Source organism: Cryobacterium sp. 10C3, assembly GCF_034314285.1.
Classification (GTDB): Bacteria; Actinomycetota; Actinomycetes; order Actinomycetales; family Microbacteriaceae; genus Cryobacterium; species Cryobacterium glucosi.
The window spans coordinates 2291644-2406037 of record NZ_JAVIWF010000002.1; the positions used below are offsets into that span (position 1 = coordinate 2291644).

Sequence of the window (114394 nt, forward strand, 5' to 3'; positions counted from 1 at the left end):
ATCGTCCACTTCCCGCGGTCAGGGCCCGGAGATCCATCGCGTACCGCAGTAACTCCGCATCCGGAATCTCGACGGTGACCTCACTCCGTTCCTCTCCGACCGACGTGACCCCGGTCAGGTGACCCCGGCGGGTGGACAGGTCGGTCATCACCGTGCCCACATAGCTGTCCGGCACGTTGATCGTCACCGCGGAGACCGGTTCCAGCAGCTGGATCCGGCTCGCGGCTGCGGCCTCGCGCAACGCCAGCGCCCCGGCGGCCTGAAATGCGGCATCCGAGGAGTCGACGCTGTGCGCCTTGCCGCCGACCAATCTCACCCGGATGTCGACGACCGGGAACCCGGCGGAAACGCCCTTCTGCATTTGTGCCCGGACGCCTCTTTCGATCGACCCGATGTACTGGTTCGGGACCACCCCGCCGACGACCTTGTCGACGAACTCGAAGCCCGCACCGCGTTCGAGCGGTTCGACCTCGATGTCGCAAATGGCGTACTGCCCGTGCCCACCGGACTGCTTGACATACCGTCCCCGCGCGGCAATGGGCCGGGCGAACGTCTCCCGCAGCGGCGTGATGACACCGACGGTCTGCACCTTCACACCCTGGCCGCGCAGCCTGTCGAGCACGACCTCGGCGTGCGCCTCCCCCATGCACCACAGGATCAGTTGGTGGGTTTCGGCGTTCCGTTCCACGCGCAGTGTCGGGTCGACGGCGGCGACCTTCGCCAGGCTCCTCGCAAGCGCATCTTCGTCGCCGTGCGTCGCCGCCTGCACGGCGACGGGCATCAGCGGCTCCGGCATCTCCCAGGGAGTGACCAGCATCGGCCTCTCCGGAGCGGACACGGTGTCGCCGGTCTCGGCGCTCGACATCCTGGTGAGCGCGCAGATGTCACCCGCAACGCAGTACGGTGCCGGGCTGAGGGAAGACCCCATCGGGAACTGCAGGTGCGTCACTCGCTCATCACTGTCGTGGTCCGTTCGGCCCCGATCGACCAGCCCGGATCCACCGATGTGCACGGTCGAGTCCTCCCGGATCGTGCCGGAGAAGACCCGCACCAGGCAGACCCGCCCAAGGAAGGAATCGATGGTGGTGCGCACCACTTCGCCGAGTAGCGGCCCAGCTGGATCGCACGCCAGAGTCTCGATCGGCCGACCGTCCAGCTCCGCCACCGCCGGCACGCCGCGTTCCACCGGCGACGGGAAGGCCCCGGTCAACAGGTCGAGCACCTCCGCCACCCCTACCCCGGTTTCAGCGGATGCCGCCAGCACGGGAAAGAAGGACCCGCGGGCGACGGCGATTTCCACGTCCGCGATCAGGGTGTCGAGGGGGATCTCTTCGCCGCCGAGATAGCGATCCATCAGCGTCTCATCCTCGCTCTCGGCGATGATGCCCTCGATCAGGACGGCTCGCGCCGACTCGGAGTCGGCGCGTTCGACGTCGTTCGCCTGCCGACGGGCGGGACGCGGGGTGCCCGCCGAGTAGTCCGATACCGTTCCGGAGAGCAGCCCCAGCAACCCGGTGATCTCCCCGGCTGTGCGGATCGGCACGTAGACCGGCACCACCGAGGAGCCGAAGGCGCGCTGGAGTTCGGTCAGAACCGTCTCGTAGCGGGCCCGCGGATGATCGATCCGGCTGATCACGACGCCGCGCGGCATTCCGATGCTCTCGCATTCCGCCCAGAGTGCGGATGTGGCCGCGTCGACACCGTCAACGGCGGAGACGACGAACAGCGCAGCATCCGCCGCCCGGAGGCCGGCTCGCAGTTCGCCGACAAAATCGGCGTAGCCCGGGGTATCGAGCAGATTCACCTTCACCTGGTCGACAACCAGCGGAAGCACCGAGAGCGTCACGGAACGTTGCTGGTGGATCTCGGACGGATCGGAATCGCTCACCGTCGTGCCGTCGAGGATCGACCCCATCCGGTTGATGGTGCCGGTGGCCACAAGGAGCGCTTCGGAGAGCATCGTCTTACCAGCCCCCGAGCGGCCGACCAGGGCAACGTTTCGGATCTTCTCCGGACGATCCGGTGGTGCCGTCGTCCCGTTGGACGTGCCGTGTGTGCCTTTTCCGGACATGAGCAGCTCCTGACGTCGTTGTCTCGACTTTCCCGCACCGTTGTAGTCGATTTGACACCCGAGCAGGACCGGACGGCAAGGGCCGGGGCGGTCGCGTTCCCGGGAGTGATCACACGCGCGTCGCTGCAGTACCGGCGTTGTAGGTGATGGCGTCGAGGTTGTATTCGAGGTAGACGAACTCGCCCGGCGGGGCGGTTGGATGCCAGCGGCCTTCACCATGGGCGGCGAGTCGGCGGGAGCCGAACGCACGATAGTCCCGTACCGGCGTCGACCACGGTTGCGGCGTGAAGGTCGAGCCATCGTGCGAGGTGCTCATCCGGTCGTCCGAGCGGAAGTCGACGAGATCGCCGTCGCGAAAGGTCAGGTCGGCGCTCACGGTCTGCGCACCGTTCGTGAATACGCCCCTGGCATGAGTGTCGTCGATCTGCTGCCAGGCAATCGGCGCGTCGATGAGTGCCGCCGGGGCCAGAATGCACAGGTCGTTGAACAGGGTCACGGTCTCCGCCCGGTCCATCTCAGGCCCAGCGGCGTTCATCATCCGCAGCAGGGAGCACAGCTTGACGCGCATCGTGGCGGACCGGCCGACGAACACGTGCAGTACGTCGACCGGCAGGCCGAACATCGTGGCGTCCATCCAGAACAATCGACTGGGCGTTGGGCCGTACGTGTTCACCTGCTCGCCGGTGTAGGTCATCCACCGTGATGTCGCGCTTGCGCGGATCCGGCCGTGGATCGTGGCACGCAGGGTCGAAACCCGGGGCTTGCCGACAGCGCCGGAGCGGCGAATATGCTCGGCGACCAGTGCCGGGAGATGAGCCAGGTCGGATTCCGACACCAGCGCGCCCGTGTCGGGTTCGGCTTCACGCAGCGCGGTTGCGACACGACGCCGGTACTCGGCACGGTAGCTTCTCGGTCCGTTCGACGCGAACTCGTAGCCGAGCGCCGCGAGCAGCACGAGGTTGGCGAGGGTTCCCGCCTTGGCGTCGCTCCACGAAGTCAGTATCACGGTCTGGGAGATCAGCAGGCCGATGATTCCGGCGACCCACCACATCCGTGCGCGGGCCGCGAACAGCACTCCTGTCGCGACGAGCATGATCGCGGCGGCGAGCCACACCACGCCGAGCGCCGGCGCGATCGGCTCGGTCAGCGTCGCCACCTCGGCCCAGGCAAGACCGTGGGCAGCGCCGAGGAGGTGGAGCGATCCGTGTGCGATCAGGATCAGGACGACGAACCACCGCGCGAGGGTCCTCACGGGAGCACCGCCCGCACTCAGTAAACGGGAAGGGGGTCTACACGAGTGCGCAGACGTCGAGTGGTCGAGTTGCCGGTCATTCGCCGGGGCCCGTCCCAAAGCGGGCGAGCACCAGATCGACGGCCGCGCGCGCGTAGCCGGGTTCGATCGGCGCACCCGTGATCAAAAGGCTGAAATACAACGGCCCGGCAAGCGAGTTGAGCACGAAGTCGGTGTCCGTATCGGCGGCGAGCTCGCCGGAGGCGATTCCGCGCTCGACGGCAGAGCGCCAATCGAGTTGGTTGGGCTCGATGATCAGCTCGCGATAACTGGTGGCGAGCACGGGGTCGGCGGCCATCTCTGCCACCAGGCCGGGCAGAACGCGCCCCAGCGGAGTCCGGGTCAGGATGTCGATGAGCTGTTCGGTCAAGAAGAGCAGGTCGCCGGCGGCGCTGCCGGTCGCGCTGCTCCGTGCCGGACGCATTTGGGTCACCATCGCCTCGACGACGAGCTGCGACTTCTGCGACCACCGTCGATAGATGGCGGGTTTACTCACGCCGGCCCGCCGGGCGACCTCCGCCACGGTCAGGCGGGCATAGCCGACCTCAGCGAGCAATTCGATCGTGGCTCGCAGAATCGACCTGTCCGTGCCCGGATCGCGTGGGCGGCCCACATCGCTGCCCCGACCGCCGGGCCGGCGCGGCGCCATCGGTGACTCGGACACCAGAACCGCCTTCCCTTTTACGTTCCTATTAGTAACGTAACTGATGTCGTCGAGTTACGCAACGAGGCGTTACGGAACCGCCTCGCGCTTACCTGTAACCTCATCCCCAAGCCGGCCGGCCCCCTGGGGGTTCTTGACACGGTGGCGATTGGCCTGCATGGTGCTCGATGAGGCGGCTCAGCGCCGCGACGGAAGGAGTTCTCGTGACCGGTCGCATCCACATCGACCTGTTCTCCACGCTCGACGGAGTCTCCCAGGCTCCCGGGGGCCCTGAAGAAGACACCGACGGCGGGTTCAGGTTCGGAGGCTGGCAGGCGCCCCTGATCGACGAAGCAGACGGTGCCCAGATAATGGCAGGAATCCAGACCATGGACGCCCTGCTTCTGGGGCGGCGGACGTATGACATTTTCGCCGGGTATTGGCCAGACCAGCTCGACGGGTCCGCGTCCGAAATCGCACACAAATTCGACGCGATCCCCAAATACGTCGTGTCCCGGGGCACGCCGGACCTCACGTGGCGCGACTCACACCAGCTCGGTCGCGACCTCGCCGCTGAGCTGGCGGTGCTGCGCGAGCGGCACGAGGAGATCCACGTGATCGGCAGCATCGACTTCGCCCGCACTCTCGTCGCGGACGGCTTGTTCGACCAGCTGAACCTCTGGGTGTACCCGATCGTGCTGGGTGCGGGCAAGCGCCTCTTCCCACCCGACGGGCCGCCTGCGTCCCTCGAACTACTCGGCGCCGGGACTCCGTCGGAGAAGGGCACGATTCTCCTGCGCTACGGCTGGAAGGGTTCGACCCCGGAGACCGGCGACATGACCTGAGAAGACTGCTGTCAGATTCACGACCTCGCGCGGAGCCCGACCCGACTGTCGGTGGCCCGGTAGACACTGGACACATGAAGATCGTCATGGTTCCGCCATTGCTCTGCTCTCCCCTCGCTTACGCACCGGTGATCAATACGGTCTGGTCGCGCGGTCAGGTCACCCTGGCCGATACCCGTCACGACGATACGATCGCTGCCATGGCGGAACGAATCCTCCGCGAGAACGCCGGTGAAATCGCTGTTCTCGGAACAAGCATGGGAGGGTACGTCGCCTTGGAAGTGGTCCGGCAGGCACCCGACCGGGTCACTGCCCTCGCCCTTGTGAGCACGACCGCCCGAGCCGACACCCCGGAGCAGATCACCGCGCGGTCCCGGCAGTCCACACTCGTCGAGAACGGACATTTCGACGCTCTCGTCGACGCCGCCTTCCCCGGTGTCGTCTCAGCAGACAACGAGTCTGACGAAACGCTGCTGGCGACGTGGCGAGCCATGACGGCGCCCGTCGGCCCGGCCGCTTTCCTTCGCCAGCAGCGTGCCGTCGTTCAGCGCGCTGACCTCCGCTCGATACTGCCGTCCATAACCTGTCCCACAGCGATCATCCATGGAGCCGCGGATCGTCTGATCGCCCGCGACGCTGCCGAAGAGACCGCCGCCGCAATGCCTGCAGCCACAGTCACCATCATTGAGGGCGCCGGTCACTTGCTCTTTCATGAACAGCCAGCAGCAGCGCGCAACGCCGTAGCCGCCTGGCTCGAGTCAGTGTGAAGCAGCCGTAACCGTCCTCGAACCGTTGCGAGCGGCACACGCTGGCCCGATGAGCCACGGAATGCACGGAATGCACGGAATGCACGGAATGCACGGAATGCACGGAGGCTAGCGCGGGGCGAGCCTCCGGTGCAGGCTGAGCGCATGGGCAATCCCGTCGTGCACTTCGAACTCATCGGTCCCGACCCGGCCCGGTTGCGTGAATTCTATTCGGCGCTGTTCGGCTGGGATGCACCCGCGGGCGCCCCGGTGGCACCCGCGATTTCCGCATCCGCTGAATACTCGTTCATCACCCCGGAACCCGGCTGGGCACCGGCAGCCGGCGGAATCGGCGGGGGCGAGGGATTCGCCCCGCACTCGATCTTCTACGTCGGCGTCGCGAGCGTGAGCGACACGCTCGAGGCCGCCCAGCAGCTGGGTGGAACCGTCGCTCTCGGGCCGCAACGCAATGAGGGCGCTGAAATCACCATCGGACACCTCCGGGACCCCGCCGGAAACCTCATCGGCGTCGCCGGCCCCGCTTGACCGATCCTGACGTTGCTGGGGATAGATCTTCTGGCGCGGTGACCTAGCGGTTTTCGTCCCCGCCGCGCGTCCCCGCGTCAGAGCCTTCGCGATCTTCGATCGTCCGGAGTATCCAGGCTCCGGCGATCAGAAGTACGCCAAGCGGAAGCAGAAGGTCGCTCAGCGGTCCGCCCAGGTAGACGACGAAGTCTCTCAGGAAGGTCGAATCTCCCTGAATCGTCTGGGTCCAGGTCGAGATGTTCAGCTGGACGACAAAGCCGATCGCCGCGAGCACGAGTCCGAGAATGAGTGCGGCGCGAGACGTGAGCCGCAGCGGCCAGGTCGGCGCATCTTCCGCGGCTTCCAGTGGATCCCTGATGGTGACCGCTGCTTTGTCCGCCAAAGCGCGCACGACCACCGACGCGACCATCAGGGCCATCCCCAACGGCAGCAGAACGCCGGGGAACAGCACTCCCACGAGCCGCACCAGATCACTCGACAGCCAGTCCGGGTTTACGGCGCCGAACAGAGACGTGTACAGCAACCTGACTGCGACAAGTCCGAGAACGGTCAGAACCAGACCGATCCAGAATCCGCGGGCGGGAGTCAGGGTGCGGGCCATCCTCGATCCCTTCACAGGCCTCTCTGGCCTTTTTCGACATCCGCCTGGAACTGCGCGAACGCCTGCGACAGCTCGGGATTCGAACCCCTAAGCTCGCGAGCCGCCGCCCTGGCACGCGGCCGGGCAGAGAGGAGGTAGAACGCGGCAAGAACGATGACCGCCAGCACCAGTCCCCCACCCGCTATCAGCACAATCATCAAGCCACCTGCAGTCATGAAGAATCCTTCCCCGATTCCGAAACCACTGTCCGCCAAGCATCACACGAATCGCCGGTCAATGCCGCTTTATTCTGAGGGCGTGAATACCCGGTCAGACCAGGGCGGATGGCGTCTCTGCCTGGCGGACGAGGGAAGCCAGCTCGGCGCGGTTCACTGCCCCCATCTTGCGCAGCACGTTCGCGACGTGGAACTTGACCGTGTTCTCGCTGATCGACAGGGCCTCCGCGATCGCACGGTTCCGCGCCCCGGTTGCCACGAGGTCGAGCACGGCCTGCTCACGTACTGTCAGGCCCCATCCGGCCGCCGGCGCAGTGGCTGACGAGGGTGGGTCGAGGGGTAGAGAGACGACAATGTCCGAGCCCCACCCCGGCGTGGCATCCACGTGGAAGTCGCCGTCGAGTGCCGCCACCCGGGCGACGAGTTGGCGTACGCTGGGCGTCTCAGTGGACAAGTCACCCGGACCGTCATCGCGAATGTTGATCAGCAGGTTGTGGCCGTCGCAGTCCCACTGCACCCGCACTCGGGCGACCCCGGGCTGATCGACCAGGGCGAGGACGGCACCGCGCACGATCGCACGTCCGGCGTGGGCGACCTCGCCCGGCAACGCGCGGCCATTGACGGGCGGTTCGATGAACTGCACGTCGAGGTCCCCGAAGCGGGCCAGGGGCCTCAGGTCATTTCGGAGCCGCTCGAACGCCCGGGCGACCGGCTCCTCGGACAGGATGCGGTCGCGGTCGCTCACCGCGCGCAGCTGCACCATGGCGGCGACGGCCAGGTCGATCGCCGTCTGCCGCGCGGCCGCGTCTCCGGTCTGGCGCGAACGCAGAACCGCGAGCAGCAGCTCCAAAGTCGTGGAGTGGGCATCCGTCAATTCGGCGATGAGCGTGGCCCGGTCTCGCGACGCCATCCGCGAATCGCGCAGATAGTCCGGCGCGGCCACGACGACCTGGTTGCGGATGCCCGACGCGACCAGTTCCCAGAGTGCGGCGACGAGGTCCTTCGTTTCACGGACTCCGGTCGGGGTCGCCCCGGTCAGGTCGGGATCGGTCAGGACCAGAAGGGCACCTGTCAAAGCGATCCAGGCCGACATCGTTCGCTCCGACCGGGCCAGCAGCGCCCGTTCGTTCCATATCGATCCGCCTCGCGCCGCAACGGTATCGCGGAGAATGTCGAGTTCCGCGATGGTGACGTGGTCGATGACCTCCGCCTGGCCGGCTTTCTTCTGTGGGCGCCCCGTGCAGTCCTCGGTGAAGATAACCAGGGCGCCGTGCGGGATGCGCTGCTGCAGCAGGGCGGAGAAGGCCCCCGCAATGGCGAGCAGCGGGTTCGCGAGTACCTGCCGGAGCTCGATGAGCAACTCGATCGAAGGGGACTTACTCGCTTCTGACATAGATCAACCCTACTCAAAGTGCGGCAACCTACCCGAAGGAGTAGTCACATCCGCTCGTTCGGGTGGCCTGAGACGCGAACGGTGCAGCGCACGATCGAGAGATGACACCTTCCACTTCATTCGCTCGTACCACCGACTCATTGCGCCGGATTTCCGGCGAAGTCGACGGCATCGTGGAGCGGATCGTCACGGAGTCCCCGAGCGATCTCGACCGGGCCGCGGAGCGGATCCGCACCGCACGTCGGGTCTTCGTGCTCGGTGCCGGGCGCTCGGGCCTGGCCCTGCAGATGACGGCAATGCGCCTGATGCACCTGGGCCTGGATGCGCACGTGGTCGGCGAGGCGACCAGCCCGGCGATCACTGGCCAGGACGTGCTCCTGGTCGCAAGCGGCTCGGGAACGACGGCCGGAATCGTCCGCGCCGCTTCCACCGCGGCAGGCGTCGGAGCAGGCGTCGTCGCCATCACAACGGACCGGACCTCTCCTCTCGGGGAACTCGCGGACGTGATCGTCGTGATCCCGGCCGCAACGAAACAGGACCACGCCGGTGTTCTCTCTACCCAGTACTCCGGAGGACTGTTCGAGCAGTCGCTGGTCCTCGTCGGAGACGCGCTCTTCGACGCGCTTTGGAAGATGTCGGGCGCCACGGCGGAAGAGCTCTGGCCCCGGCACGCGAACCTCGAATAACACCCACCGGATGCCTCCCTGGGCCGCGACCGCGGTGCACCAGGAAGAACCCAGCACAACCGAAGTAAGGAATCAGCAATGAAACTGCAGGTCGCCATGGACGTCACCACTCTCGACGCCGCCCTCACCCTCGCCGCCCAGGTCGCGCCGCACGTCGACATCATCGAACTCGGCACCCCGCTCATCAAGAGCGAAGGGTTGCGCGCCGTCACCGCCATCAAGAACGCGCACCCCGACAAGCTCGTGTTCGCCGATCTGAAGACGATGGATGCCGGCGAGCTCGAGGCCGACCTGGCCTTCACCGCGGGAGCGGACTACGTGACCGTGCTCGGCACCGCCGGAGACAGCACGATCGTCGGTGCGGTCAAGGCCGCCACCGCTCACGGCAAGGGCATCGTCGTCGACCTGATCGGTGTGGCCGACAAGGTCACCAGGGCCCGTGAGGTCACCGGCCTCGGAGCGGTCTTCGTTGAGATGCACGCCGGTCTCGACGAGCAGGCGGAGCCTGGCTTCACCTTCCAGACCCTCCTCAACGACGGCGAGACCGCGAAGGTTCCCTTCTCCGTCGCAGGTGGCGTGAACCTGTCCACGATTCGGGGAGTCCAGCGCGCGGGCGCCACCGTTGCGGTCGCCGGGGGCGCCATCTACGGCGCCGCCGACCCCGCCGCCTCGGCCGCGGAGCTGCGCGCCGCGATCATCTAGGAGTCAGGCGAGCCACCGAGGGTTCATGCAGCCAGCGGTGGCAGCATGGGGCGAACGACGCGGTCACCACCGCATTCACAACAGAAGGAAGCCCGATGACGATCATCAAGATCAACGCGATTACTGTCCCAGCCGACAACGGCGATGAGCTGGCTCGCCGGTTCGCCGCCCGCGCAGGGGCCGTCGACGACGCCCCGGGCTTCGAAGGCTTCGAACTGCTGCAGCCGACCGACGATCGCACCACCTGGCTGGTCATCACGCGCTGGGCCGACGAGGAGTCCTTCCAGGCGTGGTCCACGTCGCCCGCCTTCGCGCACGGGCACCGCAGCGAGGCCCCGCAGGACGGGAAGCCCGCTGCGCGCCCGGTCGGTGTGAGCAGCGAGCTGTGGTCATACACCGTTGCCGGTGGTTCAGCCAACTGAGACGAGGGCCTCCGTCAGGAACCGCGACACGTCGTCGAGTTCTTCTGCGGAGATCGAGTGCGGCAGACCGGCATAGACCTTCTCGGTCAGGGCGCTGTGGCCGGGCAGCCAGGCGCTCGCCCGTGCTGTCGTCTCCGCGGAGATGACCCGGTCGGCATCTCCGTGGCCGAAGAACACCGGCGTGCGTGTAGCCGCAAGGACCTCATCGCCTGGGAGCGTGGCATCGAGGGTGAATCCCGAGAGGACGACCCCGGCGGGGAATCGCCCGGGAGCCTGGCGGAGAAGCTGGGTGACCATGAGGCCGCCCTGCGAGAAGCCGAGGGGAACGACGGGCGTGCCCGGGTGCACGTGGGCGTCCAGCCACGCGAGTACGGCATCCGCTGCCTCGATGACGGACTCTGCGCCCGGGCGCCCCGGCACAGTGATCGGGAACCAGGCGAACCCGCCGGTCGGCAGACCGAGCGGCGCACGCAGCGACACCCAGTCGAACGCGTCGGGCAGGTAGGCGGCGAGGCTCGGCAGGTCGCCTTCGTGCGAACCGTAACCATGCAGAAGCAGCAGGAGTGGGCGGGTCGACGGGAGCGCGGGGTCGACGCCGTCGCGGCGGGCCGTGATCTCGATGGCGGGGCTCACGCCGAGGCCTCGCCGACGGTCAGGGTGACGCGGGTCTTCCAGGGGTCGTCGACGCGGATGCTGGTGCCGTCGTCGTGAAGCGGAATCGCGCGGTGGCGGAGTCGTTCGGCCACAGCATCGAGATCAGCGCGGCCGGGAACGGTGATCGCCACGTCGGCGAGGCCGAGGGTCGCGGCACGCGGACCGACGCCGCGGCTGTTCCAGACATTCATCGCCATGTGGTGGTGGTAGCCGCCGGCACTCACGAACAGCGCGCCGGGGAAGTCGAGGGTCGTTTCGAAGCCGAGGGCGTCGACGTAGAAGCGCCGGGCCATCTCGAGGTCACCGACCTGGAGGTGAACATGGCCGACCTTGGCCGGACCGACGGCCAATTCTCCCCGTCCGCGGGCAGGTTCTTCTGCAGGAAGGCGCTCGGGTCGAGCGCAAGCGTGTCCATCTGGACCTGGCCGTTCTTGTAGACCCACTCCGACCGGTCCCTGTCGACGTAGAGCTCGATCCCGTTACCCTCAGGGTCGGTGAAGTAGAAGGCATTGCTGACGATGTGGTCAGCGCTGCCGACGAAGCTCGAACGCTGGTCACGGGCGGCCTGGAGCACGGTCGCGGCCAGGCCGGCGCTCGTGTCGAACAGGATGGCGGTGTGGAAGAGTCCGGCCTGGCTGCGGGCGGGAACCGGCAGGCCAGGGGTGTGCTCGAGCACAACGAGCGGGGTCGTGCCGCGACCGAGCACGACGGTGGTGCCCTGCGCGCTGATCGGGTCGAGCGCCAACGCCTCGCGGTAGTAGGAGGACATCAACGCGAGGTCGCCGACGCGCAGCGTGACGGCATCCATGCCTGTCGTCGCCGCGAGGAGGTCGCCTGTGGCGGCGCGGGATCCGGTGAGGTCAGTGGTCAGTGTCATGTTCGTCTCCTGCGGTCGCGTCGGGCTCACAAGTCATGCCCAACCCGCTTAGTTGAACCGACAACCAATACTCTAGCAGCATTACTTGAAGCGTCAAGTAAACTTTCCAGGCCGCTCAGGAGACTCTCGAATTTGCGCTCAGAATGATATTTAAGTCTGACACTCAAACCTCGATGGCCTAAATAAACTGAGTAGATCTCGTATTCGTGTTCGATTCGGGGTAGAATCGGGGTATGGCAGGAGCTTCAGATCCCCAGTCACACACCCCGCAGGCCCACGATTCAGTGGCCGCGGGCGATCAGCCCACCACGGTGGGCCGCGCATCCACCGAGTCGGCCCATCCGGTTGCGGTCGCGGTTGCCGAGGGTTTCGAGGGTGCTGAAGGATTGGCGGGGTCGGTGCCGTCGGTGCATGCGGATGCTGTCGCAAGGCTCGCCGAAGCCCAGGCGGTTCTCGCAGACGCCCTGGCCGCGATCCCGCTGGGGCTGCTCAGCGACACAGAAGCGGTCACGGCGCTGAGCACCGTGGAGGCCATCGGGCGGACGGTGGATGCGGCCCGGGTGAGCACGGCGACGGATGTGGACCGGCGGGCCCGGGTGCTCGGCCGGGAGGGTCTGGCCTGGCGGATGGGCTGCACGGGCCCGTGGGATGTCCTCACCCGGGTGACGCGGGTCTCGGCCCGAGACGTGAAGCGGCGCACGAAGCTCGGCGACGCGGTGTTACCGCGGCCGTGCGGCGGGAGCAGCTGGCTGCCGCCCTTGTTCCCCACGGTCGGGGCCGCCCTGACGGCGGGGGAGATCGGGGTGGAGACGGCGGAGTTGATCGTGGCGGGGTTGCAGGTGATCAGCCACCGGGTGGCCCCGGATGACCTGTTGACGGCGGAGCGGGCCCTGGTCGCGTCCGCGGCCGGGCTGATCACCCCGGAGACCGAGAACCTGGCCGGGGCAGGTGTCCCGGTGACCACGGACCTGATCCGGGGCATGGTCGCGCAGTGGCAGGCAGCCCTGGACCCCGACGGGGTCCTCCCGACCGAGGACCTGTTCGAGGCGAAATCGAACATCGGCTTCGGCCAACTCAAGAACGGGTTGTATCCGGTGAAGGGCGGAGTCACGCCGGAACTGTTCGGGATCATGAACACGATGTTCGACGCCTTCCTCAGCTTCCACGCCCGGCCCGCGTTCCCCACCGCGGAGGAGCAGGCCCTCATGGACTCCGGACAGATGATCCCCGGCGCCGAGACCGCGGGCACCGACAGTGACGTCGGTACGGGCCCGGAGCTCATGGTGATCGAGGCCGAGCTGCGGGAGCGGCGCGCGGACACCCGCACGAGTGGGGAGAAACGCGCGGACATCCTCCGGGCCCTGTTCGAACACGCCGCCCGCGACGAGGACACGCCCAGCATGGGCGGATCCGCCCCGACGGTGATGGTGCACGTGAACGCGGCCGACCTCACCTCCGGGATCGGCGTCGGCTGGATCGACGGGGTTGAGGCCCCGGTATCGCTGAAGACGGTGCACCAGCGCATCTGTGACGGCGGCTTCCAAGGGGTCCTCTTCGGGGAAAACAACCAGGTCCTCAAGCTCGGTCCGGAACGACGGTACTTCAACCGGGCGCAACGCCGGGCGATCACCGCCCGCGACGGCGGCTGCATCATCCCCGGGTGCAAAGCCCCGGCTCACTGGGCCGAAGTACACCACGTGAAGCCCTGGGCGCAGGACGGACCGACCAACGTCGACAACGGTGTCCTACTGTGCTGGTTCCATCACCACAGCATCGACACCTCTGGGTGGGAGATCCGGATGGTGAAGGGCTCACCGCAGGTGCGGGCGCCTGGGTTGATCGACCCGCAACGACTCTGGCGGCCACCGAACAGGCACCGCGCACACCAGGTCCTCACCGGACCACCCAACCGCGACTGACCGAGGCCGAACCCGCCTCACCGTCGTCTTCCCTGACGCGCCGTTCCGGTTCGTCGGGGGCTCGACCCGACGCCGCTCAGGCGGCGTTGAGAACGTTGACGAGCGCTGGGATCGCCGGAATCAACTGGTCGAGATTCGACTCGGCCGAAATGTCCGCCGATAGCTGCAGCCAGTTGACTCCGTCGAAAACGTCGAAGGTATAGCCGCCAGCTTCATTCGGAATCCGGATCACGCCGTCGACCCCGGGAATTGACACCTTCTCGGCGCCGGTCGTCCGCGCGATGTCCTCCTGCGCCCAGGCCCCACCGGGCAACGCGATGACGCTGAAGGATCCAATCTGGCCTTCTGGTATCGGCGACTGCGACCAGCCGCATGCGAATGCGCCTGTGCTCGTTTTGGCCGCGAAACGTCCCTCTGAGCCCTCGGTACCCTCTGAGTCATTGGACCTGACCGCGAGTCCGGGGCTGGAGACAGCGTGCGTGATGTCTGCAGCGGTCGATAGTGCTGCGCAATCCTCGCGCTCCCAGGCGCCGATGGGCGTTGCCGCCACCTCCGGGGTGCCCGCCGCCAATGCGCGACCCGAGAACGTCGCGACAAGCTTTGTCGCTGCGTTACGGGCGTCCTCGTTAACGGTTCCGACTGCCGTATAGACGTCAGCGCTGAGCCAATATCCAGCCACAGTAGCGCTGATGCGGCAGGCCCCCGACTCCGCAGAATCAGCCACGTCGGCTCCATAGCAGGCGATCTGGTCCACCGTGTCGGTCGGTACCGATGCAGCGGCCACCACCACGGCACTGAGATAGGCCGACGTGGGGCTCTCCTCCACGGACCATTGGCAGTCGATGCCACCACGCGCGGGCACCACGGCATAGTAGGGATTCTCCGCAAGTGAGCTCGCCCTGGCCGCCGCCCAACTGGTCACGTGCGTACCAACCGCCGCGGCCACCTCGTCCACAGTGAGGACTGCGGCGCAATCGCCGCCGAAGACAGCGGCCGGGCGGGTCTGCCCGGCCGACGCGGTCGCAGGCGTCGGAGTCTCGGTCGCCAGGTCCGTCGCCGAAACGGAGGCGGGCGAGGCTGGGGCTGGGCCCGTGCAGCCGGCGAGCAGAACCAACCCTGTCAAAGCCACAACACAAGCGGCCGAACGTGAACGAGCGCGCATGTCCATCTCCCCACAATCGCAGCGCCGCAGCGCCCCCGCTTCGAAACCGAGTACAACTGATGTGCTCCGAAGTCCCATTTTCAATCCTAGTGACCGCAGTGCGGCAACGGATAGGCAGGTCAGAGCCGAGAATCAGACTCTACTCCGTGGCAAGAGGAAGACCTGGGACGGCAGGTCGGCCCCGCGGACGCGTTCGGCGCATCCACCTACACCCTGGCTTGCACAGGGTCCACTCCTGAATTCGGAGCAGGCTAGCGGCCCGCGAAGAGCCGGGACAGGAAGCCACCGGACGCCTGTTCGTTCTCGTGCCCGGGGCAGCGCTGCGACTTCGGCACTCCGCGCATGACCTGGTCGACATGTTGGCCACAGCCGGCCCAGGTGGTCTTCCCGCAGGTCTTACAGGTCTTGGCGTGGCACATCGGCAGCTCCTTCGTGGGTGAAAGCACTCACTATACCCCCATGGGTATTGAGAGTGCACGGTCCGCGGTATCCCGCGGGTGTAGTGTCAGAATCAGTCCCCCAATTACCCACGGGGGTATATGCCGGGTTGGCCGAATCGCTGTCCCGGCCGACGAAAGGCACCCCATGAAGATCGTTGTCGTAGGCGGGGTCGCAGCCGGCGCATCCGTCGCCGCCCGCGCCCGCCGTTTGGACGAGTTCGCTGAGATCGTCGTGCTCGAGCGCGGTCATCACGTCTCGTTTGCGAATTGCGGTCTGCCGTACCATGTGGGCGAAGTGATTGCTGATCGCAGCCGCCTGCTCCTGCAAACGCCGGAAAGTCTGCGCGAATCCCTCGACATCGACGTGCGGGTCGGACACGAGGTGCTGCGAATCGACCGTGCCGCGAAGACCGTGACCGTCCGCGAGGTCGACGGCGGCCGCAGCTACGAGGAACCTTATGACGAACTGGCGCTCTGCACGGGCGCCGAACCACTCCGCCCTCCCCTGCCGGGGATAGACCTGCCCGGCGTGCACGTGCTGCGCCGGATCGGCGACATGGACGCCATCAAGGCCCAACTGGATGCCGCGATCGCCCTCGCCGCGACGGGCGCCCGCGGACCCGTGCGCACCGTCGTGATCGGCGCGGGTTACATCGGCCTCGAAATGGCCGAGAACCTCAAGCACCGCGGCGCCCTCGTCGACGTCGTCGAGATGAGCGACCAGATCCTGCCGCCCCTCGACCACGAGATGTCCGTCCCCGTCGAACACCACCTCCGCAGTCGCGGCATCACCCTGCACCTGTCGACTGCGGCCGCCGCATTCGCGGCCCGCCCCGACGGCGGTCTCAACGTCGAGCTCACGGACTCGACCGTCCTGGCGGCCGACCTGGTGATCCTCTCCGCCGGGGTGCGCCCGAACACCACGCTCGCGAAGGCGGCCGGGCTCGAGCTCGGCGCCCGCGGCGGGATCACGGTGGACACGCACATGCGCACCTCCGACCCGCACATCTGGGCGGCAGGCGACTCCGTCGAAACGCCGCACACCGTGCTGCCGGGGCGCTGGCTGGCCCCGCTCGCCGGACCCGCGAACCGCGAAGCCCGGGTCGCCGCCGAGAACATCTGCGGCCGAAACACCGACTACCGCTCAACCCAGGGCACCTCGATCGTGAAGATCTTCGACATGGTCGCCGGCGGAACGGGCGCCACCGAACGGCAACTCCTCGCCGCCGAGGTCCCGTACCGGGCCGTGCACGTGCACCCCTCCGGCCACGCCGGCTACTACCCCGGCACCGCGATGATGCAGCTCAAGGTCCTCTTCGCCCCCGACACCGGGCGCATCCTCGGCGCGCAGGCCGCCGGCTTCGACGGCGTCGACAAGCGCCTCGACGTGCTCGCGACCGCCCTCCGCGGTGGCCAGACCGTCTACGACCTCGAGGAGCTCGAGCTCGCGTACGCTCCTCCGTTCGGTTCCGCGAAGGACCCGGTGAACATGGCCGGCTTCGTCGCGAGCAACGTGCTCCGCGGCGACCTCACCCTCTGGTACGCCCAGGACTACCCGGAAGCGACTGCCGGGGCTCGGCTCATCGACGTGCGCACCCCGGAGGAATTCTCGATCTGGCACCTGCCGGGCGCCGAGAACGTGCCGCTCGGAAGCATCCGCCTCGAATGCGAGCTCTGGGACCGCACCGGGCCGCTGCGCCTGTACTGCGCGGTCGGGTTCCGCAGTTACCTCGCCTACCGCGCGCTCGTGCAACGCGGGTTCACGGATGTCGCCACTCTCTCCGGCGGGTCGGACACCTTCCGGTCGTGGCACGAGGTCGAGCCCGAAAGCGACGAACCCCCGCTGCCGATGACCACCTACGCCGAAGCAGCCGAGTTCACGGCCGCTGCAACGAAGGCCGCCGCGCAGGCCGCCCTGCTCGCCAACGGCACCGGCGTGCAGGTCGACCTGGACTGCTCCGGACTCGCCTGCCCAGGCCCGATCATGAAGCTATCCGAGAAGATGAAGACACTGGATGCCGGCGACGAGGTTGTCGTGCACGTGTCCGACCCCGGGTTCGCCAGTGACGCTCCGGCCTGGGCCAGGCGGAACGGACACGAGCTCGTCGCCATTTCGCCGGAGGGCCCTGGCTACGTCGCGACCATGCGGAAGGGCGGGGCCGCTCTGGCGACCCGGCCTGCGGCATCCGTCGGCATCGTGAGCTCGCCGACACCCAACAAGACCTCCTTCGTGGTGTTCTCCGGCGACCTCGACAAGGTGCTGGCCGCCTTCATCATCGCCAACGGGGCGATCGCGATGGGCGAAGAGGTCTCGATGTTCTTCACGTTCTGGGGGCTCAACTCCCTGCGCCGCACGGACCCGCCCAAGCGGGAACGCAAACTGATGGACAAGATGTTCGCCACCATGATGCCCTCGAGCGCGGGCAGCATGCCGCTGTCGCAGATGAATATGCTCGGTGCCGGTGCGGCACTGATCAAGAAGGTCATGCGGGACAACTCGGTCTCGTCGCTGCCCGATCTCATCACGTCCGCGCAGGCCGGCGGGGCGCGCCTGATCGCGTGCACGATGACGATGGACCTGCTCGGGATCGCTCCGACCGACCTGATGGACGGCGTCGAACTCGGCGGCGTCGCGACCTTCCTCGGGGAGGCGGCCGAGTCGACGACGACGCTGTTCATCTGATCGGGTCAGAACGCGCATCCGCCCGGCCAGCAGAAACAGGCTGACCGGGCGGAGGACGTACGTGCTCTGCGGTTACAGGATGAAGAGCATCTCCTGGTAGGTCGGGAGCGGCCACAGGTCGTCCGCGACGATCTCTTCGAGGGCATCTGCGGCGGCGCGGACCGCGGACATCGCCGGAAGCAGCGCGTCGCGAGCGTGCTCGGCCTCGCCGAGTGCGGTCTCTTCCGATCCGCCGGCCAGCGCGTCCCGGAGCACGGCGAGCGCGGACCGGAGCTTGGTGATCGGGGCGGACACCTCGCTCAGTGCGGCGTGGTCGGGTTCAACGCCGGCGGCCGTGAGGGCGCCGATGTTGATCGCGAGTTCGGTCTGGTGACGCACGGCGGCGGGGAGGATGACCGTCGCCCCCATCTCGAGCGTGAGGCGCGCCTCGACACCGATGGTGAGAGCGTACTGTTCGAGGCCGATCTCATAACGGCTGTGCATCTCGCGGTGGTTGAAGACCCTGTACTTGTCGAACAGGTCCATTGCCGACTCGGTGATGAGTTCGGGCAGCGCGTCGAGGGTCGTGCGCAGGTTTGCGAGCCCGCGCTTCTCCGCCTCGATCGGCCAGGCATCGGAGTACCCGTCGCCGTTGAACACGACGGCGCCGTGGTCGGTGATGATCTGGGTGAGCAGGCTCTGCACGGCCGTGTCGAAGTCAGTGCCACCGGCGACGGCGGCCTCGAGCTCGGTCGCCGCGTAATCGAGCGACTCGGCCATGATCGTGTTGATCGTCACCATCGGGCCGGCGACGGTCTGCATCGAACCGGGGGCACGGAACTCGAACCGGTTCCCGGTGAACGCGAACGGGCTCGTACGGTTGCGGTCGCCCGGGTCGGTCGGCAGCACCGGGAGCGTGTCGACGCCGATCACCATCGAGCCCTTGTCCTTGGACGAGGTTGCCGGGCCCTGGGCGATCTGCTCGAAGACGTCGGCGAGCTGGTCGCCGAGGAAGATCGAGATGATCGCCGGCGGGGCCTCGTTGGCGCCGAGGCGGTGGTCGTTGGTCGCGGAGGCGACCGAGGCGCGGAGAAGTCCGGCGTACTTGTGCACCGCGCGGATGACGGCGGCGCAGAACACCAGGAACTGGGCGTTGTCGTGCGGGTTGTCTCCCGGGACGAGAAGGCTGCCGAGCTCGTTGTTGCCGAGCGAGAAGTTGACGTGCTTGCCCGAGCCGTTGACGCCCTGGAAGGGCTTCTCGTGGAACAGGCAGGCCATCCCGTGCTTCTTGGCGACTGACTTGAAAGTCGTCATGAGCAGCTGCTGGTGGTCGGCGGCGAATGTTTCCGCGCTCGAACATCGGCGCGATCTCGAACTGGCCGGGGGCGACCTCGTTGTGCCGGGTCTTCGCGGGGATCCCGAGCTTGAAGAGCTCCCGCTCGGTGTCCATCATGAAGCCGAGCACCCGCTCGGGGATGGCGCCGAAGTAGTGGTCGTCGAACTCCTGGCCCTTGGGCGGCTTCGCGCCGAACAGGGTACGGCCGGAGTTGAGCAGGTCGGGGCGGGCGAGGAAGAAGTGCCGGTCGACGAGGAAGTACTCCTGCTCGGGGCCGCAGAACGAGACGACGCGGGCAGGATCGGTGTGCCCGAAGAGGCGCAGGATGCGTTCGGCATGTTCGCCCATCGCCTGCTGCGAGCGCAGCAGCGGGGTCTTGTGGTCGAGCGCTTCGCCGGTCATCGAGACGAAGACCGTCGGGATGCAGAGGGTGTTGCCGTTCGGGTTCTCGAGCACGTATGCCGGGCTCGTCACGTCCCAGCCGGTGTACCCGCGAGCCTCGAAGGTGTTGCGCAGGCCGCCGTTGGGGAAGCTCGATGCGTCGGGCTCGCCCTGCACGAGGGTCTTGCCCGCGAATTCGGCGAGCGCCGTGCCATCGCCGACGGGCTCGAAGAAGCTGTCGTGCTTCTCCGCTGTCAGCCCGGTGAGCGGGTAGAAGACGTGGGCGTAATGGGTCGCACCCTTTTCGAGCGCCCAGTCCTTCATCGCGGATGCGACGGCATCCGCTACGAGCGGATCGAGCCTGGCGCCGTTTTCGATCGTCGCCATCACGGACTTATAGACGGATTTCGGCAGCCGCTTCTGCATGACGACCTTGTTGAAGACGTTTTCGCCGAAGATCTCTCCCGGCGTCTCAGTCGCTGTATAGCTCGGGGCCGGAGGAACATAAGCCCTTACATCCCTGATCGCTTGACGGCGGGCGCTGTTTCCACTCATGAATACCCCTTTGCTACGGCATGCTGCTCCGCGACTAGGTGCGGATTCGGATGCGCCTAAATCTAGGGAGGTCGCGTGGCGAGGATGTTTCCGATGAATGACGGTTTCAGTCACCAGAACCCCGCGCCGGCCTCTCTTCCAGATTAAACCTGTCCGAAACACTGCATTGACTCGCCGAAACGCGACGCGTTTATGTTGGACGCATGTCCGATAAAACTGCCACGGCGACTGCAGCCCCGGAAACCGCCATCGGGCGGCCGCTGCTCTCGATCCAGAACCTGTCCATCTCCTTCCGGACCGCCCAGGGGTGTTCACCGCGGTCTCCGACGCGAACCTCGAGCTGTCCGCACGGTCCACGCTCGCCGTCGTCGGCGAGTCGGGCTCGGGCAAGTCGACGATGTCCGCGGCGATCAACCGCCTGCTCGCACCGAACGCGACCATCACCTCCGGGAAAATCCTCTTCAACGGCGTCGACCTCGCCCACGCCTCCGAGGCGCAGATGGCCGGGGTGCGCGGGGCCGGCATCGGCCTCGTGCCGCAGGACCCGATGTCGAACCTCGACCCGGTCTACCGGATCGGCCACCAGATCACCGAGGCCCTCGAGGCGCATGGCGCAACGCCTTCCGCCGCACGCATCCGGGCGATCGAGCTGCTCAGGATGGTCGGAATCCCCGAGCCCGAACGCCGCTTCCGGCAGTTCCCGCACGAATTCAGCGGCGGCATGCGTCAGCGCGTGCTCATTGCGATCGGGCTCGCCTGCCGCCCACAGCTCCTCATTGCTGATGAGCCGACGAGTGCCCTCGACGTCACCGTGCAGCGGCAGGTCCTCGACCAGCTCTCGGCACTGACGGAGGAAATGGGCACAGCGCTCTTCATGATCACGCACGACCTCGCCCTCGCGGCCGAGCGCGCCGACGAGGTGCTCGTCATGTTCCGTGGCAGCATCGTCGAGCATGGCCCGGCACGCCAGATCCTGGAGGATCCCCAGCACGAATACACGAAGCGCCTGCTCCTGGCGGCGCCGAGCCTCGCCGTGCGCCGCGGGGAGACGCGGGCGGCGACGCCCTACGCGACGCATCAGGCCGCAGGAACGGGCCATGTCGATAACATCATCGAGCTCTCCGAGGTACGCAAGGAGTTCGTCGTGCGCAGCGGGTTCCTGTCGCGCCCGCAGCGGTTCGTCGCCCTCGCCGGCTCGACCTTCAGCATCCCCCGCGGCAGCACCGTCGCGATCGTCGGCGAGTCCGGCTCGGGTAAGTCGACGACGACGAGACTCGTGCTCGGGCTCGACGCACCGACCTCCGGGTCGATCACCTTCGAAGGCGCCGAGACAAGCGGCTTCACGAAGAAGGAACTCCTCGACTTCCGTCGCCGGGTCCAGCCGGTGTTCCAGAACCCGTTCGCCTCGCTCGACGCACTCTTCACGGTCGGCGCGACCATCGTCGAACCCCTCGTCGTCCACGGTTGGGGCACGAAGGAATCCCGGGCTGTCCAGCTGCTCGAACTACTCGACGCGGTCGCCCTCCCCGCAGAGACCGCAGACCGCTACCCGCACGAACTCTCCGGTGGCCAGCGCCAGCGCGTCGCCATCGCACGCGCGCTCGCGCTGCGGCCGGAACTCATCGTGCTCGACGAGGCGGTGTCCGCCCTCGATGTTCTCGTGCAGGCGCAGATCCTCGACCTGCTGATGCGACTCCAGCATGAATTCGGCCTGACCTACCTGTTCATCAGCCACGACCTCGCCGTCGTGCGGCAGATCAGCGACTTCGTGCACGTGATGCGGAACGGCGTCATCGTGGAGAGCGGCACCCCGGAGGAGATCTTCGACTCGCCCCGGGAGTCGTACACGCGGGAGCTGCTCGCCGCGATCCCCGGCGCCCGCATCGCGAGCTGACCCCCGCCGGACCAACGAAGCGGCGCCCGGACACAGTCCGGGCGCCGCTTCCTGTTGTGCTGCCGGCGACTCAGCGGCGGGTGGCCTTCACGTCGAGGGCGTCCCGCAGGCCGTCGCCGATGAAGTTGATCGCGAGCACGATCGTGAGCATCGCGAACCCGGGGGCCGCGGCGATCCACGGCTGATAGAAGTTCTTGGCGCCGTCGGTGATCATCGCACCCCACTCCGGCGTGGGCGGCAGGGCGCCGAGGCCGAGGAAACTCAGCGAGGCGACCAGCAGGATGACCTGGCCGAGGTCCATGGTCGCGTTGACCAGGATCGGCGTCAGCGACTGCGGCACGATGTGCCGGAACAGGATCCGTGGACCGCTCGCCCCGATCGCCACGGCCGATTCGACGTGCTCCCGCTGCTTGATCGAGAGCACCTGACCGCGCATCAGCCGGGCATAGATCGGCCACCAGACGATCACGATCGCGATCAACGCGTTGTTCAGGCCGGGGCCGAGCGAGGCGGCGACCGCCATCGCGAGCAGGATCGCGGGGAATGCCATCGTCATGTCCGCGATGCGCATGATCACGGCATCCACCCAGCCGCCGAAGTAGCCGGCCACGGCGCCGAGCACGCTGCCGATCGTCACCGAGACGACGATCGCGACCGCGGCGATCGGGAGCGAATAGCGGGCACCGTAGAGGGTGCGGCTGAAAACGTCGCGACCGAGCGCATCCGTGCCGAACCAGTGCGTCCCGCTGGGCGCGAGCAGCCGTTCGCCCACCTGTTTGATCGGGTCGTACGGCGCGATCCACTGCACGCCGACGGCGGCGACGATCCAGAAGGCGAGCACGACGTATCCGAAGATCATCGGTGGGCGCAGCCAGGCGGATGCCGACCCGCGCTTCCACAGGTCGCGGGCGTTTCCGGCCAGGCTGGGCAACGAGATCGCGGTCATGCGAGCCTCACTCTCGGGTCGACGACGGCGTACACGATGTCGGTGGCCAGGCTGGCCAGGAGGAAGATGGCACCGCCGACGAGGGTGACCCCGTTGATGGCGGGGTAGTCGAGGGTGCGGGTGGCGCCGACGGCGTACGAGCCGATCCCGTTCCAGGAGAAGATCTGCTCCACGAGCACGGCACCGGTGAGCAGCGCGCCGAACGCGAAGCCGACGATGGTGACGACCGGGGTGAGCGAGTTGCGCAGCACATGATGCCGCATCACGAACCCGTCACTGAGGCCCTTCGCGCGCACGGTGCGCACGTAGTCCGCGTGCATCTCATCGAGCATCGAGGCGCGGACCAGCCTGCTGATCGTGCCGACCAGCCCCCAGCCCAGGATGAACGCCGGGAGGATCAGGTGGCTGACCGCGTCGAGGAAGAGCGGAATATTGCCGGCGAGCAGTGAGTCCACCGTGTAGAAGCCAGTGACGTTCGCGGGAGGTTCGATCCTGGCCGAAAGCCGGCCGGGGCCGGGGAGAACGCCGAGCTGGGCGTAGAAGACGAAGAGGAAGACGAGGCCGGTCCAGAAGACCGGGAGGGACGATCCGAGCAGGGAGAAGAACCGGCTCAGGTGGTCGGCGAAGCGGTCCTTCCGGCTCGCCGAGATCACGCCGAGGGCGATGCCGCCGAGTGTGCCGATCAGGAGGGCGACGATCGTGAGCTCCATCGTGGCCGGAAGACGGCTGAGCAGGTCGCTCGTCACGCTCGATTTGGTGCTGAAGGAGGTGCCGAGGTCGCCCTGGAAAAGGTGACCGAGATAGTTCAGGTACTGCGTGAAGAGGTCCTGGTCGAGGCCCCAGCGCGCCTTGGCGGCGGCGACGATCTCGGGATTGTTGAGGTTGCGTTCGCCGACGAGCGAGGCGATCGGATTCGCCGGCAACAGCCGCGAGATCACGAAAGCGATCGTCACGATGCCGAGCAGGAGCAGCGGCAGGATGGCGATCCGTTTGAGGATGAAGCGAAGCATCTGGAACTCCGTAAAGTGCGGGGCGACGGTACAGTGCGGGGCGACGGTACAGGGCGACAGTGCGGGGCGTGGACCGGGTCCGCGCCCCGCACTGTCGCTGGGCAGTGGCTTACTTCGTGAGCCCGAGCGCCCCGAGGTCGACGTTGCAGCACGGGCTGTACGTCACCCCCGTGATGTCGCTCGCGTGGGCCATGATCAACTGCGGATTGACGATCGGCAGGATATTGACGTCGTCGGCCATCAGTTGGGCGAGCGCCTGGTAGCTCGCCGTGCGCTCCGCTCCGGTCTGGGCGAGCGCAGTCGTGAGCCCGTCGACCTCGGCCTGGTTGACCGTCTTGCCGGCCAGAGAGGCGAAGTTGGCGACGTATCCGCCGTTCGGGATCAGGCCGAAGTACTGCACGTACTGGCTCGAGTCCGTGTGGTCAGGGGCGAAGTACACGGCCGTGATCGGGGTTCCTTTGCCGCCGATGACGTCGGCCCACTGGCTGAAGTCGACCGGCGTCAGTTCGAGCGTGATGCCGACCGAAGCGAGGTTCTGCTGGATGGCCTGCATCTGCAGGTCGAGGTCGACGCCGTATGCAACGATCTTCGGGTACGTCGAGCTGATCGTGAAGCCGTCCGGGTAGCCGGCCTCTGCGAGCAGCGCCTTCGCCTTCGTGACGTCGTAGCTCGGCAGGGCGACCTTCTCACTTCCCTCGAAGCCGTTCGGGATCGGAGAGCCCTGCAGCTTCCCGTAGCCTGCGACGAGGGTCTTGACGATGTTGTCGTAGTCGATGGCGTCCTTGATCGCCTCCCGCACCCGGACATCGGCGAGGGGAGCCCCGCCCTCTGCACCTGGCATCAGGGCGATGTATGTGTAGTTGAACGAATCGACGGCCGCCGTCGTGACCGTCGGGGTGTTCTTGAGCTGGTCCAGGGCGTCTGGGCTGATCTGCATGGCGATGTCGACGTCACCTTGCTGGAGCTGCTGGAGCTGCTGGAGCTCGAGTCGGTGACCTCCTTGAGCGTCACGGTGTCGAAGGTCGGCTTGGTGCGCCAGTAGTTCGGGTTCGCCGTGAGCTTCACGGCACTGTTGGCCGTGTAGCTGTCGAGGATGTACGGGCCGCTTCCCGCGGAGTTGGAGAGGAACCAGTCTTCTGCGGTGTCCGCAGTCGACGCGTCGGCCGCGGCGGATGCACCGTGCTCGCTGGCGACGTCACTGTTCACGATGCCCAGGTACGACGCCGCGACGATCGCGAGGAACGCGGAGTTCGGCGCCGCGAAGTTGACGACCACGGTCTTCGCGTCGGGGGTGTCGATCGAGGACATGCCCGCGAGCAGGTAGGAGGCGCTGCCCTTGATGTTGGCGAGGCGCTCCAGGCTCCACTTGACGTCCTTCGGCTCGACGGGCGAGGCGTCCGAGAAGGTCGCCGCTGGGTCGAGTCCGAAGGTGAACTGGGTGTTGTCGGCGTTCGCGGTGAAGGTCGAGGCCAGCCCGGGCTGAAGGGTCTTCGAGTCCTCTGGACTCACGATCACGAGCCGGTCGTAGAGTGCCGTGAAGACGATCTGGCAGGTGTCGCAGTAGCCGCGGTCGGGGTCGAGGGTCGTCAGGTCCATCGCCCTCGCGATCACGAGATCGTGTTTCGCGACAGCCGTCGTGGCCGCTCCGACGCTGCAGCCGGTCAGCAGCAGGGTTGCGGTCGCGGCCATCGCGACGAGGGAGCGCCATTTGAAGCGGGTGGAGCGTTGTTTCGTGTGCACGTGAGTCTCCTCTGTTGGTTGCGGACCCGGCCGTCCCGCCGGTTCTCAAGGTGGCTGCAGCGTCGGAGCCTGGGTGCTGATGGTGGAAGGGTGGCGATGGTGGCAGCTGAACGGGTCAGTCGAACGGGTCAGCCGAACAGGGCGCGCGTCTCGGCGAACGCGTCGTCGGTGCGCTCGAGCGCCCACGCGACATCCGTTTCGGTGTGCGCGGTGGAGAGGAACCAGTTGTGCGCGGGGTGCAGCAGCACGCCGCGCCGGACCGCCGCGTCGGTGAAGGCCGCGGCTGTCGCGAGGCTTTCGTCGTCCTCGAAGCGCAGGAACGGCATCACGGGCGGCCCGCTCTGGAAGACCGTGAAGCCGTGCGCGGCGGCCTGGCTCTGAAGTCCGTCGCGCAGGAGCTGGCCGACCCGGTTCATCTGGGCGGGGGTGTCGGTCGCCTTGAGCAGGCCGATGTTGGCGATCGCGGCCGCCATCGCTGCACCCGCGTACCAGAACGATCCGGTCGCGAAGATGTCGGCGGCCGACTGGCGGAGGGAGTCGATGCCGACGACCGACGAAATCGCGTAGCCGTTCGCCATTGCCTTGCTGAAGGCGGTGAGGTCTGGATCGATGCCGAGCGGTTCCCACGCGCCGCCGGTGTGCAGTCGGAAGCCGGTGCGGACCTCGTCCATGATCAGCACGGCGCCGATCCGGTCGGCCAGCGCCCGCACTCCCCTGGCGAAGGCCGGGTCGACGATGTACTGGTCTGTGGAGCCGGGGGCGTCGTGCCGGAATGGAGAGAGGATGATCGCCGCGGCATCACCGCCGGCTTCGGCTGCGGCAGCCTCGAGCGAGGCGAGGTCGTTGAACTCGAAGTCGATGATGTTTGCGCGGTCCTCCGGCGTGCTGCCGAGCGGGTTCGGATTGAACCAGGCATTCGCGCCGTGGTAGGCCGTGCCGCCCTTGAGCAGCTTCTTCCGACCCGTCGCCGCCCGGGCGATCGTGACCGCGAGACTCGTGGCGTCGGTGCCGTTCTTGGCGAACATGGCCCAGTCGGCGTGTGCGACGGTGTCGACCATCAGTTCGGCGAGCTCGACCATGCGTGCGGTCGGGCCACCGAGGGCGTCGCCGCGCTTCTGCTGGGCCAGCGCTGCCGCGTCGACGACCGGGTTCGCGTAGCCGGAGATCATCGGGCCGAAGGAACACATGAAGTCGAGATATTCGTTTCCGTCGACGTCCCAGAGGCGGTTGCCCTTGCCCTCCGCATAGAACTGGGGGAACCCCGACGGCATCAGGGCCACGTTCATGTGCCCGTACATCCCGCTTGGGATGACCTTCCCCGCGCGGGCTCGCAGGGCGGCGTCAAGGGGCAGTTCGATCTGTTGTGGTGCTGTGATGGTCATCCCTGGCTCACTTCCTCGTCTGTGCTGTCCTCACAGTTTTTATGACACGCGTCCGAAATAAGTTTCTGCCCTGTTACAAGCGAGTAAATTAACTCATGCGTCCAAAAACCGGGGACTCGCCGATGGGTTCCCGCAGTCGACTGGGGCGAACGAGGAAGAGACACAACACATGCCGAAGATTGTCGACCACGAGGAACGGCGCGCTGAGGTGCTCGAGGCCACCTGGCGGGTGATCGCGACCCGCGGACTTGACGCGGCCACGGTGCGCCAGATCGCGAAGGAAGCCGGCGTTTCGAGCGGCGTGCTCGCCCACTATTTCGCAGACAAGGACGACATCCTCGTTCAGGCCCACCGCCTGGCCTATGACCGGGTCTTCCGCCGCGTCGAGGAGAAGATCGGCCGGTCAACCGGGATCGAGGCACTCAGGGCCACGCTGTATGAGACGCTGCCGATGGACGAGAACCGGCGGATCGAGGCCGTCATCGACATCAGCTACATCGGCAGGGCACTCAACGATCCCCGCCTCAAGCTGGTCCGGCAGGAGTCCGCGCAGGTCGCTCGGGACTGGTGGCTCGGGGTGCTGACGTCGACCGCGGCGGGTGGGCACCTGGCCGTCGACACGAATCTCGGACTGCTCGTCGACCAGATCCTGGTGTTCATCGACGGGATCTCGCTGCAGTCGGTACTGTTCCCCGACCTGATGACTCCGGAGCTTCAGAAGCAGCTCGCCGACGACCTGATTGCCCGCATCCGGGCCTGAGCCCACGCGGCAAGACGCTAGGCTCGCTTTATATTGGACGCTCGTCCGATAATAATGCGACCGAACGGAGCGCCCCATGCCGCCGACCCGACTCCCCAGGATCACTCTCAATACCGGGGCGACGACCCCGCAACTCGGTTTCGGCGTCTTCGCGATGGACGACGAGGCGACCGCTCGTGCGGTCGAAGCGGCCATCGCCGCCGGGTACCGCTCGATCGACACGGCCGCCGTCTATCTCAACGAGCGCGGCGTCGGTATCGGCATCCGCCGGAGCGGTATTCCCCGCGGGGAGCTCTTCGTCACGACGAAACTCTGGAACACGCACCACCTGACCGCGGGCGAGGAAGCCAGGAACAGCCTCGATCGCCTCGGACTCGACTACGTCGACCTGTATCTGGTGCACTGGCCGGTGTCCTCCGTCGGAACTCACCTGCGGGCCTGGGACGGCCTCGAAGACGTCAACCGCTCCGGTGCCGCGCGGTCGATCGGCGTCTCCAACTTCTCGCGGGAGCAGGTCGAGGAGGTGATCGCGCTCGGCGGGACGGTCCCGAGCGTGAACCAGATCGAACTGCACCCCCTGCACTCACAGCCGGAGCTGCGCGCCTTCCACGCCGAGCGAGGCATCGTGACCCAGGCCTGGTCGCCGCTCGGCCGCGGCCTCGCCCTCGGCACATCCGAGATCGCCTCGATCGCGCGGGCGCACGGGGTCACGGAGGCGCAGGCGATCCTGCGCTGGCACCTGCAGCTCGGTACCGTTCCCTGCCCAAGTCGGCGTCCGCCGACCGGATCAGGGAGAACATCGACATCCTCGGCTTCGAACTCGACGCAGAAGACATGGCGACCATCGACTCCTCTCTGTCGGCCGTCGCGTCGACGAGTCGTACTACGAGTGGGCATGACCGCGTCCGCGCACCCGGGCGAACTGCTCAGCCGGGGTCACCGCCTGCGGTACGTGTTCATCCTCGGCGCCCTGACCGCGCTCGGGCCGTTCACGATCGACCTGTACCTGCCCGCCTTCCCCGCGGTCGCGGCGGCACTGCACACCTCCGAGTCGGCCGTGCAGATCACCCTCGCGGCCACGACCATCGGCCTCGCCGTCGGCCAGCTCGTTGTCGGCCCCTGGAGCGACGTCATCGGTCGGCGCCGGCCGCTCATCGTCGCGACCCTCGTCCACATCCTCGCGTCTCTTGCCTGCGCGTTCGCCCCGAACGTCGAGGCGCTGACGGCCTTCCGCTTCCTGATGGGCGCGGCGGCGGCGGCCGGCGGCGTCGTGTCGCTCGCGCTCGTGCGTGACCTCTTCTCCGGAATCCCGATGCTCAGGATGCTGTCCCGGCTCGGCATGGTCAACGGGCTCGCCCCGATCGTCGCGCCGATCCTGGGTTCGCAGTTGCTGCAGTGGATCGACTGGCGGGGTATTTTTGTGGTGCTCGCCGCATACGGTGCGGTGATCGCCCTCGCTTCGGTGATCGGCATCCGGGAAACCCTGCCGATCGAGAACCGGATCCAGTCGGGCATCCGTGCGCTGCCGGGTCGGATGGGCAGGCTGCTCCGGGACCGCCGCTACCTCGGACTCGCCCTGGTCGGCGGTTTCGTCTGGGGAGGCGAGTTCGCCTACCTCGCCGGTTCACCGTTTCTGTTCCAGGGCGTCTACGCGTTCTCGGTCGCGCAGTACGGGCTGTTGTTCTCGGTGAACGCCCTCGGCTTCGTGCTCGGCACCCAGCTCGGGGCGCGCCTTGCCGGCAGGCTGGCCCCGCAGTGGCTACTGGCCCTCAGCACGACCGTGCTCGTGATGTCCGCCCTGGTGATCTGCACCGCAGCCGTCTGGGGCTGGGGGCTTCCGCTCGTCGTCATCCCGCTCTGGTTCTCGATCATGGCCGTGGGGGTCTGCATTCCCTGCGTGCAGGGCCTCGCCCTCGCACCCCACGGGGCGGAGTCCGGACTCGCGGCGTCGCTGCTCGGCGCAATGAACTTCACCGTCGCGGGAATCGTCACTCCGCTGGTCGGGGTGTTCATCACCGGTGACGCACTCGGAATGGGAGCGGTCATGCTCGCCTGCGCCGTCTTCGCGAGCGCGGCCCTGTGGTGGCTCGTGCGGCCGCGATCTGTGCCGGCCCTCGCCCGCTGACCCATTCGACGGAGTTCGGCAGGGCGGGTTCAGGCGACTGCGTTAAGATTCACGGGTGTCCCCCGCAGCCTCCCGCCTCCGCATCGCCCTCGTCTCCCTGCACACCTCGCCGGGTGACGAGCCTGGATCCGGGGACGCCGGCGGCATGAACGTCGTGGTGCGCCAGCAGGCGGAGGCCATGGCCGCTGCCGGCCACACCGTCGACATCGTGACCCGCCGGTCCTCGGCCACACTTCCCGACGCCGTCGTCCTCGCACCGCGCCTCACCCTCCGCTTCCTTCAGGCCGGGCCGGCGAAACCCATCAGCAAGGGGGCGCACGAGGCGGTCATCGACGAATTCCGGGTCGGCCTGGCCGCCCTCGGCGACTACGACGTGATCCACTCGCACCACTGGTTCTCCGGCATGGCCGCGCTCCCGCTCGCCCAGGGCCGCGGCATCCCGCACGTGCAGAGCTTCCACAGCATCGCCGCAGACCCCTCGACGCCGCTCTCGGCCGGCGAACGGCCGGAGTCACCGGGGCGGATGCGCGGCGAAGCCTGGCTCGCCCGCGAATCCGACGCCCTCGTCGCGATCAGCAACGCCGAGGCCGACACGATCGTGACCAGGCTCGGCGGCTCGCCAGAGCGGATCTTCGTGGTCTCCCCCGGGGTCGACGCAGAGCTCTTCCACCCGGCGCCGGGCATCCGCACTACCGAGCAGGACCCCGGCTACGCGATCGTCGCCGCCCGCCTGCAGCCGCTCAAGGGACTCGACCTCGCGGTCGAGGCGATAGCGGCGGTCCCTGCGGCACTCCGGCCGGAGCTCATCATCGCGGGCGACGCCTCCGGCGACTTCGACGGCTATATCGATGGCCTCCGTGACCTCGCCGAACGGAACGGGATCGCCGACACCGTACGATTCCTCGGCCCGCAGACCCGCGCCGATCTCGCGGCGCTGTTCCGCGACGCCAGGGTCGTGTTGATCCCCTCCCACTCGGAGACTTTCGGTCTGGTCGCCCTCGAGGCGGCAGCGAGCGGAGTGCCCGTCGTCGCCTCCGCGTCAGGGGCCTCCGCGAAGCCGTGCTCGACGGCGACACCGGGATCGTGCTCGGCTCCCGCGACCCGCAGGCCTGGGGCGCGGCGATCACGACCCTGCTCGGCGATCCCGACCTCGCCCGCCGGCTGTCCGTCGACGCCCGCGCCCGCGCCGAACGCCTCGACTGGCCGCGCAGCGCGCGGGGTCTTCTGGACGTGTACCGGGGCTTGCTCGAGCCGTGCTCCGCGGACGAGTACGACGACCGACGCGGGCTGCGGATCGCGTGAGCATCCTCGACGGCCTCCCGGTCGTCCTGCTCGTGCACGCGCACCCCGACGACGAAACCCTCACCACCGGAGCCCTCGCAGCCGAACTCGTCGCGCGCGGCACCCGGGTGTCGCTCCTGACCGCCTCCCGTGGCGAGCGCGGCGAAGTCGTCGCCGGGCCGCTGTCCGGGCTCGAGGGCACCGCGGCGCTCGCACGCGTTCGCGAGGACGAGCTGGACAGAGCCACCCAGGTCCTCGGGATCGCCGACCGATTCTGGCTCGGCCAGGCTCCCGCGCGCGCCGAAGGACGGCCGCCGCGCCGCTACCGTGACTCGGGCATGAGCTGGATCCGGGAGGGACTCGCCGGTCCGGCCGCGGACGCCGACGCCGATGCCCTCTATGTCGCTCCCCTCGACGAGGTCACGGCCGATGTCGTGGCGCTCATCGGGCACGTGCGGCCCGCCCTCGTGATCAGCTACGACCACGGCGGTGGTTACGGCCACCCCGACCACGTGCGCATGCACGAGGCGGCCCGTGCGGCATGCCTCGCCGGGCAGACCCCTTCGCCGAGATCGTGCTCGATCCGGCAGCGGATGCCGAATGGCTCGACCTCGAGGCCCGTCGCGCCGTGACGACGGCCGCCCTGCGCTGCTACCGGAGCCAGCTCACGGTCACCGGCGACGGCCTGCATCTTGTGCATTCCGGTGGCCAGCATGAGGCGATCACGACGTCGATCGGGTTGCGCGCCCGCTGAGGTGTCGATTCGGGGCGTGCTCGCTCGTCATTGTGGTGTCAGTATCACAACGACGAAGGGAAGTCTGATGCGTTACTCATTGCTCGTGATCAGCCAGGAAGCCGAAGACGCCAACATCAGCGACGAGATGATGGAATGGGGACGCGCGGCCTTCGATGCCTATGGGAAGTCGCTCGACGCCGCCGGGGTACTCATCTCGGCCGACATCCTGCAGCCCGTGTCCGCGTCGACGACCGTCACCGTGCGCGACAGCGCGCTCCGGGTGCAGGACGGCCCGTTCGCGGACACCAAGGAGCGCCTCAACGGCACCTTCGTGATCGAGGTGCCAGACCTCGATGCGGCAATCGCATGGGCCGAACAGTGCCCCGCCGCCCAGTACGGGGCTGTCGAGATCCGTCCGTCGGCAATCATCTTCCGGGACGGAGCATGGCGCGGCCAGGAATGACCGCAGCGGGCGCGCACGACGCAGCCGCCGCGGGCGCAGCCACGGACGCAGCCAGGGACACGGCCAGGGCGCGGGCGGAATCCGTCGCCCGGGAGTCCTACGGCCGGCTGCTCGCGCTGCTCGCGGCGCCGGGCGGCGACATCCCGTCCGCCGAAGATGCCCTTGCGGATGCCTTCCTCGAGGCGCTGACCCGGTGGCCGGCGGCCGGCATTCCCGGCAACCCCGAGGGGTGGCTGCTCACGGTGGCGCGCAATCGTCTCCGCGACCGCTGGAAGTCCACCGCCGTGCGCCGAACCGTGCCGCTCGACCCGACCGTGCTGTTCGGACTCTCTGGGTCGCTCGATCCGCCCGCACCGCTCTCGCTCGACGACGTCGACCCCGATGAGATCCCCGACAAGCGCCTTGAACTGCTTTTCGTCTGCGCGCACCCGGCGATTGATCCCGGCATTCGCACGCCCCTGATGCTGCAGACGGTGCTCGGTTTCGACGCGGCCCGGATCGCGGTGGCCTTCTCGCTGCCCGAATCCACGATGGCGCAGCGCCTCGTGCGGGCGAAGCGGCGGATTCGGGACGCGCGGATCCCCTTCACCGTGCCGGGGCTGAGCGAACTCTCCGGGCGGCTCCCCGCGGTGCTCGAGGCGATCTACGGCGCCTATGCGATCGACTGGCAGGGTGTTGCCGGGCCGAGTGTGCGTGAGTCGCTTGCGGCGGAGTCGCTGTACCTCGCGACCGTGCTCGCGGCCCTGCTTCCGCGCGAGCCCGAGGTGCTCGGCCTTGCCGCGCTGCTGTCGTTCTCGCTGTCCCGGGCACCGGCACGCGCCGCACCGGACGGATCAACGATCGCCCTCGACGACCAGGATCCGGCCAGGTGGGATCGCGAGCTGATCCGGCAGGGGGAAATGCTGCTCCGGCGGGCCCACGGTTTCGACCGGATCGGACGATTCCAGGTGGAAGCGGCCATCGAGTCGGTGCACTGCGACCGGGCTCGCTCGGGCGAGACCGACCGGCCGGCGCTTCTGGCCCTCTACGGCGCGCTCGTGCGGATCGCGCCCACGCTCGGCGCCCGGGTGGCGCTCGCGGCGACCGTCGGCGCGGTCGAGGGACCAGCGGCCGGACTGGCCGCTCTCGATTCCGTCGCCGTGCTGCCGGGCGCCGATCGTTTCCAACCGGCCTGGGCGACCCGCGCACACCTGCTCGCCCAGGCCGGCCGGGTGAGGGATGCCCGGGTCGCCTACCAACGGGCGATCGCGCTGTGCGCCGACGCCGGCATCCGTTCGCGCCTGCAGGAGCAGTGCGCGCTGCTCGGCACGGCCTGATCGGCACGGCCTGATCGGCACGGGCTGACGGCTCGGCTCAGGCCGATTCCGGCTCGGGCTCTGGCTCACGGACGGGGTGCATGAACGGTTCAAGGGCCGAGAGCGTGCGGTCCATCGCCGTGCCGAGCCGGGCGACCTGCCCCGCGGTGATCGGCTCCTGCCGCGTCGCCGCCGCCTCGATCTCGGCGCAGACGGCGGCGAGGGCGCTCGCGCCGACCGTCGCGCTGCTCCCGCGGAGGCGGTGCGCCAGCTCCACCACGTGCTCGTGGTCGAGGGCTTCGATCCCGGCGCTGATCGCGCGCAGCCTGCTCTCGCCCTGGCCGGCGAAGCTCCGGAGCAGCCAGCCCTTGGTTTCCGCGCCGACGTCGTCGAGATAGCCGAGGACTTCGTAGTCGATCACGGCATCGTCAGGACGGGAAGCGATGGGGGCTGCATCCGGGCAGTCGCCGAGAACGGTTCCCGCCCCCGTCACCGTTGCCAGCGTCTCCGCGAGTTCGGCCGGCCGGATCGGCTTGGTGAGGTAAAGGTCCATGCCCGCCTCGAGGCACGCCTGCCTCGCCTCCGTGGTCGCACTCGCGGTGAGAGCGATGATCACGGGCTGGCGGATGCTGTCACCGAGACCCCGGATCCGGCGCGCGGCCTCGAGGCCGTCCATGACGGGCATGTGCACGTCCATCAGCACGACGTCGTACGCGACGGCTCCGACGGCCTGCACGGCCTCGAGCCCGTCGCTCACGGTGTCGACGCGGTGGCCGCCGCGCGCGAGCATCAACTGAGCGACCTTCTGGTTGATGACGTTGTCCTCGGCGAGCAGGATGCGCAGCCCCGGGGTGGGGGGAATCGGCGAGGATCGACCGGGCAGAGTGGACGGGTCTGCCGACCCGGACCCCGGGCGTTCCCGCCCGGCACTCTCGTGGGTCGCGGCGTCATCCCGGCGTCGGCGCTCGGGGCGACCGCTGCTCAGCCAGTCGACGCCGGTCGCCGCTCGCCGCTCCGGGCGAGCGGCGAGCGGCCAGGCGATGGTGAATGCGAAGGTGGAGCCGACCCCGACGGTACTCGTCACCTCGATCCGGCCCCCCATGATCTCGACCAGGGCCTGACTGATCGCCAACCCCAGACCCGAACCGCCATACACCCGCGTCGTGGACGCATCCACCTGACTGAACGACTGGAACAACCGCGGCATCCGATCCTCAGGAATCCCGATCCCGGTATCCGACACCAGGAACCTGAGCGCCACCACCCCGGACTCCCCGGAACGACCAGCCCGGCCGGCTCGATCCGCACCATGATCGTGCCCGACTCCGTGAACTTCACCGCATTACCCACCAGGTTCACCAGAACCTGCCGCAACCGCGTCACGTCCCCGCTCACCCACGACGGACACCCATCCGCGAAATCACACAACAACGTCAAACCCTTTTTATCAGCCGCGACCGCCAACAAACCGACCGAATCCTCCACCGCCGAAATCAGATCGAACGGACGATCCTCCAACTCCAGGCCACCCGACTCGATCTTCGAAAAATCCAGGATGTCATTGATCAGATCCAGCAACAGGTCCCCGCTGCGCCGCACCGTCTCCACATAATCGCGCTGCACCGCGTCCAACCGGGTATCCAGCAACAACCCCGTCATCCCGATCACCGCATTCATCGGCGTCCGAATCTCATGACTCATCGTCGCCAGAAACGCCGACTTCGCCGTCGTCGCCGCCAACGCCGCATCCCGCGCCAACCCCAGACTCACATTCAACTCCACCTGCCGCACCCGCAACCGATCAGCATCCCGCACCGCGAACAACAGGCGCAGGGCACCAGCCATCACGGTCACGACGGCGGTGACGATCGAGAAGTACGACAGGGAGGTGAATTGATTCACCAGGGCAACCGCAAGGGCGCCGAGAGTGAATATCGAGGGAATCGCCAGTACGAACGCCGAATCCGACCCGACCGGCCTCGGGGTGCTCCGGGACCGCCAGGCCGCGGCCACGAGGAGCAGGGCGGCGAGCGGCCAGAGCGCGTTGACCGGCGCTCCCGGCAGATCGAGCCCGGGAAGGCCGGTCGCCTGGATGAGGTTGCCCAGGGCCATCAACGAGAATGAAGCTGTGCACAGCGCCCAGATCTGACTCGGACGCCGGCCGAGGGCGGCGGCCGTGCCGACAAGGATGGCGACGAGCACGAGCGGGGCGACCGCGTAGACGAGGGAGATCAGGCTGTCGACGGTGATCTCGTCGGCGGCGCGATAGAAGAGCGCAGACGCGATCGACAGCAGACCCAGGCTTGCAATCACACCGTCGAGCCACACGGAGGCCGTTGACGGCGGCAGCCGCTTCCGCACCAGCAGGACCAGCCCGGCGAAGGCGAGCCCGAAGAAGGCTGCGTCGAGTGCGAAGGCCGAACGCATCCAGCACGCCGGCGGCGTCATGGTCCGTTGCGGCCGCCGCCGTGCCGGCCGCGTCCGACAGCGCGACGGCGTACAGTGCGCCGGCAAGCGCTCCCCAGGCGGGGCGCTCGATCGGGCGCAGGACCACTCGAGCTCCGACCAGGGTCGCGGCTCCGAGTTCGAGCGCGATGTAGAACCAGCCGTCGAGCCACCCGGGGCGGCCGGGGCCGGTCACGAGGAACGTCGACGCGGCGTATGCGACGGTCCCGATGAGAATCGCCATGAACGAGACCCGGATCGATCCCGGCGCGTCGGGCAGGAGAGAAGCGACGCTGGCGGACCCGCGCTGTGCCACCTGAATCGACCTCTCGTCCGGGTCGTCGCCCCGGCGGCCGCCCGTGCATGCACTGGCCATCCTCAGCGCAGGTCCGGAGCAGGTGACGACGGACGTCAACTGCTACTTACAGTGCAGCATTGCATGCAATTTATCAACTGCGAGCGGCTCGACCCCGGGACTCCCCGCGTGAAGCGATCAGCCGTGCAGGTCCCGCACGACGGCGTCGAGGGCGTTCACCGTGAGTGAGACGGACTCGACGTCGATCCGCTCGTCGTTGCCGTGGAAGAGCTGGCGGAACATTCCGTAGTCCCAGCGCCGGCTGAGCAGGGCGAAACCGTACGCGGGGATGCCGCGGCGGCGGTAGAACCGGGCGTCTGAGCCGCCGACGCTCAGCATCGGCAGCAGGTCGGCGTTCGGGTATGCCCGGCGAGCGGCCGCACCGAGGGCGTCGTAGAGCGGTGTGTCGATCGGAGAGCGGGTCGCGGCTTCGAACCCCTCGCCCTCGATCGTCACGTCGGCCATGAGCTCGCCGAGCGCCTCGCGGAGGTAGGCGTCGACATCCGCCGCCGCGATGCCGGGCAGCACCCGGATGTCGAGGGTCACCGTCGCGAGGGCGGGAATGACATTGTCCTTGTCACCGGCCCGCACGACGTTCGGCGAAACGGTCGTGTGGGTCGAGGCGTGCGCGAAGCCGGCGAGGGTGCCGAGTTCGTGCAGGGCGTCGATGATGCGCACGGGGTCGAGGAGCCGGGCGGCGAGCGCCGGGTCGAGGTCGAGCGCAGCGACGTAGCGGCGCCAGTCCGGGGTGATCTGCACGGGCGCGTGGTACCGGGAGAGCCGGTACACCGCATCCGCTGCGATGATGGCGGCGTTGCGGGCACCCCAGGGCGCCGAACCGTGCCCGGGGGTGCCGTGCACGACGAGGCGACGGCCGGCGAGGCCCTTCTCGCCGATCGTCGTGGAGATGGAGGGGGTGGGGCCGACGGGCACGCCGCCGGACTCGGTGAGGACGAAGTCGGCGTCGATCAGGTCGAGGCGGTTCTCGGTGAGCCACTCGACGCCCAGGCCGCTGCCGGCCTCCTCGTCGGCGACGGCCGCGAACACGAGGTCGCCCCGGGGTCGGAATGAACCGGTCGCGATGGCACGTGTGACGGCGGCGTAGCTCGCGGTGAGGCAGAGCATGTCGAGAGCGCCTCTGCCCCAGATCTCGCCGTCGACGATCTCCGCCGCGAACGGGTCGCGGCTCCAGCCGGCCTCGTGCACGGGGACGACATCGAGGTGGCCGACGAGGGCGAGGGAGGGCGCGCCGGGGTCCGTTCCGTGGATGCGGGTGATCAGGGAGGCCCGGCCCGGGTGCGGTTCGACGACCTCGAGGTCGAGGCCGGAGCCGGCGAAGAAGCCCTCGAGGGTGCGCACACTGCGGATCTCGCCGCCGGAGTCTGCTGTGCCGTCGTTGACGCAGGCGTTGCGGATCAGGTCGCGCAGCAGGTCGACAGTGGCGCGGGTGAGCGCGTCGTCGGGGTGCGTGCTGCCCGGAATGATGCTGCCGGGAAGGGTGTCGTCTGCGATGGTGCGGTCCTTTCGACAGGTGCCCACACTCTACCCGAGCGGATGCCGGGCTCGGGTCGGCTCAGCTCAGCTCAGGCCGCGATACGACCGGCCGCTTCGATGGCCGCGAGCTGGCGCTCGAGGCTCTTCAGCAGCAGCGGGAGCTGGTCGGCGGGAGCGTCGGGGGCCTCAGGGTGCCACTGCACGCCGGTGATCGGCGCGAACTCGTGCTCGACGGCCTCGATGAGCCCGTCGGGGGCCACCGCTGCGGCGAGGAGGCCGGTGCCGAGGCGGTCGACGCTCTGGTGGTGCGCGCTCTGCACGGCGGCGAACGCGCCGCCGAGGCTGTCGGCGAGTACGGTACCCTCGAGCAGTTCGACGGTGTGTTCGCGGAGGATCCGGTCGATCGGCACGTCGACGTTGCGGTGGATGCCTTCGTCGATGTGCTGCACGATGCTGCCGCCGAGGGCGACGTTGATGATCTGGAGGCCGCGGCAGATGCCGAGCAGCGGGGTGCCGTGCTCGAGGGCGCGGCGCACGAGCGCAAGCTGGCCGTCGTCGGCGACCGGGAAATGCAGGGTTTCTTCCGGGTAACCGGAGACGCCGCCGTAGAAACGGGGAGTGATGTCTTCCCCGCCGAGGATGACGATCGCGTCGGCATCCGCTGTCGCGGTGAGCAGGGTGGCGATGGTCATGTCGGCCGCGGCGAGGCGGGTGACGGCCCAGCCGCCCTGTTCGGCTGCGGCCACGACGGTTCCGTTGAGGACCTGGACCTTGGCGTGGTACGCGGGGCGGTCCGGGCGGCTTCCGGTGACCTCGACGACCGCGAGGCGCGGGGCGGTGGTCTCGGCCATGCTGCCCTCCAGGCTGTTTCATCGTGTGCGGTGTTCCCAGTGTGGGCACTGCCGGCTCCGGACGCGAACGGGGCCGTCACAGTCCGCAACAGAAGGTTCGTAGACGGGCGGGTCTGGCCGTTCTATGCTCGCGGCAGGAGGGCACCGGGCACCCGCCCTCGCCTGCCATTCCCGCGCCGAAGGAGGCGAGTCCATGCGGTCACGACGCCTGCTGCTTCTGGGGGTCGTCCTCGCGGTCGTGGGCCTCGGGGCAGGGCCGGGGACTCCGGCATCCGCCGAGGATCCCCCGAGCTTCGGGTCGAGCCACGTGGTCGACAGGGTCGGCGCCCTCGGCTCCCGCACCGCGGAGGTGACCGCCGCCCTCGACCGGCTCTACGCGGAGACCCGCACCGACCTCTTCGTCGCCTACGTCGACAGCTTCACCGGAGTCTCCGACCGCCAGCAGTGGGCAGACCAGACCGCCGACGAGAACGGGCTCGGCACCAACGACGTGCTGCTCGCCGTCGCAACAAGCGACCGCCAGTACCAGCTCTCGGTCGCGCAGAATTCGAGCCTGACGGATGCGCAACTTCTGGAGGTCGAAACCGTCGCGATCGAACCGGCCCTGCGCGTGAACGACTGGGCCGGGGCGGCGATCGGCGCCGCGAACGGCTTCGCGGCGACGATCGGCGGCCAGCCGGTTCCAGCGCCCTCGCTCACCCCCGGTACCGCGAATCCCGGAGGAGGGGCCTCCGGGGGCGGCCTCCTCACGGTGATCCTCGTGGCGCTCGTCGTTTTCATCGCGATCGTCGCGGGGACGATCGTGTTCTTCGCTCGCAGACGGCGGGGCGCGGCGGTGGCTGCAGCCGGTGCAGCCGGTGCAGCCGGTGCAGCGCCTCCCGTCGGAACCGGGCAGCCCGCCGCCCTCTCCACCGAAGAGCTCTCCCGGCGGGCGGCGACCGCCCTCGTCCAGACCGATGACGCCGTGACGTCGAGCGAGCAGGAGCTCGGCTTCGCCCTCGCCCAGTACGGTCAGGAGGCCACGGAGGCGTTCCGCACGGCCCTCGACTCCGCGAAGGCCGCGCTCCGGGCCGCGTTCACCCTCCAGCAGAAGCTCGACGACGCCGTCCCCGACACCGAGGAGCAGCGCAGGGACTGGTTCCTCGCCATCCTCGACGGCTGCGAGCAGGCCAACACGACCCTCGACGACCAGGCGGCGGACTTCGCCGCGCTGCGCCAGCTGGAGAAGAACGCTCCGGCCGCCGCGGCATCCGCTACCCACGATACCGACGCCGCCGAGACCAGGATCGCGCCCGCCGCCGCCCGTATCGCCGAACTCGCCGGCCGGTATACCGCGGCCGCACTCGGGACCGTCGCCGACAATGCCGACCAGGCCAGGGAGCGCATCGCCTTCGCACGCACAGCACTGTCGGAGGCCGGCAAACGGATCGAGAGCGACCCGCCGGGAGCAGCCGTCGGGATCCGTGCGGCGGAGGAATCGGTCGACCAGGCCGGGCTGCTGCTCGATGCCGTCGACCGGCTCGGAACCGACCTCTCCGCGGCGGCGGACCGGGTCTCGGCCACACTCGCGGAGTTGCAGGGGGATCTCGCCGCGGCCCGCGCGCTGCCCGCCACCCCTGCCGGCGTCATCGCCGACACCGAACGCGCCGTCGCCGAGGTCTCCGCCCGGCTCGGCGCCGGACCGATCAACCCGCTCGAACTGCTCGGCCGGCTCGAGGCGACCAACGCGCGCATGGATGCCGCGCTGCAGGGGTGCGGGACGCAGCCGCCCAGGCGCAGCGCACCGAGGCCGCACTCGACCAGGCCCTGCTCTCCGCGCACGGCCAGGTCTCGGCGGCGGAGGACTTCATCACGGCCAGGCGCGGCGCCGTCGGTGCCGAGGCGCGCACCCGGCTCGCCGAAGCCGGACGTCTGCTCGCCCAGGCCGACGGCACCCGCGCGACCGACCCGGGCTCCGCATTCACCGCCGCGCAGCGCTCCGGCTCGCTCGCCGCGGAGTCGATCACCCTGGCACGAGCGGATGTCGACGGTTTCGCGGGCGGGCCCGGCCTCGGTACCGGCCTCGGGCAGGGCGGAGGTCAGGGCGGCGGCACCGGGTCCGGCATGCTCGGCGCCGTCCTCGGCGGGATCCTGATCAACTCGGTTCTCTCCGGTAACCGCGGTGGCGGTCTCTTCGGCGGCGGCACATTCGGCGGCGGCGGCCCCTTCGGTGGTTCGCGCGGCCGGGGCGGTGGCGGCGGGTTCGGCCTGCCGGGCGGCTTCGGCGGTGCGGGCACCCGGTCCCGCCGCGGCGGGGGCGGGAGGTTCTGACTCACTTCACCCCATACAGCGGAAGCACACAGACACGCGCCACACTGGACCCGCCCGCAGAATCACTCGAAAGGACACTGTCATGACCAAGCAATCCATCTTCGGCCGCATCGCACAACTGGCCAAGGCGAACATCAACTCCCTGATCGACTCGGCAGAAGACCCGAAACTCATGCTCGACCAGATGGTGCGCGACTACAGCAACAGCATTTCGGATGCCGAGGGTGCCATCGCGGAGACGATCGGCAACCTGCGCCTCCTCGAGGACGACCACCGGGAGGACGTCGAGGCCGCGGCGGAGTGGGGCGGGAAGGCACTCGCCGCGAGCCGCAAGGCCGACGAGCTGCGCGCAGCGGGCAACACCGTGGACGCCGACAAATTCGACAACCTCGCCAAGGTCGCGCTCGGCCGCCAGTTGCAGTCCGAGAAGGAGGCGAAGGCCGCCGAGCCGCAGATCGCCTCGCAGACCACCGTCGTCGAACAGCTCAAGACCGGTCTCAACGCGATGAAGGAGAAGCTCGGCCAGCTGTCCGCCAAGCGGGACGAGCTCATCGCCCGGTCGAAGACAGCCGCGGCGCAGACCAAGGTCATGGACGCCGTCAAGAGCATCGACATCATGGATCCCACGAGCGAGGTCAGCAGGTTCGAGGACAAGATCCGCCGCGAGGAGGCCAAGGTGCGCGGGGCGAACGAGCTCGCCGCGTCGAGCCTCGACGCCCAGTTCGAAAGCCTCGAAGACCTCGGCGAACTGACCGAGGTCGACGCCCGCCTGGCGGCGCTCAAGTCCTCCGGCGCGAGCGAGATCGAGAAGTAGCCCACGGCGCTAAACCGCCGAGAGGGCACACTTTTGAGTTCGGAGAACGTGCGCGGTGCCCTCGCGCGCGACAACCCGCGAGGCGCATACTGGAGTATGGCTCCCTCCTTCGTTGTCGTGCCGCAATGGCAGGGTTCGGTTTCTCCGCGCGCAATGCGCCTCAGCGATGGTGCGGAGGCGATCCGGGGTGATCTCCCGTCCTCCGCGACCGTCGAAGTCCCGGTTCCGGTCGAGGCCGGCGACGCGCAGGACACCGGCATCGACCGGTTCTCGAGCCTCGTCATGGTGCGCGAGCGCCTCACCCGTGCGCTGCGCGACTGCGTCACCCCCGTCCTCACGATCGGCGGCGAGTGCGGCGTCTCGCTCGCGGCCGTCGGCCACGCCTCGGCGCGGCATCCGGGCGGCCTTGCCGTGGTCTGGCTCGACGCCCACCCCGACCTGCACACCCCCGATTCATCGCCCTCCGCAGCTTTCGGCGGCATGGTGCTCCGGGCGATCGCCGGCGAGGGTGTCGACGGGCTCGTGCTCGGCGCGGACGAACGGGTGCCGTTCGACCGGATCGTGATCGCGGGAGCCCGCGACATCGACCCGGCCGAAGCCGAGCTCATCGGTGCGGCGGGCATCCGCTGCCTGTCGATCGAGGAGCTCGAGACGCCGGACGGCATTCTCGCCGCGGTCCGCGCGACGGGGGCGACCGCGTTCTACATCCACCTCGACCTCGACGTGCTCGACCCCTCCGTGCTGACCGGGCTCTCGAACCTCCTGCCCTTCGGACTGAGCGTCGAGACCCTCGGCCGCACGATCACCGCGCTCAGGGCCGAGTTCGAGCTCGCCGGTGCCACGATCGCGGGCTTCGCGCCCGCCTCCCCCGAGGCCGCGAACGACGACCTGCCGAGCATCCTCCGGATCATCGGCGCCCTCACCCGCTGACCCGCGCACCGCAACGTCGGAGATTTTCGCCACACGCCGTGAATCCGGGCAGCGGATGCCGCGGGTCGCGCAAAACTCCGACGTTGCATTGTCCTGCACCGCGGACAACGCCCCGAAACCCACCAGCACCAGGAAGGCATCCGTGAGCGAGCAGCGCAGCACCGAACAGAGCCGAACAGAGCACGACCCCGGCGGGCAGGACCGCGCCCACCAGGAACTCCGGGTGCTGACCGAGCGGCGCGGGCACGTGCTCCTGATCGGGCTGAACCGACCGGAGAAGCGCAACGCCGCCGACCTGCTGATGCTGCAGCAGCTGTCCCTTGCCTACGGCGAGCTCGATCGCGACCCCGGGCTCAGGGTCGGCCTCGTCTACGCCGTCGGCGAGCACTTCACGGCCGGCCTCGACCTCGCCGACATCGGCCCGCGCCTCGGCCCGGACGGCATCGACATGGTGCCGGACGGCGGGGTCAACCCCTGGCAGGTCGACGGCCGAGCGGTCTCGAAGCCGGTGGTGATGGCCGTGCAGGGCACCTGCCTCACACTCGGGATCGAGCTCATGCTCGCGAGCGAGATCTCGGTCGCTGCCGCCTCGACGCGGTTCGGGCAGATCGAGGTGGCCCGCGGCATCCTGCCGTTCGGCGGAGCCACGATCCGGTTCCCCCGCGCGGTCGGCTGGGGCAATGCGATGCGCTGGATCCTCACCGGTGACATGTTCGATGCCGCGGAGGCCCTGCGGATCGGGCTCGTGCAGGAGGTCGTCCCCGACGGCACCGAGTTCGACCGGGCGCTCGAGCTCGCCGGGCGGATCGCCGCCCAGGCCCCGCTCGCGGTGCAGGCGACCCTCGCGAGTGCGCGAGACGCCGTGCGACTCGGCGATGCCGTCGCGGAGGCCGGGCTGCAGCCGACCCTCGGCGTGCTCGCCGCGAGCGAGGATGCCCGGATCGGCATGGAAGCATTCCGCACCAGAACCGCCGCGGAATTCGTGGGGCGCTGAACCACGTGACTCATCGACGACAGGAGACACCATGAACGACCAGACCACGACCTACGACGTCATTGTGATCGGCGGCGGCGCCGTCGGAGAGAATGTCGCAGACCGCACCGTTCAGGGCGGGCTGAGCACGATCATCGTCGAAAGCGAACTCGTCGGGGGCGAGTGCTCGTACTGGGCGTGCATGCCGTCCAAGGCCCTGCTGCGGAGCGGAGCGGCACTCTCCGTCGCACGCCGGGTCGGCGGAGCCGCCGAGGCCGCGACCGGTGAGCTCGACGTCGCCGCCGTGCTGCGTCGCCGGGACTCGTTCACGAGCCACTGGGCGGACGACGGCCAGGTCGGCTGGCTCGACTCCGCGGGAATCGCCCTCGTCCGCGGGCATGCCCGCCTCAGCGGCGTGCGCGAGGTGACCGTCACCGGCACGGACGGAACGACGACTGTGCTCACGGCCCGGCACGCCGTCGTGGTGAGCACCGGGTCCTCCGCCGTGCTGCCCGACATCCCAGGGATCGGCACCGTCGACCCCTGGACCAGCCGCGAGGCCACGAGCGTCCAGCACATCCCGGAGAGCCTCGCCATCATCGGCGGCGGTGTCACCGCGGCCGAAATGGCCACGGCGTACACGTCGCTCGGCGCCCGGGTCACGCTCATCGTGCGCCATTCCCTCCTCGGCAAGGAAGAACCGTTCGCCGGCGAACTCGTCATCGAGGCCCTGCGCGCGGCGGGAGCGACGGTTCTGACCGGCGAGGCTCCCGTTCTCGCGATGCGCTCTGCCGACGGCGACGTCGTACTCACCCTCGCGAGCGGTGGAACCGTCACCGCGACAGAGGTCCTCGTCGCGACGGGTCGCGCACCGCGCACCGACGACCTCGGGCTCGCGTCCGTCGGGCTTCCCGACGGCGGCTGGCTGACCGTAGACGACACCCTGCTCGTTCAGGGCGACGCGGCGGACCTCGCCGGCGACTGGCTGTACGCGACCGGCGATGTCACGCATCGGGCCCTCCTCACCCACCAGGGCAAGTACCAGGCGAGGGCGGCGGGCGACGTGATCGTCGCCCGCGCCTCCGGCCGGGCCGTCGACGACTCCCCTGGGGCACCCACGTCGCCACCGCAGACAACTCCGCCGTCCCCCAGGTCACCTTCACCGATCCCGAGGTCGCCTCGGTCGGGCTCAGCCAGGCGGCGGCAGAGAAGGCCGGCCTCCGGATCCGGGTGCTCGACTATCCGATCGGAAGCGTCGCCGGAGCGAGCCTGCAGGCCGATGGCTACACCGGCATGGCCAGGGCCATCGTCGACCTCGACCGGGAAGTGCTCATCGGCGTCACGTTCGTGGGCCAGGACGTCGCGGAACTCCTGCACGCGGCGACCATCGCCGTCGTCGGCGAGGTACCGATGAGCCGGCTCTGGCACGCGGTCCCGGCCTACCCCACGATGAGCGAAGTCTGGCTGCGCCTGCTGGAGGCATACGGCAGGCCGTAGCGCGGCATCCGCTGCCCGCAGCCGGCGCTGACGGCGGCTGACAGCCGCTGACAGCGCACGGCAGCGGGGCGACAGCGGGGGAATTGTCTACTGGTGTCCTACCCAGGAGGCACCATGACCGCAGCAATCGAAGCCCGCGGGCTCACCAAACGATTCGGCACGACCCAGGCACTCGCCGGAATCGACCTCACCGTCGAACCCGGCCGGGTGCTCGGCGTCCTCGGCCCCAACGGCGCGGGCAAGACCACCGCCGTGCGCATTCTCGCGACCCTGCTGAAGCCCGACGCCGGCACCGTCACGGTCGCCGGCTTCGACGTCGTCACCCACCCCGTCGACGTGCGCCGCCGGATCGGCCTGACCGGCCAGTACGCGAGCGTCGACGAGGACCTGCGCGGCGTCGAGAACCTCGTGATGATCGGGCGCCTCCTCGGGCTGTCCCGCTCCGATGCGAAGGCCCGCGCCGCCGAGCTCCTCGAGGAATTCGAGCTGACCGACGCCGGTGGCCGCCTCGCCAAGACCTATTCCGGCGGCATGCGCCGCCGCCTCGACCTCGCGGCCTCGCTCATCGGCCGTCCGAGCGTCGTCTTCCTCGACGAACCGACCACGGGCCTCGACCCCGCCAAGCGCGACGACGTCTGGGAGATGATCCGCACCCTCGTGCGCCAGGGCACGACCGTGCTGCTGACGACGCAGTACCTCGAAGAAGCGGATGCCCTCGCGAACGAGATCACCGTCATCGACCACGGTCTCGTCATCGCCCACGACACCCCGGAGGGCCTGAAGCGCCAGGTCGGCGGGCAGACCCTCGAGGTGCGGCCGGCCGACGACCGGGACCTGGACCGCGTCACCGCCCTGCTCGCCTCCGTCGGCACCCGCGCCCCCGAGTTTCCAGCCCCGAGCCTCGTCTCGGTCCCCGTCGCCGGCGCGGATGCCCTCACCGCGACCGTCGCCCGGCTGCACGCCGAGAACATCGCCGTCACCGAGCTCTCGCTGCGGCTCCCGAGCCTCGACGAGGTCTTCTACTCCCTGACCGGTCACACGCCGGCAGTACCCTCGGCGCCCGGCCTCGTCACGGAAGGAGCCGCATCATGATCGTCCGCGACTCGCTGATCCTCGCCCAGCGCACCGTCACCAAGATGGTGCGGAACCCCGAGCAGTTCCTCGACGTCTCGGTGCAGCCGATCGTGATGACGGTGATCTTCGTGTTCATCTTCGGCGGCGCGATCGCCGGGACGAGCGAGGACTACCTCCAGTTCGCGCTTCCCGGCATCATCGTGCAGACGATCATGACCACGGCGATGACCATCGGCGTCAACCTCAACTCCGACCTGAAGAACGGGGTGTTCGACCGGTTCCGGTCCCTGCCGATCGCCCGGTCCGCACCCTCATGGGCGCCGTGACCGGCGACGTGGTGCGGCACAGCATCGCGATCGGCGTCACCCTCGCCTTCGGCGCGGCGATCGGCTTCCGCTTCCTGACCCCGTGGTACTCGGTTGTGACGGCCATCGTGCTCATGATCGTGTTCGCGATGAGCCTGTGCTGGACATCCGTGTTCATCGGCATGCTCGCCCGCAGCTCGGGCGCCGTGCAGGGCTTGTCGTTCCTGATCGTCTTTCCGCTCACCTTCGGCTCCTCGGCGTTCGTGCCCGCGGCGACCATGCCCGGCTGGCTCCAGGGCTGGGTCGCGATCAACCCGGTCACCCACGTCACAGACGCGATGCGCGGCCTCCTGGTCGGCAACTCGATCATGACCCCGGGCACAAGCGTCGGCGGCGAAGTCCTCTGGGTGCTGCTCTCCTGCGTCGTCCTCGTCGGCGTCTTCTTCCCCTGGCGATGCGCGCATACCGCACGAAGCTCTAACGCGATTCCCTCCCGCGCGCGGGGGCGGGATCAGCCGGCCGGGTCGATCAGGGCGCGAAGGGTCGCGAGGGCGTGCGGGCGCGAGGAGGGCGCCGGCGTCGCCCGGTCGATGCCCTGGGCGGCGGCGGCCTGTTCGATCGCGATCGCTCTCGGTTCGAGGCGGTCGTATGCCCCGATGATCGCAGACGAGAGGTCGAGCGCCCGCACGGCCTCCTCGACCTGCCCGCGGGCGAGCGCGAGGCCGCCGAGACTCAGTGCGACCTGGCCGATCACGGGGTGGTCGAGGCTCGCGATCGCGGCGCCGGCGGCCACTCGAATGGCCCGCTCCGCGGCATCCCCGTCGCCCTGAAGCAGCTCGAGCTCCGCGCGGCGCACCCCGATCATGGCGACGAGCTGGGCGGGCATGTTCGGCCAGCCGGACGCGAGGTCCTCGATCCTGGCGAGCCGGGCGCTCGCGGCTCCCGTGTCGCGGTCGTTCAGGTCGAGCACGAGTGCGGTGGCCTCGGCCTGGATCACGGTGAAGATATTGCCGGACTCCGCAGCCCCGGCGAGGAGTTCATCCGCGCGCTCCCGCGCCGCCGCGAGCCTGCCCTGCCGCAGCATGATCGACACGGCGAGCGCCTGCTGCTGGGCGAGGTCCCAGCTCGAGGTGATGCGGCTCATGTTCGCGGTCGACGCGTCCGTCACGTCGAGCGCCTCGTCCAGGCGCCCCTGCAGGCTGAACCACTCCGCGCGCATCTGCTGCGCGAGGGCGAGGCCCCAAAGGTCGCCGATCGCCTCGAACGCGCGCACGGCCTGGGCGGATGCCTCGCCGAGCTCGGCGATGTCGCCGCGGTTCTGCGCCGTGGCGGCCCGGATCACGTGCAGCATGGCCGCGGGCCAGGGATCAAGGCCGAGTTCCTCGCCGCTCGGGATCCGCACCCGCAGCATCCAGCCCTCCTCGCCGAACGAGGTCCGGAACGCGGACAGGAGCGGGAAGGCGAGCTGCATCAGTTCGCCGCCCCTCCCCGGCGGGTCCTGCGCCCACGCGTCGAACGCACGCCGTGCGGCCTCGGCGAGCGCCTCGGGGACGAGTGCCGAGTCACGAGCGGCATCGGGATTGGCCTCCTCTGCGGAGAAGGCCCGGACGACCGGCGTGAACAGCACAATGGCGCGTGCTTCATCGCTGTCGACCTCTGCGGCCAGTTCGCTCACCGCGCCGAGCCAGACGCCGAGCTCGTCCCTCCGCTCCCGGATCCCCCAGTACCACACGCAGGCGAGCGCGACCCGGACCGCGGGCTCGGCGAGACGCGCGCTCGTTGTGTACCGGAGCGCCGCAGTCACATTGTCGTCTTCGGCGTCGAACCACGCGATCGCCTCGCGGATCCGCGGCCCGCGCATCAGCGCATCGGCGGCCTCCGCCCGCACCGCGATGTATCCGGCCTGCGCCGCGCGCTCGGCCGCGAGGGTCCCGGCCTCCGCGAGCCGTTCGATGCCGTATTCGCGGATGGTCTCGAGCAGCCGGTAGCGTCCGCGTTCGCGGTGCAGCAGCGACTTGTCCACGAGGCTCTCGAAGACGGATGCCCCGACGAGCCCGGCCGTGGCGGCGACGTCGGCCGCATCCCGGGTGTCGATCCCGGCGGGGAACACCGCGAGCCGGCCGAGCGCCGTGCGTTCGTCCGCCGAGAGCAGGCTCCAGCTCCAGTCGATCAGGGCGCGGAGGGTCTGGTGCCGCGGCAGTGCCGTGCGGTACCCGCCGGTGAGGAGGGTGAAGCGATTGTCGAGGCCGTCGAGGACCTCGTCGAGGGTCATCGTGCGGAGCTTCGCCGCGGCAAGCTCGAGGGCGAGCGGCAGCCCGTCGAGGCGCGCGCAGATCCGGGCGGCGCCGGCCAGTTCCCCGGTAGCGAGGCCGGCGCCCCGCGCGGCGAGGGCCCGCTGGCCGAACAGCTCGAGAGCGGCGAACTCGCGCAGGCGCTCCGGCGACCCCGACGTGTCCGGAGTGTCGATGGCTGCCTCGAGCTCTGACTCGCTCGGGTGCGGCAACGACCCGACGGTAACGAAGGACTCGCCGGGGATTCCGAGCGGCTCGCGACTCGTAGCGAGAATCGTCAGTGCGGGCAGGACGCCGAGCAGGCTCTCCGCGAGCCGCGCGGCCGCGTCGATGACGTGCTCGCAATTGTCGAGCACGAGCACGACCGCGCGCCCGAGAAGCGCCTCGACGACCCGTTCGAGGCTGCCGACGGGCTCGACGGGCGCGTCCGAGGTGCGCAGTTCGCGCCCGGTGGCCGCGAGCACCGCGGCGAGCACCTCGCCCGGACCCACCGGGGCGAGCTCGACGAGCACGGCACCACGGATGCCCGCTGCCGTTTCGAGCGCGAGGCGCGTCTTCCCGATTCCCCCGGTTCCGACGATCGTGACCAGCCGGGACACGGCGAGCTGCTCCTCGATCGCCGCGAGTTCACGCTCCCGGCCGACGAGGCGGGTGAGGGACACCGGGATGCCGCGGGCCGCGGAGGGTGCGCAGCCATCCGGGGCTGCGCTATCCAGGGCTGTGAGTTCGAGTGCCCTGGCCCGGTCGCGGGCGAGGTCGCGGAGGAACCAGTCGAAGTCCGGGGACGGGATCCAGGGTTCGCCAGCCCAGAGCGCGAGGGCCGCGAGCGCGGCGCGTCGGGCATCCGCCGGCAAGGCAGTCCCCGCCGCGGCAACCGCCTCGGCCACGAGGTCTTCGAAACGGAGTGCGTCGACATCGGACCTGGCGAGCAGGAGACGGTAGCCGCCGACCGTCGACTCGATCACTCCGGGAGGGAGCTGGGCCCGGAGCCGGGAGACGATGGACTGGAGGGCGGCCCGCTGGTTCTCGGGCGCATCGCGGGACCAGACGTCCTCGGAGATCGCCCGGTAGCTCACCGCCGTTCCCGCGTCGACGGCAAGCCGGAACAGCACGGCGAGCTGCATCGACCCCGTCACGGGAACCTGCCGTCCGTCGTGCTCGACACTCAGTCCGCCCAGCAGTCGAATTCGCACGGGGTTAACTCTAAGTGCCGGTCAGGCGGCATACGCTTGAGTGATGCTCCGGATCCTTTTCGATTCCCCCTCAGCAGGGCCGGGTATCTCTATGCGACGGCCGTCGGGCTGGTCTGGGGAGGGCTCCTCAGCACCGGGCGCGTCGAGCGGCGCGGCGGCCTGATCGTCTTCCGTGGCCTGCCGAACTGGGCCTTCGGCCGCGGCGGGTCCTGCGTCGGCGGCTGCTACCTCACCCGGGACAACGTCTCCGACGCGATCCTCGAACACGAGGCCGTGCACAAACGGCAGTGGCAGCGCTACGGCATGCTGTTCCCGCTGTTCTACCGCGCGGCCGGCAGCAACCCGCTCACCAACCGTTTTGAAATCGAGGCCGGCCTGGAAAAGGGCGGCTACCTGACCAAGAGGAAGTCATGACCGACACGTCCGAAGCATCCGCACCGTCCGCTCGCACCATCATCATCACCGGGGGCAGCGACGGCATCGGCGCGGCCGCGGCCCGCGCGCTGAGCCGCACCGGCGCATCCGTCGTCATCGTGGGACGCTCGGCGGCCAAGACCGCCGCCGTCGCAGCACCGCTCGGCGCCGACTCGTTCACCGCCGACTTCGCCAGCCTCGACGAGGTGCGCGCTCTCGCCGCGACCCTCCTCGAGCGCTACCCGCGCATCGACGTGCTCGCCAACAACGCCGGCGGCATCATGGGCAAGCGGGTCCTCACCGTCGACGGCCACGAGAAGACCTTCCAGGTCAACCACCTCGCGCCGTTCCTGCTCACGACGCTCCTCACCGACCGGCTGCTGGAGAGCCACGCCCGGGTGATCAACACCGCGAGCGTGGCGAACAGCGTCTACGCCCGGTTCGACATCGACGACCTCGATGCGAGCGCGAAGTATTCACCCAACCGGGCTTACGGCAACGCCAAGCTCGCCAACATCCTCTTCACCCGCGAGCTGCACCACCGCTACCACGAGCAGGGCCTCACGACTGCGGCGTTCCACCCCGGCGTCGTCGCGACGAGTTTCTCGTCGAACTCGACGAGCGTGATGCGCTTCATCTACCAGACCCCGCTCAAGCGGATGCTGATCACACCGGAGCAGGGCGCAGACACCCTGGTCTGGCTCGCCACGGCTCCCCTGGACGAATGGATCTCCGGCGAGTACTACGACAAGCGCCTGGTCGCGAAGGCGAACAAGCTCGCCTACGACCCGGCGCTCGCCGCAGCCCTCTGGGAGCGCAGCGGGGCGATGGTGGCTGCGACCGCCCAGGCCGCACCCACCCTCGAATAGCCGCTACGGCGTCCGCCCGCTTACTCCGAGTGCCGCGTTACTCCGAGTACTGGGCGGATGCCTCTGCGAGCATGTCCGCCTCTGCCCACGTCGCGAGGTTCGCGCGCAGTGCAGCGCCGAGCGTGGCGTCGACGCTCGTCCAGTACCAGATCGCGCGTTCGGTGACCTCAGGGCGCTGCACGCCGCTGATCGCACCCGTGATGGTGTCGAGGAAGCGGGCCTTGGCCGCGTCGTCGAACACGTCGCGATAGAGCGTCCCGGCCTGGCCGAAGTCGCTGTCCTCGCTGCGCAGCACGGCGGCGGCACGGAGCAGCTCGCCGTCGTTCTCCCAGCTGCCCTCGCCCGCGAGCAGCGGGTCGGCCACCGGGCCGCCGAGCGAGTTCGGCGCGTAGTTCGGGGCCTCTGGAGCGTTGAAGTGGTGCCTGCCGGCGCCGTCCTGCGAGTAGTTGTTCACCGGGGCTGCGTGCGGGGCGTTGACGGGCAGCTCAGCGTAGTTCGTGCCGACCCGGTATCGCGCGGCATCCGGGTAGGAGAAGATGCGCGCCATCAGCATCTTGTCGGGGCTCGCCGCGATGCCGGGCACGAAGTTGGCCGGCGAGAACGCGGCCTGCTCGATTTCGGCGAAGAAGTTCTGCGGGTTGCGGTTGAGCGTGTGCACACCGACCTCGATGAGCGGGTAGTCGGCGTGCGGCCAGACCTTGGTCAGGTCGAAGGGGTTGAACCGGTAGGTCTTGGCGTCCTCGTACGGCATGATCTGCACCGAGACGGTCCAGGACGGGAAGTTGCCTGCCTCGATCGCGTCGTGCAGGTCGCGGCGGTAGTAGTCGGCGTCTGCGCCGGCGATGAGCTCGGCCTCAGAGCCCTCCATCTCGACGTTGCCCTGGTTGGAGGCGAAGTGATACTTGACCCAGAAGCGCTCGCCGGCGGCATTGATCCACTGGTAGGTGTGCGAGCCGAAGCCGGGCATCTCGCGCCAGGAGCGCGGCAGGCCGCGGTCGCCCATCAGGTAGGTGACCTGGTGCGCGGACTCCGGCGAGAGGGTCCAGAAGTCCCACTGCATCGTGGCATCGCGCAGGCCGGAGCCGGGCAGCCGCTTCTGGGAGTGGATGAAGTCGGGGAACTTGATGCCGTCGCGGATGAAGAACACCGGGGTGTTGTTGCCGACGATGTCGTAGTTGCCCTCCGTCGTGTAGAACTTGACCGAGAAGCCGCGCACGTCGCGCCAGGTGTCCGGACTGCCCTGCTCGCCGGCGACACTCGAGAATCGCTGCAGCGTCTCGGTGCTCGTGCCCGGCTGGAAGACCGCGGCGCGGGTGTACGCGGACACGTCGCCGGTGACCTCGAACACGCCGTGCGCTCCGCCGCCCTTGGCGTGCACGATCCGCTCCGGGATGCGCTCGCGGTTGAACTGCGCGAGCTTTTCGACCAGATAGCGGTCGTGCAGGGCCGCGACGCCGTCCGTCCCGACGGTGAGGGAATGCTCGTCGCTCGCGACGGGGGTTCCGGTCTGGGTGGTGGTCGGCTTGATCGGCCCGGTGTTCGACTCGCTGTTGGACTCGGTGGTCATGCTGCTCCTTTGTTCGACTACATGTGCACTGCGTAGGTCAGGGATGAGTGGGTGGATGGCCGGCCGGGAGATGGGGCTCTGCGCCCGCGGCCTGGCAGTCGGGGCAGAGCCCCCAGTAGGTGACCTCCGCGGCGTGCACGGCGAAACCGGCCGCGTCGCTCGGCTCGAGGCAGGGCGCCTCGCCGACGGCGCAGTCCACGTCCTGCACGGCGGCGCAGCGCGAGCAGATCACGTGGTGGTGGTTGTCGCCGACCCGGCGCTCGTAGAGCGCAGGAGACCCGGACGGTTCGATCCTGCGGGTGAGACCCGCCGAGGTGAAGGCCGCGAGCACGCCGTAGACCGCCTGCAGCGACGTTCCGGGCAACTCGGTCCGCACCACGGCGAAGAGCCGCTCGGCACTCGCGTGCGGGGAATCGTCGAGGGCCCGCAGCACGGCGAGGCGCGGCGCGGTGACCTTGAGTCCCGATCGGCGGATGCTGTCACCGAGCTGCCCTGGCTCGCCCGGCCGTGAGAATCCCGGGTTTTTGCTCGGCGTCCCGGTCGTCGTCATGCCCTCACGCTAACAGTTGTTTTGATTTCCTCAAAACAATTCACCGAATGTTCAGGAACGCCGGATGTTCAGGAAGCGGGGGTCAGGAGCGGGGAGCGGTGTCGCCGTCACCATCGGCGCCGCCGGCGAGGGCGCCGCGGTAGACGTCGAGCACCCGCGACAGGAAGGCCGCGATGACCTCGCGCTCCTCCGCCGGGAGGTCGCGGGTGACAGTGGCGACTCCCCCGATCACCGGCATGAGCGCTCCGACGGCCTTCTCCACCGATTTCGCTGCGGGCAGGACGACGACCTTCCGCCGGTCCGAGGTGTGCGCCTCGCGCCGGGCATGACCGAGTGCGACGAGCCGGTCGACCACAAGGGTGGTCGCTGCCGTCGAGATGTCGAGCCGCCGGGAGAGTTCGCTCGGCGTGAGCGAACCGGCCGTGATCAAGTGTTCCATTGCGGACAGGTCGGTCGGATTCACCGCGAGGGCCTGTCCGACCTGGCGCTCGAACGCCCGGGACAGCACCACGAATTCCCGCAGCTGGGTGCCGATCTCGCCGGAATAGGGCAGGCCGATGTCGTTGTCGCCGACAAGGGGTTGGACGGCGCCGGTCGGCGCACCGCTTGGTGCACCAGCCGGGAGCGGGGACTTGCGAGGCTCTGCCATGACCGCCATACTAGTCCTGACATTGCTAGGATGCTTAGCAATCAGGACTATTGGAGGAAAAGTGCTCGGGATTGTGCGCATCATCACGGGTCGGCGCACGGCCTGGGTCGTCCTCGTCGGCGCCGTCATCGCCGTCGGACTGCTGTTCGCACTGCTGCCGAAGAGCGCCGGGAACGACTTCCCGACGTCCGGGCTGCCCACGTCGAGCCAGGCGGCCAGGGTCGATGCCCTCCTCGCCGACTTCCCCTCGGCGAAGCAGACCTCCGCGATCGTCGTCTGGAACCGCGGTGGCGACACGACCGGCGCGGAGAGCGCCCTGACCGAGGCGGACAAGGCCGCGATCACCGCGCAGGCCGCCGAACTCGGCGCACTGTCGACCGCCCCGCGGGCGACCACGCCCCGGTTCAGCGACGACGGGCTCGCGGCGATCAGCGTCGTGCCGCTCGAGTCCGCCGCCGTCAGCGCCGACGTCAAGGGCACGGCCGCGGACATCCGCTCGGCCGCCTCGAGCGACCTGCCCTCCGGCCTGAGTTCCTACGTGACCGGGCCGGTCGGGTTCCAGGCCGACATCTCCAACGCCTTCGCGGGCGCCGATTTCCGGCTGCTGCTCGTGACCGTGATCGTCGTCGCGGTACTGCTGATCATCACCTACCGCAGCCCCGTGCTCTGGATCGTGCCGCTCGTGGTCGTCGGACTGGCCGACGGGCTCGCCGGCGTCGTCGTGAGCGCCCTCGCCGGGCCGTTCGGCATCACCCTGGACGCAAGCGTTTCGGGCATCCAGTCCGTGCTCGTCTTCGGTGCGGGCACCAACTACGCACTGCTGCTCGTCGCCCGCTACCGCGAGGAACTGCTGCACACCGAGAGCAGGAACGAGGCGATGCGGATCGCCGTGCGGAGCGCAGGCCCCGCGATCGCCGCGAGCGGAGGGACCGTCGCGCTGAGCCTGCTGACCTTGCTCTTCGCCGAGCTCTCCGGCAACCGCGCGCTCGGTTTCGCCTGCGCGATCGGTGTCGTCATCGCGATCCTGTTCGCCCTGATCGTCCTTCCCGCCGCCCTCGTCGTCTGCGGCCGCGGGCTGTTCTGGCCGTTCGTGCCGCGCTACGACCCCGCGTCGCCCCGCGTGCACACCGGATTCTGGTCCCGGCTCGGCCGCGGCGTCGCCCGGCGCCCTGTGGCGATCATCGTCGCCTCCGCGCTCGGGCTCGGCGCCCTGAGTCTGGGACTGGTCGGGGCATCCGTCGGGCTCTCGCAGGCGGACCAGCTGCTCGGCAACCCGGAATCGGTGCAGGCGCAGGCCATCGTCGACGCCTCGTTCTCGTCGGGGCTCACGAGCCAGACCATCGTGCTCGCACCGGATGCCTCGGCGACAGAGGCCGCGAGCCTCGCCACAACGACAGCGGGCGTCGCAACGGTGCAGCCGGGCGAGAGCGCGAACGGGCGCACCCGGCTCAACCTGTCGCTTTCGAGCGAACCGGGCAGTGAGACGACCTTCGCCACCATCACCGCGCTGCGCACCGCATACGCGGATGCCGGCGGCGCGGTCGCGGATTCCCTCGTCGGCGGCACAGACGCGACGGCCCTCGACACCCGCACGAGTTCGCAGCGCGACCAGGACCTGATCCTGCCGATGATCCTCGCGATCGTCTTCGGCATCCTCGCCCTGCTGCTCCGCTCCCTCGTCGCGCCGGTCCTGCTGATCCTGAGCGTGCTCGCGACGTTCTTCGCGAGCCTCGGCGCTTCCAACCTGATCTTCCAGAACCTGCTCGGCTTCCCGGCTTTCAATACGAACGTCGTGCTGTTCGCGTTCCTGTTCCTCGTCGCGCTCGGGGTGGACTACAACATCTTCCTCACGACGAGGGCGCGGGAGGAGGCCCGGCTGCACGGCACCCGGGAGGGCATGGTGCGCGCCCTCTCCTCGACCGGAGCGGTGATCACGAGCGCCGGCATCCTGATCGCAGCGGTCTTCGTCGTGCTCGGGGTACTCCCGGTCGTCGCGCTCGCTCAGATCGGCGTGATCGTCTGCCTCGGCGTGCTGCTCGACACCCTGCTCGTCCGCACCCTCGTGGTTCCCGCGCTCGTGTTCCTCACCGGCGACCGGTTCTGGTGGCCGTCGCACCCGGCACTCCGCGAGTAGCGGGGCACCGAGCGCCGGGCGCCGAGCGCCGGCAGACCTCGCGAGTACAGTGTCCGCATGACTGCGGTGCTCGAGCGGATGCTGCCGGCGTGGCTCGTGCGGCATCCGCTGCGGTCGGGCTGGGCCTGGCTGGCCCTCTGGGGTGTCGTGGTCGCCTCCGACGCCCTCTCGCCCTGGGTCCCCGGTCCCGGCTGGTACGCGGTCGTGCTGCTCGCCGCGCTGCCGGCCCTCGCGGCGACAGTGTGGCTGCTCGCGGCCACACCGCGCGACCACCTTACGCCCGCGAACGACTCGGTGCTCGGCCATTTCTTCGTGCGATTCCTCGCGCTGTGTGCGGCATTCCTGGTCTGGGGGGTGTCCGTGGTCGCGAGTTCGTCGATCTCGACGGCGATCCAGGCCGCGGCCGACGACAATGACGCCGAGGTGACCGGGCTCGGCTTCACGCTCATGCTCGCGGCGATCCCGGTGGTACTGCTCGTACTGTGGATGGCCTTCGTCGTTCGGTGCAGCTGGTTCCTGCGGCGGTTGCGCGGCTGGCGCGAGCTGCCGGAGGCGCACGCGGTTCCGGAGGACTTCCTGCGGACCAGCCCGCGCTTACGATTCACGATCGTGGGGCTCGCCCACCCGGGGCTGCTCCTCGCCGGCGGGCTCGGGGCATCCGTGCTCGCCGCGCTTCTCGGCGGACCCGAGTTCACGCTGCATCTCACGCCCTGACCCGCGCCCCCGGACGGGGCAGTGCGGCTCAGCGGGCGAGCGGGCCGCCGACCTTGGTCAGCAGCGTCTGGAACGCGCGGGGTGCCGCGCGGAGCTCCGAGCGGGCCGTGAGCGCACCGGCGGCGTGGAAGGCCTGGGCGACGTTGATGATCTCGTACTGCACGAGCGAACCCTCCTCCTCCGCGAGCACGCGGTACTCGCCTCGGTACCACCAGTCCCCCTGCACTACGATCAGGCGCTCGGCGGGATCGGCCCGGAAATGCCGGTTGATCGTGGCGACCCCCTCGCTCGGTGCGGGCATCAGCGCCGCGAGCAGCCGCACGAACACGGTCTCCGGCGGCGCTTCGAGGTGCCCAGCGAAGGACCGCAGCACGGTATGTCGAGGCGGCAGCTCGAACGAGACCTCCGGATCGGTCACGGGTTATTTCAGGCTCTTCTGGAGCAGCACGGTTCCGAGCCAGCGGTCGAACTTGAAGCCGACCTTGCCCATCCGGCCGATCTCCTTGAACCCGAAGTCGAGGTGCAGCTTGATCGACGCGTCGGCGCCCTGGTCGGCGATCACGGCGATGATCTCCTTGAGGCCCGCATCCTTGGAGCGCGTGATGAGCTCGCCGAGCAGCACCCGGCCGAGTCCCTTGCCTGTCGAGGCCGCTCCGAGGTAGATCGAGTTCTCGACGGTGAACCGGAACGCGCGCTTCTCTTTCCACGGCGTCACGAGCGCGTAGCCGAGGATCTGACCGGCGGGCGACACGGCCACGATGAAGGGCATGCCGAGCTTGCCGAGGTAGTAGAACTTACTGCGCCAGGCGGCGAGGGTCATCGGGTCGACGTCGAAGGTGACCGTGCTGTTGGCGACGTAGTAGTTGTAGATCTCGCGGATGTACGGCAGGTCGGTGATCAGCGCGTCCCGCATCGAGTACTCGAACGGAGCCTCGGTCTCCGGCGCCGGGCGCAGGTGCCTGGGCAACTGCCGGCGCGGCTGGTATTCCTCTTCAAGCATGGCTGGCTCCTCCCATGGACTTCCAGATTACCCGAGTGTCCAGTCGACGGGCGCTGCGCCCTGCTCGGCGAGGAGCGCGTTCGCGCGGCTGAAGGGCCTCGACCCGAAAAGCCCCGCCGCGCGGACAGCGGGCTCGGATGCGCCGACTCGATCACCGGGGTGTTGCCGAGCAACGGCCGCAGCCTCGCGGCGTCCTTCCCCCAGAGGATCGCGACGAGGGGCGTGCCGCGGGCGACGAGGGTACGGATGGCCTGGTCCGTGACGGCCTCCCAGCCGTGCCCGCGGTGCGAACCCGGCTCGCCGGCGCGCACGGTGAGCACCCGGTTGAGCAGCAGCACTCCCTGGGCCGACCAGGCCGAGAGGTCTCCGGTGCGCAGGGTCACCCCGACGTCCGACTGGAGCTCGGCACCGATGTTCACGAGGCTCCGCGGCAAGGGCCGCACGGCGGGATCGACCGCGAAGGCGAGGCCGAGCGGATGCCCCGGCGTCGGATACGGGTCCTGGCCGACCAGGAGCACGCGTACCGCCCGGAACGGTTCGCGGAAGGCGCGCAGCACGGTCGCCGGCGCCGGCAGCCAGGGTCGCCCGGCGGCCGACTCGGCGTCGAGGAAACCGGTCGCCTGGGCCAGCGCGCCCGCCGCGGGGGCGAGGGCCGCTGCCCAGCCGGGGTCGACCGATGACGGGTCGACCGATGACGGGTCGATCGACGACGGGTCGATCACGGCCTAGGCGCCGAAGGTGCTGACGAGCACGCCGTTCTCGGACTGGCTGACCCGCCAGACGCTGCCGGAGCCGACGACGCGGAGGGCGCCCTCCCCGACGATGAGCGCGGTGTTCTCGTCGACAGCGAGGCCGCCGTCGATGAGGCCGGCTTCCGTTGCGGCGATGAGGCGGGACAGGGTTCCCCACTGGGCGGCGTGCACGTCGACGGTGACGTCGAGCAGGCCGATGCCGGGCTGGATGGTGAGTTCGTCGAGGCCTTCAGAGGCTGCTTCCGCGCTGACCTCGACCTCGCCCAGGCGCCAGCCGCCGACGAGGGCACGCTCTGCGGCGATCATGGCACCGGCGGAGTAGCCGAGGTACGGCACGCCGGCGGACACCTGGCGGCGGATCTCGCCTGCGATCGGGGTGAGTGCGGCAAGGTAGGCGGGCGTGAGCCCACCGCCGACGATGATGCCGTCGACGTCCGCGATCGCGGGCAGGGTCGCCGCGTCGCTCAGTGCGAGTTCGGTGATCTTCGCCTCGAAGACCCCGGCCGCACCGAGCGCCTCGGCGAGCTTCGCGGCGTGCTGGGCGGCGTCGTCAACAGCGTCGTCAACAGCAGCGGTGCCGGGCGCACGCACCGCGATGATCGCGATCCGGGGTTCGTCGCGACCGGCCGCCGTGGCACGCACGGTCGCCTCGGCGAGGAACGGACCGAACACGGCCGCGCTGTGTTCGGCGGCCCAGCCGCCGCCGACGAGGTGGATGCTCATGCGACGACGCCCGCAACGGCAGGCGCGACGACGACATTCTCCACTGCGGAGGGGGCGACGACGGTCGCGACGATGGGGGCGAGCAGGGCCGTCACTTCAGGCGCGTCGACGATCGGCAGCGCCGACCACGGGAACACGATCCAGTCGTCGGTCTCGCGCCAGGTGTAGTCCGGGACGAGGACCGTGCGCGGCTTGGTGTACAGGGTCGCGCAGCGCACCTCGGCCGCCGACTCCCGCAACATCGCGAGCACGAGCGCGAGGGTGCGCCCCGAGTCGGAGACGTCGTCGACGAGCAGCACGCTGAGTCCGGCAAGTGCCGGCGCGTCGAGCATCGGACCGGAGAGCACCGGCTCGGGCAGGCGTTCGTCGACCCCGGTGTAGAACTGCACGTTGATGCTGCCGCAGTTCTTCGTGCCGAGCGCGTACGACATCGCGCCCGCGAGCAGCAGGCCGCCGCGCGCGATCGCGATCACGACGTCCGGGTGGAATCCGCTCGACAGCACGTCGACGGCCAGTTGCCGCGAGGCAGCGGCGAAGTCCTCCCAGCCGAGGATTTCCCGCTGGATGCCGGTCGTGTCAGTTGCTGAGTCGTCTGCTTCGAATGCCATTGTCCAATGGTAGGTCACCGGCCGGTTGGAGGTCGGGTTCCGGTTCAGCGGCGAGGTGCCGTTCCGGGTGCCCGTCATAGAGCGAGAGCGGCCGGATCAGGGAGTTCGAAGCGGTCTGTTCGATGATGTGCGCGGTCCAGCCGGCGATCCGGGAGGCCACGAAGAGGGGCGTGAAGGTCAGGGTGTCGAAGCCCATCAGGTAGTACGCCGGTCCCGACGGGTAGTCGAGGTTCGGCAGGATACCGGTGCGCTCCTTCATCCCCGCCGCGAGGCGCTCGTAGAGCTCGATCAGGTCCGGGCGCTGGTAGTGCTCGACCAGGGTGAGCAGCGCGGTCTTCATCGTCGGCACCCGGGAGTCGCCGTGCTTGTAGACGCGGTGCCCGAAACCCATCACCTTGTGATGCGCGTCGAGGGTCTCCTTGAGCCAGGCATCCGCTCGTTCGCCGGAGCCTTCGCCGAGGCCGATCTGCTCGAACGTGTGCATCACGGCTTCGTTGGCGCCGCCGTGCAGCGCACCCTTGAGGGCGCCGACCGCCCCGGTGATCGCCGAGTGCAGGTCGCTCATCGTGGACGTGATCACGCGCGCGGTGAAGGTGGATGCGTTGAAGGAGTGGTCGGCGTACATGATCATCGACACGTCGAAGGCCTCGACGACGACGAGTTCCGGCACCTCGCCGAAGGTCATGAACAGGAAGTTCGCCGAGTAGCCGAGGTCGTCGCGCGGTTCGATCGGCTCGAGCCCGTGGCGGCGGCGCTGGTCGTAGGCGACGATCGCGGGCATCTGGGACCAGAGCCGCAGGCCCTTGGCCTTGTTCGCCTCCGGGGAGGCGTCGTCGACCTGCGGGTCGAAGGCGCCGATCAGGCTCACGGCGGTCCGCACGACGTCCATCGGGTGCGCGGTCAGGGGAAGCTCGTCGATCACGCGGCGCACGGCGGGCTGGAGGTGGCGGAGGGACCGCTCCTCGTCTTCGAACGCGGCGAGCTCGTCGGGCGTCGGGAGTTCGCCGTTCCAGAGCAGGTAGGTGACCTCCTCGAAGCTCTTCTGCGCGGCGAGTTCCTGCACCGGGTAGCCCCGGTAGAGCAGGGAGTTCGACAGGTCGTTGACCTTCGAGACGCGGGTGCGGTCGACCACGATTCCGGCGAGGCCCTTGTAGACCGTCGGTTCGGTGACGGCTGGTTCGTTCTGACTCATGTCGCTCCTTCGCGTGCGGTGAGTGCGTGGTTACGCGGGCAGGGTGGGGTTGAGGGTGAAATTGAAAACGCCGGAGTCGAAGTGATTGTACGACTCGTAGTCGAGCAGTTCGTAGAGCTTCGAGCGGTGCTGCATCTCTGGCAGCATCGACTCGAGCGAGCCGTGTTCGACGATCGCGTCGAGGCCGCGGTCTGCGGCGCCCATCGCGAGGCGCAACAGCGAGACGGGGAAGATCACGAGGTTCATCCCGACATCGGCGAGCTGCTGCACGGTGAAGAGCTCCCCTTGCCGAACTCGGTCATGTTCGCGAGCACGGGCACGTCGACGGCCGCACGGATCGCCGCGAATTCGGCGAGCGACGCCATCGCCTCGGGAAAGATCGCGTCGGCGCCCGCGTCGACGAGTGCCTTCGCCCTGTCGACGGCCGCGGCGAGACCGTCGACGGCACGGATGTCGGTGCGCGCCATCACGAGGAAGTTCGGGTCCCTGCGGGCATCGACGGCCGCGCGGATGCGCTTGCTGGCCGTGTCGAGGTCGACGACCTGCTTGCCGTCGAGGTGGCCGCAGCGCTTCGGGTTGACCTGGTCCTCGATGTGCATTCCGGCGAGGCCGGCGTCCTCGAGGGTCTGCACGGTGCGCGCGACGTTCATCGGCTCGCCGAATCCGGTGTCGGCGTCGACGATCGCGGGCAGGTCGGTCATCCTGGCGATCTGCTGGCTGCGCCCGGCGACCTCGGTGAGGGTGGTCAGGCCGATGTCGGGCAGGCCGAGGTCTGCGGAGAGCACGGCGCCGGAGATGTAGACGCCCTCGAACCCCTTCGCCTCGATCAGGCGGGCGGAAAGCGGGTTGAATGCCCCGGGAAACCGGAGCAGGCGTCCGCTGGCCAGGTCGCGGCGGAAACCCTCGCGCTTGGCGGCGGGGGTGCGTGTCGAATACAACATCAGAAGATTCCATTCGGGATGGGGACCGAGGTGAGCAGGCCGTTGCGGGCCACGATGGTGAGCTGGTCGAGGTCGTCGGCGGCGAGGTCGGGCAGGCGTTCGGCGGCGTCGAGGAAGCGCAGGATCTCACCCTCCTCGAGCACGCCCGCCGCGAGCGTGCGGAACTTGTCAATGTACTCCGCCCGGCCGAAGGGCTGCGCGCCGAGCGGATGCGCGTCGGCGACGGCGAGCTCGTCGACGATCCGCTTGCCATTGGCCAGCTCGATCTCTACCCGGCCGCCGAAGGCCTTCTCGGCGGGGTCGAGTGAGTGGTAGCGCCGGGTCCACTCGACGTCCTCCTCGGTCGTGACCTTGTTCCAGAGGGCGATGGTGTCCGCGCGGCTCGCGCGTTCCGGCCGGTAGGAGTCGACGTGGTGCCAGCTGCCGTCCTGCAGTGCCACGGTGAAGATGTACGGGATCGAGTGGTCGAGGGTCTCCCTTGTCGCACTCGGGTCGTACTTCTGCGGGTCGTTCGCACCGGAGCCGATCACGTTGTGGGTGTGATGGCTCGTGTGGATCACGATCCGGGTGATGTTGGCCGGGTCGGCGAGTTCCGGGTGCTCGCGGTAGAGCTTGCGGGCGAGGTCGATGAGGGCCTGGGCCTGGTACTCGGCGGAGTGTTCCTTCGTGTAACTGTCCAGGATGGCCCGCTTGGCCTCGCCCCGGCCCGGCAGGGCGACCTGGTAGGAAGCCTCCGGACCGTCGAGGAGCCACGCGATGACGCCGTCTTCGCCCTCGTAGATCGGGGTCGGACTCGTCTCGCCGCGCATGGCGCGGTCGACGGATTCGACGGCCATCTTGCCGGCGAATGCGGGCGCGTACGCCTTCCAGCTCGAGATCTCACCCTTGCGGGACTGCCGGGTGGCCGTTGTGGTGTGCAGGGCCTGGCCGATGGCCTGGAAGATCGTCTCGGTGTCGAGGCCGAGCAGGGTGCCGATCCCGGCGGCGGCCGACGGGCCGAGGTGGGCGACGTGGTCGATCTTGTGCGCGTGCAGGCTGATCGCCCGCACGAGGTCGATCTGGATCTCGTAGCCGGTCGCGATCCCGCGCACGAGGTCCCGCCCGCTCAGGCCGCGGGTGACGGCGAGGTGCTGGGCGACGGCGAGGACCGGCGGGATGTTGTCGCCGGGGTGGGAGTACTCGGCGGCGAGGAAGGTGTCGTGGTAGTCCAGTTCGCGGACGGCGACGCCATTGGCCCACGCCGCCCATTCCGGCGAGACCCGGCGGGAACGCTGTTCGCCGAACACGGTCGCGCCGACGCCGTTGAAGGAGCGCGGATGCGCGAGCGCCTGCGAGCGCGCGGCGACGACCGGTCGCCGGGTGAGCGAGGCCGCTGCGACGGCGGCATTGTCGATGACCCGGTTGATGATCATCTCGGTCACCTCGGCGGAGACCTCCACCGGGTCGGACGCGCACTCGGCGATCTTCCAGGCGAGCTGATCCGTGCGGGCCAGGTCTTCGTCGCTGCGGTGGACTCGAACATCGTGAAGCTGCACAGGGTTCCCTTCGGTGGTTCGGTTGGACGGTGGTTCGGGTGGGCGGTGGTTCGGGTGGGCGCTGGTTCGGGTGGGCGCTGTTGCTTCAGTCGGCCTGGGCGGCCGGGTTCGCCTCGAGCGCGGCGAGGACGTTGCTGAGGCTCTGGTGGAGGTGGACGTGGGTGGCGTGGGCGGCGAGCGAGGTATCACCGGCGACGATGGCCTCGATGATGAGCAGGTGCTCGGCCGCCGCCGCCCGCAGCCGCGCCGGGTTGTGCCTGGCGAGCCTGCGGATCCTGGCGAGGTGGGTGCGCACGTTGGCGAGCGCGGTGACGAGGAACGGGTTGCCGACTGCCGCGTCGAGCGCGTCGTCGAAGTCGTCGATGAGCTCGTAGTACCGGTGCAGTCCGGCCTCGCCCAGCAGCAGCAGTTCGGGTGCCGTGCGGAACTGGTCGCGCAGCTCGAGGAAGACGTGGGGGTCGCGCCGGGTCGCCGCGATCCTGGCCGCGTGCTCCTCGAGGGCGCGGCGGAGTTCGTACAGTTCGTGGATGCTGTCGACGGACATCTCCGTGACCATGAAGCCGCGGCCGGCGCGGCCGGCGACGAGCCCGTCGGCGATCAGGCGGGCGATGGCGGCCCGGAGCGGCGTGCGCGAGACGCCGATGCGGTCGGACTGCTCGACCTCGAGGAGGCCGGCGCCCGGGGCGAGGACTCCGTCGAGGATTTCGTCGCGCAGCTGGCGGTAGGCGCGTTCGCTCGCGCTGACGACGGCGACCGGCGGTGTGGCCGTGCGGGTACCCACCGGAGTGGTGTTCCCCGACGTTGGGGTTTCTGTATACACAGACGCCATGCTATTCCCTTTTTACCCGGCGTGTGCAAGACTTCCTGAATTCTATGTATACATAGGAGCTTCAATGGGGAGGTTCACAGTGACATACACAGCGACAGGCACGGCGGGGAGCTACCGCGACTCCTGGCTGCGCTCGACGGATGCCGCGACCCGCGCCGACTTCTGGCTCGAGGCATCCGCCTTCATCGACTGGACCGTGCCCCCGCGCACCGCGCTCGAGGAGCGCGAGCCCGGGACCTGGCGCTGGTTCCCGGACGGCGAGCTCAACACGAGCTACAACGCCCTCGACCGGCACGTGCTCGCCGGCCGCGGCGACCAGGCCGCGGTCATCTACGACTCCGCGATGAGCGGCACCCGGGTCAGCATCAGCTACAGCCGGCTGCTCGACCGCGTCTCCCGGTTCGCCGGGGTGCTGCGCGCCCAGGGCGTCGGCGTCGGCGACCGGGTGATCGTCTACCTGCCGATGATCCCGGAGGCGATCGTGGCCATGCTCGCGTGCGCCAGGATCGGCGCCGTGCACTCCGTGGTCTTCGGCGGCTTCGCGGCGAGCGAACTCGCCGTGCGGATCGACGACGCCCGGCCCACCGTGATCGTGACCGCGTCGGGCGGGCTCGAGCCCGGCCGCGTCGTCGAATACCTGCCGCTCGTGAAGAAGGCGCTTGACCGGTCGCAGGGTTCGGTCCGCACCGTCATCGTGCGGGACCGCGAGTCGATCCCCGGGAGCGCGGCGGACTACGCCGTCACGGACACAGACACGGGCACGGACGCCGTCACCTGGCTCGACTGGGCGACCGAAGAGGATGCCGCGACCCCTGCCGAACCCGTGAGCCTCCGCTCTGAGGACCCGCTGTACATCCTCTACACCTCGGGAACGACGGGGAATCCGAAGGGCATCGTGCGCGACAACGGCGGACACGCCGTCGCGCTCAGCCTGGTCGATGCGCAACATCTACGCCGCGGGGCCCGGAGACGTCTTCTGGGCGGCCTCGGACGTCGGCTGGGTCGTCGGGCACTCCTACATCGTCTACGCGCCGCTCCTCGTCGGGGCGACGACCGTCATCTATGAGGGCAAGCCGATCGGCACCCCGGACGCCGGCGCCTTCTGGCGGGTCGTCGAGGACTACAAGGTCACCGTGCTCTTCACCGCCCCGACCGCGATCCGGGCCATCCGCCGGGTCGACCCCGAGCTCGCCGAGCTGCAGAAGTACGACGTCTCGAGCCTGACCGGCCTCTTCCTCGCCGGGGAACGACTCGACCCCGAGACGTACCACTGGGCGAACGACGGGCTGCACTGCCCGGTGATCGACCATTGGTGGCAGACCGAGACAGGCTGGGCGATCTGCGCGAACCCGCGCGGCATCGAGGAAATCCCGACCAAGCCGGGATCGGCGACGTTCCCGGTCGCGGGCTACGCCATCGAGATCCTCGACTCGAAGGGCCGGCCCGTGACGAAGGTCGGCAAGGAGGGCAACATCGCCATCCGCCTGCCGCTTCCGCCCGGAACCCTGCTCGGTGTCTGGGGCAGCGCGGAGCGGTATGCGAGCGCCTATCTCTCCGCCTTCCCCGGCTACTATGCGACGGGCGACTCCGGCCATTTCGACGCCGACGGCTACCTCTACGTGATGGGCCGCACCGACGACGTGATCAACGTGGCCGGGCACCGGCTGTCGACCGGATCCCTCGAGGAGGTACTCACCCTTCATCCGTCGGTCGCGGAGTGCGCCGTGCTCGGAGTGCACGACCCGCTCAAGGGCCAGCGCGCCGCGGGCTTCGTGACGCTCAAGGCCGGGGCGACGATCGACCACGACACCCTCGCCAAGGAACTCGTCGGACTCGTGCGCGAGCACGTCGGCCCGGTCGCCGCCTTCCGTGACGTGACGATCCTCGACCGGTTGCCGAAGACCCGCTCTGGCAAGATCCTGCGCAAGACGATCCGCCAGATCGTCGACGGCGAGCCGTACACGGTTCCCCCGACGATCGAGGACCCTGCCGTGCTCGACGCGCTCAAGCTCGCCGTGCACGGCACCGCCCACACCAACTGAATCCTCTCCCCCAGACCGCACTACCCAGCACCATCCTCACCGGAGCAAAGGAGCCCCCATGACGGAATCACTGAGAGATGCACGACCGGGAGCGACGCCGTCGTCGATCGACTACGTCGCTTTCGCCCAATCGCCCCGCTTCCTCGAGCTGAAGAGGAGGAGGAACCGGTTCGTGATCCCGCTCGCCGTGTTCTTCCTGGTCTGGTACTTCGGGTTCGTGCTCGTCGCCGCCTACCTGCCCGCCGTGATGGCCATCCCGGTCGTCGGATCGGTCAACCTCGGCCTCGTGCTCGGCCTCGGCCAGTTCGTCACGACCTTCGCGATCACCATGTGGTACGTGTCCTTCTCGAACAAGACCCTCGACCCGATGGGCGCAGCGCTCCGCGCAGAGCTCGAAAAGATGGAGCAGAAATGAGCGCCGGCGCCATGATCGTCCAGACCGCCGTGAAGGCCACGGAGACCAACCCCGTCCTGAACATCTCGATCTTCCTCGCCTTCGTGGCCGTCACCCTGATCGTCGTGATCCGGGCCGGCCGCAACAACCGTTCCGCCGCGGACTACTACACCGGCGGCCGGTCCTTCACCGGACCGCAGAACGGCTTCGCGATCGCGGGAGATTACCTCTCGGCGGCGTCCTTCCTCGGCATCGTCGGAGCGATCGCGATCAGCGGGTACGACGGCTTCCTGTACTCGATCGGGTTCCTCGTCGCGTGGCTCGTCGCGCTGCTGCTCGTCGCAGAGCTGATGCGCAACACCGGCAAGTACACGATGGCCGACGTGCTCTCGTTCCGGCTCAAGCAGGGCCCGGTCAGGGTCGCGGCAGCCACGACGACCCTCGCCGTGTGCTTCTTCTACCTCCTCGCCCAGATGGCCGGCGCCGGCGGCCTCGTGTCGCTGCTGCTCGGCATCAACGACAAGCTCGGCCAGTCGGTCGTCGTCGTCGTTGTCGGCGGCCTGATGATCCTCTACGTGCTCATCGGCGGGATGAAGGGCACCACCTGGGTCCAGATCATCAAGGCGTTCCTCCTGATCATCGGAGCCCTCGGGATGACGATCTGGGTACTCGCGATCAACGGCTTCAACTTCTCCGGACTGCTCGACTCTGCCGTCGCGGCCTCGATCAGCAAGCCCGCTGAGGCCATCCTCGTGCCGGGGCTCAAGTACGGGCACAATCCGCTCGACTTCATCTCCCTCGCGATCGCGCTCGTCCTCGGCACCGCGGGCCTGCCGCACGTGCTGATGCGCTTCTACACGGTCCCGAGCGCCAAGGAGGCCCGTCGTTCCGTGGTCTGGGCGATCTGGCTCATCGGCGCGTTCTACCTCTTCACCCTCGTGCTCGGCTTCGGCGCAGCGGCGCTCGTCGGCGCGGACGTCATCGCGGCGGCTCCCGGCGGGGTCAACTCCGCGGCGCCGCTCCTCTCGCTCGCGCTCGGAGGACCGCTCCTGCTCGGCTTCATCTCGGCGATCGCCTTCGCGACGATCCTTGCGGTCGTCGCCGGCATCACGATCACCGCGGCGACCTCGTTCGCGCACGACATCTACATGAGCGTGATCAAGAAGGGCAAGGGCGACCCGGACAGCGAAGTGAAGGTCGCCCGCCGCACCGTCATCGTGATCGGCATCCTCGCGATCGCGGGCGGCATCGGCGTGCAGGGCCAGAACATCGCGTTCCTCGTGGCGCTCGCCTTCGCCGTCGCGGCGAGCGCGAACCTCCCGACGATCCTCTACTCACTGTTCTGGCGCGGCTTCACCACCCGCGGAGCGGTCTGGAGCATGTACGGCGGCCTCGCCGCTGCGATGATCCTGATCATCTTCTCCCCGGTGTTCTCCGGCACGCCGACGTCGATGTTCGGCGCTGGGGTCAACTTCGCGTGGTTCCCGCTCAGCAACCCCGGCATCGTCTCGATCCCGATCGGCTTCTTCCTCGGCTGGCTCGGCTCCGTCACGAGCACCCGCAAGGAGGACCCTCTCCTCGCCGCCGAGATGTCAGTCCGCTCCCTCACCGGCCACGGCGCCGAGAAGGCCGTCGAGCACTAGCCCGCAGTTTCCTTTCCGGTCGAGAGTTCCCGCTCCACGGGTGACTCTCGACCGGAAGAGTGCGGTTCACGGGCCGGGTCTGGCCGGGCCAGCGGATGCCGCGGGTCAGTCCTTCGGGACGAGGGGGCCGCGCGCGACGCGCGTCGGGGCCGCCTGAGCGACGGGCTTGACCGTGATCAGGTCTAGGTTGACGTGGGCGGGCAGTTCGACGCTCAGCACGATCGTCTCGGCGATGTCCTCCGCGGTGAGCGGGTGCTCCACGCCGGCGTATGCGGCAGCGGCCTTTTCCGTGTCGCCGCCGAAGCGGACGAGGCCGAATTCCTCGGTCTTGACCATGCCGGGCGCGATCTCGATCACCCGGATCGGCTCGCCGTTGAGCTCGAGCCGCAGCACCTCCACGAGGGCGTGGGCCGCGAACTTGGCGGCGTTGTATCCGCCACCGCCGAGGTACGCGACGTGCCCGGCGATGGAGGTGACCGTGACGATATCGGCGCTGCCAGCGGCATCCGTGCGGAGTGTCTCTCGCAGCAGCGGGAGCACGGCACTCGTGACCCGCTTGACCGCAAGCACATTGATCTCGAACATCCAGGCCCAGTCTTCGACAGGGGCGGTCTCTACGCTGTCGAGGCCGCGGGCGCCGCCGGCGTTGTTCACGAGGGCGTGCACGGGGCCGGATGCCGCGAGATAGTCGCGGAGGGCGTCGACGTCCGCCTGCACCGTCAGGTCGGCCGTGAAGACATCGGCGCCGGTTTCCGCTGCGAGGGCCGCGAGCCGGTCGGCACGCCGGGCCACGCCGACGACGTCCCAGCCGTGGGCCCGGAACAGTCGCACCGTGGCCGCCCCGATTCCCGAACTCGCACCGGTCACTACAACTCGCTTGTTTGCCATGGTCCCATTCTGGCGGCACGAGCGGCAGTCGGGACGCACCAGTGCCCCACCGTGCGCTCACCCGGTGAATGCCGCCGTGCTTCCCTGTCGTTCGCCCGGCCATCGCTCGCCTGCGCGCTCAGTCCGGCGATCCGCTCCTCGAGGGCGCAGCTGCGTTGATACGTAGTCGCTCGGCCTGTCGATCACCGCGAGCGTGCACCGCGAAACGCAGACGAGACGGTCGCGGCCGTCGCTGATCCTCACCTCCCAGACCTGGACTCGTGCACCGAGATGGATCGGGCGGGCGACTCCCGTCACCCATCCGCTATCGACGTGAGCGTCTCCGCACAGGCGACGGACGCGCCGCCGTGGAGCACCAGCCGTCGCACGGTATCCGGATGCACCGCCGCCCACGCCACAGCGACCAGCGCACCCATCGACGTGCCGATGAGGTCGAACGGCTCCGGACCGAGCTTCGCGACGACCGCGGCGAGCTGCTGCAGCTCGAAGTCCATCGACGGCGGCCGGCTCGTCGGAGCCGACAGGCCGCATCCGGCGCGGTCGTAACGGATGAGCCGGCGGTCCGCCGCCAGACTCTCGTAGAATGCCCGCTCCTCGGGCAGCTGCCAGCTGAGCTCGAGGTGACTGAGCCACCCCGCTGTGTACACGAGCGGCGGACCGCGGCACACCCGTAGATGACGCCGTGTTTCGGCGACATTGCCGACCCCGCGAGCGCGTGCCTAAACTCGCACCCAAGAGCGATGGACGGTCCACGCTCGTCACGGATTACAGGGAGTTCTTCATGAGCGACAACGCGGCCGCCTGGCAGTTCGAAACCAAGCAGGTGCACTCGGGCGCGCACCCCGACCCGGTCACCAACGCACGCGCCACCCCGATCTACCAGACCACGTCCTACGTGTTCAACAGCGCGCAGCACGCCCAGAACCTCTTCGCCCTCGCCGAGTTCGGCAACATCTACACCCGCATCATGAACCCGACCCAGGCCGTCGTCGAAGAGCGCATCGCCGCGCTCGAAGGCGGCACCGCGGCGCTGCTGCTCGCCTCCGGCCAGGCCGCATCGACCTTCGCCGTGCTCAACATCGCCCAGGCCGGCGACCACATCGTCTCCTCGAGCTCGATCTACGGCGGAACCTACAACCTCTTCAAGTACACCCTCGCCAAGCTCGGCATCGAGACGACCTTCGTCGAGGACCAGGACGATGCAGCAGAGTGGGCCCGCGCCGTGCGCCCGAACACCAAGCTGTTCTTCGCCGAGACCATCGGCAACCCCAAGATCAACGTGCTCGACATCTCGCTCGTCGCCGACGTCGCCCACCAGAACGGCGTCCCGCTCATCGTCGACAGCACCATCGCGACCCCGTACCTGATCCGCCCCTTCGAACACGGCGCCGACATCGTCGTCCACTCCGCCACCAAGTTCCTCGGCGGCCACGGCACCGACGATCGGCGGCGTCATCGTCGACGGCGGCACCTTCGAGTGGTCGAAGAACGTCGAGAAGTTCCCCGGCCTCACCGAGCCGGACCCGTCCTACCACGGCGTCAGCTACACGGGCGCGGTCGGCGACGGCATCGCGTACATCATCAAGGCACGCGTTCAGTTGCTCAGGGACCTCGGCAGCGCGATCGCCCCCGCGAGCGCCTGGCAGCTGATCCAGGGCATCGAGACCCTGAGCCTGCGCATCGAGCGCCACGTGCAGAACGCCCAGGACATCGCGGAATGGCTCGAGAGCCACCCCGACATCGCCTCGGTCAACTACGCCGGCCTGCCGTCGAGCCCCTGGTATGCGACCGCCAACAAATACGCGCCCAAGGGCGTCGGCGCGGTCGTCTCCTTCGAGCTCAAGGGCGGGGTGGATGCCGGCCGCGCGCTCGTCGACAACCTCGAGCTCTTCAGCCACCTGGCCAACATCGGCGACGTCCGCTCGCTCGTGATCCACCCGGCCTCGACCACCCACGCCCAGCTCACGCCGGAGCAGCAGCTCACGAGCGGCGTGACCCCCGGCCTCGTGCGCCTGTCCGTCGGCATCGAGAACATCGCCGATCTCAAGGCCGACCTCGAGCACGGGCTCGCCGCCGCCCGCGCCGTGGTCGAGGCCTCGCGCGCGAACGCCTGACCCGCACCACAGCACCCCTGACCGATTCGACGGAGATTCTGCCGGAATTGTACGTTGCAGGCCGTTTTCGGGCCGCGCGAGGCACAATCTCCGTCGAATTGGTTCAGAGAACGATCCGGATAACGGGTCCGTGAATATCCTGTCGGTATGACTGACCTGCGACCGATCGGATACTGGCTCAAGCTCGTCGACCAACTGATCAACGAGCAATTCGCGACGACCCTCGAGGAACACGGGGTGACGAGGCGGCAGTGGCAGCTGCTCGGGATACTGTCCCGCGGACCGGCCTCGGTCGAGCAGCTCACGAGCGGGGTCGCCCCGTTCCTCGACACCGAGGGTGAGACCGTCGTCGAACACCTCGCCGAACTCGTCGAGAGCGGCTGGGTCACGGTGTCGGAGTCCGGGTACGCGATCACCGACCGCGGCAGGCTCGCCTACCAGCGCCTCGCCGAGGTCGTCTCGGTGAACCGGGATGCCGCGACCCAGGACGTCAGCCCTGCCGACTACGCCACGACCCTCGCCACCCTCGAGAGGGTCGCCCGCAACCTCGGCTGGACCGGCGAGCCGGAGTGACCCCTAGGCCGCCGTGGTACCGGTCGCGGGGATCGAGCTCGCGAGCACGGTGTCGAGGACGGCGGATGCCTCTTCGCTCGTCGAGCTCTGGGCGAGTGCGAGTTCGGAGACGAGCACCTGGCGGGCCTTGACGAGCATGTTCTTCTCGCCGGCGGACACGCCGCGCTCCTGGTCACGACGCCACAGGTCGCGGACGACCTCGCCGACACGGTAGACGCTGCCGCTCGCCATCTTCTCCTGGTTGGCCTTGTACCGGCGCGACCAGTTCCCCGGCTCCTCGACGAAGGATTCGCGGAGAACGTCGAACACGGCCTGGACGCCGGCGCTGTCGATGACGTCGCGCACGCCGACGAGCTCGGCGTTCTCGATCGGCAGCTTGATCGTCAGGTCGTTCGCGTGCACGGTGAGGGTCATGAACTTCTTCTCGATCCCCTTCACGGCGCGGGTCGTGATTTCAGTGATGGTGACCGCGCCGTGGTGCGGGTAGACCAGGGTTTCTCCCACGGTGAAATTCATATGCTGCCTCTGTTCGTTGGTGATGCGGGGTTCTCGCGACCATCGTCGGTCGGTTGTGTGGTGGTGTGTGGGGTGCCGGGTTCGCGGCGCTAGGCCGCGTCGACCAGCCATTCGGGGAGGAATTCGACCAGCTGGTCGACGATCTCGTCGTCCGTGACGTCGAGCTGGCCGCGCATCCATGCGCTGATCAGGGTGAGCGCTCCCCCGGCCACGTAGGTGGCGAAGGACTCGGGGTGCACGACCCTGGGCGTGCCGGAGAGCACGACGAGCGATTCGACGAGGCGGCGCGAGTACGCTTCGATCTCGTCGTCGTATGCCGTGCGGGTGATCGGCAGGTCGAGCACACTCGAGTACAGCGGGTAGTGCTCCACGATGTGGGAGATGAGCCGCTGGTAGCCGACCCGTGCGGCCTGGGCCCCGGTGAGGTCGTCGCTCAGCAGGTCGAACCCGGACACACCGATCTCGGCGAACTGCTCGCGGAGGAACCCGGTCGCGAGATCGTCGAGGCTGCTGAAGTGCGCGTAGAACGAACTGCGGCTGATCGAGGCCGTGCGCACGATGTCGCTGACCGAGACGGATGCGACGCGCTGGGTCATGAGCGTGCGGACCGATGCGAAAATGGCCTGCCTGGTGCGTTCCGCCCGGGGGTCCGAGGCACGCACGGCGCTGATTGTACCGCGCACCACGCTGTCTCGGACATACTCGGTGCGGGTCATCAGGACAGTCTAGCACTTCTCGGACACCTGTCCGAGAAGTGGGCCCGGGGGCCGGATGAGCGCCGCAACAACCGCACGTCTCCAACCGCACGGATCCAGCCGCACGAAACAAGCCGCGCGTAACAAAGGGACGTTGGCGCGTCAGACCGGGCAGAATGAGGGCATATGGAATGGCAGACCTCGGCGGACACGGTCCCGTCCAGCTTCATCACCGAGGCTCAGGCGCGCTCGCTGTTCGGCAAGCCCCCGGCGACGGGCGCGTGGCGCGACGGAGACCCCGTCGGCAACCGCAGGTTCCAGGACGTGGGCGCACTCGACCTCGAGGCCGGCGGGCGACTGGGCGCCGTCCGGATCGCCTACGAGACCTGGGGCAAACTCTCCCCCGCGCGGGACAACGCGGTGCTCGTGCTGCACGCCCTCACCGGGGACAGCCACCTGCTCGGCGCGGCAGGGCCCGGCCACGCGACCGCCGGCTGGTGGGGCGGCATCGTCGGCCCCGGCCTGGCCATCGACACCGACCGCTATTTTGTCGTCGCACCGAACATGCTCGGCGGTTGCCAGGGCAGCACGGGCCCGTCGTCCCTCGCCCCTGACGGCTCGGAGTGGGGCATCCGCTTCCCCTACCTGACCATCCGCGACCAGGTCGCCGCCCAGGTCGCATTCGCCGACCGGATCGGGATCGACGCCTGGGCCCTCGTGGTCGGCGGGTCGATGGGGGAATGCACGCCCTCGAATGGGCGATCGACCGGCCAGACCGGGTGGAGAGGCTCGCGATCCTCGCGGCGCCGCCCGTGACGACGGCCGATCAGATCGCCCTGAATTCGGTGCAGATCGAAGCCATCCGCAGCGACCCGCTGTTCCGGTCCGGCGATTACTACGACGCCGTCGACGGCGACGGTCCGACCCGCGGGCTCGCCCTGGCCCGGCGGATGGCCCTGCTGAACTACCGCAGCCCGTCCGAGCTCAACGAGCGTTTCGAGCGCGGCTGGCAAAGCCGGATCTCCCCGCTAGGCTCCGGCGGCCGGTTCGCCGTCGAGTCCTACCTCGACTTCCACGGCAACAAGTTCACCCGACGTTTCGACGCGAACAGCTACATCGTCCTCGTCGAGGCGATGAACTCCCACGATGTGACCCGCGGCCGGGGTTCCCTCGCCGAGGCCCTCTCCTCGATCGAAGCAACCACCCTCGTCGTCGGAATCGACAGCGACCGGCTGTTCCCCGTCGAGGGCCAGCGCCGGATCGCGGCACACCTCCGCAACGGCCTCGACGGCACCGAACCCGTCGTGCTCTCCTCGAGCTACGGCCACGACGGCTTTCTGATCGAGAATGCCGCCGTCGGCGAGCAACTCGACCGCCTGCTCCGCTGACCTTCACGACGGCTGGACGTCGGCCGGTTCCGCCGGCTATCACACCGACTTTTCCGCTACCGCCCTGCGATTGACAGGGCAGGCATTCCGGACGACCCTGACAGGGAGCCCGGCCACTGCCTGCCTTGTCCAGACCGCCCAGCGAAGAGGAGTCCCGTGATGAAAGCCGGCTACGTCGTCATGGTCATCGTCGGAACGCTGCTCGCCGTGTCCGGCATCGGCTTGCTCGCGGGCGGGGTCGCCGTTGCAACGGTCGCGGCACAACAGGGCAGGGACGGGTTCCTGACCACGCCGAGCAGCTCATTCTCCGTGGCCTCGTATGCGATCACCTCACCGAACCTCACGACGGAGAGCGACTCAGGCACCGGGACCAGCACACAGGCGGGGTCCGGCGGGATGCCCTCCGGGCTCGCGACCGTGATGCTCGAGGCGACGAGCGTCCGCGGCACCGGGGTCTTCATCGGCATCGCACCGCGGGCGGAGGTGGAACGCTACCTCGCCTCCGTCGCGCACTGCGAGCTCACCTCCGTGAACTCCACGCCATTCCGCACCGAGTACCGCGAGGTGCCCGGCAGCAGACGTCCTGCCCGCCCGGGCAGCCAGACCTGGTGGACGGTCGCGGCCTCCGGGCCGGGAACGCAGCGCCTGGTCTGGCCGGTCGTGAGCGGCGACTGGGCCGTCGTCGTCATGAACGCGGATGCGACGCAGGGCGTTGACGTAGAGGCGCGGGCCGGCGTCCGGTCCGGCCTCTTCGTGCCTGCGGCGGTCGCCCTGTTGCTCGGCGGCGGGCTGTTGCTCGTGGCCGGGGTGCTCCTCGTGGTCTTCGGCGCGTTGGGCCTCGGGAGGCGCGACTCCGCACAGGGGCCGGACGACCACGACGGCGCTGTCGGAACAACGGGCACTGCCGGAGCGATGGGCGCTGCCGGAGCGATGGGCACTGTCGCAGCGACGGGTCCATCTGGTCCGGTCTACCCAGCCCGCCTCGAGGGCACACTGCAGCCCGACGTGTCCAGGGGATTGTGGCTCGTGAAATGGATCCTGATCTTCCCGCACGTCGTGGTGCTGTTCTTCCTCTGGTTCGCCACGTTGGTGACGACGATCGTCGCGGGCTTCGCCATCCTGTTCACCGCCCGGTATCCCCTGGCCCTCTTCACGTTCAACGTGGGCGTGCTGCGCTGGAGCTGGCGCGTCGGCTTCTACGCGCATTCGGCGCTCGGCACGGACCGGTACCCGCCGTTCACTCTCGCCCCGGCCGACTACCCAGCCGACCTCGACATCGACTACCCCGAGCGGTTGTCCCGGGGGCTTGTCCTGGTCAAGTGGTGGCTGCTCGCGATTCCACAGATCCTCATCGTGTCCGCCCTGACGAGCACCCCGACCCCTCGCTACACGATCGGGGACACGACCTATTCGACGACGACCGGAGTATCACTCCTCGGTCTCCTCGTGCTCATTGCGGGGCTGATGCTGCTCTTCACGGGCCACTACCGGCAGTCCCTGTTCGATTTCATCCTCGGCATCGACCGCTGGGTGTTCCGCGTCGTGGTGCACACCGGACTCTTCCGGGACGACTATCCACCGTTCCGCCTCGACCAGGGCGGGACCGAAACGGGGGCACCCGACCGGGGGAACGGACGAGGCTGCTAGGGTGAAAACAACCTGAGGAATCACGATGCTGACCCGACAAAGCTCGAGGCGCCGAACTGTTCCCCCTGCACGCGCCCAAATACCCCCGGTTCTCCCCGTTCCCGGCGAACCCCCGCACGCGTGGCCCGTAAACAAGGCACATTCGTGAAGCTGAGTGCCACGCGCGCGTCGAAACCGGCCGCATCCGGATATGGTGCTTTCTGGAGCACGACGAGGGGTAATGCGACGGGTATGCAACGCATTTTCAAGGAACGGGATCGACTGCTGCGCAAGGGAGCGCAGCTGACCGGGCTCGCGGGTTCCATCGCCACGTTCCTGGCGCTCCTGATACCGGGCGGCCCCGACCGGTTGGCACTCACCCTGAGCCTTCCCCTGCTCCTTGTCATCGTCGGCGCCCAGTACCTCCTCGGCCGCAACGGTCACCTGCGATGGGCGGCACTCCTCGTCGCCTGCGGGGTGGCCATGATCCTCGTGATCGGCTTCGTCGGCACGGGAACATCGGGACTCAACCTCGGCGAACAGGCAGTGATCGCGTGCGTCGCCTCGCCCGCGATCGGTTCCATCGCCCTGCTACTCGTCACCACCGCGCGCCGGCTGATCATGCTGGGCGTCGCCTTCGGCGCGACGCTCGCGAGCGTGCTCGCTGCCGCGCGGCTCAGCACTGACGCACTCGTCCCGGTCATGCTCACGATCACCGGCTGGTTCGCGATCGCGATCGCCGGCTGGTGGATCGCGCAGAGCATCCCCCGCGTCATGCAGCGCATCGCCGAAATCGGTCGTGCGCACCTCGCCGAACGGCACGCGAGCGAGCTCGAGGCCCAGCGCCGGCAGGACGCCAGACTCCTGCACGACACCGTCCTCGCGACCCTCACCCTGCTCGCGCACTCGGGCGTCGGCGTGAGCCCCGCCGCCTTGCGCCAGCAGGCCGGCGATGACGCCCGGCTGCTCAGGCAGCTCCGGCTCGGCGGGCTCCCGACCCCGCACCGCTCCGGCGTCTACACGCTCGAGCCCGCGTCGGAGTCGACCCTCGGCAGCACCCTCGAGTCCGTGAAACAGCGCTTCAAGCGGATGGGGCTCGACGTGGACTGGCACGGGAGCGGCCAGGTCCTGCTGCCGAGCACCGTTCTGGACTCGTTCCTGCTCGCCCTGGGCGAGTGCCTCGAGAACGTGCGCAGGCACGCAGGGGTCGCCCGCGCCGACGTCACGATCACGGACGACGACACGACAGTTCGTGCCATGGTGACCGACGCCGGCGTCGGCTTCGACCTCGCGGCGGTGAGCCCGGAACGCCTCGGTTTCGCCGAATCCGTCGTCGCCAGGCTCCGCGACGTCGGCGGCAACGCCCGGCTGTTCTCGTCCCCGGGTTCGGGAACGACGGTCGTACTCGAGGTGCCCAAGTGAGCACCCGCGGCGTGACCGTGCAGCCGGAGCGCGGCATCCGTCGACCGGCCAGGCGCGCCGTCACCGAAGCCGGCCCGCTCGCAGAACACGGACGCCAGGAGCGCCAGGATCGCCGCCGCAGCTTCCGCAGGCCGGAGCGAACGGTCAAGACGACGCGCGCCAACCAGAGCGGCCTCGGTGGACGCCACCTCGGGATCGGCCTCTCCGTCGCCGGCGGCATCGTCGCGGCCTACCTGTTCTGGGAGTACGTCGAGCAGTGGCCCCGGTACACGACTCCCGTCCCGACCCTCGTGGCGTGGGTGATTCTCGTGGCGGCGACGGCGTTCGCGATCGCCGTCGTCCAGCGGCTCTCCGCACGGATGCCCGACTGGCTGTTCGCGGTGGCCCTCGCGTCCGGCGCGGTCGTCATCGCACTCGACCTGGCCGGCTCGCACGCCGGCGCCGACCGGGGGTCTTCCCGACCGCCGCCGCCGCGGTCGGGAGCCTGCTGATCGCGCTCGTGACCGTTCGGCGAGGCAGGGACGTCGTCTCTTCCACGGCCGTCCTCGGAACGCTCCTCGCCGTGTTCGCGATCACAGAGCCGCGCAGCGACCCGCTGTCCTTCGCGCCGGAGCTCGTCGCGTTCGGGCTCGCGGTGATACCGCCGCTCCTCGGCGTCGCGATCGTCCGCTCGTTCCACCGGATGGTTCAGCGCGAACTGGACCTCGTGCTCGTTCAGAGCACGGTCTCCCAGCCGCGGTTCGCCGTCGGCATGCTCGCCTCCGAGGAACTCGCGCGGATCGACCTGGACGCGGAGACCCTGCTCGACGATGTGTCCAAGGGCCGCACCGCGCTCCCCCTCAACGCGGCCAAGTCGACGACCGCGTCTTCGCTCGCGACCCAGTTGCGGCTGCACCTCATCCAGGGCCGCAGGGAGACCTGGCTGTACCACGCCATCACGGAGTCCGAGTTCCTCGGCCCCTCGGTGAGCCTCAACGACCCGGCCGGGCTCGCCGGGCTGCTCGATCCCGCCCAGCGCGACGCCCTGCTGCGCACCATCTGGCTCCTGATCAGCGACACCCAGCGCCCCGAGGCATCCGTCGCCCTCTCCCTCGGTCCGATCCGCCCGACGAATGGCCTGATCGACCGGCAGAAGTTACGATTCCCCATCGAATTGGCCACCACGGGTGTGCCTCGGCGCCGGGTCGACCCCGAGACGTGGCAAGCTATCCGGGTAGTTGGCCCGCACATCGCGTCGAGCCGGGGTGGCAGTCTCCACGTGGAGATCGAGTGCAGCATTGACAATCCCGCAGATGCGTGAAATTTTCTGGTCCGGCATCGCCGGGCTTCCAGTCGGATGCACAGGCAACAGGAGGCAACAGTGACGAACATCAGCACGACGACCCGGGCGGCGGCGCCCAGTCGGGAGAATCCGATCCGGCTTGCTCTCGTGGACGACCACCGGATGCTGCTGGGGGCGTTGACGGAGTGGATCCGCGGCGCCGCAGACGACATCAACATGGTCGCCGCTGTGACGACGTGGCCGGAACTTCTCACCCACCCCGAATTCCCGGTGGACGTCGTTCTCCTCGACCTCGATCTCAAGGACAACATCCCGGTTTCGCTCAAGATCTCGACCCTCAAGACGGCCGGTGTCAAGACCGTCCTGATGAGCACGTACTCGGAGCCCGGCCTCGTGCGCGAGGCACTCGCCGCCGGGGCACTCGGCTACCTCGTCAAGAGCGAAGAAGCCGGCATGATCGTCGACGCGATCCGGGCAGCCTTCGACGGGGAGTCGTACATCTCCGCTGAACTCGACGAAGCGCTCAGCGCCGGAACGGGCGGCGGTTCGCCGAGACTGAGCGCACAGGAACGCCGCGTGATGGCTCTCTACGGTGCCGGCGAGCCCGTCAAGGCCGTTGCCCACCAGCTCGGCATCTCCGAGGAGACCGCCAAGTCCTACCTCAAGCGGATCCGCGAGAAGTACCGTCTTGCGGGCTTCGACGTCGGAACCAAGGTCGCGCTGCGGAAGCGCGCGATTCACGACGGGATCCTGCTGCAGACGGACTGAGCTCGAGCTCCCGACCCTCTGTCGGAGTCTTCCGTGACCGTCGCAGGCGCAGACCGCGCCGACCCGAGTCGCGAAAGGTTCCGACTTCGGCGTTAAACGGCGTCCGTGACGACCTCGATGAGGGCGGTGCCGTACGGCACGTGCCGTCCGTTGCGGCGCCAGGACCGGTCGATCGCGAAGCTCACGACCGCGAGCGAAAGTCCGATGACGCTCAGGACCGCGCCGATCCAGACCGGGGCGACGTAGCCGAGGCCGCCGGCGATGGCCAGGCCGCCGAGGAACGCGCCGAGCGCGTTGCCGATGTTGAGGGCCGAGTGGTTGAGCGCAGCCGCAATGGACTGGCTGTCGTGCGAGACATCCATCAGCCGGGTCTGGATGGCCGGGGACAGCCCGGCCGCCGCGCCGCCGACGAGGAAGACGCCGGCCAGGAGTCCGGGCAGGAACTGGGCGGACAGGGCAAGTCCCACCAGGGCAACGATCATCACTGCGAAGAACCCGTAGAGGGTACGGCGGACGCTCTTGTCGGCGAGGTGGCCGCCGAGCAGGTTGCCGACGGTCATGCCGAGGCCGATGACCACGAGCACGAGCGGAACGGCGCCCGCGCCGAGGCCGGTCACCTCGATGACGAGCGGGGCGACATAGGTGTAGACGGCGAAGAGGCCGCCGAAGCCGATCGCCCCGATACCGAGCGCGAACCAGACCTGCAGCCGACCGAACGCCTTCAGCTCGTTGCGCATCGTCGCGAGCGCGTTACCCGCCTGGAACGGCACGAGCAGGATCACGGCGAGGAAGGTGACCGCGAAGACGGCGGCGACGACGAGGTAGGCGACCCGCCAGCCGGACACCTGCCCGATCCAGGTGATCACGGGCACGCCGATCACATTGGAGATGGTCAGGCCGCTGAGCACGAGCGCGACGCCGCGCGCCCGCTTGCCCGGGCCCATCAGGTCGGCAGCGACGAGCGAGGCGATGCCGAAGTAGGCGCCGTGCGGGAGCGCGGCCACGAACCGGGCCACGAGCACGAGCCCGAACGTCGGCAGCAGGGCGGAGGCGATCGTCGCGAGGGTGAACGCGGCGAGCAGGGCGAGCAGCAGCTGCTTGCGCGGCCAGCGTGCCGCTGCGGCCGCGATCGTCGGGGCTCCGACGACGACGCCGAGAGCGTACGCCGAGATCAGCCAGCCGATCTGGGCGTTCGCAGCGTCCGGCGCTGTCGCGTAGAGGCCGGGCAGGAGATCCCGCGCGAGGTTCGGCAGCAGCCCCATCGCCACGAATTCGGTCGCGCCGATGCCGAAGCCGCCGAGGGCGAGGGAGAGCAGGGCAAGGCGGATGCGGGCCGGAGACAGAATCGCCGACCCGTCGGTGGGTGGGGGCATGCGGTCCAGCCTAGGGCCGGACGGTTGCGGCGGGAAGCGCCCGGCAGCATCCGCCTGCCCGTGCGGTGCCTGCTATGCCGCGCCTCCGGCCGCCCGTGCGTTCTCGAGCGCGACCTCGAGGCGTTCGACCTTGCCGGTCAGCTCGCCGGTGCGACCGGGGCGGATGTCCGCCTTGAGCACGAGGGACACCCGCGGCCCGAAGGCGCCGACGGCCTCCGTGGCGGCCTTGACGACGGCGAAGACCTCGTCCCAGGAGCCCTCGATCGTCGTGAACATCGAGTCGGTGTGGTTCGGCAGGCCCGAGTCGCGGACGATCCGGACGGCCGCGGCGACGGCGTCGTGCACGGAACCCTCGGCATCCTGGGCTCCGGAGGGCGAGACGGAAAAGGCGACGAGCATGATTACTCCCTGGGGATGAGGATCGGGCGGTCGAGGCCGGCCGCCGGTGGGTCGTGCGGGGCGGCGTTGCCGTTCCCGTGGCGGCTGCCGTGCTGGGCGGAGCTGCTGCCGAGGGTCCACACCTCGCGGACGGCCCAGGCGAGCACGACGAACTCGAGCACGTTGCGCATGGAGAGGGCGAGCACCATCAGCGGGTTGGCGACGAGCAGCCAGTCGTACAGGTAGGGGTAGACGACCTGGGTGAGCCCGGCGATGACCGTGACGAGGATGGTCGGGGTACGCCAGCCGCGCCCTCGCAGGAGGATGCCTAGGATGGTCGGCGCGGCGAGCCAGATCACGAACTGCGGAGAGCCGACCTTGTTGACGGCCATCAGCGTCACGACGAGCGCGAGGACGAGCGGCGGGAACAGCCTCTCGAAGCTCGCCCCTGCCCGTGTCGCCCGCACCGCGATCAGCAGCACCGCTGCGATGCAGAGCGCGAGGACCGGCGTCATGAGCGCGACGGCGATGAAAGATCCTGGGCCGACGACCTGGAAGGTGAGGATGTCGTGGTCGTAGTAGATGTAGCTGCCCGGGATCCGCAGCGCGGCCTGCACCATCCAGATGGCGCCGACGGGAGACTCGATCTGGATGCCGCGGTTGGCCTGCTCGGAGATGAAGCTGAACACGCGGAGGCCGCTGCCGAGGCTGAGCGCCGTGACCACGATGACGGCGCTCGTGGCGAGGAAGGCGTAGCCGGCGCGCATCCGTTGCTTCGATGCGATGACAAGCGCCGCGATGACAGCGATCGGCCAGATCTTCACCCACGTCGCGAGCGTGAGGATCACGGTGCCCCAGACCGGCCGGGTCCGCAGCCACAAAACGGCGAGGATGACGAGCGGGGCCGTGATCGAGTCGATCCTGGCGAGCGCGATCGGACCGAGCAGCAGGAGGAAGGCCAGCCACCAGCCCGCGGCGAGGAGCGCGCGCGGCCCGCGGCGCCGGCCGGTCAGGGCCGCGAATGCGACCGCGTTGAGGAGGGTGACGATGCCGAGCCAGGTCGCCGTGTACGAGGCGGTGCCGAAGGCGAGGGCCGCGAAGATCGGCACGACGGCGAGCAGGGGGTAGACGAAGGGCGCGGTGATGCCGACGAGGGCCACTCCGCTCGCGGCGTCGGTCGCCCAGCCGAGGTAGACGACGTCGACATCGCCGAGCGGCCAGCCGATCGCGGCGAAGCAGATGTAGACGAGCCAGGCGTGCACAGCGATGAATCCGGCCCAGAGCAGGATGCGCAGGCTCGGCCCCGACGCGAACCGCACCGGTGGTTTCGGGGGAGGGAATCGGGCACGTTCCACTTTCCCACACCCCGGTGTTCTTAACGAGACCGTCACATTCGCTGGTGGGTGCCGACGACCGCGAAAACATGCGTCATGATGGCCAGAGACAGTCATCTCGAGGAGTGGTCAATATGGTGAATCGCCGCAGGTCCCGTCACATTTTTGTGCTCGCCCTCTCCGTGGCGGGTGCGCTCCTGTTGAGCGCCTGTTCGGCAGCGAGCCCCACCCAGGGCAGCGCCCCGTCCACGAACGCGGGATCGCTGAGCTCCCCCGATCCCACGTCGTACCTCACACCGGGCAAGCTCACGATCGGAACCGGGGAACCCGCGTACTTCCCCTGGGTTATCGACGACTCACCAGCATCCGGCAAGGGCTTCGAAGCCGCCGTCGCCTACGCCGTCGCCGGCAAGCTCGGCTTCGCGAAGGAGAACGTGACCTGGGTGCGGAGCACCTTCGACGAGGCGATCGCTCCGGGGCCGAAGGCCTTCGACTTCAACCTGCAGCAGTTCTCGATCACGGCCGAGCGCGCCCAGCAGGTCGACTTCTCCTCTCCGTACTACGAGACCACCCAGGCCGTGATCACCGTCAGCACCTCTCCGGCGGCCGCCGTGACCTCGCTCGCCGGACTCAAGGGTCTCCTGATCGGGGCCGCGACCGGCACGACGAGCTTCACGGAAGCGGAGAAGCTGATCGCACCGACCCAGGGCGTGCAGGCGTTCAACACGAACGACGACGCGAAGCTCGCACTGCAGAACGGCACCGTCGACGCGATCGTCGTCGACCTCCCGACAGCGTTCTACCTCACCGGGGTCGAACTCGACGGCGGCACGATCATCGGGCAGCTGCCCGATGCCGCAGCGGGGTCCAGCAGCCAGACCCCCACCCCCGGCGCAACGCCCGGCGCCCAGGCGGGTACCGACGCATTCGGCCTCGTCCTTGCCAAGGACAGCCCACTCACCGCCGCCGTGAGCGCCGCCGTCGACGCCCTGCGCGCGGACGGAACCCTCGCGAACCTCGCCGATACCTGGCTCGCCGGCAACGCGGACGCGCCCGTCCTGAAGTGACACCGGAGGAAGGTCCAGTGGCCGGTCCCGACCTGGTCACCGACACGGTCACCGACACCGGTCGGCCGACGCGGCCGTCGAGCGCGGTCGAGCTCGGCCGCCGGGCGTACCGGCGCACGCAGACCGCCCGGTCTGTGCTGCTGAGCGCGGTGAGCACGGTCCTCTTCGCGATCGTGATCTGGGTGTTCGTGGTCAACACGCCGGGCTGGACCCGGGTACAGCAGTCCTTCTTCGACCCCGCCGTCGCGGTGAAGGCCTGGCCGCGCGTGTTCGAGGGACTGTTGCTCAACATCCGCGTGCTGCTCGTCGCCGCCGTCGGCGTGCTGATCGTGAGCCTGCTGCTCGCGACACTCCGCACCCTGCGCGGCGCGGTCTTCTTCCCGCTGCGCGCCCTCGCCGCCGGGTACACCGACCTGTTCCGCGGGTTGCCGCTCATCATCGTGCTCTACCTCGTCGGCTTCGGGCTGCCCGGCCTCGGGGTGTTCCCGAAGCTGCCCTCGTATGTCTGGGGCACGATCGCACTCGTCCTGACGTACTCGGCCTATGTCGCCGAGGTGTGGCGCGCCGGGATCGAGGCGGTGCACCCCTCGCAGGTGCTCGCCGGTCGCTCGCTCGGCCTCAGCCACGGCCGCACCCTGCGCACGATCGTGCTGCCGCAAGCGCTCCGCAAGGTGACGCCGGCCTTGATGAACGACTTCGTCGCGATGCAGAAGGACGTCGGCCTGATCAGCGTGCTCGGCGCCGTCGACGCGGTCAGGGCCGCCCAGATCGAGACGGCGGCGAGCTTCAACTTCACGCCGTACGTGCTCGCCGGGCTGCTTTTCGTGCTGCTCGCCCTGCCGATGATCCGCCTCACGGACTGGCTGTCCGCCCGGATGCGCCGCCGCGAGCAGGTCGGTGGGGTCGTATGAGCGAGGCAGCGGATGCCGTCGTTCCGGTCCTCCGGGTCGACGACGTCTACAAGAGCTTCGGCTCGGTTCCCGTGCTCCGCGGCATCGACCTCGTCGTGCACGAACACGAGGTCGTCGCACTGATCGGGGCGAGCGGGTCCGGCAAGTCGACCCTGCTCCGCGTGATCAACCTGCTCGAGCGCGTCGACGACGGGCAGGTCTGGCTCACCGGCCGGGACATCAGCGACCCGCGCGCGAACGCGGACGCCGTGCGCGCCAGGATCGGCGTGGTGTTCCAGCAGTTCAACCTCTTCCCGCACCTGAGCGTGCTCGACAACGTCACCCTCGCCTACCGCGATCGTGCACCGGGTGCCGCGCCGCACGGCCGAGGCGCGCGGCCTCGAGCTGCTCGACCAGATCGGCCTGTCCGCGAAGGCCCGCGACTTCCCCGACCGACTGTCCGGCGGCCAGCAACAGCGTGCCGCGATCGTGCGGTCGATCATGACGAACCCCGAACTGCTCCTCCTCGACGAGGTGACGAGCGCGCTCGATCCCGAGCTCGTCGGCGAGGTCCTCGACCTCGTGCGGCAGCTCAAGCAGTCGGGAACGACGATCGTGATGGCGACCCACGAGATGGGCTTCGCGCGGGACGTCGCCGACCGGGTCGCGTTCATCGACGCCGGCCGGGTCCTCGAGTTCGGGCCGCCGGAGCAGGTCTTCGACGCCCCGCGCGAGCCCCGCACTCGCGCCTTCCTCGCCCGCATCCCGCGCCGCTGATTCGGTCCGGGTCAGGGGCGGAGGAGGGCCGCGATCGTCGCGGGGATGGCCTCGGCGACATCGAGGGCAACAAGCGGGCCGCCTGCGGACGCCCGGGCCGCCGCGAGGCCGTGCACGAGCGCCGCGGTCGCCGCGAGGGCGGCACAGGCCTCGGCATCCGCTTCGAGCGCCGCGGCGTGGGTGGCGAAGAGTGCGCCGAGGATGCCCCCGAGCACGTCCCCCGCGCCGGCCGTCGCGAGCCACGGCGGGGCACCGGTCACCGTGAGCCTGGTACCGCCGGGCGAGGCGACGTACGTCACAGCCCCCTTGAGCAAAACGGACACGCCGAGCAGGTCGGCAGCGCGCACGGCCCACTCCCCGGGTCCGCCGCGATCTCCGCGGGCGTCACGTCGACACGCCGCCCGGAGACCGCGCCGGAGCCCGCGCCGGAGAGCAGCCCGGCGAGCTCCCGGTAGTGCGGGGTGATCACGGTCGGGCCGCTGTGACTGCCGACGAGGTCGAGGGCGCCCGCGTCGCACACGACGGGAACCCCCTCGGCGAACGCGCCCTCGAGCGCCTCGAGCGTCGCCGGCGAGCGCTCGGAGGCGTCCATCCCGGAGCCGAGCAACCAGGCCTGCACCCGCCCCTGCGCTGTGACGATCTCGGGCCTGCGCTGCAGCACGAGGCTCGTGGCCCGGCGCGGGCCGAGGTAGCGCACCATCCCGAGCCCCGTGCGCATGGCCGCCTCGACCCCGAGCACGGCGGCGCCCGGGTAGGCGCGTGAGCCCGTGCGCACGCCGAGAACCCCCTGCTGTACTTGTCTGCGGATGCCCCTGGCACGGCGATCCACTCTCGCGCCCGCTCATCGTCCCAGGCCTGCCATCCCGCGAAACCACTCATGACCCCACGATAGATTGGTTTGCGTGCCCCTGACCCAGCCCACCCCCGCCCAGCAGCCCGCCCAGCCCCTCGCCTTCCGCCCCCTGACCGTCCGGGGCCTGACCGTGCGTAACCGGCTCTGGGTCGCCCCGATGTGCCAGTACTCGATCCTGAAAGAGGACGGCGTGCCGGAGGACTGGCACCTCGTGCACCTCGGCGGCCTCGCGGCGGGCGGGGCCGGCCTCGTCATCGCCGAGGCGAGCGCGGTGAGCCCGGAGGGTCGCATCACCGCCCGAGACACCGGCATCTGGAACACGGAGCAGGCCGACGCCTGGGCCCGCATCGTCCGCTTCATCCACGGACAGGGCGCACGCGCCGGCATCCAGCTCGCGCACGCCGGCCGCAAGGCATCGACCTGGCCGGCCTGGGGCACCGACAGCCACGGCGCCGTCCGGCACGGCACCGTCCCCGCGGCGGAGGGCGGCTGGCCGACGCTGTCGGCGTCGACCATCCCGTTCCCCGGCTACGCGGCTCCCGTCGCCCTCGACGCCCGCGGCATCGACACGGTCGTCGACGATTTCGCCGCCGCGGCCGTCCGCGCCATCGAAGCCGGCTTCGACGTGCTCGAGATCCATGCGGCACACGGGTACCTGCTGCACCAGTTCCTCTCCCCGCTCAGCAACGACCGCACCGACGAGTTCGGCGGTTCCCTCGAGAACCGCGCCAGGCTGCTGCTGCGGGTCGTCGCGGCCGTCCGCGCGGCGGTCGGCGAGTCGCATCCGCTCTTCGTGCGTTTCTCGGCCACTGACTGGGCCCCGGGAGGCTGGACCCCGGAGGAGACCGCCATCGTCGCCGGCTGGGCGCGCACCGCGGGCGCCGACTTCTTCGACATCTCCTCCGGCGGCAACGTCACGGGCGTGCAGATCCCGCTCAGTCCCGGCTACCAGGTGCCGCTCGCCGCGTTCGTGAAGGGCGAAGCGGATGTCCCGGTGAGCGCGGTCGGACTCATCACGACCCCGGCGCAGGCCGAGGAGATCCTCGCGAGCGGGCAGGCCGACGCCGTCATGCTCGCGAGGGAACTCCTGCGCGACCCGCACTTCCCGTTGCGGGCAGCCCACGAACTCGGGGCGACGATCGACTATTGGCCGCCGCAGTACCTGCGCGCCCGCTGGCCGGAGGCCTGAGCGCCCCACCGACCCGGCGCTCACTCCGGCCAGGCGCTCAGGGCGCCTGGCCCTTCACGCCGTCTGGCCATTCACACCGATTGGGACACGCAGATGAAATTCCCTTCCGAATCCCGGAACCAGGCAGCCTTGCCCTCGGAGTCCGTTGCGATGCCGTTCTCGGTCTTGAGTCCCGGCACGTCGTACTCCTCGAACACAACTCCGCGGCTGCGCAGCGCGGCCATTTCGGCCTCGAGGTCGTCTGTCATCCAGCCGAGCGCGGTGTTCCTGGCCGTGCCGGCGTTCTCGGTTTCGTAGACCTGCACCCTGGCCCCGGACGGCGTGCGGTAGACGAGCCCGTGCTCGTGCTCCTCCGCCGGTTCGAGCCCGAGCTTGTCCCGGTAGAACTCCCTCGCGCGCTTCAGGTCCTTCGCCGGCAGTACCGAATAAGCTTCCAACTGGCTCAACATGAGTCTGCCTCACTTTCTTTCGGCGCACATTTTACGCCCTCGAGCACCCGCCGTCGAGGTCCCGGCCTGCCCGCAGCGTCCGTCGGACCCGGTACCTCGACGCCGCTCAGAGGCGCCGGGTCGCGTCCTGCACTTCGCCGACGAGCTCTTCGATGATGTCCTCGAGGAAGAGCACCCCCGTCGTCGCCCCGACTGCGGTGAACGAGCGGGCGAGATGTGCTCCGGAGCGGCGCATGGTCGCGAGCGCGTCCTCGAGGTCGGTGCCTTCGTAGATCGACACGAGCTGGCGGATGCGCTTGGCCGGGATGGGATCGGCGTAGCTGCCGAGGCCGTTCCCGGCGGTGCTGCCCGTGACGGGGATTCCCGCGTCGCCGTCGAGGTCGATCACGTCCTTGAGGTGCACGTAGCCGGTCGGCTCCCCTTCGGCGGTCACGAGCACGTAGCGCGAGAAACCGTGCTTGGTGACGGCCTTCTCCACGTCGGCCGGGCTTGCGGACTCCGGCAGGCTGATCAGGTCCGCGAGCGGGACCGCGACGTCGCGCACCTTGCGGGTGGTGAACTCGAACGTCGCGCTGAGCGCACCGGTTCCGTCGCGGAGCACGCCCTCCCTGGTCGACTCCGACACGATCGTCGCGACCTCCTCGAGCGTGTACGTGCTGTTCGCCTCGTGCTTGGGCTCGACCCGGAACAGCCTCAGGACGCCGTTGGCAGTCGAGTTGAGCGCCACGATCAGGGGCTTGACGAGGCGTCCGAAGAACACGAGCGGCGGCGCGAGCACGAGCACGGCCTTGTCGGGGATCGAGAACGACAGGTTCTTCGGCACCATCTCTCCGAACACGACGTGCAGGTAGGAGACGAGCAGCAGCGTCACGATGAACGCGATCGCGGTGAGCGCCTCGTCCGGCAGCCCGGTCAGGGCGAGCGGCGCCTCGAGCAGGTGGTGGATCGCCGGCTCAGAAACGTTCAGGATCAGCAGCGAGCACACCGTGATGCCGAGCTGGGTCGTCGCGAGCATGAGCGTCGCGTGCTCCATCGCGTAGAGCGCCGTCCGGGCGCCCATCCGGCCGGCGGCTGCGAGCGGCTCGATCTGGGAGCGCCTCGCAGAGATGACCGCGAACTCGGCGGCCACGAAGAAGGCATTTCCGGCGAGCAGCACGAACAGCCAGACGATTCCTGCCCAGTCACTCATGACGGCGCTCCTTCGGCTTCGCCGCGGTGGGTCGGGTGGGCGCAGAGGGTGCCGTCGCCGGCGTCGCCAGCGGTACGGTTGCGACCGCGACCGTGGTCCCCGGCTCGGACTCGGTCTCCGGTTCCGGCTCCGACGTGGGCGTGAAGCGGATGCGGTCGATCCGGCGACCGTCGAGACGTTCGACCGAGAGCTCTCCCGTTGCGATGCCGACGACGTCGCCGACGACGGGCAATCGGCCGAGCTCGCTCATCACGAAACCCGCGACCGTCTCGTACGGGCCGTCCTCAGGAACCACGACGCCGGTGCGTTCGAGGAGTTCGTCCGGGCGGAGCATCCCGGGGAAGGTCAGGGAGTCCGGCGAACGCACGACCCCTGCCCTGGTGCGGTCGTGCTCGTCGGCGACCTCGCCGACCAGTTCCTCGACGAGGTCCTCGAGGGTCGCGACACCGGCGGTTCCGCCGTATTCGTCGACGACGACGGCCATCTGGTAGCCGCGGCCGCGGAGTTCGACGAGGAGGCCGTCGAGTTTCATGGTCTCCGGCACGCGAACGGCCTCGGACTGGAGTGCGGACACCGGGACATCCGCCCGGCGGTGCCGCGGCACGGCGACGGCCTGCTTCACGTGCACGATGCCGACGACGTCGTCGACTCCCTCGTCGACGACGGGGAACCGCGAGTACCCGGTTTGGCGGGTGAGGTCGATCACGGCCTGGGCGGAGGCGTTGCGCTGGATGCTCGCGACGCGCGGGCGGGGCGTCATGACGTCGGCGGCGGTGTGGCCGGAGAAGAGCAGGGTGCGGTGCAGCAGCGTCGCCGTGTCCTTCTCGAGCAGGCCGGCACTGGCAGAACGCCGCACGAGCGAGGAGAGCTCCTCTGCGGTGCGCGCTCCGGACAGCTCTTCCTTGGGTTCGATCCCGATCGACCGGAGCACGGCGTTCGCGCTGCCGTTGAGCACGGTCACGGCCGGACGGAACACGGTCGTGAAAAGGGTCTGGAACGGGATCACGAGCTTCGCGGTCTTGATCGGCAGGGCGAGGGCGAAGTTCTTCGGCACCAGCTCGCCGATGATCATCGAGGCGAGGGTCGCGATCACGATCGCGGCCGTCGAGGCGACGACGGGCACGACGAGTTTCGGGAACCCCGCAGCCAGCAGCGGCGGCGCGAGCAGGCTGCTGATCGCGGGCTCGAGAGCGTAGCCGGTGAGGAGCGTGGTCAGGGTGATGCCGAGCTGGGCGCTCGAGAGGTGCGTCGAGGTGATCTTCAGGGCCGCGATGGTCTTCGCGAGCCGCGTCTCTCCGCGGGCCTGCCTGGCCTCGAGGTCGCTGCGCTCGAGATTCACGAGGGAGAACTCGCTCGCGACGAAGAGGCCGGTGCCGATGGTCAGGATGATGCCGACGCCGAGCATGACCCACTCAAACATCGCGGGGCCCGGCGTCCGCTTTCGTTACAGCTGTCGTTGCAGCTGTCGTCACAAGGGGAAAACCGTTCTCACGGGGAGAACGGTCACTGGGCGAATTCGCAGGAGGAGGGTCGTCCATTATTCATCCAACTATACCGTGCAGGTCCCGTGCGGGACCGGGTGCGCGTGGCACACCCGGACCCGATTGTCAGGAAGCGACCGCTACCAGGAGACCGGGAGGGCCTTGCCCTCCTCGTAGCCGGCGGCCGACTGGATCCCGACGAGGGAGCGCTCGTGGAATTCGTCGAGGTTGGTCGCGCCCGCGTAGCTGAACGAGCTGCGCACACCGGAGGTGATCATGTCGAGCAGGTCCTCGAGTGAGGGACGGAGCGGGTCGAGGTAGATCTTCGAGCTCGAGATGCCCTCTGCGAAGAGGGTCTTCCGTGCGAGCTCGTACGGGTCGAGCCTGTCGAAGCGTTCCTGAACGGCCTTGGTCGATGCCATGCCCCAGCTCTCCTTGTAGACCGCGCCGGAGGCATCCGTGTCGAGCAGGCCAGGCGCCTCGATGGTGCCGGCGAACCACGAGCCGATCATGACGGATGCCGCGCCGGCGGCGAGTGCGAGCGCCACGTCCCTGGGGTAGCGCACCCCGCCGTCCGCCCAGACGTGCGCGCCGAGTTCGCGCGCGGCGGCTGCGGTCTCGAGCACGGCGGAGAACTGCGGCCGGCCGACGGCGGTCATCATCCGGGTCGTGCACATCGCGCCGGGTCCGACGCCGACCTTCACGATGGTGGCGCCCGCCCCGACCAGGTCGTTGACGGCATCCGCGGTCACGACGTTGCCTGCGACGATCGGGATGCCGAGGCCGAGCCCTGCGACGATGCCGAGCGCCCGCAGCATGCCGGCCTGGTGCCCGTGCGCGGTGTCGACGACGAGGACGTCGACACCGGCGGCGACGAGCGCGCGTGCCTTCGCGGCCACGTCGCCGTTGATGCCGATCGCCGCGGCGACGAGCAGACGCCCGTGGGCGTCGACGGAGGGCTGATAGAGGGTCGAGCGGAGCGCGCTCTTGCGGCTCAGGGTGCCGACCATGACGCCGTGGCGGAGCACGGGGGCGAAGTCGAGTTCCGCGGCGGTCATCACGTCGAAGGCGCGGCGCGGGCCGTCGATGTCCTCGGCGTCGAGGGACGTCAGCGGGCCGTGCAGCAGGTCGCCGAGCTGGGCGTCCGGCAGGGCGGTGCCGAGCCTGGCGGCGTCGATGCAGCCGAGGTATGCGCCGCGGGCGTCGTTGACGACGATGCCCTGGCCGGCGACGGGGGCACCTGGCGCAGGGCGCTCGCGACCGTTTCACCCGGCCCGAAGATGAACGGGGTGTCGAAACGGGTCGACTGGTCCTTCACCCAGCGGATCGCGGCGTCGAGTTCCTGCAGGTGCATGTCCTGCGGCAGCACGCCGAGTCCGCCGCGGCGTGCGAGGGACGCGGCGAGCCGGGGACCGGTCACCGAGTTCATGTTCGCGGACACGACAGGGATGGTGGCCCCTGTCCCGTCTCCGGGCGCGAGGGAGACGTCGAGCCTGCTCGTGACGGCCGATTCGCTCGGCACCAGGAAGACGTCGGAATACGTGAGATCGTGGCTGGGGATCGCTCCATAGAACTGCATGCAAATAACGCTAGCCCCCGCATCGATACCCGCAGCCATGCGCGATTGGTTTAGGCTGGGCGGGCAGACCGAACCGGCGATTTTCGGCCGGGGATATCCAAAATTCAACGCAGAGAGTGGGAACCGGCTGTGTCGAGCCAGTTGACCGGTAGTGGATCCGACGAAGCAACGTCGGGTGAATTCGGAGCGAACGAGTGGCTCGTCGACGAGCTGTACGAACGGTACCTCGTCGACAAGAACTCGGTGGATGAGTCCTGGTGGCCCGTGCTGGAGAGCTACCACCAGACCGCGAACGGGGCAGGCCACGACGCGGAATCACCCGCTGCCGAGGCCGCGCAGCCGGCCCAGACGGCGGCATCCGCCCCCGCAGCAGCAACCCCGGTCGCACCGGCCCCCGTCGCATCCGCCCCGGTCGAGCCCGCCCCGATCACGGCACCGATCGCGATCATCGGCGGCCAGCGCACCGCCCGCACCACCTCGACCGCCCCGCGTTCGCTCCCCGTCCCTGCCGACGCGCCGGTCAAGGGTCAGCCGGCGCCGGCTGGCCCTGCCGAGACGCAGGACCTCGTCACCCCGCTCCGCGGCATGCAGAAGAGCCTCGCCGCCAACATGGCCACGAGCCTCACCGTGCCAACGGCGACGAGCGTGCGCACCATCCCGGCCAAGCTCCTGATCGACAACCGCATCGTGATGAACAACCACATGCGCAGGTCCCGCGGTGGCAAGGTCTCCTTCACGCACCTGATCGGCTGGGCGCTGATCAAGGCCCTCAAGATGTTCCCGAGCCAGAACGTCTGGTACGACGAGATCGACGGAAAGCCCTCCGTCGTCGCTCCCGCCCACGTCGGCCTCGGCATCGCGATCGACCTGCCCAAGCCGGACGGCACCCGCGCCCTGATGGTCCCCGCGATCAAGCGTGCGGACACCATGACCTTCGGCGAGTACCTGTCGTCCTACGAAGACCTCGTCACCCGCGCGCGCAAGAACAAGCTGACCGCCGACGACTTCTCCGGCGCGACCGTTTCGCTCACCAACCCGGGCGGCATCGGGACCGTGCACTCCGTCCCCCGGCTGATGAAGGGGCAGGGCTGCATCATCGGCGCCGGCGCCCTCGACTACCCGGCCGAGTTCCAGGGTGCGAGCGTCAAGACGCTCACCGGCCTGGCCATCTCCAAGACCATCACCCTCACGAGCACCTACGACCACCGCGTCATCCAGGGCGCCGGCTCCGGCGAATTCCTCAAGATCGTGCACGAGCTCCTCATCGGCGGGCACCACTTTTACGAAGACATCTTCGCGGCGCTGCGCATTCCATACGACCCGATCCACTGGGCGCCCGACATCAGCGTCGACCTCGCGAGCGCCGTCGACAAGACCGCGCGCGTGCAGGAACTGATCAACGCCTACCGGGTCCGCGGACACCTGATGGCCGACGTCGACCCGCTCGAATACACCCAGCGCACCCACCCCGACCTCGACATCGCCAACCACGGCCTGACCTTCTGGGACCTCGACCGCCAGTTCGTCACGGGCGGCTTCGGCAGCCAGCGGCTGATGCTGCTCCGCGACATCCTCGGTGTGCTCCGCGACTCCTACTGCCGCACGACCGGCATCGAGTACATGCATATCCAGGACCCTGCCCAGCGCAAGTGGATGCAGGAAAAGATGGAGAAGACCTACGTCAAGCCCACGCATGACGAGCAGATGCGCATCCTCGGAAAGCTCAACGAGGCCGAGGCCTTCGAGACCTTCCTGCAGACCAAGTACGTCGGCCAGAAGCGGTTCAGCCTCGAGGGCGGCGAGTCCACCATCCCGCTCCTCGACGCGATCCTCGAAGGTGCGGCGAATGCCGGCCTCGACGGCGTCGCGATCGGCATGGCCCACCGTGGCCGGCTGAACGTGCTCACCAACATCGCCGGAAAGACCTACGGCCAGATCTTCCGCGAGTTCGAGGGCACCCAGGACCCCAGAAGCGTGCAGGGCTCAGGGGACGTCAAGTACCACCTCGGCACGGAGGGCAGCTTCCGCGGAAACAACGGCGTGGAGATCCCGGTGTACCTCGCCGCGAACCCCTCGCACCTCGAAGCCGTCGACGGCGTCCTCGAGGGCATCGTGCGCGCCAAGCAGGACCGCAAGCCGATCGGCACCTTCTCGACCCTCCCCGTGCTCGTGCACGGCGACGCAGCCATGGCCGGCCAGGGCATCGTGCTCGAAACGCTGCAGATGTCCCAGCTGCGCGGCTTCCGCACCGGCGGCACGATCCACCTCGTCGTCAACAACCAGGTCGGCTTCACGACGCTGCCCCTCGACGCGCGCACCTCGGTGTATTCGACGGACGTCGCGAAGACCATCCAGGCGCCGATCTTCCACGTGAACGGCGACGACCCCGAGGCCGTCGTGCGGGTCGCTGAGCTCGCATTCGCCTACCGCCAGGAGTTCAAGCGCGACGTCGTGATCGACCTGATCTGCTACCGCAGGCGTGGCCACAACGAGGGCGACGACCCCTCGATGACCCAGCCCCTGATGTACAACCTGATCGAGGCCAAGCGCTCGGTGCGGAAGCTCTACACCGAGGCGCTCGTCGGACGTGGCGACATCACCGAGGCAGAGTACGAGGCCGCGCACGCCGACTTCCAGGACCGCCTCGAACGCGCGTTCTTGGAGACGCACGCCGCGCAGTCCTCGTCGATCCCGGTCGTCGGCAGCCAGGGCCTGTCCTCCGGCAACAACCTCCAGGACGAAGCCGTCGGCGAGCCTGCGACCACGGGCGTCCCCGAGGCGGTCGTGCACCTCATCGGGGATGCCTTCCTCAACAAGCCCGCCGGCTTCACGGTCCACAACAAGCTCCAGCAGCTCATGCAGAAGCGTGCGGACATGAGCCGGAACGGCAACATCGACTGGGCGTTCGGTGAGCTCCTCGCCCTCGGTTCCCTCCTGCTCGAGCGCACCCCGGTGCGCTTCGCCGGCCAGGATGCCCGCCGCGGCACCTTCGTGCAGCGTCACGCCGTTCTCCACGACCGCATCAACGGCCAGGAATGGCTGCCGCTCGCGAACCTCAGCGAGGACCAGGCCCGGTTCTGGATCTACGACTCGCTCCTGAGCGAATACGCGGCGATGGGCTTCGAGTACGGCTACTCCGTCGAACGCGCCGACGCGCTCGTTCTCTGGGAAGCCCAGTTCGGCGACTTCGCCAACGGCGCCCAGACCGTGATCGACGAGTTCGTGTCCTCCGCCGAGCAGAAGTGGGGCCAGCGGTCCTCCGTCGTGCTCCTCCTCCCGCACGGGTACGAGGGCCAGGGCCCCGACCACTCCTCGGCGAGGATCGAACGCTACCTCCAGCTGTGCGCCGAGAACAACATGACCGTCGCCCGCCCCTCGACGCCGGCCTCGTACTTCCACCTGCTGCGCCGCCAGGCGTACATGCGCCCGCGGCGCCCGCTCGTGGTCTTCACGCCCAAGTCGATGCTCCGCCTGCGCGGCGCGACGAGCGCGGTCGCCGACTTCACCAGCGGACGTTTCGAGCCCGTGATCGACGACGCGCGCATCACAGACAAGTCCGCTGTCAAGCGCGTGCTGTTCATGGCGGGCAAGCTCTACTACGACCTGCTCAGCGAGCTCGAGAAGAACCCGAACCCCGAGATCGCACTCGTGCGGATCGAGCAGTTCTACCCGCTGCCCGCAGCCGAGATTCAGCAGGTCGTCGCCCAGTACCCGGACGCCGAACTCGCCTGGGTGCAGGATGAGCCGGAAAACCAGGGCGCCTGGCCGTTCTTCTACTTCAGCACCAGCAAGGTCGTCAAGCGCCCGGTTCGGGTGTTCTCCCGGGCCGCCTCCGCATCGCCGGCGGCCGGCTCCGCGAAGAGGCACGCCGCCGAACAGGTCGACCTGCTGAGGAACGCGCTCACCCTCTAGGCGTACCTTTCCGGTCGAGAGTTCCCGTTCTGGCGGGCACTCTCGACCGGAAGGGCACGGGCATTGCCCGGAGACGGGCCCGGTCGTAGGCTGGCCGCGATCGCGACCTCAAAGGTGACAGGGACCGCGACGCGACCGAAGGAGTGTTGCTGTGTCCACCCGCGATGTGACCCGGCTCGGCGAACCCTGCTGGAACGACCTGATGACCTCGGATCCCTCGAAGGACCGTGAGTTCTACACCCAGCTCTTCGGGTGGCACGCGAGCGAATCCGGACCCGAATACGGCAACTACGTGACCTTCTCGCGCGGAGCCGCAGATGTCGCAGGAATGGCCGCCGCCCCTGACGGGTCGAACGCGCCGGACGCGTGGCTCGTCTACCTCTCGGTCGACGACGTCGACGACACGGTGACGGCCGCGGTCGCAGCCGGAGGCCAGGTGCTCCTGGAGCCGCTCACGGTCGGCGGGATGGGACGCACCGCGGTGCTCGCGGACCCCTCCGGCGCCGCGGTCGGCATCTGGCAGCCCATTGAGTTCGACGGCTTCCACACCGTCGCCCGGCCGGGGACACCGATCTGGCACGAACTCAGCAGTCGGGACTACGACGCCGCCCTGCCGTTCTACGCGACCGTCTTCGGCTGGGACCCGCAGGTCCTGAGCGACACCCCGGAATTCCGGTACAGCACGATCGGGCCGGAGGGCATGCCCGTCGCCGGGGTCATGGACTCGACGGCGTTCCTCCCGGAGGGTGTTCCCTCGCACTGGGCGGTGTACTTCGGCGTCCCGGACGCGGCAACGGCCGCCGCCCGGGTCGTCGAGCTGGGCGGCGCGGTGCTTCGCGAGCCGTGGGACTCGGAGTTCGGCACCTTCGCCCAGGTCGCAGACCCGACGGGAGCGATGTTCTACCTGGGTTCGGTCGAGGCCGGCACGCCGACCGGCGCGGCCAGGGACGACGCCACAACGACGGAAACGGTCGCGACCGGCGTCGGCGACGACGCTGCCTTCGCGGATGCCGCCTTCATCGACGTCGACGAGAGTGACGTCGAAACCAGCCAGTCCGCCGGGTGACCCGTCACGGGCATCCGCCGAACGACGGTGCCGCGAGGGACACGCCAGGCAGGAGTCAGTGCCAGGCGGGAGTCAGTGCGAGGACTGGATGGTACGCAGTTTGAGCAACACCTGGTCGCGGAGGTCTTCCGGAGCGATCTCCCGGCAGGCGCGCTGCACGGCCTCGGTCAGGGTGCGCCCGACGAGGTGTTCGCTGCTGCAGTCCGTGCAGTGGGCCAGGTGCTCCTGGATATCGGCGGTGTCCTCGCCGCAGAGTTCGTTGTGGAGGTATTCCTCGAGTTCGGCCTTGGCCTTCTCGCAGCCGCAATCGGTCATTTCGTGCTCCCAGAGGTGTTACGGCCGGCCCGGCCCGTTGCAGCCGGGGTCCCGGATGCGGGCTGGGCTGAGCCCAGGCCGCGCTCGAGCGCATAGCCGGCCAACAGGTCACGCAGGAGTCGCCGGCCACGGTGCAGGCGGCTCATTACGGTGCCGATCGGTGTTTTCATGATTTCGGCGATCTCCTGGTAGGAGAAGCCCTCGACGTCGGCGAAGTACACGGCCAGCCGGAAGTCTTCCGGGATGGACTGCAGGGCGTCCTTCACGGCGCTGTCCGGCAGGTGATCGATCGCTTCGGCCTCTGCCGAGCGACTCGCCATCGCGGTCGTCGATTCGGCGCCCCCGAGCTGCCAGTCTTCGAGGTCGTCGATGGTGCCCTGGTAGGGCTCGCGCTGCTTCTTGCGATAGGTGTTGATGAACGTGTTCGTGAGGATGCGGTAGAGCCACGCTTTGAGATTGGTGCCCTGCTCGAACTGCTTGAACGCGGCGAACGACTTGACGAACGTCTCCTGGACCAGGTCCTGCGCATCCGAGGGATTGCGCGTCATCCGCATTGCTGCGGCGTAGAGCTGGTCGATGTAGGGCATCGCCTGTTCTTCGAACAGGTCTCGCAGGTCGATCGCGTCAGTTGTCATCACGGACAATTCTAATGCGTCGATCACGGACGTTTCGGGTCGTTCAAGCACCGTTGACAGCACCATCGGGACCTCCCTCATCTGTTCATCACCGACTATCCTGATAACCGATGTTGATCTCGAGATATTCCAAGCCCGATTTCGATCCCTACGGCGACAACGCGCCCGAAGAGACGGATGCCTGGTGGCCGGCCCCTGTTGCAGCGCGGCCGCTCGCCGCCGTCGTCTCCCTGCCGGGCTCGAAGTCGCTCACCAACCGCGAGCTCGTGCTCGCGGCCCTCGCCGACGGGCCCTCCCTCCTCCGCGCACCGCTGCACTCCCGCGACAGCGACCTGATGGTCGCCGCGCTCCGGCAGCTGGGCGCCACGATCGAGTCCGTCCCCGGCGACGGCGAGTTCGGCGCGGACCTCCGGGTCACCCCGGGCGAGCTCTTCGGCTCGACGACGATCGACTGCGGCCTGGCCGGCACCGTGATGCGCTTCCTCCCGCCCGTCGCCGCCCTCGCGCTCGGCCCGACGACGTTCGACGGCGACGCCGGTGCACGCCGCCGCCCGATGGCGACCACGATCTCCTCCCTCAGCGCCCTCGGCGCCGACATCAACGACGACGGCCGCCACGCGCTGCCGTTCACGGTGCACGGCACCGGCAGCCTCTCCGGCGGTGAGGTCACGATCGACGCGTCCACCTCGAGCCAGTTCGTCTCCGGCCTGCTCCTCGCCGCCCCGCGGTTCGAGCGCGGACTGCACCTCCGACACGACGGCGAACGCCTGCCGAGCCTGCCGCACATCGAGATGACGATCGCGACCCTCGCCCGCCGCGGGGTCACCGTGACGAGCCCAGCCGTCGGCGAATGGATCGTCGAGCCCGGCCCGATCCGGGGTATCGACGTCGACATCGAACCAGACCTGTCCAACGCCGCGCCGTTCCTCGCGGCCGCGCTCGTGGCCGGCGGGAGCGTCACGATCACGGGCTGGCCTGCCGAGACGACCCAGGTCGGCGCCGACCTCGCGTACCTGCTGCCGCTGTTCGGCGCGATCGTCACCCGCGCGGGCGACCGTCTCACGGTCACCGCGGGCGAGCATCTCACCGGCGTCACTCTCGACCTCTCAACGGGAGGTGAGCTCGCGCCGGCCCTCGTCGCCCTCGCCGCCCTCGCGGATTCCCCGAGCACGATCACCGGCATCGGCCACATCCGGAACCACGAGACCGACCGCCTCGCCGCCCTCGTGACGGAGATCAACGGGCTCGGCGGCGCCGTCACGGAGCTGCCGGACGGCCTGCAGATCGACCCGCGGCCCCTGCACGGCGGACAGTGGCACAGCTACGACGACCACCGGATGGCGACGGCGGGAGCCCTGATCGGCCTCGCTGTTCCCGGCGTCCTGGTCGAGGACATCGGCACGACTGCGAAGACGCTCCCCCAGTTCCCCGAACTGTGGCACGCGCTCCTCGCCTCGACCGTGCTCGCATGAGCTGGTGGGCCGGCGCGGACGACGACGAACCCGAGTTCGACGAGTCGAGCGTGCGGGTGCGCCCCAACCGCAAGGGCAGCAAACCGCGCACCAAGACCCGCCCTGACCACGAGGACGCGCTCACCGGGCGCATCCTCTCGGTCGACCGCGGCCGCTACACCGTCATGCTCGACGAGAACAAGCACACCGAACGACGGGTGACCGCGGCCAGGGCGAGCGAGCTGCGCAAGCACGCCGTCGTGACCGGCGACCGCGTCGACATCGTCGGAGACACCACCGGGGCGGAGGGCAGCCTCGCCCGCATCGTGCGGATCGTGCCGCGGGTCACCCTGCTGCGCCGCAGCGCCGACGACACCGACGCCGTCGAACGGGTCATCGTCGCCAATGCCGACCAGATGCTCATCGTCGTCGCCGCCGCGAACCCGGAGCCGCGCATCCGCCTGGTCGACCGGTACCTCGTCGCGGCGTACGACGCGGGCGTCACGCCGATCCTCTGCATCACGAAGACCGACCTCGCCGATCCCGCCGAGTTCCTGAACAACTTCGCCGGCCTCGACCTGATCGTCTTCACGAGCCGCGACGACGCCATGCCGCTCGAGAGCATCTCCGCTGCGCTCGTCGGCCATGACACCGTCTTCGTCGGCCACTCCGGCGTCGGCAAGTCCACGCTCGTCAACGCCCTCGTGCCGGACGCGCACCGCGCCGTCGGCGTCGTGAACACCGTGACCGGCCGCGGCAGGCACACCTCGTCCTCGACGGTCTCGCTGCGACTCGAAACGGATGCCGGCCGCGGCTGGGTCATCGACACTCCCGGAGTGCGCTCCTTCGGCCTCGGGCATATCAACACCGACAACATCCTCAAGGCGTTCACCGACCTCGCCGCGATCGCGGAGAAGTGCCCGCGCGGCTGTACCCATCTGCCGGACTCGCCGGACTGCGCCATCAACGAGGCCGTCGCGGCCGGCGAACTCGGCGACACCGGCAAGGCCCGCCTCGACTCGCTGCAACGACTGCTCGCGACCTTCGCGGTGTCCCCGCACCACTAACGTGGGGGCATGACGGATTCCACGCGCCTCGAAGCCGGCGACCCGGCACCGCAGTTCACGCTCACCGACCAGGACGGCGCATCCGTCTCGCTCGCCGGGTTCGCGGGCTCGAAGGTCGTCGTCTACTTCTACCCGGCCGCGCTCACCCCGGCCTGCACGAAGCAGGCCTGCGATTTCCGCGACAGCCTCGGTTCGCTCGAGACTGCGGGCTACCGCGTGCTCGGCGTCTCGCGGGACACGCCGGAGAAGCTCCGGGCCTTCCGGGACGCCGAGGGCCTCACGTTCCCGCTCCTGAGCGACAGCGACCTCACCGTGCACCGGGCGTACGCCGCCTGGGGCGAGAAAACCTCTACGGCAAGACCGTCACGGGCGTCCTGCGGTCCACCTTCGTGATCGACGAGGCCGGACTGATCACGCTCGCGCTCTACAACGTACGTGCGACGGGCCACGTCGCGAGCCTGCGCAAGAAGCTCGGCCTCGGCGACTGACTACCCGGTCCCACTCCCCCGGGGCCGTCAGGGGCCGTCAGCGGCCACTGACGACATCCGTTGCCGTCCGGGTGGCACCGACCTGCTGCCTGGACGAAATACTGTGTGAACACTCGGCGACGGATGTCTACCCGGCCGTGTCGCCCTCATCCCGCGGGGTTTGCGTGGCCGCGAGCACCGCTGGGGTGAACAGGAGCCCGAGCACCACGATCGAGGGCACCAGGAGCGCCCAGCCGAGATCCGGACGCGCGTACAGCCCCTGGAAGCAGCCGACGGCGACGGCGATCTGCACGACCTGCCAGGTCACCGCGGCGCCGCGGATCCAGCCGCGGCGCCTCAGGGAATTGACCGCGATCGCGGTCACCCAGGCGGCGGCGATCAGCACGATGATCAGGATCGCGACCCCGCTCGCGAGCGAGGTCGGCGTCGCGGTGAGAAGCTCGAGGACGAGCCAGACCACCGCGGCCCAGAGCAGGGCGGCCTCGGCCCAGAGCAGGCCGGCGAGGAGAAGGAGTGCGGGCGCACGACGCGGGCGGAACGCACCGGCGTCACCGTCCGGACGCTGGTCGAACTGTTGATTCACAGAGATATCCCATACCAAACTATTGATTTGACCCCACCATTATGCGACCATAATTGAGGCCCGGTTGACGCTCACAGGGACGTGAGCCCTATGAATGCGTAAATCGCTTACCTTCCTGCAATCGGCAGCCTCTCATCTTCGGCCAATCGGCCAGGCACCCTGCAATAAAGGAGCATCTCTATGGACTGGCGCGACAAAGCGGCCTGCCTCACCGCCGACCCGGAATTGTTCTTCCCCGTCGGTAACACTGGACCCGCTGTGGACCAGATCGAGAAGGCCAAGTCTGTGTGTGCCCGTTGCAATGTGACCGAGGTGTGCCTCCAGTACGCACTGGAGACCGGACAGGATTCCGGCGTCTGGGGCGGCCTGAGCGAAGACGAACGCCGCGCCCTCAAGCGCCGTGCCGCACGGGCGCGCCGCGCGTCCTAGCCCCACCGCCCGTGTCCTGAGACCTGGCTGCCGCCCCCGCGGCAGTCAGGTCTCACGCATGTACCGCAGGGGAATCTCGATCGTCACTTCGGTGCCGCTGCCCATCATCGTGTGCCAGTCGATGCTCCCGCTGAGCTCGCCCTGGATCAAGGTGCGCACGATCTGCGTGCCCAGTCCCGATCCGACCTTGCCCTCGGGAAGACCGGAACCGTTGTCACGCACGCGCACCGTGAGGGTCTCTTCGTTGCGCTCGGCCTCGATCACGACTTCGCCCTCCCGGCCGGCGAGGCCATGCTCGACCGCGTTCGTGACGAGCTCCGTGAGCGCGAGCGCGAGCGGGGTGGCGAAGGCGCTCGGCAGAACGCCGAAACTGCCAGACAGCTTCGGGTGCGCCGTCGTGTTGTGAGCGGATGCGACCTCGGCGATCAGGAGCAGCACCCGGTCGAAGACGACGTCGAAGTCGACCTGCTGGTTCAGCCCCGTCGACAGGGTGTCGTGGACGACAGCGATCGCCGCGACCCGGCGCATGGCCTGGTTGAGCGCCTCGCGCGCGGTATCGGAGTGGGTCCGCCTGGCCTGGATCCGGAGCAGCGACGCCACGGTCTGGAGGTTGTTCTTCACCCGGTGGTGGATCTCCCGGATGGTCGCGTCCTTCGTGATGAGTTCGCGCTCCTGGTGGCGCAGTTCGGTCACGTCGCGGCAGAGCACGATCGCGCCGATCCGCTGGCCGCGGTTGCGGATCGGGATCGCGCGGAGCGAGACGGTCACCCCGCGAGCCTCGACATCCGTTCGCCAGGGAGCCCGGCCGGTGACGACGAGCGGGAGCGATTCGTCGACGACGACCGTGCCGGTGAGCAATCCCGTCGTGACCTCGGCGAGTGACTCGCCCTCGAGCTCGTCGACGAAGCCCATCCGGTTGAAGGCGGAGAGCGCGTTGGGGCTCGCGAAGGTCGTGACACCGTCGAGGTCGAGCCGGATCAGGCCGTCCGAGGCGCGCGGGGCGCCGCGGCGCGGGCCGGTCGGAGCGCCGAGATCGGGGAAATCGCCGGAGGCGATCATCGCGAACAGGTCGTTGGCGCAGTCGTTGAAGGTGAGTTCCTGGCGGCTCGGGGTGCGCGCCTCGCTGAGGTTCGTGTGCCGGGTGAGCACGGCGACGGGCACGGGTGCGATCTGGGAACCGGTCGTGCTGAGCCGGCGCATCACGGGGATCGCCCTGACGCGGGTCGGAGTCTCCTCGTACCAGTCCGGGGCCGTCGTATCCACGATCCTGGCGGACTCGAAGGCCTCCGTCACCTGCTGGCGCCATTCCCCCTTGATTCCCTGCCCGACGAAGTCGCGGTAGAACAGGGTCGCGGCGCTCGAGGGGCGCGCGTGCGCGACCGCCACGAAACTCCCGGTCGTGCCGGGCACCCACACCACGATGTCCGCGAAAGCAAGGTCGGCGAGGAGCTGACCGTCCGCGACGAGCATGTGGAGCCAGTCCACATCCTCGGCACTGCTGCGGCCCTGGGCAAGTACGAGATCACTGAGCGTCGACACCCTGCCAGCCTAGGTCCCCCTGAACGAGGAAAGTGACTGGGGCGACCATGAATCGGCGCGCGGTGTCATGCTGGTCAGATGAACCCCACTCCGGGCAGGCCCGATCGCACCCTGATCGCCGTTCTGTCCGTGATCGTAGTTCTGGTCATCGTCGCGCTCGTCGTCGTCTTCTCCCGCGGAGCGCCGGAGCAGCTCGGCCAGGCGACCCCGGCCGGTGTCGTCCAGCGCTACTCTGCCGCTGTCATCGACGGCGACGAGCAGAAGGCGGCCGGATTCCTCACCCCGCACGCCCTCGCGAGTTGCGACGCGGTCGGCGGCCGGGCCGCCGGCGACCTGAGGGTCACGCTCGTCTCGACGACGGAGCGGCCCGGTTCGGCCGACGTCACGGTGTCCATCGTCACCTCGGAGGATGCCGGCCCCTTCGGGTCCTCGGAATACGAGAGCCAGGAGGTGTTCGACCTGCTCACGGTCGACGGCGCCTGGAAGATCGACTCCGCGCCCTGGCAACTCGCGATCTGCCCGGGCACCACGACCACGACGGATGCCCCGTGATCGTCGGGGCAGGTCTCCTGGTCGCGCTCGGCGTCGTCATCGCCGCCATCGTGATCGGGGTCCGCCGGTCGCCGGCACCGCGGGGAGGGTCGGCCCAGCCGACGGTCCGGCGCCTGATCGCCTTCGTCCTCCTGTTCGCCCTCGTCGTGATCGCCGCGATCGGTCTGGCCGGGCTGCTGGGGCGCCTGCTCGATGCGGGTAATGCTCTCGCAGGGGATGACGTCGCCGGACTCGCCCGCTCGCTCGCCTTCACCCTGGTCGCCGGCCCCTTCGCCGCCCTGCTGTGGTGGGTGCTCCGGCGGCGCCTGGACGGCGAAGATCGGTCGTCCCTCGCCTGGGGCCTCTACCTCGCCGGCATACGCACCGTCGCGCTCGTCGTCGCCTCGACCGCCCTGCTCGGCTCCGCAGCGGCCCTCGTGCGCGCGGACTGGCAGCCGCGCACCCTCGCCACCGGACTGGTCTGGGCCGCCGTGTGGGTGTGGCACACGTGGATGTCCAGGAATCCGGCCACGCATCCGCTGCGGCTCCCGACGGCGGCGATCGTTCTCGGGAGCGTGTTCGGTCTCGTGATCGGTACCGGCGGAGCCGTCACGGCGCTCGGCGCGCTGCTCGACTCGGCCATCACCGGGTCGGGGGCATCGACGTTCGCGGGTGCCCCGTGGTGGTGGCTCCCCCTCGAAGGCCTGGTCTGGTGCGCCGGCGGCGGCGCCGTGTGGTGGTGGCACTGGCTGCACGACAGGGCAGTCACCCTCCGCGGCGGGCTCGCCGACGTCGCTTTCATCGCCAGCGGAATCGGCGGAGCGGCGATCCTCACCCTCGCCGGGGCGGGCACAACGGTGTTCGTGCTGCTCAGGCTCGGCTTCGACCGCTCAGGCGCGTTCGGAAACGCCGAGTCCCTCACCGTCATCCTCGATCCCCTCGGCAACGCACTCGCGGCGGCGTCGATGGGCGCATTCGTCTGGGCCTATCACCGGGTCCTGGTTCCAGTCCGCGGCGACCAGACCCGGCAGGCGGCCGGCCTGGTCGTGTCCGGCATCGGGCTCGTCGGTGCGGCCTCCGGGCTCGGGGTCGTGGTGAACTCCCTGCTCGCGGCACTCGTGCAGCCGCTCGCCGACTCGAACCCGCGCACCCTGCTGCTCGGCGGCATCAGCGTCATGATCGCGGGCGGACCGGTCTGGTGTCTGGCCTGGCGTCCGCTGGCCCCGGCCGATCCATCCACAAGCTCCGCGACCGCCCGGCGCGTCTACCTGATCCTGGTCTTCGGTGTCAGCGCCGTCGTCGCGCTGGTCGCCCTCCTCCTGATCGGCTACCGCATCTTCGAGTTCGGTCTCGGGTCCGCGTCCGGGTCCCCATCCGGGAGCAGCCTGCTCGAGCGGGTGCGCGCCCCGCTGGGGCTCCTCATCGCGACCGGCCTCGCCGCCGGGTACCACTTCGCCGTCTGGCAGCGCGACAGGGCCATGAGCGCCGCGACGCCGGGCCGGCAATGCACCATCGGACGGGTGATCCTGGTCACCGGCGCGTCCCCCGAACCGCTCCGGCGGGCGATCACCGAGAACACAGGGGCATCCGTGACCGTCTGGGCGCGGGCAGAGGGCAACGCAGACACAACAGCAGACGCAGGCGCCGAAGCGGGCACGGACAGCACTGCAGGCGGCCCATCCGCCGCGGAGATCACCGCGGCCCTCGACGGGGTCACCGGCAAACGGGTGCTCGTCGTGACGGGCCCCGGCTCCGGGGTCACCGTGATCCGGCTGCGGGACTGAACCTCGGGCACCGGCGTCAGGACGCCGGATTCAGAGCGCGGGGTTCAGAGGGCGGGGTTCAGAGGGCGGGCGCCCGGCGACGCCACGGCATCCGCCCCAGTCCCCGGCCCCGCGCCCGCACCGGTTCGGGCAGAAGCTCCCTGTGCACCAGACGCAGGATGCCCGTGCGTGCGGGCGACTTCGGCGCGGCATCGCGCAGCGTGCGGCCGGTCAGCACGGCAGCGTCGGCGCCGGACTGGTCGTGCGGGACCAGGAACGGGGCGTGGATGCCGCCGAACCGGCGCAGCGCTGCGACGACCTGCCGGTTGGCGTCGATCCCGACGGCGCTCGGCCGCACCCGGTTCATCACGACGCTGACCCTGTCCGTCGAGACCGCCTCGGCGAGCTCGGCCCACGACCGCAGGAATCGGGCAAGCCCGACGGGGTCGGCAAGCCCGCACGCGACGACGTGGTCCGCTGACCGGAGCGCGGTCAGCGTCGCAGCGTTCCGCCGCGGCGCGAACAGGTCGCTCGAGATCTCCTCGTCGCTTTCGAGGCTGAAGCCGGTGTCGAGGACGACGTAGTCGGCCCACTTCCGCAGCACCTCGATGGTCTTCGAGACGCGCTCGCCCGACAGCTCCGGCCAGCGCGACGGGCGCCCGATGCCCGTGAGCACCCAGAACGCGCCGCGCGGCGAGGTGTAGCGCTGCGCGATGCGTTCGAGTTCCGGCCGGGTGAGGCTGTCGGTCCCTGCGAGGCGGCAGGCCGCGGCGAAACCGGGCGATTCGTCGAGCATCCCGAGGGCCGGCGCGATCCCGCCTCCATAGCTATCGACGTCGACGAGCGCCACGGTGTGGCCCGCCGCCGCGACCTCGGCGGCGATGTTGATCGCGAGCGTCGTGCGGCCCGGCGCGCCGGAGGGCCCCCAGACCGCGATCACGGTGCCACGAGCGGACACTGTGCGCGTGGCCTCCCGCTCGGCGACCCGCAACGGGATCACCACGCCGGCCTCGATCACCGCCTCGATGCCCGCCCATTCCGCTGTCGCGTCGATCACGTCGAGGAGGCCGAGTCCCGCCGCGTTCCTGCGGTCCTGGTCGGTCGCGGCGAGGGCGATCACGCGCACACCGTGCTCGTCGCACGCCCGGATCACGGCGGCACTCAGCGTCGCCCGTCCCGCGCTCACGAGCGCGACGTCGGCCTCTGTGCGGTCCAGGACCGCGAGCAGTTCCGCTCCCCCGACAGCCGGGCGAGGACGGAGTGCCCGTACTGCACGATATCCGCGAGGAGGCGGTCTTCCGTCGAACGGTCGAGCGCGAGCAGCAGCCGGGCCATGGTCAACCTCCGAGGGGCTGGTTGGCCGGAACGACCGCGATCGCCGCTCCGTTGGCGATCGCAGTGAGTACGGCGGCGACGGCCTCCCTGGGCACCCGGAGCTCGACCGAGCGGCGGCCGGCTCCCACCGAAAGCCCGCCCGGTTCAAGCACGCGCACCACCCCGGCCTGCCCGACGAGCACGGCAGGCGGCCCGAACGCACCCCGCTCGGTCTGCGGCGACGACCACACGTCGACAACAGCGCCAGGCGCGACCGCCTGCGCGAGGGCGTCCGTCGGTTCGACGACGACCGTCGTCACGCCCGCCTCAGCGGATGCGCCGACCGCGGACACCGGGATCAGCTCGCCTGCTGCGACGGTCCTGGCCAGGACCAGGCCGTCCGCGGGCATCCGCTCGGGGGTCACGTAGAGCGGGAGCGCGCCGTCCAGGCGGACCTGGCTGAGCTCGAGGTCGGCGGCCGTCACCCGGTCGCCGACGATGAGGGCGCCACGGGCGGCGTAGACGGCGGTCGTGCGGTCGCTGCCTGCGACGACCGCAGAGACGCCGCCGACCGCACCGAGCACGAGCACCAGGCCGATGAGCAGGCGCGGGTCGAACCAGGCTCCCGGGCGTCGTGCGCGATTCGGCCTCGAGACCATGGTCGCCCCTCTCCTCGGCGAGGGCAGCTGCCGCCCGCCTGATCAGTGGTCTCTATCGTCGCCGTTCCCGGCCCACGGCGGGAAAGTTATCCACAGGCTGTCGTTTTCCCGGCGGGACACCGCGGGAACCCCCGATAATCGAATCATGAACGCTCCCGACGCCTATCGTGGGCTGGGCCGCTTCCTCACCCTCGCGGACACCGCCGACATACTCGCCCTGACCGCGGCAGAGGTGAGCGAGCTTGTGCACACGGGCGAGCTTCCTGCCATCCGGATCGGCCCGTCCGCGCCCGAGCGGATGCAGCACTGGCGCGTGGAGCGGGTCGTGCTCGAGTCGTACATCGAGGCCAAGTACGAAGAGGCCAGGCGGCTGTCGCTGTGGGAGCAGTCCGACTACGCGAACATCCCCGAGCTCTCCGGCGGCACGATCATCCGGCCGCCCGACTGAACCCGGCCGGCGCGGTCAGGGCAGGCACAGCAGCTGGATCCCGGCGAGGGGAATGATCCGGTATTGCCTCACCTCGGAGCTGCGGCGCGGCACCCCGCGGTCGTGCATCGCGAGGTCGATGTGGTCGCGACCGACCCGGTCGATCGTTCCACTGAGGAGACCACCCGGCGTGTGCACCTCGACGAACCTGCGCCGCCTGGCCAGGTCGCGGAGCACGAAGGCGAACCCGATGCGGTCGACGACCCCCGACCCGGGTTCCGCGGGCGCGGCGAGGGAGGCACGCACCTCCGCAGACTGCAGGATCACCCCGGCGATCGCCGCGATCGGAACGACGCACTGCGGAGCGCCCCGGGCGGGGACACCGGGCGGGGCCGTCCCTGCCGACGCCGTTGGCGTGTCGAGGATCTCGGCGGCGAGCCAGTCCCGCCCGAACGTCGTCGGGCGGATGGCCAGCGTGACCCCGGAGGTGAGCACCAGCCGCACGACACCGCCGCCCGCGCGCGGGCCCGAACCGGCGCCCAGGCCCATCAGCCGGTGCCGCAGCGATAACCGGCCGAGCCGGAGCCGTTCCTCTTCCGCGCGCAGCTCGAGGTCCTCGGCGTTCAGCTCGTGTTCGAGCTGTCCCTCGAGGTCGTCGAACAGGTTGTCCCAGCGCACACACACGACGCTAACTCGCCGCGAACCGGCCAGCCGGGTTATCCACAGGACATATAAGCGCTCGACACCGCGGGCATCCGCTGGTTGAGTAGCGAACCTGCACCTCAGCACCCGGAACCCCCGGAGGAGTCATGAGCGATTCAGTCGGCAAGAGTGAGCAGGCGAGCGCCCGAGCGGAGCGGTTCGCCGAGGAAGATTACTTCGGGCAGCAGCCGAGTTCCCGCGGGCAACTGCCGGATCCGGAGCCGCTGCTCATCAACCTCACCCGGTGCGTGATCGAGGTGCTCTCCGGGGCCCGCGAACTCGACCAGCTCGCGCGCTGGGTGAGCGACGACGTCTACCGGCACCTGCTGAAACGGGTCGTCCTCTCCAACCGGGCGCGGGCGGTCAAAGGGCTCCGGGCGCAACGGCCCACGATCTCCATCGGCAGGGTCACCATCACGGAACCGAGGGACGGGGTGGTCGAAGCCGTCGTCATCGTGCACAGCAAGGTGCGGGTGCGCGCGGTGGCGTTGCGCCTCGAGGGCCTCGACAACCGCTGGCGGGCCAGCGCGATCAACGTGCTGTGACGGCAGTATCCCCTGCAGCTCGCGACTCCGGGTCCGCGCCGGCCGCCGGACCGGCACCCAGGCCCACCGCGGGAAGGATCACCCCGTCGATCAAGGAGATCAGGAATTCCCTGTCGATGGTCTTGCGCTCGAACAGGATCCGCATGGAGGCCATGGCCGTGGTCACGGTCGACAGGTTGTCGATGTCGCAGCGCGACGAGATCTCGCCGCGCTCGACGGCCCGGCGCAACAGGAAGCGATGCGCGGTCACCCGGGGTTCGACGACGGAGACGCGGGCGGTTTCGGCGAGCTCGGGCGAGTGGGCGAGGAGGGACATCAGGCCGGCGATGACCCGGAGCTTCTTCTCGCCGTCCTCGATCGAGTGCGGCTTGATCATGGCGATCAGGTCCCCGCGCAGCGTGCCCGTGTCCGGGAGTTGGGACAGGTTCAGGTCACCGTTCTTCATGCACGCGACCGCGTCGATGACAAGTTCGCCCTTCGAGGGCCATCGCCGGTAGAGGGTGGCCTTGCCCGCTTTGGCCCGGGCCGCGACCATGTCGATGGTCATGCCCTCATACCCGCATTCGGCGAGCACGTCGACGGCAGCGGCGAGGATGTCAGGGTCGCGGGTGTGGTCCCGTCTGCGTCCGAGCTTGACGGGCTCCGTCTCCTCGGCGGGATCGAGCTGCGTCGTCGCCACACTCACCACTTTCTGATCGAAGTCTTCTGATCGAATGTTACCCGGAGGTAAATTCAGGAACTGTTAAGATCCGGAACTCCACAGTATCGTATATAGTCGCCTTCATGCCAAAGACTTCCGCCACTTCGTCCACTCTAACGAGCACGCCCGTGCCGCATTCCCGGCGCTGGTGGACCCTCAGCACCGTCGCCCTCGCCCAGCTCATGGTCGTACTCGACTCGACCGTGGTCAACATCGCCCTGCCCTCCGCGCAGACCGACCTCGGCTTCTCCAACGGAGACCGCCAGTGGATCATCACCGCGTATTCCCTCGCGTTCGCGAGCCTCCTCCTGCTCGGCGGACGCCTGTCCGACCTGATCGGCCGGAAGCGCACCTTCATCATCGGACTGATCGGCTTCGCAGCCGCCTCGGCACTCGGCGGTGCGGCAGGCACCTTCGGGCTGCTCGTCGGCGCCCGGGCCCTGCAGGGCGCGTTCGGCGCCCTCCTCGCCCCGACCGCCCTCGCCGTTCTCACGACGACGTTCACCATTCCGAAGGAACGCGCCCGTGCCTTCGGGATCTTCGGAGCGATCGCCGGTGCCGGCGGCGCCGTCGGACTGCTCCTCGGCGGCTTCCTCACCCAGAACCTCGACTGGCGCTGGAACCTCTACATCAACATCCCCATCGCCGTGATCGGGGTGATCGGTGCGATCGTCTTCGTCGACCACCTCGAGCGCACCGGCCCGCGCCCGAAGCTCGACATTCCCGGCACGATCCTGGTCTCCGGAGCCCTCTTCGGCCTCGTCTACGGCTTCTCCAACGCCGAGACCGACGGCTGGGACTCACCGCTGACCTGGGGCATGCTCGCGGGGGCCGTCGTGCTGCTCGTCGCGTTCGTGCTGTGGCAGCGCCGTGCCGCGCATCCGCTTCTGCCGCTCGTGATCGTGCTCGACCGCAACCGCGGTGCCGCGTACCTCTCGGTGCTGATCGCCGGCGCAGGCATGTTCGGCATCTTCCTGTTCGTCACGTACTACCTGCAGGTCTCACTGGGCTACACCCCGGTCCAGACCGGACTGTCGTTCCTGCCGATGATCGCCATGCTCGTCGTCGCGGCCCAGTTGTCGACGAACATCTTCGTGCCCCGGTTCGGCCCGAAGTTCATGGTGCCGTTCGGCATGACGCTCGGAGCCCTCGGGATGATCTACCTGACCCATCTCGACCTGGGCAGCACCTACGCCGCCGACATACTGCCGCCCCTGATGATCCTCGGCTTCGCGATGGGCTCGATCATGCCCGCCTCGATGCAGACGGCGACGCTCGGCGTCGACCGGCAGTTCGCCGGGGTCGCCTCCGCGATGGTGAACACGAGCCAGCAGGTCGGCGGGTCGATCGGCACCGCTCTTCTCAACACGCTCGCCGCGACCGCCGCGACGAACTTCCTGGCCGCGAACACCCCGCTCACCGCTGCGGTGGCCGCGGATGCCGCAATCCACAGCTACGCGGTCGCATACTGGTGGGGCGCCGGCTTCTTCGCCGTCGGCGCGGTCCTCGCGGCGCTGCTCTTCCGGCGGATGGGCCATGGCGTGTCGCTCTCGAACCCGCACGGCACCCCCGCGGCAGCGCCCACCGAAGTGCCGCTTCCGGTGCACTAGGCACGGGTCGCACACGACGGAAGGCCGGGTCCCTCGGGACCCGGCCTTCCGTCGTGTGCGACGGGCGGTGCTACTTCTTGCCCTGGGCCCGACGCTCGGCGCGGTTCACCGGAACGGCCGGCGTCCCGGAGTCGCGCTGGCCGAAGGCGCCGCGACGGGGAGGACCAGCGGGAGCCGCTGACTCCTCCGCAGGGGCATCTCCTGCGTTCGCGTCCGTCTCGGCCCGGCGGGCACGGTCGGTCGCGGCCTGCTGGATCTGGCCGCGCTGGTTGCGCACCTCGACTCCGCCGGAATCGCTCGGTGCGGTGTAGCTGAGCTTGTCGGCACCGGAATCCTCACCGGGGGTGAGGCCCTTGGCGACGACGACGGGCGCGGCGACGGGATCTGGCGCCTGGTTGACCTCGACCTCGAGGTTGAACAGGAAGCCGACGGTCTCCTCGCGGATCTGGCCCATCATCTGCTGGAACATGGCGAAACCCTCACGCTGGTACTCGACGAGCGGGTCACGCTGGGCCATCGCACGGAGGCCGATGCCGTCCTTGAGGTAGTCCATCTCGTAGAGGTGCTCGCGCCAGCGGCGGTCGATCACGGAGAGCACGACGCGGCGCTCGAGTTCGCGCATGGCCGGGGAGCCGAGGCTGGACTCGCGCTTCTGGTAGGCGACCCGAGCGTCGGAGAGGATCTCCCTGCGCATGAAGTCGCGGTTGATCCTGCCCCGGTTGCCTGCCTCGGAGATGACCTCGTCGATGGTGATGCCGACGGGATAGAGGGTTCTGAGCTCGGTCCACAGCGCGTCGAAGTCCCAGTCGTCGCCGTTGCCCTCACCGGTGTGCACGCTGAGAACCTCGTCGATCACGTCTTCCAGGAAGCGCTGGGTGCGCTCGTGGAGGTCGTCACCCTCGAGGATGTGACGGCGGTCGCCGTAGATCGCTTCGCGCTGGCGGTTGAGCACGTCGTCGTACTTGAGCACGTTCTTGCGAATCTCGGCGTTGCGGCCCTCGACCTGCGACTGGGCAGAGCGGATGGCGCGGCTCACAACCTTGGATTCGATCGCCATGTCGTCGGGCACACCCTGGCGGCTCATCAGGCTCTCGGCGGCTCCCGCGTTGAAGAGGCGCATCAGGTCGTCGGTCAGGGACAGGTAGAAGCGGCTCTCTCCCGGGTCGCCCTGGCGTCCGCTGCGTCCGCGGAGCTGGTTGTCGATGCGGCGCGATTCGTGGCGCTCTGTGCCGAGAACGTAGAGACCGCCGGCCTCGACGACCTTCTCGGCTTCCTCGGAGACCTTCGCCTTGACCGCGGCGAAGACGTCGTCCCACTCGGTCTCGTATTCTTCGGGCGTCTCGATGGGGCTGAGGCCCTTCGCGTTCATCTCGGCGACGGCGAGGAACTCGGCGTTGCCACCGAGCATGACGTCGGTTCCACGACCGGCCATGTTCGTGGCGACCGTGACGGAGCCGAGGCGACCGGCCTGGGCGACGATCGCGGCTTCCCGCGCGTGGTTCTTCGCGTTGAGAACCTCGTGGCGGACCCCTCGCTTGGCGAGCAGGCGGGAGAGGTATTCGCTCTTCTCGACGCTCGTCGTTCCGACGAGGACGGGCTGGCCCTTCTCGTGCCTGCCGACGATGTCCTCGACGACCTGGCCGAACTTGGCCTCCTCGTTCTTGTAGACGAGGTCGGACTGGTCGATGCGCTTCATCGGCTTGTTGGTGGGGATCGAGACCACGCCGAGCTTGTATGTGCTCATGAACTCGGCTGCCTCAGTCTCGGCGGTTCCGGTCATGCCGGACAGCTTCGTGTAGAGCCGGAAGTAGTTCTGCAGGGTGACTGTCGCGAGGGTCTGGTTCTCGGCCTTGACCGCGACACCCTCCTTGGCCTCGATGGCCTGGTGAATGCCCTCGTTGTACCGTCGGCCCATCAGGATGCGACCGGTGTGCTCGTCGACGATGAGAACCTCGCCGTT

The 114394-nt window shown here is 69.1% G+C and carries 99 protein-coding genes and 14 pseudogenes (2 of these 113 running past the window's edge); 55 read left to right on the forward strand and 58 right to left on the reverse strand.

Going from position 1 to position 114394, the window contains the following annotated elements; genetic code table 11:
* From RGU41_RS11855 to RGU41_RS11865, 3 genes are all read right to left on the reverse strand, one after another.
* On the reverse strand, positions 1-2071 hold the 5' portion of the coding sequence (locus RGU41_RS11855; RefSeq protein WP_322136303.1) for an elongation factor G-like protein EF-G2. 68 nt of this gene lie to the left of the window's left edge; the window shows 2071 of its 2139 coding nt (coding positions 1-2071); its start codon is at positions 2069-2071; its stop codon lies beyond the left edge, outside the window.
* Positions 2072-2180: 109 nt separating this feature from the next.
* Complete coding sequence (locus RGU41_RS11860) at positions 2181-3323, reverse strand: DUF6544 family protein (protein ID WP_322136304.1); 1143 nt, start codon at positions 3321-3323, stop codon at positions 2181-2183.
* A 76-nt stretch (positions 3324-3399) separates the two neighbouring features.
* On the reverse strand, positions 3400-4026 hold the full coding sequence (locus tag RGU41_RS11865) for a TetR/AcrR family transcriptional regulator (RefSeq protein ID WP_322136305.1): 627 nt from the start codon (positions 4024-4026) through the stop codon (positions 3400-3402).
* A gap of 203 nt (positions 4027-4229) precedes the next feature.
* Between RGU41_RS11865 and RGU41_RS11870 the strand changes: the two genes are divergently transcribed.
* The 3 genes from RGU41_RS11870 (at position 4230) to RGU41_RS11880 (ending at position 6142) form a co-directional block, all read left to right on the forward strand.
* Positions 4230-4850 carry a dihydrofolate reductase family protein gene (locus RGU41_RS11870; protein WP_322136306.1) on the forward strand — a complete coding sequence of 207 codons (621 nt, stop codon included), beginning with the start codon at positions 4230-4232 and terminating at the stop codon, positions 4848-4850.
* Between the two features lie 86 nt (positions 4851-4936).
* Positions 4937-5617 carry an alpha/beta fold hydrolase gene (locus RGU41_RS11875; protein ID WP_241980945.1) on the forward strand — a complete coding sequence of 227 codons (681 nt, stop codon included), beginning with the start codon at positions 4937-4939 and terminating at the stop codon, positions 5615-5617.
* A gap of 144 nt (positions 5618-5761) precedes the next feature.
* A complete protein-coding gene (locus RGU41_RS11880; protein WP_322136307.1) occupies positions 5762-6142 on the forward strand; it encodes a VOC family protein in 381 nt (126 codons plus the stop codon).
* Between the two features lie 43 nt (positions 6143-6185).
* Here the strand turns inward: RGU41_RS11880 and RGU41_RS11885 are convergent, their stop codons facing one another.
* The 3 genes from RGU41_RS11885 to RGU41_RS11895 form a co-directional block, all read right to left on the reverse strand.
* Positions 6186-6743, reverse strand: a complete 558-nt coding sequence (locus tag RGU41_RS11885; protein WP_322136308.1) for a hypothetical protein — start codon at positions 6741-6743, stop codon at positions 6186-6188.
* Positions 6744-6754: 11 nt separating this feature from the next.
* Positions 6755-6958, reverse strand: coding sequence for a hypothetical protein (locus RGU41_RS11890; RefSeq protein WP_134561807.1), 204 nt, complete (start codon positions 6956-6958; stop codon positions 6755-6757).
* 94 nt (positions 6959-7052) lie between these two features.
* Entirely contained in the window at positions 7053-8351 is a 1299-nt protein-coding gene (locus tag RGU41_RS11895) for a LuxR C-terminal-related transcriptional regulator (RefSeq protein ID WP_322136309.1), read from the reverse strand.
* Positions 8352-8452: 101 nt separating this feature from the next.
* Here RGU41_RS11895 and hxlB point away from each other — a divergent pair, with 101 nt between their 5' ends.
* The 3 genes from hxlB (at position 8453) to RGU41_RS11910 (ending at position 10161) form a co-directional block, all read left to right on the forward strand.
* Entirely contained in the window at positions 8453-9037 is a 585-nt protein-coding gene (hxlB, locus tag RGU41_RS11900) for a 6-phospho-3-hexuloisomerase (protein ID WP_322140683.1), read from the forward strand.
* Positions 9038-9115: 78 nt separating this feature from the next.
* Complete coding sequence (hxlA, locus tag RGU41_RS11905; RefSeq protein ID WP_134558723.1) at positions 9116-9739, forward strand: 3-hexulose-6-phosphate synthase; 624 nt, start codon at positions 9116-9118, stop codon at positions 9737-9739.
* Between the two features lie 95 nt (positions 9740-9834).
* Positions 9835-10161, forward strand: coding sequence for an antibiotic biosynthesis monooxygenase family protein (locus RGU41_RS11910; RefSeq protein ID WP_134447179.1), 327 nt, complete (start codon positions 9835-9837; stop codon positions 10159-10161).
* Here the strand turns inward: RGU41_RS11910 and RGU41_RS11915 are convergent.
* From RGU41_RS11915 to RGU41_RS11925, 3 genes are read right to left on the reverse strand one after another with little or no spacing between them, the layout of a single operon-like run.
* Entirely contained in the window at positions 10150-10794 is a 645-nt protein-coding gene (locus RGU41_RS11915; RefSeq protein WP_322136311.1) for a phospholipase, read from the reverse strand. The two genes, RGU41_RS11910 and RGU41_RS11915, sit on opposite strands and share 12 nt — an antisense overlap.
* Positions 10791-11108 (reverse strand): VOC family protein, encoded by a 318-nt coding sequence (locus tag RGU41_RS11920; RefSeq protein WP_322136312.1) that lies wholly within the window; start codon positions 11106-11108, stop codon positions 10791-10793. Before RGU41_RS11920 ends, RGU41_RS11915 begins: the two co-directional genes overlap by 4 nt.
* On the reverse strand, positions 11036-11692 hold the full coding sequence (locus RGU41_RS11925) for a VOC family protein (protein WP_322136313.1): 657 nt from the start codon (positions 11690-11692) through the stop codon (positions 11036-11038). The genes RGU41_RS11920 and RGU41_RS11925 overlap by 73 nt, the downstream gene beginning before the upstream one ends.
* Positions 11693-11925: 233 nt before the next feature.
* On the opposite strand from RGU41_RS11925, the gene RGU41_RS11930 reads away from it, so the two are divergent.
* A complete protein-coding gene (locus tag RGU41_RS11930; RefSeq protein ID WP_322136314.1) occupies positions 11926-13611 on the forward strand; it encodes an HNH endonuclease signature motif containing protein in 1686 nt (561 codons plus the stop codon).
* Between the two features lie 76 nt (positions 13612-13687).
* Here RGU41_RS11930 and RGU41_RS11935 read toward each other — a convergent pair whose 3' ends face one another.
* On the reverse strand, positions 13688-14566 hold the full coding sequence (locus RGU41_RS11935) for a hypothetical protein (RefSeq protein WP_322136315.1): 879 nt from the start codon (positions 14564-14566) through the stop codon (positions 13688-13690).
* Between the two features lie 458 nt (positions 14567-15024).
* Complete coding sequence (locus RGU41_RS11940) at positions 15025-15192, reverse strand: hypothetical protein (RefSeq protein WP_134447189.1); 168 nt, start codon at positions 15190-15192, stop codon at positions 15025-15027.
* Between the two features lie 166 nt (positions 15193-15358).
* On the opposite strand from RGU41_RS11940, the gene RGU41_RS11945 reads away from it, so the two are divergent.
* Complete coding sequence (locus RGU41_RS11945) at positions 15359-17896, forward strand: FAD-dependent oxidoreductase (protein WP_322136316.1); 2538 nt, start codon at positions 15359-15361, stop codon at positions 17894-17896.
* 72 nt (positions 17897-17968) lie between these two features.
* Here the strand turns inward: RGU41_RS11945 and RGU41_RS11950 are convergent, their stop codons facing one another.
* Both RGU41_RS11950 and RGU41_RS11955 read right to left on the reverse strand, forming a co-directional pair.
* Positions 17969-19189, reverse strand: a complete 1221-nt coding sequence (locus tag RGU41_RS11950; RefSeq protein ID WP_322136317.1) for a hypothetical protein — start codon at positions 19187-19189, stop codon at positions 17969-17971.
* 439 nt (positions 19190-19628) lie between these two features.
* Positions 19629-20147: pseudogene (locus tag RGU41_RS11955) on the reverse strand (glutamine synthetase III); the annotation flags it as partial.
* 203 nt (positions 20148-20350) lie between these two features.
* Between RGU41_RS11955 and RGU41_RS11960 the strand changes: the two are divergent.
* A pseudogene (locus tag RGU41_RS11960) lies at positions 20351-22041 on the forward strand (dipeptide ABC transporter ATP-binding protein).
* 70 nt (positions 22042-22111) lie between these two features.
* Here RGU41_RS11960 and RGU41_RS11965 read toward each other — a convergent pair.
* The 5 genes from RGU41_RS11965 to RGU41_RS11985 all read right to left on the reverse strand — a co-directional run bounded on the left by RGU41_RS11965 (position 22112) and on the right by RGU41_RS11985 (position 27119).
* A complete protein-coding gene (locus RGU41_RS11965; protein WP_134447197.1) occupies positions 22112-22987 on the reverse strand; it encodes an ABC transporter permease in 876 nt (291 codons plus the stop codon).
* Entirely contained in the window at positions 22984-23997 is a 1014-nt protein-coding gene (locus tag RGU41_RS11970) for an ABC transporter permease (RefSeq protein WP_134558716.1), read from the reverse strand. The genes RGU41_RS11965 and RGU41_RS11970 overlap by 4 nt, the downstream gene beginning before the upstream one ends.
* Positions 23998-24106: 109 nt before the next feature.
* Positions 24107-24934, reverse strand: a complete 828-nt coding sequence (locus RGU41_RS11975) for an ABC transporter substrate-binding protein (RefSeq protein WP_322136318.1) — start codon at positions 24932-24934, stop codon at positions 24107-24109.
* Complete coding sequence (locus tag RGU41_RS11980; protein WP_322136319.1) at positions 24838-25737, reverse strand: ABC transporter substrate-binding protein; 900 nt, start codon at positions 25735-25737, stop codon at positions 24838-24840. The genes RGU41_RS11975 and RGU41_RS11980 overlap by 97 nt, the downstream gene beginning before the upstream one ends.
* A gap of 128 nt (positions 25738-25865) precedes the next feature.
* Positions 25866-27119: an aminotransferase class III-fold pyridoxal phosphate-dependent enzyme gene (locus RGU41_RS11985; RefSeq protein WP_322136320.1), complete on the reverse strand. Its 1254-nt coding sequence runs from the start codon at positions 27117-27119 to the stop codon at positions 25866-25868.
* A 169-nt stretch (positions 27120-27288) separates the two neighbouring features.
* On the opposite strand from RGU41_RS11985, the gene RGU41_RS11990 reads away from it, so the two are divergent.
* The 8 genes and pseudogenes from RGU41_RS11990 to RGU41_RS12025 all read left to right on the forward strand — a co-directional run bounded on the left by RGU41_RS11990 (position 27289) and on the right by RGU41_RS12025 (position 33800).
* Positions 27289-27879: a TetR/AcrR family transcriptional regulator gene (locus RGU41_RS11990; RefSeq protein ID WP_134447203.1), complete on the forward strand. Its 591-nt coding sequence runs from the start codon at positions 27289-27291 to the stop codon at positions 27877-27879.
* 76 nt (positions 27880-27955) lie between these two features.
* Positions 27956-30004, forward strand: a complete 2049-nt coding sequence (locus RGU41_RS11995; protein ID WP_322136321.1) for a Bcr/CflA family efflux MFS transporter — start codon at positions 27956-27958, stop codon at positions 30002-30004.
* A 178-nt stretch (positions 30005-30182) separates the two neighbouring features.
* Positions 30183-30992 (forward strand): annotated as a pseudogene (locus RGU41_RS12000) (glycosyltransferase); the annotation flags it as partial.
* 71 nt (positions 30993-31063) lie between these two features.
* Positions 31064-31306 (forward strand): hypothetical protein, encoded by a 243-nt coding sequence (locus RGU41_RS12005; protein WP_322137417.1) that lies wholly within the window; start codon positions 31064-31066, stop codon positions 31304-31306.
* The gene (locus RGU41_RS12010; RefSeq protein ID WP_322136322.1) at positions 31303-31917 is read left to right on the forward strand and encodes a PIG-L family deacetylase; all 615 of its coding nucleotides are present in this window, start codon (positions 31303-31305) and stop codon (positions 31915-31917) included. The genes RGU41_RS12005 and RGU41_RS12010 overlap by 4 nt, the downstream gene beginning before the upstream one ends.
* Positions 31860-32039, forward strand: a complete 180-nt coding sequence (locus tag RGU41_RS12015) for a hypothetical protein (RefSeq protein ID WP_322136323.1) — start codon at positions 31860-31862, stop codon at positions 32037-32039. The genes RGU41_RS12010 and RGU41_RS12015 overlap by 58 nt, the downstream gene beginning before the upstream one ends.
* A 67-nt stretch (positions 32040-32106) precedes the next feature.
* Positions 32107-32484, forward strand: a complete 378-nt coding sequence (locus RGU41_RS12020) for a YciI family protein (RefSeq protein ID WP_134558712.1) — start codon at positions 32107-32109, stop codon at positions 32482-32484.
* Positions 32481-33800: an RNA polymerase sigma factor gene (locus RGU41_RS12025; protein ID WP_322136324.1), complete on the forward strand. Its 1320-nt coding sequence runs from the start codon at positions 32481-32483 to the stop codon at positions 33798-33800. Before RGU41_RS12020 ends, RGU41_RS12025 begins: the two co-directional genes overlap by 4 nt.
* A gap of 37 nt (positions 33801-33837) precedes the next feature.
* Here RGU41_RS12025 and RGU41_RS12030 read toward each other — a convergent pair whose 3' ends face one another.
* The 4 genes from RGU41_RS12030 to RGU41_RS12045 all read right to left on the reverse strand — a co-directional run bounded on the left by RGU41_RS12030 (position 33838) and on the right by RGU41_RS12045 (position 38924).
* Positions 33838-34977 carry a hybrid sensor histidine kinase/response regulator gene (locus tag RGU41_RS12030; RefSeq protein ID WP_322136325.1) on the reverse strand — a complete coding sequence of 380 codons (1140 nt, stop codon included), beginning with the start codon at positions 34975-34977 and terminating at the stop codon, positions 33838-33840.
* Complete coding sequence (locus RGU41_RS12035; RefSeq protein ID WP_322136326.1) at positions 34860-36227, reverse strand: histidine kinase dimerization/phospho-acceptor domain-containing protein; 1368 nt, start codon at positions 36225-36227, stop codon at positions 34860-34862. The genes RGU41_RS12030 and RGU41_RS12035 overlap by 118 nt, the downstream gene beginning before the upstream one ends.
* Before the next feature lie 490 nt (positions 36228-36717).
* On the reverse strand, positions 36718-38118 hold the full coding sequence (locus tag RGU41_RS12040; RefSeq protein ID WP_198413723.1) for a M20/M25/M40 family metallo-hydrolase: 1401 nt from the start codon (positions 38116-38118) through the stop codon (positions 36718-36720).
* Positions 38119-38162: 44 nt separating this feature from the next.
* Positions 38163-38924, reverse strand: a complete 762-nt coding sequence (locus RGU41_RS12045) for a gamma-glutamyl-gamma-aminobutyrate hydrolase family protein (RefSeq protein WP_134449817.1) — start codon at positions 38922-38924, stop codon at positions 38163-38165.
* A gap of 193 nt (positions 38925-39117) precedes the next feature.
* On the opposite strand from RGU41_RS12045, the gene RGU41_RS12050 reads away from it, so the two are divergent.
* From RGU41_RS12050 to RGU41_RS20920, 8 genes and pseudogenes are all read left to right on the forward strand, one after another.
* Entirely contained in the window at positions 39118-41058 is a 1941-nt protein-coding gene (locus RGU41_RS12050; protein ID WP_322136327.1) for a TPM domain-containing protein, read from the forward strand.
* Positions 41028-41234, forward strand: coding sequence for a hypothetical protein (locus tag RGU41_RS12055; protein WP_322136328.1), 207 nt, complete (start codon positions 41028-41030; stop codon positions 41232-41234). Before RGU41_RS12050 ends, RGU41_RS12055 begins: the two co-directional genes overlap by 31 nt.
* Positions 41235-41316: 82 nt before the next feature.
* Positions 41317-42048 carry a PspA/IM30 family protein gene (locus tag RGU41_RS12060; protein WP_134561924.1) on the forward strand — a complete coding sequence of 244 codons (732 nt, stop codon included), beginning with the start codon at positions 41317-41319 and terminating at the stop codon, positions 42046-42048.
* 96 nt (positions 42049-42144) lie between these two features.
* On the forward strand, positions 42145-42978 hold the full coding sequence (locus RGU41_RS12065) for an arginase family protein (protein WP_134449814.1): 834 nt from the start codon (positions 42145-42147) through the stop codon (positions 42976-42978).
* A 142-nt stretch (positions 42979-43120) separates the two neighbouring features.
* Positions 43121-43972, forward strand: coding sequence for a crotonase/enoyl-CoA hydratase family protein (locus RGU41_RS12070; protein ID WP_277612980.1), 852 nt, complete (start codon positions 43121-43123; stop codon positions 43970-43972).
* A gap of 31 nt (positions 43973-44003) precedes the next feature.
* Positions 44004-45448 (forward strand): annotated as a pseudogene (locus RGU41_RS12075) (dihydrolipoyl dehydrogenase family protein).
* 114 nt (positions 45449-45562) lie between these two features.
* Positions 45563-46540, forward strand: a complete 978-nt coding sequence (locus RGU41_RS12080; protein WP_322136329.1) for an ATP-binding cassette domain-containing protein — start codon at positions 45563-45565, stop codon at positions 46538-46540.
* A 44-nt stretch (positions 46541-46584) separates the two neighbouring features.
* A pseudogene (locus tag RGU41_RS20920) lies at positions 46585-47207 on the forward strand (ABC transporter permease); the annotation flags it as partial.
* Positions 47208-47338: 131 nt separating this feature from the next.
* On the opposite strand, the gene RGU41_RS12090 reads toward RGU41_RS20920, so the two are convergent.
* The gene (locus RGU41_RS12090; RefSeq protein ID WP_322136331.1) at positions 47339-50311 is read right to left on the reverse strand and encodes a hypothetical protein; all 2973 of its coding nucleotides are present in this window, start codon (positions 50309-50311) and stop codon (positions 47339-47341) included.
* Positions 50312-50347: 36 nt separating this feature from the next.
* Between RGU41_RS12090 and RGU41_RS12095 the strand changes: the two genes are divergently transcribed.
* Both RGU41_RS12095 and RGU41_RS12100 read left to right on the forward strand, forming a co-directional pair.
* Positions 50348-50725, forward strand: coding sequence for a Fe-S oxidoreductase (locus RGU41_RS12095; RefSeq protein ID WP_322136332.1), 378 nt, complete (start codon positions 50348-50350; stop codon positions 50723-50725).
* Complete coding sequence (locus RGU41_RS12100) at positions 50722-51594, forward strand: SDR family NAD(P)-dependent oxidoreductase (protein ID WP_134560645.1); 873 nt, start codon at positions 50722-50724, stop codon at positions 51592-51594. Before RGU41_RS12095 ends, RGU41_RS12100 begins: the two co-directional genes overlap by 4 nt.
* Before the next feature lie 37 nt (positions 51595-51631).
* Here RGU41_RS12100 and RGU41_RS12105 read toward each other — a convergent pair whose 3' ends face one another.
* The 3 genes from RGU41_RS12105 to RGU41_RS12115 form a co-directional block, all read right to left on the reverse strand.
* Complete coding sequence (locus RGU41_RS12105; RefSeq protein ID WP_134449806.1) at positions 51632-53161, reverse strand: catalase; 1530 nt, start codon at positions 53159-53161, stop codon at positions 51632-51634.
* A gap of 37 nt (positions 53162-53198) precedes the next feature.
* Positions 53199-53711 (reverse strand): Fur family transcriptional regulator, encoded by a 513-nt coding sequence (locus RGU41_RS12110; protein ID WP_134449805.1) that lies wholly within the window; start codon positions 53709-53711, stop codon positions 53199-53201.
* 82 nt (positions 53712-53793) lie between these two features.
* Entirely contained in the window at positions 53794-54360 is a 567-nt protein-coding gene (locus RGU41_RS12115; protein WP_134449804.1) for a MarR family winged helix-turn-helix transcriptional regulator, read from the reverse strand.
* Positions 54361-54421: 61 nt separating this feature from the next.
* On the opposite strand from RGU41_RS12115, the gene RGU41_RS12120 reads away from it, so the two are divergent.
* Both RGU41_RS12120 and RGU41_RS12125 read left to right on the forward strand, forming a co-directional pair.
* Positions 54422-56494, forward strand: a complete 2073-nt coding sequence (locus RGU41_RS12120; RefSeq protein WP_322136333.1) for an MMPL family transporter — start codon at positions 54422-54424, stop codon at positions 56492-56494.
* 57 nt (positions 56495-56551) lie between these two features.
* A complete protein-coding gene (locus RGU41_RS12125; protein WP_322136334.1) occupies positions 56552-57208 on the forward strand; it encodes a hypothetical protein in 657 nt (218 codons plus the stop codon).
* Between the two features lie 28 nt (positions 57209-57236).
* On the opposite strand, the gene RGU41_RS12130 is transcribed toward RGU41_RS12125, so the two are convergent.
* The 9 genes and pseudogenes from RGU41_RS12130 to RGU41_RS12170 form a co-directional block, all read right to left on the reverse strand.
* Complete coding sequence (locus RGU41_RS12130; RefSeq protein WP_134449801.1) at positions 57237-57626, reverse strand: hypothetical protein; 390 nt, start codon at positions 57624-57626, stop codon at positions 57237-57239.
* A gap of 3 nt (positions 57627-57629) precedes the next feature.
* A complete protein-coding gene (locus RGU41_RS12135; protein ID WP_134449800.1) occupies positions 57630-58208 on the reverse strand; it encodes a GNAT family N-acetyltransferase in 579 nt (192 codons plus the stop codon).
* A 27-nt stretch (positions 58209-58235) separates the two neighbouring features.
* Positions 58236-58912 (reverse strand): annotated as a pseudogene (locus RGU41_RS12140) (uracil-DNA glycosylase).
* A 21-nt stretch (positions 58913-58933) separates the two neighbouring features.
* The gene (locus RGU41_RS12145; protein ID WP_134560636.1) at positions 58934-59683 is read right to left on the reverse strand and encodes a Type 1 glutamine amidotransferase-like domain-containing protein; all 750 of its coding nucleotides are present in this window, start codon (positions 59681-59683) and stop codon (positions 58934-58936) included.
* A complete protein-coding gene (locus RGU41_RS12150) occupies positions 59680-60291 on the reverse strand; it encodes a phosphoribosyltransferase (protein ID WP_134449797.1) in 612 nt (203 codons plus the stop codon). The genes RGU41_RS12145 and RGU41_RS12150 overlap by 4 nt, the downstream gene beginning before the upstream one ends.
* Positions 60260-61483 carry a bifunctional 2-methylcitrate synthase/citrate synthase gene (locus RGU41_RS12155; protein WP_134449796.1) on the reverse strand — a complete coding sequence of 408 codons (1224 nt, stop codon included), beginning with the start codon at positions 61481-61483 and terminating at the stop codon, positions 60260-60262. Before RGU41_RS12155 ends, RGU41_RS12150 begins: the two co-directional genes overlap by 32 nt.
* A 30-nt stretch (positions 61484-61513) precedes the next feature.
* Positions 61514-62424, reverse strand: a pseudogene (gene prpB / locus RGU41_RS12160) (methylisocitrate lyase).
* Entirely contained in the window at positions 62424-63959 is a 1536-nt protein-coding gene (locus RGU41_RS12165) for an MmgE/PrpD family protein (protein ID WP_134449794.1), read from the reverse strand. The pseudogene prpB and the gene RGU41_RS12165 overlap by 1 nt, the downstream one beginning before the upstream one ends.
* A gap of 85 nt (positions 63960-64044) precedes the next feature.
* Positions 64045-64740, reverse strand: a complete 696-nt coding sequence (locus RGU41_RS12170) for a GntR family transcriptional regulator (protein WP_322136335.1) — start codon at positions 64738-64740, stop codon at positions 64045-64047.
* A gap of 112 nt (positions 64741-64852) precedes the next feature.
* Between RGU41_RS12170 and RGU41_RS12175 the strand changes: the two are divergent.
* From RGU41_RS12175 to RGU41_RS12185, 3 genes and pseudogenes are all read left to right on the forward strand, one after another.
* A pseudogene (locus RGU41_RS12175) lies at positions 64853-66830 on the forward strand (AMP-binding protein).
* Between the two features lie 58 nt (positions 66831-66888).
* Positions 66889-67245 carry a DUF485 domain-containing protein gene (locus RGU41_RS12180; RefSeq protein WP_134560628.1) on the forward strand — a complete coding sequence of 119 codons (357 nt, stop codon included), beginning with the start codon at positions 66889-66891 and terminating at the stop codon, positions 67243-67245.
* Complete coding sequence (locus RGU41_RS12185; protein ID WP_241975499.1) at positions 67242-68867, forward strand: cation acetate symporter; 1626 nt, start codon at positions 67242-67244, stop codon at positions 68865-68867. The genes RGU41_RS12180 and RGU41_RS12185 overlap by 4 nt, the downstream gene beginning before the upstream one ends.
* A gap of 105 nt (positions 68868-68972) precedes the next feature.
* On the opposite strand, the gene RGU41_RS12190 is transcribed toward RGU41_RS12185, so the two are convergent.
* Both RGU41_RS12190 and RGU41_RS12195 read right to left on the reverse strand, forming a co-directional pair.
* Positions 68973-69755, reverse strand: coding sequence for an SDR family oxidoreductase (locus RGU41_RS12190; RefSeq protein ID WP_134563858.1), 783 nt, complete (start codon positions 69753-69755; stop codon positions 68973-68975).
* Between the two features lie 293 nt (positions 69756-70048).
* Positions 70049-70402 carry an alpha/beta hydrolase gene (locus tag RGU41_RS12195; RefSeq protein WP_322136336.1) on the reverse strand — a complete coding sequence of 118 codons (354 nt, stop codon included), beginning with the start codon at positions 70400-70402 and terminating at the stop codon, positions 70049-70051.
* A gap of 134 nt (positions 70403-70536) precedes the next feature.
* Here RGU41_RS12195 and RGU41_RS12200 point away from each other — a divergent pair.
* Both RGU41_RS12200 and RGU41_RS12205 read left to right on the forward strand, forming a co-directional pair.
* Positions 70537-71869 (forward strand): annotated as a pseudogene (locus RGU41_RS12200) (bifunctional o-acetylhomoserine/o-acetylserine sulfhydrylase).
* Positions 71870-72016: 147 nt separating this feature from the next.
* Complete coding sequence (locus RGU41_RS12205) at positions 72017-72442, forward strand: MarR family transcriptional regulator (RefSeq protein WP_322136337.1); 426 nt, start codon at positions 72017-72019, stop codon at positions 72440-72442.
* A gap of 3 nt (positions 72443-72445) precedes the next feature.
* On the opposite strand, the gene RGU41_RS12210 is transcribed toward RGU41_RS12205, so the two are convergent.
* Positions 72446-72958 carry a CarD family transcriptional regulator gene (locus RGU41_RS12210; protein WP_134449786.1) on the reverse strand — a complete coding sequence of 171 codons (513 nt, stop codon included), beginning with the start codon at positions 72956-72958 and terminating at the stop codon, positions 72446-72448.
* Between the two features lie 89 nt (positions 72959-73047).
* The gene (locus RGU41_RS12215) at positions 73048-73674 is read right to left on the reverse strand and encodes a TetR/AcrR family transcriptional regulator (protein ID WP_322136338.1); all 627 of its coding nucleotides are present in this window, start codon (positions 73672-73674) and stop codon (positions 73048-73050) included.
* A gap of 165 nt (positions 73675-73839) precedes the next feature.
* On the opposite strand from RGU41_RS12215, the pseudogene metX reads away from it, so the two are divergent.
* The 6 genes and pseudogenes from metX to RGU41_RS12245 all read left to right on the forward strand — a co-directional run bounded on the left by metX (position 73840) and on the right by RGU41_RS12245 (position 80139).
* Positions 73840-75041: pseudogene (gene metX / locus RGU41_RS12220) on the forward strand (homoserine O-acetyltransferase MetX).
* A 159-nt stretch (positions 75042-75200) separates the two neighbouring features.
* Positions 75201-76688, forward strand: coding sequence for a DUF4389 domain-containing protein (locus RGU41_RS12225; protein ID WP_322137346.1), 1488 nt, complete (start codon positions 75201-75203; stop codon positions 76686-76688).
* 231 nt (positions 76689-76919) lie between these two features.
* Entirely contained in the window at positions 76920-78089 is a 1170-nt protein-coding gene (locus RGU41_RS12230) for a sensor histidine kinase (protein WP_322136339.1), read from the forward strand.
* The gene (locus RGU41_RS12235) at positions 78086-78580 is read left to right on the forward strand and encodes a hypothetical protein (RefSeq protein WP_322136340.1); all 495 of its coding nucleotides are present in this window, start codon (positions 78086-78088) and stop codon (positions 78578-78580) included. The genes RGU41_RS12230 and RGU41_RS12235 overlap by 4 nt, the downstream gene beginning before the upstream one ends.
* An 8-nt stretch (positions 78581-78588) precedes the next feature.
* Positions 78589-79389 carry a hypothetical protein gene (locus tag RGU41_RS12240; protein WP_322136341.1) on the forward strand — a complete coding sequence of 267 codons (801 nt, stop codon included), beginning with the start codon at positions 78589-78591 and terminating at the stop codon, positions 79387-79389.
* 69 nt (positions 79390-79458) lie between these two features.
* Positions 79459-80139 carry a response regulator transcription factor gene (locus tag RGU41_RS12245; RefSeq protein WP_255454140.1) on the forward strand — a complete coding sequence of 227 codons (681 nt, stop codon included), beginning with the start codon at positions 79459-79461 and terminating at the stop codon, positions 80137-80139.
* Positions 80140-80231: 92 nt separating this feature from the next.
* On the opposite strand, the gene RGU41_RS12250 is transcribed toward RGU41_RS12245, so the two are convergent.
* From RGU41_RS12250 to RGU41_RS12260, 3 genes are all read right to left on the reverse strand, one after another.
* Complete coding sequence (locus tag RGU41_RS12250; RefSeq protein ID WP_134561912.1) at positions 80232-81512, reverse strand: MFS transporter; 1281 nt, start codon at positions 81510-81512, stop codon at positions 80232-80234.
* A 72-nt stretch (positions 81513-81584) separates the two neighbouring features.
* A complete protein-coding gene (locus RGU41_RS12255; RefSeq protein WP_134449780.1) occupies positions 81585-81911 on the reverse strand; it encodes a thiamine-binding protein in 327 nt (108 codons plus the stop codon).
* A 2-nt stretch (positions 81912-81913) separates the two neighbouring features.
* Complete coding sequence (locus RGU41_RS12260; RefSeq protein ID WP_322136342.1) at positions 81914-83209, reverse strand: glycosyltransferase family 87 protein; 1296 nt, start codon at positions 83207-83209, stop codon at positions 81914-81916.
* A 149-nt stretch (positions 83210-83358) separates the two neighbouring features.
* Here RGU41_RS12260 and RGU41_RS12265 point away from each other — a divergent pair, with 149 nt between their 5' ends.
* The 3 genes and pseudogenes from RGU41_RS12265 (at position 83359) to RGU41_RS12275 (ending at position 85958) form a co-directional block, all read left to right on the forward strand.
* Positions 83359-84291: an ABC transporter substrate-binding protein gene (locus RGU41_RS12265; RefSeq protein WP_322136343.1), complete on the forward strand. Its 933-nt coding sequence runs from the start codon at positions 83359-83361 to the stop codon at positions 84289-84291.
* Between the two features lie 17 nt (positions 84292-84308).
* Entirely contained in the window at positions 84309-85202 is an 894-nt protein-coding gene (locus RGU41_RS12270) for an amino acid ABC transporter permease (protein ID WP_370294764.1), read from the forward strand.
* Positions 85199-85958 (forward strand): annotated as a pseudogene (locus tag RGU41_RS12275) (amino acid ABC transporter ATP-binding protein). Before RGU41_RS12270 ends, RGU41_RS12275 begins: the two are co-directional and overlap by 4 nt.
* Positions 85959-85969: 11 nt before the next feature.
* Here RGU41_RS12275 and RGU41_RS12280 read toward each other — a convergent pair.
* Positions 85970-86257 carry an NAD(P)H-hydrate dehydratase gene (locus tag RGU41_RS12280; RefSeq protein ID WP_322136344.1) on the reverse strand — a complete coding sequence of 96 codons (288 nt, stop codon included), beginning with the start codon at positions 86255-86257 and terminating at the stop codon, positions 85970-85972.
* On the reverse strand, positions 86254-86733 hold the full coding sequence (locus RGU41_RS12285) for an ADP-dependent NAD(P)H-hydrate dehydratase (RefSeq protein WP_322136345.1): 480 nt from the start codon (positions 86731-86733) through the stop codon (positions 86254-86256). Before RGU41_RS12285 ends, RGU41_RS12280 begins: the two co-directional genes overlap by 4 nt.
* A gap of 127 nt (positions 86734-86860) precedes the next feature.
* Here RGU41_RS12285 and RGU41_RS12290 point away from each other — a divergent pair, with 127 nt between their 5' ends.
* A complete protein-coding gene (locus RGU41_RS12290) occupies positions 86861-88000 on the forward strand; it encodes an NADH:flavin oxidoreductase/NADH oxidase (RefSeq protein ID WP_416172933.1) in 1140 nt (379 codons plus the stop codon).
* A gap of 71 nt (positions 88001-88071) precedes the next feature.
* Here the strand turns inward: RGU41_RS12290 and RGU41_RS12295 are convergent, their stop codons facing one another.
* The 4 genes and pseudogenes from RGU41_RS12295 to RGU41_RS12310 all read right to left on the reverse strand — a co-directional run bounded on the left by RGU41_RS12295 (position 88072) and on the right by RGU41_RS12310 (position 92698).
* A complete protein-coding gene (locus tag RGU41_RS12295) occupies positions 88072-88449 on the reverse strand; it encodes a VOC family protein (protein ID WP_134449775.1) in 378 nt (125 codons plus the stop codon).
* 106 nt (positions 88450-88555) lie between these two features.
* The gene (locus RGU41_RS12300; RefSeq protein WP_134560600.1) at positions 88556-89638 is read right to left on the reverse strand and encodes a hemolysin family protein; all 1083 of its coding nucleotides are present in this window, start codon (positions 89636-89638) and stop codon (positions 88556-88558) included.
* Entirely contained in the window at positions 89631-91058 is a 1428-nt protein-coding gene (locus tag RGU41_RS12305) for a hemolysin family protein (protein WP_322136346.1), read from the reverse strand. The genes RGU41_RS12300 and RGU41_RS12305 overlap by 8 nt, the downstream gene beginning before the upstream one ends.
* A 201-nt stretch (positions 91059-91259) precedes the next feature.
* Positions 91260-92698: pseudogene (locus RGU41_RS12310) on the reverse strand (GuaB1 family IMP dehydrogenase-related protein).
* 129 nt (positions 92699-92827) lie between these two features.
* Between RGU41_RS12310 and RGU41_RS12315 the strand changes: the two are divergent.
* Positions 92828-96610: a multifunctional oxoglutarate decarboxylase/oxoglutarate dehydrogenase thiamine pyrophosphate-binding subunit/dihydrolipoyllysine-residue succinyltransferase subunit gene (locus RGU41_RS12315; RefSeq protein WP_322136347.1), complete on the forward strand. Its 3783-nt coding sequence runs from the start codon at positions 92828-92830 to the stop codon at positions 96608-96610.
* A 151-nt stretch (positions 96611-96761) separates the two neighbouring features.
* A complete protein-coding gene (locus RGU41_RS12320; protein WP_241975497.1) occupies positions 96762-97676 on the forward strand; it encodes a VOC family protein in 915 nt (304 codons plus the stop codon).
* Between the two features lie 72 nt (positions 97677-97748).
* Here RGU41_RS12320 and RGU41_RS12325 read toward each other — a convergent pair whose 3' ends face one another.
* Both RGU41_RS12325 and RGU41_RS12330 read right to left on the reverse strand, forming a co-directional pair.
* Positions 97749-97991, reverse strand: coding sequence for a zf-HC2 domain-containing protein (locus tag RGU41_RS12325; protein ID WP_134449770.1), 243 nt, complete (start codon positions 97989-97991; stop codon positions 97749-97751).
* Positions 97988-98626, reverse strand: coding sequence for a sigma-70 family RNA polymerase sigma factor (locus RGU41_RS12330; protein WP_174774656.1), 639 nt, complete (start codon positions 98624-98626; stop codon positions 97988-97990). The genes RGU41_RS12325 and RGU41_RS12330 overlap by 4 nt, the downstream gene beginning before the upstream one ends.
* A 110-nt stretch (positions 98627-98736) precedes the next feature.
* On the opposite strand from RGU41_RS12330, the gene aroA reads away from it, so the two are divergent.
* The 3 genes and pseudogenes from aroA (at position 98737) to bcp (ending at position 101632) form a co-directional block, all read left to right on the forward strand.
* Complete coding sequence (gene aroA, locus RGU41_RS12335; protein ID WP_322136348.1) at positions 98737-100098, forward strand: 3-phosphoshikimate 1-carboxyvinyltransferase; 1362 nt, start codon at positions 98737-98739, stop codon at positions 100096-100098.
* Positions 100095-101144: a ribosome small subunit-dependent GTPase A gene (rsgA, locus tag RGU41_RS12340; protein WP_134449767.1), complete on the forward strand. Its 1050-nt coding sequence runs from the start codon at positions 100095-100097 to the stop codon at positions 101142-101144. The genes aroA and rsgA overlap by 4 nt, the downstream gene beginning before the upstream one ends.
* Positions 101145-101153: 9 nt before the next feature.
* Positions 101154-101632: pseudogene (gene bcp / locus RGU41_RS12345) on the forward strand (thioredoxin-dependent thiol peroxidase).
* Between the two features lie 127 nt (positions 101633-101759).
* Here the strand turns inward: bcp and RGU41_RS12350 are convergent.
* Positions 101760-102215, reverse strand: a complete 456-nt coding sequence (locus RGU41_RS12350; protein ID WP_134449765.1) for a hypothetical protein — start codon at positions 102213-102215, stop codon at positions 101760-101762.
* 180 nt (positions 102216-102395) lie between these two features.
* Between RGU41_RS12350 and RGU41_RS12355 the strand changes: the two genes are divergently transcribed.
* The gene (locus RGU41_RS12355) at positions 102396-102644 is read left to right on the forward strand and encodes a WhiB family transcriptional regulator (RefSeq protein WP_035837005.1); all 249 of its coding nucleotides are present in this window, start codon (positions 102396-102398) and stop codon (positions 102642-102644) included.
* 45 nt (positions 102645-102689) lie between these two features.
* On the opposite strand, the gene RGU41_RS12360 is transcribed toward RGU41_RS12355, so the two are convergent.
* Positions 102690-104183, reverse strand: a complete 1494-nt coding sequence (locus RGU41_RS12360; RefSeq protein WP_134449764.1) for a sensor histidine kinase — start codon at positions 104181-104183, stop codon at positions 102690-102692.
* A 78-nt stretch (positions 104184-104261) separates the two neighbouring features.
* Here RGU41_RS12360 and RGU41_RS12365 point away from each other — a divergent pair, with 78 nt between their 5' ends.
* Both RGU41_RS12365 and RGU41_RS12370 read left to right on the forward strand, forming a co-directional pair.
* Positions 104262-104735, forward strand: a complete 474-nt coding sequence (locus RGU41_RS12365) for a hypothetical protein (RefSeq protein ID WP_134449763.1) — start codon at positions 104262-104264, stop codon at positions 104733-104735.
* A complete protein-coding gene (locus tag RGU41_RS12370; RefSeq protein WP_322136349.1) occupies positions 104732-106498 on the forward strand; it encodes a DUF5671 domain-containing protein in 1767 nt (588 codons plus the stop codon). Before RGU41_RS12365 ends, RGU41_RS12370 begins: the two co-directional genes overlap by 4 nt.
* Positions 106499-106556: 58 nt before the next feature.
* Here the strand turns inward: RGU41_RS12370 and RGU41_RS12375 are convergent, their stop codons facing one another.
* From RGU41_RS12375 to RGU41_RS12385, 3 genes are read right to left on the reverse strand one after another with little or no spacing between them, the layout of a single operon-like run.
* Entirely contained in the window at positions 106557-107663 is a 1107-nt protein-coding gene (locus tag RGU41_RS12375) for a regulator (RefSeq protein WP_322136350.1), read from the reverse strand.
* Complete coding sequence (locus tag RGU41_RS12380) at positions 107660-107812, reverse strand: hypothetical protein (RefSeq protein WP_322136351.1); 153 nt, start codon at positions 107810-107812, stop codon at positions 107660-107662. Before RGU41_RS12380 ends, RGU41_RS12375 begins: the two co-directional genes overlap by 4 nt.
* Positions 107813-107814: 2 nt before the next feature.
* Positions 107815-108450 carry a hypothetical protein gene (locus RGU41_RS12385; RefSeq protein ID WP_134449762.1) on the reverse strand — a complete coding sequence of 212 codons (636 nt, stop codon included), beginning with the start codon at positions 108448-108450 and terminating at the stop codon, positions 107815-107817.
* Between the two features lie 145 nt (positions 108451-108595).
* Between RGU41_RS12385 and RGU41_RS12390 the strand changes: the two genes are divergently transcribed.
* On the forward strand, positions 108596-108898 hold the full coding sequence (locus RGU41_RS12390; RefSeq protein ID WP_134449761.1) for a helix-turn-helix domain-containing protein: 303 nt from the start codon (positions 108596-108598) through the stop codon (positions 108896-108898).
* A 15-nt stretch (positions 108899-108913) separates the two neighbouring features.
* On the opposite strand, the gene RGU41_RS12395 is transcribed toward RGU41_RS12390, so the two are convergent.
* Positions 108914-109555, reverse strand: coding sequence for a hypothetical protein (locus RGU41_RS12395; RefSeq protein ID WP_134449760.1), 642 nt, complete (start codon positions 109553-109555; stop codon positions 108914-108916).
* 131 nt (positions 109556-109686) lie between these two features.
* Here RGU41_RS12395 and RGU41_RS12400 point away from each other — a divergent pair, with 131 nt between their 5' ends.
* A complete protein-coding gene (locus RGU41_RS12400; RefSeq protein ID WP_241975493.1) occupies positions 109687-110124 on the forward strand; it encodes an Rv3235 family protein in 438 nt (145 codons plus the stop codon).
* Here the strand turns inward: RGU41_RS12400 and RGU41_RS12405 are convergent.
* A complete protein-coding gene (locus RGU41_RS12405; protein WP_322136352.1) occupies positions 110111-110812 on the reverse strand; it encodes a TetR/AcrR family transcriptional regulator in 702 nt (233 codons plus the stop codon). The genes RGU41_RS12400 and RGU41_RS12405 overlap by 14 nt on opposite strands.
* A gap of 95 nt (positions 110813-110907) precedes the next feature.
* Between RGU41_RS12405 and RGU41_RS12410 the strand changes: the two genes are divergently transcribed.
* Positions 110908-112434 carry an MFS transporter gene (locus tag RGU41_RS12410; protein WP_322136353.1) on the forward strand — a complete coding sequence of 509 codons (1527 nt, stop codon included), beginning with the start codon at positions 110908-110910 and terminating at the stop codon, positions 112432-112434.
* A gap of 70 nt (positions 112435-112504) precedes the next feature.
* Here RGU41_RS12410 and secA read toward each other — a convergent pair.
* A pseudogene (gene secA, locus RGU41_RS12415) lies at positions 112505-114394 on the reverse strand (preprotein translocase subunit SecA) (it continues 934 nt past the right edge of the window).

Excerpts from the sequence above, each read along its gene's own strand:
- RGU41_RS12110 (WP_134449805.1), bottom strand. The coding sequence starts at position 53,711 with ATGACGACGACCGGGACGCCGAGCAAAAACCCGGGATTCTCACGGCCG.
- RGU41_RS11910 (WP_134447179.1), top strand. The coding sequence starts at position 9,835 with ATGACGATCATCAAGATCAACGCGATTACTGTCCCAGCCGACAACGGC.
- RGU41_RS11895 (WP_322136309.1), bottom strand. The coding sequence starts at position 8,351 with ATGTCAGAAGCGAGTAAGTCCCCTTCGATCGAGTTGCTCATCGAGCTC.
- hxlA (WP_134558723.1), top strand. The coding sequence starts at position 9,116 with ATGAAACTGCAGGTCGCCATGGACGTCACCACTCTCGACGCCGCCCTC.
- rsgA (WP_134449767.1), top strand. The coding sequence starts at position 100,095 with ATGAGCTGGTGGGCCGGCGCGGACGACGACGAACCCGAGTTCGACGAG.
- RGU41_RS11965 (WP_134447197.1), bottom strand. The coding sequence starts at position 22,987 with ATGACCGCGATCTCGTTGCCCAGCCTGGCCGGAAACGCCCGCGACCTG.
- RGU41_RS12125 (WP_322136334.1), top strand. The coding sequence starts at position 56,552 with ATGACTGCGGTGCTCGAGCGGATGCTGCCGGCGTGGCTCGTGCGGCAT.
- RGU41_RS11925 (WP_322136313.1), bottom strand. The coding sequence starts at position 11,692 with ATGACACTGACCACTGACCTCACCGGATCCCGCGCCGCCACAGGCGAC.
- RGU41_RS11875 (WP_241980945.1), top strand. The coding sequence starts at position 4,937 with ATGGTTCCGCCATTGCTCTGCTCTCCCCTCGCTTACGCACCGGTGATC.
- RGU41_RS12065 (WP_134449814.1), top strand. The coding sequence starts at position 42,145 with ATGGCTCCCTCCTTCGTTGTCGTGCCGCAATGGCAGGGTTCGGTTTCT.
- RGU41_RS11940 (WP_134447189.1), bottom strand. The coding sequence starts at position 15,192 with ATGTGCCACGCCAAGACCTGTAAGACCTGCGGGAAGACCACCTGGGCC.
- RGU41_RS12390 (WP_134449761.1), top strand. The coding sequence starts at position 108,596 with ATGAACGCTCCCGACGCCTATCGTGGGCTGGGCCGCTTCCTCACCCTC.
- RGU41_RS12400 (WP_241975493.1), top strand. The coding sequence starts at position 109,687 with ATGAGCGATTCAGTCGGCAAGAGTGAGCAGGCGAGCGCCCGAGCGGAG.
- RGU41_RS12215 (WP_322136338.1), bottom strand. The coding sequence starts at position 73,674 with ATGACCCGCACCGAGTATGTCCGAGACAGCGTGGTGCGCGGTACAATC.
- RGU41_RS11890 (WP_134561807.1), bottom strand. The coding sequence starts at position 6,958 with ATGACTGCAGGTGGCTTGATGATTGTGCTGATAGCGGGTGGGGGACTG.
- RGU41_RS12100 (WP_134560645.1), top strand. The coding sequence starts at position 50,722 with ATGACCGACACGTCCGAAGCATCCGCACCGTCCGCTCGCACCATCATC.
- RGU41_RS12265 (WP_322136343.1), top strand. The coding sequence starts at position 83,359 with ATGGTGAATCGCCGCAGGTCCCGTCACATTTTTGTGCTCGCCCTCTCC.
- RGU41_RS12410 (WP_322136353.1), top strand. The coding sequence starts at position 110,908 with ATGCCAAAGACTTCCGCCACTTCGTCCACTCTAACGAGCACGCCCGTG.
- RGU41_RS12155 (WP_134449796.1), bottom strand. The coding sequence starts at position 61,483 with ATGAGTCAGAACGAACCAGCCGTCACCGAACCGACGGTCTACAAGGGC.
- RGU41_RS12230 (WP_322136339.1), top strand. The coding sequence starts at position 76,920 with ATGCAACGCATTTTCAAGGAACGGGATCGACTGCTGCGCAAGGGAGCG.
- RGU41_RS11945 (WP_322136316.1), top strand. The coding sequence starts at position 15,359 with ATGAAGATCGTTGTCGTAGGCGGGGTCGCAGCCGGCGCATCCGTCGCC.
- RGU41_RS12185 (WP_241975499.1), top strand. The coding sequence starts at position 67,242 with ATGAGCGCCGGCGCCATGATCGTCCAGACCGCCGTGAAGGCCACGGAG.
- RGU41_RS12115 (WP_134449804.1), bottom strand. The coding sequence starts at position 54,360 with ATGGCAGAGCCTCGCAAGTCCCCGCTCCCGGCTGGTGCACCAAGCGGT.
- RGU41_RS12145 (WP_134560636.1), bottom strand. The coding sequence starts at position 59,683 with ATGAGCATCCACCTCGTCGGCGGCGGCTGGGCCGCCGAACACAGCGCG.
- RGU41_RS12135 (WP_134449800.1), bottom strand. The coding sequence starts at position 58,208 with ATGCTTGAAGAGGAATACCAGCCGCGCCGGCAGTTGCCCAGGCACCTG.
- RGU41_RS12225 (WP_322137346.1), top strand. The coding sequence starts at position 75,201 with ATGAAAGCCGGCTACGTCGTCATGGTCATCGTCGGAACGCTGCTCGCC.
- hxlB (WP_322140683.1), top strand. The coding sequence starts at position 8,453 with ATGACACCTTCCACTTCATTCGCTCGTACCACCGACTCATTGCGCCGG.
- RGU41_RS12180 (WP_134560628.1), top strand. The coding sequence starts at position 66,889 with ATGACGGAATCACTGAGAGATGCACGACCGGGAGCGACGCCGTCGTCG.
- RGU41_RS12305 (WP_322136346.1), bottom strand. The coding sequence starts at position 91,058 with ATGTTTGAGTGGGTCATGCTCGGCGTCGGCATCATCCTGACCATCGGC.
- RGU41_RS11920 (WP_322136312.1), bottom strand. The coding sequence starts at position 11,108 with ATGGCCCGGCGCTTCTACGTCGACGCCCTCGGCTTCGAAACGACCCTC.
- RGU41_RS11970 (WP_134558716.1), bottom strand. The coding sequence starts at position 23,997 with ATGCTTCGCTTCATCCTCAAACGGATCGCCATCCTGCCGCTGCTCCTG.
- RGU41_RS11930 (WP_322136314.1), top strand. The coding sequence starts at position 11,926 with ATGGCAGGAGCTTCAGATCCCCAGTCACACACCCCGCAGGCCCACGAT.
- RGU41_RS12385 (WP_134449762.1), bottom strand. The coding sequence starts at position 108,450 with ATGGTCTCGAGGCCGAATCGCGCACGACGCCCGGGAGCCTGGTTCGAC.
- RGU41_RS12365 (WP_134449763.1), top strand. The coding sequence starts at position 104,262 with ATGAACCCCACTCCGGGCAGGCCCGATCGCACCCTGATCGCCGTTCTG.
- RGU41_RS12045 (WP_134449817.1), bottom strand. The coding sequence starts at position 38,924 with ATGGCCGAGACCACCGCCCCGCGCCTCGCGGTCGTCGAGGTCACCGGA.
- aroA (WP_322136348.1), top strand. The coding sequence starts at position 98,737 with ATGTTGATCTCGAGATATTCCAAGCCCGATTTCGATCCCTACGGCGAC.
- RGU41_RS12055 (WP_322136328.1), top strand. The coding sequence starts at position 41,028 with ATGCTCGGCGCCGTCCTCGGCGGGATCCTGATCAACTCGGTTCTCTCC.
- RGU41_RS12080 (WP_322136329.1), top strand. The coding sequence starts at position 45,563 with ATGACCGCAGCAATCGAAGCCCGCGGGCTCACCAAACGATTCGGCACG.
- RGU41_RS12150 (WP_134449797.1), bottom strand. The coding sequence starts at position 60,291 with ATGGCATTCGAAGCAGACGACTCAGCAACTGACACGACCGGCATCCAG.
- RGU41_RS12025 (WP_322136324.1), top strand. The coding sequence starts at position 32,481 with ATGACCGCAGCGGGCGCGCACGACGCAGCCGCCGCGGGCGCAGCCACG.
- RGU41_RS11885 (WP_322136308.1), bottom strand. The coding sequence starts at position 6,743 with ATGGCCCGCACCCTGACTCCCGCCCGCGGATTCTGGATCGGTCTGGTT.
- RGU41_RS12380 (WP_322136351.1), bottom strand. The coding sequence starts at position 107,812 with ATGGCCCGGCTGCTGCTCGCGCTCGACCGTTCGACGGAAGACCGCCTC.
- RGU41_RS12325 (WP_134449770.1), bottom strand. The coding sequence starts at position 97,991 with ATGACCGATTGCGGCTGCGAGAAGGCCAAGGCCGAACTCGAGGAATAC.
- RGU41_RS12300 (WP_134560600.1), bottom strand. The coding sequence starts at position 89,638 with ATGAGTGACTGGGCAGGAATCGTCTGGCTGTTCGTGCTGCTCGCCGGA.
- RGU41_RS12330 (WP_174774656.1), bottom strand. The coding sequence starts at position 98,626 with ATGACAACTGACGCGATCGACCTGCGAGACCTGTTCGAAGAACAGGCG.
- RGU41_RS12105 (WP_134449806.1), bottom strand. The coding sequence starts at position 53,161 with ATGACCACCGAGTCCAACAGCGAGTCGAACACCGGGCCGATCAAGCCG.
- RGU41_RS12060 (WP_134561924.1), top strand. The coding sequence starts at position 41,317 with ATGACCAAGCAATCCATCTTCGGCCGCATCGCACAACTGGCCAAGGCG.
- RGU41_RS11985 (WP_322136320.1), bottom strand. The coding sequence starts at position 27,119 with ATGACCATCACAGCACCACAACAGATCGAACTGCCCCTTGACGCCGCC.
- RGU41_RS12250 (WP_134561912.1), bottom strand. The coding sequence starts at position 81,512 with ATGCCCCCACCCACCGACGGGTCGGCGATTCTGTCTCCGGCCCGCATC.
- RGU41_RS12190 (WP_134563858.1), bottom strand. The coding sequence starts at position 69,755 with ATGGCAAACAAGCGAGTTGTAGTGACCGGTGCGAGTTCGGGAATCGGG.
- RGU41_RS11995 (WP_322136321.1), top strand. The coding sequence starts at position 27,956 with ATGCCGCCGACCCGACTCCCCAGGATCACTCTCAATACCGGGGCGACG.
- RGU41_RS12035 (WP_322136326.1), bottom strand. The coding sequence starts at position 36,227 with ATGACGCCGCCGGCGTGCTGGATGCGTTCGGCCTTCGCACTCGACGCA.
- RGU41_RS12255 (WP_134449780.1), bottom strand. The coding sequence starts at position 81,911 with ATGCTCGTCGCCTTTTCCGTCTCGCCCTCCGGAGCCCAGGATGCCGAG.
- RGU41_RS11975 (WP_322136318.1), bottom strand. The coding sequence starts at position 24,934 with ATGCAGATCAGCCCAGACGCCCTGGACCAGCTCAAGAACACCCCGACG.
- RGU41_RS12020 (WP_134558712.1), top strand. The coding sequence starts at position 32,107 with ATGCGTTACTCATTGCTCGTGATCAGCCAGGAAGCCGAAGACGCCAAC.
- RGU41_RS12050 (WP_322136327.1), top strand. The coding sequence starts at position 39,118 with ATGCGGTCACGACGCCTGCTGCTTCTGGGGGTCGTCCTCGCGGTCGTG.
- RGU41_RS12210 (WP_134449786.1), bottom strand. The coding sequence starts at position 72,958 with ATGAATTTCACCGTGGGAGAAACCCTGGTCTACCCGCACCACGGCGCG.
- RGU41_RS12355 (WP_035837005.1), top strand. The coding sequence starts at position 102,396 with ATGGACTGGCGCGACAAAGCGGCCTGCCTCACCGCCGACCCGGAATTG.
- RGU41_RS11880 (WP_322136307.1), top strand. The coding sequence starts at position 5,762 with ATGGGCAATCCCGTCGTGCACTTCGAACTCATCGGTCCCGACCCGGCC.
- RGU41_RS12295 (WP_134449775.1), bottom strand. The coding sequence starts at position 88,449 with ATGTTGAGCCAGTTGGAAGCTTATTCGGTACTGCCGGCGAAGGACCTG.
- RGU41_RS11950 (WP_322136317.1), bottom strand. The coding sequence starts at position 19,189 with ATGACGACTTTCAAGTCAGTCGCCAAGAAGCACGGGATGGCCTGCCTG.
- RGU41_RS12205 (WP_322136337.1), top strand. The coding sequence starts at position 72,017 with ATGACTGACCTGCGACCGATCGGATACTGGCTCAAGCTCGTCGACCAA.
- RGU41_RS11990 (WP_134447203.1), top strand. The coding sequence starts at position 27,289 with ATGCCGAAGATTGTCGACCACGAGGAACGGCGCGCTGAGGTGCTCGAG.